The 81879-nt window shown below is 51.8% G+C and carries 66 protein-coding genes (1 of these 66 running past the window's edge); 38 read left to right on the plus strand and 28 right to left on the minus strand.

Annotated elements, in window-relative coordinates; all coding sequences use genetic code 11:
* The 4 genes from serS to OGY08_RS24865 all read left to right on the plus strand — a co-directional run.
* Positions 1-363, plus strand: partial view of a serine--tRNA ligase gene (serS, locus tag OGY08_RS24850; protein ID WP_003831902.1) — the end only. It extends 930 nt beyond the left edge of the window; only the last 363 of its 1293 coding nucleotides appear in the window; its start codon lies beyond the left edge, outside the window; it ends in the stop codon at positions 361-363.
* A 236-nt stretch (positions 364-599) separates the two neighbouring features.
* Positions 600-3044, plus strand: a complete 2445-nt coding sequence (gene dmsA / locus OGY08_RS24855) for a dimethylsulfoxide reductase subunit A (protein WP_153753429.1) — start codon at positions 600-602, stop codon at positions 3042-3044.
* Positions 3045-3054: 10 nt separating this feature from the next.
* Positions 3055-3672, plus strand: a complete 618-nt coding sequence (dmsB, locus tag OGY08_RS24860; protein WP_003831905.1) for a dimethylsulfoxide reductase iron-sulfur subunit DmsB — start codon at positions 3055-3057, stop codon at positions 3670-3672.
* A gap of 1 nt (position 3673) precedes the next feature.
* Positions 3674-4537, plus strand: a complete 864-nt coding sequence (locus OGY08_RS24865; protein WP_125363237.1) for a dimethyl sulfoxide reductase anchor subunit family protein — start codon at positions 3674-3676, stop codon at positions 4535-4537.
* Positions 4538-4647: 110 nt separating this feature from the next.
* Here the strand turns inward: OGY08_RS24865 and ycaC are convergent, their stop codons facing one another.
* The gene (gene ycaC / locus OGY08_RS24870) at positions 4648-5274 is read right to left on the minus strand and encodes an isochorismate family cysteine hydrolase YcaC (RefSeq protein WP_003035746.1); all 627 of its coding nucleotides are present in this window, start codon (positions 5272-5274) and stop codon (positions 4648-4650) included.
* Between the two features lie 385 nt (positions 5275-5659).
* Between ycaC and OGY08_RS24875 the strand changes: the two genes are divergently transcribed.
* Positions 5660-6808 (plus strand): MFS transporter, encoded by a 1149-nt coding sequence (locus OGY08_RS24875; RefSeq protein WP_003831907.1) that lies wholly within the window; start codon positions 5660-5662, stop codon positions 6806-6808.
* A 212-nt stretch (positions 6809-7020) separates the two neighbouring features.
* Positions 7021-8442, plus strand: coding sequence for an amino acid permease (locus tag OGY08_RS24880; protein WP_003035749.1), 1422 nt, complete (start codon positions 7021-7023; stop codon positions 8440-8442).
* 54 nt (positions 8443-8496) lie between these two features.
* On the opposite strand, the gene OGY08_RS24885 is transcribed toward OGY08_RS24880, so the two are convergent.
* The 5 genes from OGY08_RS24885 to ycaO all read right to left on the minus strand — a co-directional run bounded on the left by OGY08_RS24885 (position 8497) and on the right by ycaO (position 15792).
* Positions 8497-9291 (minus strand): PA3715 family protein, encoded by a 795-nt coding sequence (locus OGY08_RS24885; protein WP_286566806.1) that lies wholly within the window; start codon positions 9289-9291, stop codon positions 8497-8499.
* Between the two features lie 86 nt (positions 9292-9377).
* Positions 9378-10118: a pyruvate formate lyase 1-activating protein gene (gene pflA / locus OGY08_RS24890; RefSeq protein WP_003035751.1), complete on the minus strand. Its 741-nt coding sequence runs from the start codon at positions 10116-10118 to the stop codon at positions 9378-9380.
* A gap of 310 nt (positions 10119-10428) precedes the next feature.
* Positions 10429-12711 carry a formate C-acetyltransferase gene (pflB, locus tag OGY08_RS24895; protein WP_003035753.1) on the minus strand — a complete coding sequence of 761 codons (2283 nt, stop codon included), beginning with the start codon at positions 12709-12711 and terminating at the stop codon, positions 10429-10431.
* Positions 12712-12770: 59 nt separating this feature from the next.
* Complete coding sequence (gene focA, locus OGY08_RS24900) at positions 12771-13628, minus strand: formate transporter FocA (protein ID WP_003831909.1); 858 nt, start codon at positions 13626-13628, stop codon at positions 12771-12773.
* A gap of 403 nt (positions 13629-14031) precedes the next feature.
* Positions 14032-15792 carry a 30S ribosomal protein S12 methylthiotransferase accessory factor YcaO gene (gene ycaO / locus OGY08_RS24905; RefSeq protein ID WP_020996515.1) on the minus strand — a complete coding sequence of 587 codons (1761 nt, stop codon included), beginning with the start codon at positions 15790-15792 and terminating at the stop codon, positions 14032-14034.
* A gap of 136 nt (positions 15793-15928) precedes the next feature.
* Between ycaO and OGY08_RS24910 the strand changes: the two genes are divergently transcribed.
* From OGY08_RS24910 to OGY08_RS24970, 13 genes are all read left to right on the plus strand, one after another.
* Positions 15929-16621 carry a DUF421 domain-containing protein gene (locus OGY08_RS24910; RefSeq protein WP_008784261.1) on the plus strand — a complete coding sequence of 231 codons (693 nt, stop codon included), beginning with the start codon at positions 15929-15931 and terminating at the stop codon, positions 16619-16621.
* Positions 16622-16833: 212 nt separating this feature from the next.
* Positions 16834-17922 (plus strand): 3-phosphoserine/phosphohydroxythreonine transaminase, encoded by a 1089-nt coding sequence (gene serC, locus OGY08_RS24915; protein WP_032942886.1) that lies wholly within the window; start codon positions 16834-16836, stop codon positions 17920-17922.
* A gap of 69 nt (positions 17923-17991) precedes the next feature.
* Positions 17992-19275, plus strand: coding sequence for a 3-phosphoshikimate 1-carboxyvinyltransferase (gene aroA, locus OGY08_RS24920; protein WP_003831919.1), 1284 nt, complete (start codon positions 17992-17994; stop codon positions 19273-19275).
* Between the two features lie 171 nt (positions 19276-19446).
* Positions 19447-20130 (plus strand): (d)CMP kinase, encoded by a 684-nt coding sequence (cmk, locus tag OGY08_RS24925; RefSeq protein WP_003831921.1) that lies wholly within the window; start codon positions 19447-19449, stop codon positions 20128-20130.
* Positions 20131-20243: 113 nt separating this feature from the next.
* A complete protein-coding gene (gene rpsA, locus OGY08_RS24930; RefSeq protein WP_003035776.1) occupies positions 20244-21917 on the plus strand; it encodes a 30S ribosomal protein S1 in 1674 nt (557 codons plus the stop codon).
* A 159-nt stretch (positions 21918-22076) separates the two neighbouring features.
* The gene (gene ihfB / locus OGY08_RS24935; protein WP_003035780.1) at positions 22077-22361 is read left to right on the plus strand and encodes an integration host factor subunit beta; all 285 of its coding nucleotides are present in this window, start codon (positions 22077-22079) and stop codon (positions 22359-22361) included.
* A gap of 206 nt (positions 22362-22567) precedes the next feature.
* Entirely contained in the window at positions 22568-24832 is a 2265-nt protein-coding gene (locus OGY08_RS24940) for a ComEC family protein (protein ID WP_125363236.1), read from the plus strand.
* Positions 24833-24868: 36 nt separating this feature from the next.
* A complete protein-coding gene (gene msbA / locus OGY08_RS24945) occupies positions 24869-26617 on the plus strand; it encodes a lipid A ABC transporter ATP-binding protein/permease MsbA (RefSeq protein ID WP_003831926.1) in 1749 nt (582 codons plus the stop codon).
* Positions 26614-27591, plus strand: a complete 978-nt coding sequence (gene lpxK, locus OGY08_RS24950; RefSeq protein ID WP_125363235.1) for a tetraacyldisaccharide 4'-kinase — start codon at positions 26614-26616, stop codon at positions 27589-27591. The genes msbA and lpxK overlap by 4 nt, the downstream gene beginning before the upstream one ends.
* A 41-nt stretch (positions 27592-27632) precedes the next feature.
* Positions 27633-28865: a winged helix-turn-helix domain-containing protein gene (locus OGY08_RS24955; RefSeq protein WP_137377326.1), complete on the plus strand. Its 1233-nt coding sequence runs from the start codon at positions 27633-27635 to the stop codon at positions 28863-28865.
* Between the two features lie 51 nt (positions 28866-28916).
* Complete coding sequence (gene ycaR / locus OGY08_RS24960) at positions 28917-29099, plus strand: protein YcaR (protein WP_003035793.1); 183 nt, start codon at positions 28917-28919, stop codon at positions 29097-29099.
* Positions 29096-29842 carry a 3-deoxy-manno-octulosonate cytidylyltransferase gene (gene kdsB / locus OGY08_RS24965; protein ID WP_003831932.1) on the plus strand — a complete coding sequence of 249 codons (747 nt, stop codon included), beginning with the start codon at positions 29096-29098 and terminating at the stop codon, positions 29840-29842. The genes ycaR and kdsB overlap by 4 nt, the downstream gene beginning before the upstream one ends.
* 165 nt (positions 29843-30007) lie before the next feature.
* The gene (locus tag OGY08_RS24970; RefSeq protein WP_125363233.1) at positions 30008-30904 is read left to right on the plus strand and encodes a YcbJ family phosphotransferase; all 897 of its coding nucleotides are present in this window, start codon (positions 30008-30010) and stop codon (positions 30902-30904) included.
* A 90-nt stretch (positions 30905-30994) separates the two neighbouring features.
* Here OGY08_RS24970 and elyC read toward each other — a convergent pair whose 3' ends face one another.
* Positions 30995-31759 carry an envelope biogenesis factor ElyC gene (gene elyC / locus OGY08_RS24975; RefSeq protein ID WP_057067095.1) on the minus strand — a complete coding sequence of 255 codons (765 nt, stop codon included), beginning with the start codon at positions 31757-31759 and terminating at the stop codon, positions 30995-30997.
* Positions 31760-31894: 135 nt separating this feature from the next.
* Between elyC and cmoM the strand changes: the two genes are divergently transcribed.
* The 7 genes from cmoM to OGY08_RS25010 all read left to right on the plus strand — a co-directional run bounded on the left by cmoM (position 31895) and on the right by OGY08_RS25010 (position 43292).
* Complete coding sequence (gene cmoM / locus OGY08_RS24980) at positions 31895-32698, plus strand: tRNA uridine 5-oxyacetic acid(34) methyltransferase CmoM (RefSeq protein ID WP_003035803.1); 804 nt, start codon at positions 31895-31897, stop codon at positions 32696-32698.
* On the plus strand, positions 32691-34013 hold the full coding sequence (mukF, locus tag OGY08_RS24985) for a chromosome partition protein MukF (protein ID WP_003831939.1): 1323 nt from the start codon (positions 32691-32693) through the stop codon (positions 34011-34013). Before cmoM ends, mukF begins: the two co-directional genes overlap by 8 nt.
* Positions 33994-34698 (plus strand): chromosome partition protein MukE, encoded by a 705-nt coding sequence (gene mukE, locus OGY08_RS24990; RefSeq protein WP_003035809.1) that lies wholly within the window; start codon positions 33994-33996, stop codon positions 34696-34698. The genes mukF and mukE overlap by 20 nt, the downstream gene beginning before the upstream one ends.
* Positions 34698-39158 carry a chromosome partition protein MukB gene (gene mukB / locus OGY08_RS24995; RefSeq protein ID WP_125363232.1) on the plus strand — a complete coding sequence of 1487 codons (4461 nt, stop codon included), beginning with the start codon at positions 34698-34700 and terminating at the stop codon, positions 39156-39158. The genes mukE and mukB overlap by 1 nt, the downstream gene beginning before the upstream one ends.
* Positions 39159-40138: 980 nt before the next feature.
* Positions 40139-41890, plus strand: coding sequence for a L,D-transpeptidase (gene ldtD / locus OGY08_RS25000; protein ID WP_032942892.1), 1752 nt, complete (start codon positions 40139-40141; stop codon positions 41888-41890).
* Between the two features lie 177 nt (positions 41891-42067).
* Positions 42068-42616 carry a peptidoglycan L,D-endopeptidase MepK gene (gene mepK, locus OGY08_RS25005; RefSeq protein WP_003831948.1) on the plus strand — a complete coding sequence of 183 codons (549 nt, stop codon included), beginning with the start codon at positions 42068-42070 and terminating at the stop codon, positions 42614-42616.
* 28 nt (positions 42617-42644) lie between these two features.
* Positions 42645-43292: an MBL fold metallo-hydrolase gene (locus tag OGY08_RS25010; protein ID WP_003831949.1), complete on the plus strand. Its 648-nt coding sequence runs from the start codon at positions 42645-42647 to the stop codon at positions 43290-43292.
* 53 nt (positions 43293-43345) lie between these two features.
* Here OGY08_RS25010 and aspC read toward each other — a convergent pair whose 3' ends face one another.
* The 4 genes from aspC to pncB form a co-directional block, all read right to left on the minus strand.
* Positions 43346-44536: an aspartate transaminase gene (gene aspC, locus OGY08_RS25015; RefSeq protein ID WP_003831950.1), complete on the minus strand. Its 1191-nt coding sequence runs from the start codon at positions 44534-44536 to the stop codon at positions 43346-43348.
* Positions 44537-44719: 183 nt separating this feature from the next.
* Entirely contained in the window at positions 44720-45796 is a 1077-nt protein-coding gene (gene ompF, locus OGY08_RS25020; RefSeq protein ID WP_008784270.1) for a porin OmpF, read from the minus strand.
* A gap of 600 nt (positions 45797-46396) precedes the next feature.
* Positions 46397-47797, minus strand: a complete 1401-nt coding sequence (asnS, locus tag OGY08_RS25025) for an asparagine--tRNA ligase (RefSeq protein ID WP_020996514.1) — start codon at positions 47795-47797, stop codon at positions 46397-46399.
* Positions 47798-47963: 166 nt separating this feature from the next.
* Positions 47964-49166, minus strand: a complete 1203-nt coding sequence (gene pncB / locus OGY08_RS25030; protein WP_003836860.1) for a nicotinate phosphoribosyltransferase — start codon at positions 49164-49166, stop codon at positions 47964-47966.
* 266 nt (positions 49167-49432) lie between these two features.
* Between pncB and pepN the strand changes: the two genes are divergently transcribed.
* Positions 49433-52045 (plus strand): aminopeptidase N, encoded by a 2613-nt coding sequence (gene pepN, locus OGY08_RS25035; protein ID WP_071444989.1) that lies wholly within the window; start codon positions 49433-49435, stop codon positions 52043-52045.
* 96 nt (positions 52046-52141) lie between these two features.
* Here pepN and ssuB read toward each other — a convergent pair whose 3' ends face one another.
* The 5 genes from ssuB to ssuE are packed head-to-tail and all read right to left on the minus strand — an operon-like array spanning position 52142 to position 56392.
* Positions 52142-52909 carry an aliphatic sulfonates ABC transporter ATP-binding protein gene (gene ssuB, locus OGY08_RS25040; RefSeq protein WP_032942896.1) on the minus strand — a complete coding sequence of 256 codons (768 nt, stop codon included), beginning with the start codon at positions 52907-52909 and terminating at the stop codon, positions 52142-52144.
* The gene (ssuC, locus tag OGY08_RS25045) at positions 52906-53697 is read right to left on the minus strand and encodes an aliphatic sulfonate ABC transporter permease SsuC (RefSeq protein ID WP_048235702.1); all 792 of its coding nucleotides are present in this window, start codon (positions 53695-53697) and stop codon (positions 52906-52908) included. The genes ssuB and ssuC overlap by 4 nt, the downstream gene beginning before the upstream one ends.
* Positions 53698-53707: 10 nt before the next feature.
* On the minus strand, positions 53708-54853 hold the full coding sequence (gene ssuD / locus OGY08_RS25050) for an FMNH2-dependent alkanesulfonate monooxygenase (RefSeq protein WP_125363231.1): 1146 nt from the start codon (positions 54851-54853) through the stop codon (positions 53708-53710).
* Positions 54850-55824 carry a sulfonate ABC transporter substrate-binding protein gene (locus tag OGY08_RS25055; protein WP_100272693.1) on the minus strand — a complete coding sequence of 325 codons (975 nt, stop codon included), beginning with the start codon at positions 55822-55824 and terminating at the stop codon, positions 54850-54852. Before OGY08_RS25055 ends, ssuD begins: the two co-directional genes overlap by 4 nt.
* Positions 55817-56392, minus strand: a complete 576-nt coding sequence (gene ssuE / locus OGY08_RS25060) for an NADPH-dependent FMN reductase (protein ID WP_008784278.1) — start codon at positions 56390-56392, stop codon at positions 55817-55819. The genes OGY08_RS25055 and ssuE overlap by 8 nt, the downstream gene beginning before the upstream one ends.
* Positions 56393-56635: 243 nt before the next feature.
* Between ssuE and pyrD the strand changes: the two genes are divergently transcribed.
* Positions 56636-57646 carry a quinone-dependent dihydroorotate dehydrogenase gene (pyrD, locus tag OGY08_RS25065; protein WP_003831973.1) on the plus strand — a complete coding sequence of 337 codons (1011 nt, stop codon included), beginning with the start codon at positions 56636-56638 and terminating at the stop codon, positions 57644-57646.
* Positions 57647-57811: 165 nt separating this feature from the next.
* On the plus strand, positions 57812-58354 hold the full coding sequence (zapC, locus tag OGY08_RS25070; RefSeq protein WP_003035852.1) for a cell division protein ZapC: 543 nt from the start codon (positions 57812-57814) through the stop codon (positions 58352-58354).
* On the opposite strand, the gene OGY08_RS25075 is transcribed toward zapC, so the two are convergent.
* Positions 58351-59457, minus strand: a complete 1107-nt coding sequence (locus tag OGY08_RS25075; RefSeq protein ID WP_048235696.1) for a YcbX family protein — start codon at positions 59455-59457, stop codon at positions 58351-58353. The genes zapC and OGY08_RS25075 overlap by 4 nt on opposite strands.
* A 98-nt stretch (positions 59458-59555) precedes the next feature.
* Here OGY08_RS25075 and rlmKL point away from each other — a divergent pair, with 98 nt between their 5' ends.
* The 6 genes from rlmKL to rmf all read left to right on the plus strand — a co-directional run bounded on the left by rlmKL (position 59556) and on the right by rmf (position 67482).
* Positions 59556-61664 carry a bifunctional 23S rRNA (guanine(2069)-N(7))-methyltransferase RlmK/23S rRNA (guanine(2445)-N(2))-methyltransferase RlmL gene (rlmKL, locus tag OGY08_RS25080; RefSeq protein WP_003831977.1) on the plus strand — a complete coding sequence of 703 codons (2109 nt, stop codon included), beginning with the start codon at positions 59556-59558 and terminating at the stop codon, positions 61662-61664.
* A 12-nt stretch (positions 61665-61676) separates the two neighbouring features.
* Positions 61677-63584, plus strand: coding sequence for an ABC transporter ATP-binding protein (locus OGY08_RS25085; RefSeq protein ID WP_008784281.1), 1908 nt, complete (start codon positions 61677-61679; stop codon positions 63582-63584).
* Positions 63585-63599: 15 nt separating this feature from the next.
* Positions 63600-64853, plus strand: a complete 1254-nt coding sequence (gene pqiA / locus OGY08_RS25090; protein ID WP_032942902.1) for a membrane integrity-associated transporter subunit PqiA — start codon at positions 63600-63602, stop codon at positions 64851-64853.
* Positions 64854-64857: 4 nt separating this feature from the next.
* The gene (gene pqiB, locus OGY08_RS25095) at positions 64858-66498 is read left to right on the plus strand and encodes an intermembrane transport protein PqiB (protein WP_020996511.1); all 1641 of its coding nucleotides are present in this window, start codon (positions 64858-64860) and stop codon (positions 66496-66498) included.
* Positions 66495-67058 (plus strand): membrane integrity-associated transporter subunit PqiC, encoded by a 564-nt coding sequence (gene pqiC, locus OGY08_RS25100; RefSeq protein WP_057067102.1) that lies wholly within the window; start codon positions 66495-66497, stop codon positions 67056-67058. Before pqiB ends, pqiC begins: the two co-directional genes overlap by 4 nt.
* A 256-nt stretch (positions 67059-67314) precedes the next feature.
* On the plus strand, positions 67315-67482 hold the full coding sequence (gene rmf, locus OGY08_RS25105; RefSeq protein WP_003035871.1) for a ribosome modulation factor: 168 nt from the start codon (positions 67315-67317) through the stop codon (positions 67480-67482).
* Positions 67483-67589: 107 nt separating this feature from the next.
* Here the strand turns inward: rmf and fabA are convergent, their stop codons facing one another.
* Positions 67590-68108: a bifunctional 3-hydroxydecanoyl-ACP dehydratase/trans-2-decenoyl-ACP isomerase gene (fabA, locus tag OGY08_RS25110; RefSeq protein ID WP_003035875.1), complete on the minus strand. Its 519-nt coding sequence runs from the start codon at positions 68106-68108 to the stop codon at positions 67590-67592.
* A gap of 68 nt (positions 68109-68176) precedes the next feature.
* The gene (locus tag OGY08_RS25115) at positions 68177-69937 is read right to left on the minus strand and encodes an AAA family ATPase (RefSeq protein ID WP_032942904.1); all 1761 of its coding nucleotides are present in this window, start codon (positions 69935-69937) and stop codon (positions 68177-68179) included.
* Between the two features lie 185 nt (positions 69938-70122).
* Between OGY08_RS25115 and matP the strand changes: the two genes are divergently transcribed.
* Positions 70123-70575, plus strand: coding sequence for a macrodomain Ter protein MatP (gene matP, locus OGY08_RS25120; protein ID WP_032942905.1), 453 nt, complete (start codon positions 70123-70125; stop codon positions 70573-70575).
* An 88-nt stretch (positions 70576-70663) separates the two neighbouring features.
* On the opposite strand, the gene ompA is transcribed toward matP, so the two are convergent.
* A complete protein-coding gene (ompA, locus tag OGY08_RS25125) occupies positions 70664-71710 on the minus strand; it encodes a porin OmpA (RefSeq protein ID WP_020996510.1) in 1047 nt (348 codons plus the stop codon).
* Between the two features lie 357 nt (positions 71711-72067).
* A complete protein-coding gene (gene sulA, locus OGY08_RS25130) occupies positions 72068-72577 on the minus strand; it encodes an SOS-induced cell division inhibitor SulA (RefSeq protein ID WP_008784287.1) in 510 nt (169 codons plus the stop codon).
* Between the two features lie 217 nt (positions 72578-72794).
* Here sulA and OGY08_RS25135 point away from each other — a divergent pair, with 217 nt between their 5' ends.
* Positions 72795-73409 carry a TfoX/Sxy family DNA transformation protein gene (locus tag OGY08_RS25135; protein ID WP_003831996.1) on the plus strand — a complete coding sequence of 205 codons (615 nt, stop codon included), beginning with the start codon at positions 72795-72797 and terminating at the stop codon, positions 73407-73409.
* Here OGY08_RS25135 and yccS read toward each other — a convergent pair.
* Complete coding sequence (yccS, locus tag OGY08_RS25140; RefSeq protein ID WP_057067106.1) at positions 73387-75540, minus strand: YccS family putative transporter; 2154 nt, start codon at positions 75538-75540, stop codon at positions 73387-73389. The two genes, OGY08_RS25135 and yccS, sit on opposite strands and share 23 nt — an antisense overlap.
* An 18-nt stretch (positions 75541-75558) precedes the next feature.
* Positions 75559-76005, minus strand: a complete 447-nt coding sequence (locus tag OGY08_RS25145) for a YccF domain-containing protein (RefSeq protein WP_003831998.1) — start codon at positions 76003-76005, stop codon at positions 75559-75561.
* A 125-nt stretch (positions 76006-76130) separates the two neighbouring features.
* Between OGY08_RS25145 and helD the strand changes: the two genes are divergently transcribed.
* Positions 76131-78185, plus strand: coding sequence for a DNA helicase IV (gene helD / locus OGY08_RS25150; RefSeq protein ID WP_057067104.1), 2055 nt, complete (start codon positions 76131-76133; stop codon positions 78183-78185).
* Positions 78186-78217: 32 nt separating this feature from the next.
* On the opposite strand, the gene mgsA is transcribed toward helD, so the two are convergent.
* The 5 genes from mgsA to tnpA form a co-directional block, all read right to left on the minus strand.
* Complete coding sequence (gene mgsA / locus OGY08_RS25155) at positions 78218-78676, minus strand: methylglyoxal synthase (RefSeq protein WP_003035897.1); 459 nt, start codon at positions 78674-78676, stop codon at positions 78218-78220.
* 93 nt (positions 78677-78769) lie between these two features.
* Positions 78770-79432 carry a curli synthesis inhibitor gene (csgI, locus tag OGY08_RS25160; protein ID WP_125363230.1) on the minus strand — a complete coding sequence of 221 codons (663 nt, stop codon included), beginning with the start codon at positions 79430-79432 and terminating at the stop codon, positions 78770-78772.
* A gap of 51 nt (positions 79433-79483) precedes the next feature.
* Positions 79484-81019: an IS66 family transposase gene (gene tnpC / locus OGY08_RS25165; RefSeq protein WP_032430836.1), complete on the minus strand. Its 1536-nt coding sequence runs from the start codon at positions 81017-81019 to the stop codon at positions 79484-79486.
* Between the two features lie 49 nt (positions 81020-81068).
* A complete protein-coding gene (tnpB, locus tag OGY08_RS25170; protein ID WP_000609174.1) occupies positions 81069-81416 on the minus strand; it encodes an IS66 family insertion sequence element accessory protein TnpB in 348 nt (115 codons plus the stop codon).
* Positions 81413-81796: an IS66-like element accessory protein TnpA gene (gene tnpA, locus OGY08_RS25260; RefSeq protein ID WP_001201739.1), complete on the minus strand. Its 384-nt coding sequence runs from the start codon at positions 81794-81796 to the stop codon at positions 81413-81415. The genes tnpB and tnpA overlap by 4 nt, the downstream gene beginning before the upstream one ends.
* Positions 81797-81879: the final 83 nt, after the last annotated feature.

The raw sequence follows: 81879 nt of genomic DNA on the forward strand, positions 1-81879 counted from the left end.
CATGCTGAGAAGGTTCTTCAGCTGCTGGGCCTGCCGTACCGTAAGATCATCCTGTGCACAGGCGACATGGGCTTCGGCGCATGCAAAACGTACGATCTGGAAGTGTGGATCCCGGCGCAGAACACCTATCGCGAAATCTCCTCTTGCTCCAACGTGTGGGATTTCCAGGCTCGTCGTATGCAGGCGCGTTGCCGCAGCAAATCCGACAAAAAGACCCGTTTAGTACATACGCTGAACGGTTCCGGTCTGGCGGTTGGACGTACGCTGGTTGCGGTGATGGAAAACTATCAGCAGGCTGATGGCCGTATTCAGGTTCCGGAAGTGTTACGTCCGTACATGAATGGCCTGGAATTTATCGGCTAAGCTACCTTTCTTTGCTAAAAAAGCGCCTCAGGGCGCTTTTTTTATGCCCGTTTGACGTCGGACAATAACGCCTACCTCCATAGGAGTAATACTGCCTTCGAATGAAAGTCAGTATTTATCTCTGTCTTTTCGCAAATTCAGTATCTACCAGTCTGTATATTGATATTAACGATATATAAAAATCTATATAACGAGTATTTCTCTTTTGTTTATTGTGAGCAGCAGAGTGAGCCACTATGAAAACTAAGATCCCCGATGCCATGCTGGCAGCTGAGGTTAGTCGCCGAGGTTTGGTGAAAACGACGGCGATAGGCGGACTGGCGGTGGCCAGTAGCGCGTTTACCCTGCCATTTACCCGTATTGCAAATGCTGCAGAAGCCCTTAATCCGACACAGGCCAATGAGAAAGTCATCTGGAGCGCGTGTACGGTGAACTGTGGTAGCCGCTGTCCTCTGCGTATGCACGTGGTAGACGGTGAAATAAAGTATGTTGAAACCGACAACACCGGTGATGACAACTATGACGGCTTGCACCAGGTACGCGCCTGTCTGCGTGGTCGCTCCATGCGTCGTCGCGTTTATAATCCCGACCGTCTGAAATACCCGATGAAACGCGTCGGTAAACGTGGCGAAGGGAAATTTGAGCGTATCAGCTGGGATGAAGCCTACGACATCATTGCCAGCAATATGCAGCGTCTTATCAAAGACTACGGCAACGAGTCTATCTACCTGAACTACGGCACTGGTACGCTGGGCGGCACCCTGACACGCTCCTGGCCGCCAGGCAAAACGCTGGTAGCACGTCTGATGAACTGCTGTGGCGGCTACCTGAACCACTACGGTGACTACTCTTCAGCGCAAATCGCTGCCGGGTTGAACTACACCTACGGCGGCTGGGCAGACGGTAACAGCCCGTCCGACATTGAAAACAGCAAGCTGGTGGTTCTGTTCGGGAATAACCCAGGTGAAACCCGTATGAGCGGGGGTGGGGTAACCTATTACCTTGAGCAGGCGCGACAGAAATCCAATGCCCGCATGATCATTATCGATCCTCGCTACACGGATACCGGTGCGGGTCGTGAAGATGAATGGATCCCGATCCGCCCAGGTACCGATGCGGCGCTGGTGAATGGTCTGGCGTATGTGCTGATCACCGAAAACATGGTCGATCAACCGTTCCTTGATAAATACTGCGTGGGTTACGACGAGAAAACCTTACCGGCCGACGCACCGAAAAACGGTCACTATAAGGCGTATATTCTTGGGCAGGGCAAAGACGGTATCGCCAAGACCCCGGAATGGGCAGCGCAAATTACCGGTATTCCTGCTGATCGAATCGTCAAACTGGCACGTGAAATCGGTAGCGCTAAACCGGCATATATCAGTCAGGGGTGGGGACCGCAGCGCCATGCTAACGGTGAAATAGCGACTCGTGCCATTTCTATGCTGGCAATCCTTACCGGTAACGTTGGGATTAACGGCGGCAACAGCGGGGCGCGTGAGGGCTCATACAGTTTGCCGTTTGAACGTATGCCTACGCTGGAAAACCCAGTCGAAACCAGCATCTCTATGTTTATGTGGACGGACGCCATTGAGCGAGGTCCGGAGATGACGGCGCTGCGTGACGGTGTTCGTGGCAAAGATAAGCTTGATGTTCCGATTAAGATGATCTGGAACTATGCCGGTAACTGTCTGATTAACCAGCACTCTGATATCAACCGCACACATGAAATCCTACAGGATGATAAGAATTGCGAGATGATCGTTGTCATCGACTGTCATATGACCTCCTCGGCGAAATACGCGGATATTTTGCTGCCGGACTGCACCGCTTCGGAGCAGATGGACTTCGCACTGGATGCCTCCTGCGGAAATATGTCGTATGTGATTTTCACCGATCAGGCGATCAAACCACGCTTCGAATGCAAGACTATCTACCAGATGACCAGTGAGCTAGCGAAACGCCTTGGTGTTGAGCAGCAGTTTACAGAAGGTCGTACTCAGGAAGAGTGGATGCGTCATCTGTACGAGCAGTCGCGCAAAGCCATTCCTGAACTGCCAACGTTTGAAGAATTCCGCAAGCAGGGGATCTTTAAACAGCGCGACCCACAGGGACATCACGTGGCCTACAAGGCGTTCCGTGAGGATCCTAACGCCAATCCGCTGACCACGCCGTCAGGTAAGATCGAAATTTATTCGCAGCAGCTTGCCGAGATCGCGTCAACCTGGGAACTGCCGGAAGGTGATGTGATTGATCCACTGCCGATTTATACCCCAGGTTTTGAGAGCTTAAACGACCCGCTGGTGGAGAAATTCCCTCTGCAGTTGACCGGCTTCCACTATAAGTCTCGCGTCCACTCGACCTATGGCAACGTGGATGTTCTGAAAGCATCCTGCCGTCAGGAAATGTGGATCAACCCGATGGATGCACAGCGACGCGGCATTAACAACGGCGACAAGGTGCGCATCTTTAACGATCGTGGTGAAGTGCACATTGAGGCGAAAGTAACGCCGCGTATGATGCCTGGCGTGGTGGCATTGGGCGAAGGGGCGTGGTATGACCCGGACGCAAAACGCGTGGACCAGGGCGGTTGTATTAACGTCCTGACGACCCAGCGTCCGTCTCCTCTCGCGAAGGGGAACCCATCTCACACGAACCTTGTTCAGGTTGAAAAGGTGTAAGGAGTAACCGATGACAACCCAGTATGGATTTTTTATTGATTCCAGCCGTTGCACCGGTTGCAAAACCTGCGAACTGGCGTGCAAAGATTTCAAAAATTTAACCCCTGAAGTCAGCTTCCGCCGCATTTATGAGTACGCGGGCGGTGACTGGCAGGAAGACAACGGCGTCTGGCATCAGAACGTCTTTGCCTATTACCTCTCCATTGCGTGTAACCACTGTGAAGACCCGGCCTGTACCAAAGTGTGTCCGAGCGGTGCGATGCACAAACGTGAAGATGGCTTTGTCGTTGTCGATGAAGATGTGTGCATCGGCTGCCGCTATTGCCACATGGCCTGTCCTTACGGCGCACCACAGTACAATGCTGACAAAGGGCACATGACCAAATGCGATGGCTGCCATGAGCGCGTCGCTGAAGGTAAGAAACCTATTTGCGTCGAGTCCTGTCCACTGCGTGCGCTGGATTTTGGCCCAATTGATGAACTGCGCAAAAAACACGGTACTTTGGCTGCGGTTGCGCCATTGCCGGGCGCGCACTTTACCAAACCGAGCATTGTCATCAAACCTAACGCCAATAGCCGCCCGACCGGGGATACCACAGGTTATCTGGCTAATCCGAAGGAGGTGTAAGATGGGAAGTGGATGGCATGAATGGCCGCTGATGATCTTCACGGTCTTCGGACAGTGTGTGGTTGGCGGTTTTATTGTTCTGGCACTGGCGTTGATGAAAGGGGGCTTACGCCCAGAATCGCAGCAACGCGTAATTACCTGCATGTTTGGGCTGTGGGTATTAATGGGCATTGGTTTTATTGCTTCCATGCTCCACCTGGGCTCACCGATGCGCGCCTTTAACTCACTCAATCGCGTTGGGCCATCTGCGTTGAGTAACGAAATTGCCAGCGGCTCACTCTTCTTTGCCGTTGGCGGTATCGGCTGGCTGCTGGCTATGTTGAAGAAAATGTCGCCTGCATTACGCAATCTGTGGTTAGTTGTCACCATGGTGCTGGGTGTGGTTTTTGTCTGGATGATGGTGCGCGTGTATAACACCATCGATACTGTACCGACCTGGTACAGCGTCTGGACACCGCTGGGCTTCTTCCTGACGATGTTTATGGGCGGTCCGCTGCTGGGATATCTGTTACTGAGAATTGCTGGCGTGGATGGTTGGGCGATGCGCCTGCTGCCGGCTATATCAGTGCTTGCTCTGGTCGTGAGTGCCATCATGTCGGTAATGCAGGGGACTGAACTGGCGACAATCCACAGTTCGATTCAACAGGCCTCTGCGCTGGTTCCGGATTACGGTTCGCTGATGGCGTGGCGGATCGTGGCGCTGGCGTTAGCGTTGTGCTGCTGGATAGTACCGCAAGTGAAGGGTTACCAGCCTGCCGTTCCGTTGCTTTCCGTCGCGTTTATTCTGCTGTTAGTCGGCGAGCTGATTGGTCGTGGCGTGTTCTACGGGCTGCATATGACCGTCGGTATGGCGGTGGCGAGTTAATCCATAATATGCCGGATGGTGCCTCGTGCTTTATCAAGCCTACAATATCCGTAGGCCTTCAAGCTGCGCGCTATCCGGCTACATGTCAGGCCAGGGTTTTGCCCCAGTCTTTACTTCTGCTTAGTTAACGTGTCATAGCTGGTCATCAGATTGCGATAATCCGGAATGTGATTAGAGAACAACGTCGCCAGACCTTCGATATCGTTGCGCCAGTCGCGGTGCAGTTCGCATGCTACTCCGAACCATGTCATCAATTGAGCGCCTGCTTGAGACATCCGATCCCATGCTGAATGGCGGGTAATTTCATTAAACGTGCCTGAAGCATCGGTGACAACAAAGACGTCAAAACCTTCTTCAATAGCCGAGAGCGCTGGGAAAGCGACGCAAACTTCCGTCACGACACCAGCGATAATCAGCTGCTTTTTGCCGGTCGCTTTTACTGCTTTCACGAAATCTTCGTTATCCCATGCGTTAATGTTTCCTGGGCGAGCAATGTAGGGCGCATCCGGAAATTGAGCTTTCAGTTCCGGTACCAGCGGTCCGTTTGGTCCTGTCTCAAAACTGGTTGTCAGAATGGTTGGGAGGTTGAAGTATTTTGCTAAGTCACCGAGCGCAAGCACGTTGTTTTTAAATTTATCGGGATCGATATCCCGAACCAGAGAGAGCAGGCCAGCCTGATGGTCGACCAGCAGTACTGCCGCATTGTCTTTATCAAGTCTTACGTAAGGTTTAGTCATGGTATTTCTCCTGTTCAGTATCAGTGGGGGAAATTTGATGAGTTTAAGTCTACGAAAAGAACGATATTTGGATTAGATAGATAAATAAGAACTCACTGTTCTATTTTGAAGACAATGCAGCTCAGCATCCCGCATAGAGTTTAGTAAGAAATAAAAGTAAGGGGAGTCCATGAAATTTTTCGACTGAACGTAACGCGAGATTTTTGTTTTAGATCAATAAAAACAAGTAGATGTGATTTTGTGTTTTTTATCTATTCACATTAAGAATCAGTAATGCAAATCGATCGACCAGAAAGCGCCTCAGCCCTCTGAGTCCGCCGATTGACAATGTTTTTAGCAGTGGCATGATGCGCATGAAATTTGAACTTCCTCACGGTTTTTATTCATGTCCACCTATACCCGTCCCGTCATGCTATTGCTGTGCGGGCTACTTCTGTTGACCCTGGCGATCGCCGTGTTAAACACGCTCGTCCCGCTTTGGCTCGCCCATGAAAATCTGCCTACCTGGCAGGTAGGCGTGGTGAGCTCGTCTTACTTTACCGGTAATCTGGTAGGGACGTTGCTGACAGGGTATTTAATAAAACACCTTGGTTTTAATCGCAGCTATTACATCGCCTCGCTTATTTTCGCCGCGGGCTGTGTCGGGCTGGGGATTATGGTGGGATTCTGGAGCTGGATGACATGGCGTTTTATCGCTGGTGTTGGCTGCGCCATGATCTGGGTGGTCGTGGAAAGCGCGCTGATGTGCAGCGGGACGTCACGTAATCGCGGACGGTTACTTGCCGCCTATATGATGATCTATTATGTGGGAACGTTTTTAGGCCAACTGCTGGTCAGTAAAGTATCAACAGAATTGATGAACGTCCTGCCGTGGGTGACGGGTACTATCCTGGCGGGTGTTTTGCCACTGCTCTTTACGCGCATTGCTAATCAGCAGGGCGATGAACAGCAGTCTACGCCTATTGTCTCCATGCTGAGGTTGCGTCAGGCGCGCCTGGGCGTTAATGGCTGCATTATTTCCGGGATCGTGCTGGGGTCTTTGTATGGCCTGATGCCGCTGTATCTCAACCATCAGGGGGTGAGCAACGCCAGCATTGGTTTCTGGATGGCGGTTCTGGTAAGTGCCGGTATTCTGGGGCAATGGCCGATTGGCCGTCTGGCGGATAAGCTGGGACGTCTGCTGGTTTTACGCGTCCAGGTCTTCGTGGTGATCGTCGGGAGTATCGCCATGCTGAATCAGGCGGCGATGGCGCCCGCGTTGTTTATGTTGGGTGCGGCAGGCTTTACCCTCTATCCGGTCGCGATGGCCTGGGCCTGTGAAAAGGTGGAACATCATCAGCTGGTCGCCATGAATCAGGCATTGCTATTGAGCTATACCGTGGGCAGTCTGCTGGGACCTTCGTTTACTGCGATGCTAATGCAGAATTATTCAGATAGCTTGCTGTTTATCATGATCGCCAGCGTATCGTTTATTTATTTACTAATGCTGCTGCGTAAGACGGGCCATACGCCCAATTCTATTGCGCACATTTGACCTGATTTAACAGAATATGAACAGGTCCCATACATACTGTTTATGTATGCTTTATGGGAACCTGCATTATTTAATCGCACACGTCTGCCCTGAAAATAAAGTGTGCAGAAGGTTATAGTTTTACATCCTGCCGTTTCCGCTCGCTCATTTTACCGCGCATAATCCCACGCCTCATATATTGATAATCAAAAAGCTTCCACAAAGGATTGCGTATGGCTGGTGTGCAGGAAAAACAATTGCGATGGTACAACATTGCATTAATGTCATTTATTACCGTCTGGGGTTTTGGTAACGTCGTCAACAACTATGCTAATCAGGGATTGGTTGTTGTCTCCTCCTGGATATTTATTTTCGCGCTCTATTTTATTCCTTATGCGTTGATCGTCGGGCAGCTTGGCTCAACCTTTAAAGAGGGTAAAGGCGGCGTCAGTACCTGGATTAAACATACCATGGGGCCAGGGTTGGCCTATCTTGCTGCCTGGACCTATTGGGTTGTTCATATACCTTATCTGGCGCAAAAACCGCAGGCTATTCTGATTGCGCTGGGATGGGCGCTGAAGGGCGATGGTTCGTTGATTAAAGAGTACACCGTCGTGGCGTTGCAGGGGCTGACGCTGGCGCTGTTTGTCTTTTTCATGTGGGTTGCGTCCCGTGGCATGAAGTCACTGAAAATTGTTGGGTCAGTTGCAGGCATCGCGATGTTTGTGATGTCCATTTTGTATGTCGTGATGGCGGTAACCGCGCCTGCAATTACGGATGTGCAAATAGCGACAACCAATATCACCTGGGAATCGTTTATCCCGCACATCGATTTTACCTACATTACTACGATCTCCATGCTGGTCTTTGCCGTGGGCGGTGCGGAGAAAATTTCGCCATACGTTAATCAGACCCGTAATCCGGGCAAAGAATTTCCAAAAGGGATGCTCGTTCTGGCTGTTATGGTAGCGGTATGCGCGATTCTCGGGTCGCTGGCTATGGGAATGATGTTTGACTCCCGGCATATTCCAGATGACCTGATGACGAATGGTCAATATTACGCCTTCCAGAAATTGGGTGAGTATTATGGTATGGGTAATTCGCTGATGGTTATTTACGCGATTGCCAATACGCTGGGACAGATTGCGGCATTGGTATTTTCTATTGATGCACCGCTTAAAGTTCTGCTGGGTGATGCTGATCGTAAATATATTCCCGAGAGCCTGTGTAAAACCAACGCTTCCGGTACGCCGGTAAATGGTTATATTCTGACGCTGGTGCTGGTGGCGATTTTGATTATGTTGCCAACGCTGGGAATTGGCGACATGAACAACCTGTATAAATGGCTATTGAATCTTAACTCTGTCGTGATGCCATTGCGTTATTTATGGGTGTTTGTGGCGTTCATTGCCGTTATTCGCCTGGCGCAAAAATATAAATCGGAATATGTCTTTATTCGCAACCGCTCGCTTGCGATGACCGTGGGGATCTGGTGCTTTGCCTTTACCGCATTTGCCTGTCTGACCGGGATTTTCCCGAAAATGGAAGCCTTTACCCCTGAGTGGACATTCCAGCTCACGCTGAATATCGTGACGCCATTTGTGCTGGTTGGGCTGGGATTGATTTTCCCGCTACTGGCGAGAAGAGGACGCTAAAGACAAGTATGGCAGAAGAGCAGGAGATAGTGATGCTATCTCCTGCTTTGCCTCTCAAAACAACGGGGACAGTTCTTTTGGGATGGCATACTGTTTGCCATCATAACGCAGTACCCAACTGGCTTTCCCCGGTTTATCCTTTGATGCGCACTGCTCGTTGGCGTCTGTATAGGCCGTTGATTCCACGTTTTTCTCGTTTACCCGAATATCGAAGTATCCATTATGTGAATCAGGCGCAAGGGCAAGGGTGCGTTTAATATCGTGGAATGTTCCCACACAGTTCCCGTCCCATTCACCGGTGCTATTCTCAAGTACGATTCCGTTTAATACCGCCCGTAGTTGATTATTTTCAATAACAAACAGCGATAGCGCATCTTCACTAAAAGGATTTACACGGGAACTGCCGGTGCGGGCGACTCGTAAGCCAAATGCGGTCTGAGCTGGGGTAACTTTCCAGCGCGCAGTATCCAGCGCCAGACCGGTAATTTGAATGGCATCGTCATTCATACGTTCGGGCAGGTGTAGCCGCTGTTTTACGTCGAGGCTTGTGGAATCCAGTACCAGAAGCTCCAGATCGCCAATGCGATCGTAATCGCTATATTGTTGTGCCATCAGCGGAATCGCCGCTAGGGTCAGTTCCGGGTGGGCTGGCCAGACACGGCAAATTGCGCTTTGCGGTGAGTTACCTGTGATATCGATAACCTGATTATGCTGTGTGAGTAGCTTGCCTTCCGCTGTCGGTTTTGCATCTGGCCATGCATGTTGCACAATGGCGTTGATATCACAGTTGCTGGCGGCATTTACGTATTGGGCAGATAACAGCAACATGCCAGAAATGAATAACCGCATGGCGTCCTTTCCTTTAATTCGAGTGGTTGTCGCTTAGATAGCAAAACGGCTGCCGTTCAGGGCAGCCGTTTCGTGGTGGCTAAAACTCAATACATCACTTTATGTCCATATTGCTCGAGAATGCCCTTCACGCGCTCCATGGTCTCTTTCTTCGGTGGTTTGACGCCATCCAGTTTGTACTCTTCGCCCATTGCTACCCATTTGTGTTTGCCCAGCTCGTGGTAAGGCAGCAGCTCGATTTTTTCAACGTTACCCATATCGCGGGTAAATTCGCCGAGGCGGTGTGCGGAGTCATCGTCATCAGACCAGCCAGGTACGACAACATAGCGGATCCACACTTTGATGTCTTTGTTTGACAGGTAACGCGCGAACTCCAGCGTACGATGGTTAGATACGCCGACCAGATTCTGATGGATTTCATCGTTCATCTGTTTGAGATCGAGCATGACCAGGTCGGTGACTTCCAGCAGCTCATCGATCACCGGATCGTAGCGGCGAACAAAACCGTTGGTATCCAGACAGGTATGAATACCTTCTTTTTTACAAGCGCGGAACCAGTCACGTACGAATTCAGCTTGCAGGATAGCTTCGCCGCCAGACGCCGTCACGCCGCCGCCGGATGCGTTCATAAAGTGGCGATAGGTCACCACCTCTTTCATTAATTCGTCGACGGTGACTTCTTTACCGCCGTGTGTATCCCACGTGTCACGGTTATGGCAATACAGGCAGCGCATCAGGCAGCCCTGAAAGAAGGTAATAAAGCGGATGCCCGGGCCATCAACAGTGCCACAGGATTCAAAGGAGTGAATGCGACCAATAACTGACATTGCGGTGTTTCTCCAGGTGTGGCCCATCCGGGGCCAGTGTTAGTGCACAGTTATTAACTGTGTCGAGTCTGTTTTGGCTGCTATCCATACTTTTCGTCTTTCAAGCTGCATCTTTGTTAGCTTCCTTCGCTCACCCCAGTCACGTACTTCTGTACGCTCCAGGGGATTCACTCCGTTGCCGCCTCAATGCAACTCGAAATCCATCGAGTATATAAGTATAGATAGCTGACAAAGCAGGCTATTAAAAAGGCCCCACTTACGTGGAGCCTTTATTGTACGCTTTTTAAAGTACGATTTCAGTCAAAACCAATTACATGGTCTGAGTGAAGGTACGAGTAATAACGTCCTGCTGCTGTTCTTTAGTCAGGGAGTTAAAACGTACTGCGTAGCCAGAAACGCGGATGGTCAGCTGCGGATATTTTTCCGGATGTTCCATCGCATCCAGCAGCATTTCGCGGTTCATGACGTTCACGTTCAGGTGCTGACCACCTTCGATGGACGCTTCGTGGTGGAAGTAACCATCCATCAGACCAGCCAGGTTGGTCTTACGAACTTCGTCGTCTTTACCCAGTGCGTTCGGAACGATAGAGAAGGTGTAAGAAATACCATCTTTAGCGTAAGCAAACGGCAGTTTAGCAACGGAGGTCAGAGAGGCAACAGCACCTTTCTGGTCACGACCGTGCATTGGGTTAGCACCCGGTCCGAACGGCGCGCCAGCACGACGACCATCTGGGGTGTTACCAGTTTTCTTACCATAAACCACGTTAGAGGTGATGGTCAGAACAGACTGAGTCGGGATAGCGTTACGATAAGTAGTCAGTTTCTGAATTTTCTTCATGAAACGTTCTACCAGGTCAACCGCCATGTCATCAACGCGAGAGTCGTTGTTACCAAACTGCGGGTATTCGCCTTCGATTTCGAAGTCGATAGCCAGACCGTCTTCGTCACGAATCGGTTTAACTTTCGCATATTTGATTGCAGACAGGGAGTCAGCAGCAACGGACAGACCAGCGATACCACACGCCATGGTGCGGATAACGTCACGGTCGTGCAGCGCCATCAGAGAGGCTTCGTAGCTGTACTTGTCGTGCATGTAGTGGATAACGTTCAGCGCGGTGACGTACTGTTTAGCCAGCCAATCCATGAAGTGATCCATGCGGTCCATAACTTCGTCGAAGTTCAGAACGTCGCCTTTGATCGGTTCAGATTTAGGACCAACCTGCATTTTCAGTTTTTCATCAACGCCACCGTTGATTGCGTACAGCATGGTTTTCGCCAGGTTTGCACGCGCACCGAAGAACTGCATTTGTTTACCAACAACCATCGGGCTTACGCAGCAAGCGATAGCGTAGTCGTCGTTGTTGAAGTCCGGACGCATCAGGTCATCGTTCTCGTACTGCAGAGAAGAGGTGTCGATGGACACTTTAGCGGCGAATTTCTTGAAGTTCAGAGGCAGTTTTTCAGACCACAGAACAGTGATGTTCGGCTCCGGAGAAGGACCCATGGTGTACAGGGTGTTCAGGAAGCGGAAGCTGTTTTTGGTAACCAGAGTACGGCCATCAACGCCCATACCACCGATTGATTCAGTTGCCCAAATCGGGTCACCGGAGAACAGTTCATCATATTCAGGAGTACGCAGGAAGCGAACCATACGCAGTTTCATGACCAGGTGGTCGATCATTTCCTGTGCGTCTTGCTCGGTGATTTTGCCTGCTTTCAGGTCACGTTCGATGTAAGCATCCAGGAAGGTGGATACGCGACCGAAGGACATTGCTGCACCGTTCTGAGATTTAACTGCGGCCAGGTAGCCGAAGTAAGTCCACTGGATAGCTTCCTGAGCGTTGGTAGCCGGACCAGAGATATCGCAGCCATATTTAGCAGCCATTTCTTTGATCTGACCCAGAGCGCGGTGCTGTTCAGCGATTTCTTCACGCAGACGGATAGTTGCTTCCAGGTTTACGCCGTTTTCCAGATCGGACTGCAGAGAGACGAACTGAGCGTATTTGTCTTTCATCAGGTAGTCGATACCGTACAGCGCAACGCGACGGTAGTCACCGATGATACGGCCACGGCCATACGCATCTGGCAGACCAGTCAGAACACCGGATTTACGGCAGTTCAGAATGTCTTTGGTGTAAACATCGAATACGCCCTGGTTGTGGGTTTTGCGGTATTCGGTGAAGATTTTTTTCAGCATCGGGTCCAGTTCGCGATTGTACGCTTTGCAGGAACCTTCAACCATTTTGATGCCGCCAAACGGAATGATCGCACGTTTCAGCGGAGCTTCAGTCTGCAGACCAACAATCTTCTCGAGCGCTTTGTTGATGTAGCCAGCGTCGTGAGAAGTGATGGTAGAAGCAACGGAGGTGTCAAAGTCAACAGGCGCGTGAGTGCGGTTTTCCTGTTTAACGCCTTCCATCACGCTGTCCCACAGTGCAGTGGTCGCATCAGTTGCGCCAGCCAGGAAGGACTCGTCACCCTCATACGGAGTGTAGTTTTTCTGAATGAAGTCACGTACGTTTACTTCATTCTGCCAATCACCTTTGGTAAAACCTTCCCAGGCTGTGGCTAACTTTTCATTAAGCTCGGACATGTAACACCTACCTTCTTAAGTGGATTTTTTATTTACTGCGTGTAATGGGCATCAACAGATTAATGATGATCGTTACCACGCAGATAAATGACCCAGTATGTCAACCCGACCAACAAACCGCCGCCGATAATGTTACCGATCGTAACCGGAATCAGGTTATCGGTGATGAAATTCATCACGGTCAGGTGAGAAAAATTCTCCGGAGAAGACCCAACTGCGGTCCAGAATTCCGGGGTGGCGAAATCGCGTATTACAATACCCATAGGGATCATAAACATGTTTGCGATACTGTGCTCAAAACCGCTGGCAACAAACATTGCGACCGGTAATACCATAATAAACGCTTTGTCCATCAGGCTGCGGCCCGAGTAGCTCATCCATACGGCCAGACACACCATCAGGTTAGCCAGGATACCAAGGCTCACTGCCTCAACAAAAGTATGGTGCACTTTGTGGTCGGCTGTTTGCAGAACGTTGAGCCCCCATGCGCCGTTGGCGGTCATATACTCGCCAGAAAGCCACATGAGTAACACAAAGATCAGGGCGCCAATCAGGTTGCCGACATAAACGTTAAGCCAGTTTTTCGCTAACTGACCCCAGGTAATACGACCACTGGCTTTAGCAACGACGATCAGTACGGTTGAAGTGAAGAGGTCTGCACCGCAGACAACACAAAGGATCAGCCCCAGGGAAAAGCAGATACCACCTACTAATTTCGCCATGCCGAAAGGCATAGTACCAGTGCCGGTTGTGGCGGTGATATAGAAAACAAAGGCAATTGAAATGAATACACCGGCAGTAATTGCCAGATAGAACGTCTTAAGCGGATGTTTCGTTGCTTTATAGACGCCTGCTTCTTCGGCAACTTTGGCCATTGCAGCAGGTAGAATAAGATCAAAAGGGTTGTCAGCTTTCACACTAACTCTCTCTTTATTAAGTCGGCGACGAGATACTAACAAAGCATTATAGATGAGAATTTGATATAGATCATATCTCGCCTGGCTTATAGGCCCGTAAGACGCATGGTTTTTATGCGATTACGGTGTAACATGTTGATTATACATATAAAAATAAATTTTAAAAATTATAAAGTGAGTTGAATTTTTTCTTTCAGCCTCCTATGGGACGGTTAATTAAAATGGAGTAATTGAGATAAAAAACCACATTAATAAGCTAATTTTTTAATATCAACCACTAATATTTAACCTTGCTTTTACATTTATTTTTTGGTTTGACCAAAATAAAAAACGGGGCGCTTTAAGCGCCCCGTAATATAGCTCAGACAATACATTTAGCCTACTCGAGGCAAGTTGTTTGTCACTATTTTGACCAGTGTGCCGCTTTCGCGCGTTGCAATTTCTCATAGGCTTTCAGCAGAGACTGATGTGCCGGGAATGCGTGCAGATCGCTGTCTACTGGCTGAAGTCCATAAAACGGCGCTTCACCACTCAGTGCCGCACTTGCCGCTTCAACCGCCTCAGCGCCGTACATGCGGACGAATGCGTTCAGATACTGCAGCGGCTGACGGTCTTCTTCCTGAGACAGTAGCAACAATGTTTGCAGGCAGCGATAGTAGTTTGCACGTTCCGCGCTAAAGACGGAGGCGTTAAATTCCATCGTCCATTCGGTCCACACCAGGGCCTGCTCCAGATCGCCACCGGCCAGCGCCAGCATCACTTTAAGCTCGCCAATACGCAGGGTGTACCAACCGTTATCCGCACCGGTCGCCAGACCGAGCAGCTCGCGCACGCGGGTGAAGTCGTCAAAACCTTCTTCATCCAACTGTTCAATCAGATTGAGGTAGTCTTCTTTATCCCACTCACTGCCTGGCAGAGAGAGAATGGTGTCACGCAGATGGGTGCCCATAGCGTTGTTGGCTAACCACAGATCTTCTGCCGGATAGATGTCAGACATTCCCGGAACAATAATGCGGCACGCGTAAACGCCCAGGTGCTCATAGTCAGCGATATACACTTCTTTATCTTCAGCATTGAAGATGGCCATCAGGGTGGCGAACTCTTCTTCCGTGGTGCCGGAGAAATTCCAGTCAACGAACGGATAGTCGGCATCCTGCTTGAACAGATCCCAGGAGATCAGACCGCTGGAATCGATGAAGTGAGTTTCAAGGTTGGTATGTTCTGCCACTTCCTCATCGTCGAAGGTCGGTGGGGTGAAGACATCAAGATCCTTCAGACCACGGCCCTGCAGCAGTTCAGTCACGGTACGCTCCAGCGCAACGCCGAAATCCGGGTGTGCGCCGAAGGAGGCAAAGCAGGTACCGTTGGCTGGGTTGAACAGGACAACGCAAATCACCGGATACTTGCCGCCCAGCGAGCCATCGTAGGCAAAAATTGGGAAACCTTCCGCTTCCAGTGTGGCGATGGACTCCACCACTGCCGGATAGCGCGCCATCACCTCGGCCGGGATTTCCGGCAGGCTGATGCTTTCGGCGATAATACGGTTCTTCACATGGCGCTCAAAGACTTCAGACAGGCCCTGAACGCGAGCTTCGTTAGGTGTGTTACCCGCAGACATGCCGTTAGAAACATACAGGTTGCCGATAATATTCATCGGAATGTAGACGGTCTGGTTATCAGACTGGCGGGTAAACGGCAGGCCACAGACGCCACGCTCTTCATTACCAGACTGTAGATCGATAAGCATGCTGCCGGTCAGTTCGTTATCTGGATCGTAAAATGCACGCAGACGCGCATCCAGTAAACCTTCTGGAACATCGTCTTCTTCAGTCAGCGGGAACCATTTTTCGTTCGGGTAATGTACGAAGGGGCCATTGGCGATAGTTTCGCCCAGCCAGAAATCGGCAAAGAAGTAGTTAGTCGACAGACGCTCAAAGTATTCGCCCAGCGCAGAAGCCAGCGCCGCTTTTTTTGTCGCTCCTTTACCGTTGGTGAAGCACAGCGCGCATTCTTTGTCGCGAATATGTACAGACCAGACGTTAGGGACGGGATTCAACCACGAAGCTTCTTCAATTTGAAAACCGAGGTCGAGCAATTTTTGCTGGAAGCGAGCGATGGAGTCTTCCAGAGCGGCATCTTTGCCGGGGATAAATGTTTGCGTCATGAAAATCACTTTTGTCGTACGGAAAGCGCGCAATGATACGGGTTTTCAATGAACGGCGCTATCGTCGCCGGAGCCCATGCGTAAATAAAAGCATTGGCTATGCTTTCTTACAGCCAATCACGTTTAGAGCATATTAATGAAAGCTTTCGATTTACACCGTATGGCGCTTGATAAGGTGCCCATGGATTTTCTGGGGGAAGTTGCGCTACGCAGCCTTTACACCTTTATATTGGTTTTTCTGTTTTTAAAAATCACCGGACGTCGTGGCGTACGCCAGATGTCGCTTTTTGAAGTCCTTATCATCCTTACGCTGGGTTCCGCCGCGGGAGACGTGGCGTTTTATGACGATGTTCCGATGCTGCCGGTGCTGGTGGTCTTTATTACTCTTGCTGTGCTGTATCGGCTGGTAATGTGGCTAATGGCGCATAGTGAAAAAATGGAGGACCTTCTGGAGGGCAAACCCGTCGTGATCATTGAAGACGGCGAGCTGGCATGGTCAAAGCTCAATAGCGCCAATATGACGGAATTTGAATTCTTTATGGAACTGCGTTTGAACGGCGTGGAGCAATTGGGACAAGTGAAACTGGCTATTCTGGAGACGAATGGGCAAATCAGCGTCTACTTCTTTGCCGATGAAGACGTAAAGCCGGGGCTCAGTATTTTGCCTAAACGTTGTACGCAACGATTTAAAGTAATACCTGAAGCAGGGGACTATGCCTGCATACGTTGTAGCGAAGTGGTGCAAATGAAGGCCGGAGATCATCAATTATGTCCGCGCTGTGCAAATCCAGAATGGTCGAAGGCCAGTCGGGCAAAACGGGTTACCTGACAGCAAAAATCTCGGTTTTTACCCGTCAATCCGATAGATTCTGTTGTGTGACCGATGACACATTTTTACCCTTGCCAGTTTTACCCATTGCGGCGCGTGTCACTGAATGATAAAACCGATATCCACAGGAATAACTTATACCAATGTCTGTCACCGGATTATCGTCAATGACAGGATGTTGATTGGACAACAACACAACGTGGTGAGGGGAAATGGCTCAGGTCTTCAATTTTAGTTCAGGTCCGGCAATGTTACCGGCAGAAGTACTTAAACTGGCTCAACAGGATCTTTGTGACTGGAACGGTCTTGGCACGTCAGTGATGGAAATTAGCCACCGTGGCAAAGAATTCATCCAGGTCGCAGAGGAAGCGGAGCAGGATTTTCGCGATCTTCTCAGCATCCCCTCCAACTATAAAGTGTTGTTCTGCCATGGCGGTGGTCGCGGGCAGTTCGCGGGTATCCCGTTAAATATTCTGGGCGATAAAACCACCGCGGATTACGTCGATGCCGGTTATTGGGCCGCCAGCGCAATTAAAGAAGCGAAAAAATACTGCACGCCAAACGTTATTGATGCCAAAGTCACCGTGGACGGCCTGCGTGCTGTTAAGCCGATGAGTGAATGGCAACTTTCTGATAACGCGGCATACCTGCACTATTGCCCGAACGAAACCATCGATGGCATCGCGATCGATGAAACGCCGAATTTTGCCAGCAACGTTGTGGTCACGGCGGATCTGTCCTCTACCATTCTTTCCGCACCGCTTGACGTTAGTCGTTATGGCGTAATTTATGCCGGGGCACAGAAAAATATCGGCCCGGCCGGTCTGACGATTGTCATCGTCCGTGAAGATTTGCTGGGTAAAGCTCATGTCTCATGCCCGTCAATCCTCGACTATACCGTGCTGAATGACAACGATTCCATGTTCAATACGCCGCCAACCTTTGCCTGGTATCTGTCTGGCCTGGTCTTTAAATGGCTGAAAAAGCAGGGCGGTGTTAATGCGATGGATAAAATTAACCAGCAAAAAGCGGAATTGCTCTACGGCGTAATCGATAACAGCGATTTCTACCGTAACGATGTGGCGAAATCCAACCGTTCACGCATGAACGTACCGTTCCAGTTGGCTGACAGCGCATTGGATAAACTGTTCCTTGAAGAGTCTTTTGCTGCGGGCCTGCACGCGCTGAAAGGGCATCGTGTGGTCGGCGGTATGCGTGCGTCCATCTACAATGCCATGCCGCTTGAAGGTGTTAAAGCACTGACCGATTTCATGGTCGATTTCGAACGCCGCCGCGGCTAATCTGCTGTACTTTTCATCCCCACAGCCCGTCTGTGGGGTTTTTATGTCTGTTTTTGAGAGTCGAGTTTCATGGAATCCCTGACGTTACAACCCATTGCGCGGGTGGATGGCACCATCAATCTGCCTGGATCCAAAAGTGTTTCTAACCGCGCTTTGCTGCTGGCTGCATTAGCCAATGGCACCACTGTCCTGACCAATCTGCTGGACAGCGATGATGTTCGCCATATGCTCAATGCTCTGAATGCGTTAGGGATTAGCTATACCCTTTCTGCCGATCGTACCCGCTGCGAGATAGTTGGCAATGGCGGTGTGTTGCACGCAGAAGGTGCAGTTGAGCTGTTCCTTGGCAACGCCGGAACCGCAATGCGCCCACTGGCCGCAGCGCTATGTCTGGGCAGCAATGACATCGTGCTGACGGGCGAACCGCGCATGAAAGAGCGCCCGATTGGCCATTTGGTTGATGCGCTGCGCCAGGGCGGAGCCAAAATTGACTATCTGGAGCAGGAAAACTATCCACCTTTACGTCTGCGCGGTGGCTTTACCGGAGGCCAGGTTGAGGTAGATGGTAGCGTTTCCAGCCAGTTCCTCACTGCGTTGCTGATGACTGCGCCGCTGGCGCCACAGGATACGACGATAGCAATTAAAGGTGATCTGGTATCCAAACCTTACATTGATATCACACTGAACCTGATGAAAACGTTTGGTGTTGAAATTGAAAATCAAAACTACCAGCGCTTTGTCGTGAAGGGGCAGCAGCAGTATCAGTCACCGGGTGCATACCTGGTTGAAGGTGATGCTTCTTCCGCTTCCTATTTCCTTGCGGCGGGTGCTATTAAAGGCGGTACGGTAAAAGTTACCGGGATTGGCCGCAACAGCATGCAGGGTGATATTCGTTTTGCCGATGTACTGGAGAAAATGGGTGCAACCATTACATGGGGCGACGATTTTATTGCCTGTACTCACGGCGAGTTGAACGCAGTGGATATGGATATGAACCATATTCCTGATGCGGCGATGACCATTGCAACGGCGGCGCTGTTCGCTAAAGGCACCACGACATTACGTAATATCTACAACTGGCGCGTCAAAGAGACCGATCGTCTGTTCGCGATGGCGACGGAGTTACGCAAAGTGGGCGCGGAAGTGGAAGAGGGGCATGACTTTATCCGCATCACCCCGCCTGCAACATTGCAATTTGCGGACATCGCGACCTACAACGATCACCGCATGGCGATGTGTTTCTCGCTGGTGGCGCTGTCTGACACGCCGGTGACCATTCTTGACCCAAAATGTACCGCCAAAACCTTCCCGGATTATTTCGAACAGTTGGCTCGTATTAGTACATCTGCCTGATTTTATTGCCGCACTTTCGGGTGCGGCACATTCTGACATCTCCGATTGCCTATTTATTCTACACTCAGCTTCAATGATTCTGCATTTTTCACACAAAGATAACGATCGTTGGCGTTGGCGCGTATAATGCGCGGCGTTCACGTTAATGTACGCCCGTTTAAGGAGAAAAAGATGACGGCAATTGCCCCGGTTATTACCATTGATGGCCCAAGTGGTGCAGGTAAAGGCACCTTGTGCAAGGCAATGGCGGAAGCATTGCAGTGGCATCTGTTAGATTCAGGCGCGATCTACCGCGTACTGGCGCTCGCAGCGTTACATCACCATGTTGATGTCACATCTGAAGATGCTCTGGTACCGCTTGCCTCACACCTTGATGTGCGTTTTATCTCAACAGACGGCAACCTGGAAGTCATTCTTGAAGGTGAAGATGTCAGCGGTGAAATACGTACTCAGGAAGTAGCGAATGCCGCCTCTCAGGTTGCGGCGTTTCCCCGCGTGCGTGAAGCGTTATTACGTCGTCAACGCGCATTTCGCGAATCCCCAGGTCTGATTGCTGATGGACGTGATATGGGCACCGTGGTGTTCCCGGATGCGCCGGTGAAAATTTTTCTGGACGCCTCCTCGCAAGAACGTGCGCATAGACGTATGCTACAGTTGCAGGAGAAGGGCTTTAGTGTTAACTTTGAACGCCTTTTGGCCGAGATCGAAGAACGCGATTATCGCGATCGTAATCGTGCTGTAGCGCCGCTGGTTCCCGCTGCTGATGCTTTAGTTTTGGATTCAACCCGATTAAGCATTGAGCAAGTGATTGAAAAAGCGTTACAATACGCGCGCCAAAAACTGGCTCTCGCTTAAGTGCGACCGAATTTGCAGTACCCCCGTTGCAATGGATTGACAGCGGGTATGTTAAACAACCCCATCCGGCATGGAGCCAGGTGGACGTTAAATATGAAACCTGAAGATTAAACATGACTGAATCTTTTGCTCAACTGTTTGAAGAATCCTTAAAAGAAATCGAAACCCGTCCGGGTTCCATCGTTCGTGGTGTTGTTGTTGCTATCGACAAAGACGTAGTACTGGTTGACGCTGGTCTGAAATCTGAGTCCGCCATTCCGGCAGAGCAGTTCAAAAACGCCCAGGGCGAGCTGGAAATCCAGGTTGGTGACGAAGTTGACGTTGCTCTGGATGCAGTAGAAGACGGCTTCGGTGAAACCCTGCTGTCCCGTGAAAAAGCTAAACGTCACGAAGCTTGGATCACGCTGGAAAAAGCTTACGAAGAAGCTGCAACCGTTACTGGTGTTATCAATGGCAAAGTCAAGGGTGGCTTCACTGTTGAGCTGAATGGTATTCGCGCGTTCCTGCCGGGTTCCCTGGTAGACGTTCGTCCGGTCCGCGACACGCTGCACCTGGAAGGCAAAGAGCTTGAATTCAAAGTAATCAAGCTGGATCAGAAGCGTAACAACGTTGTTGTTTCCCGTCGTGCCGTTATCGAATCCGAAAACAGCGCAGAACGCGATCAGCTGCTGGAAAACCTGCAGGAAGGCATGGAAGTTAAAGGTATCGTTAAGAACCTCACTGACTACGGTGCATTCGTTGATCTGGGTGGCGTTGACGGCCTGCTGCACATCACCGACATGGCATGGAAACGCGTTAAGCATCCGAGCGAAATCGTAAACGTTGGCGACGAAATCACTGTTAAAGTGCTGAAGTTCGACCGCGAGCGTACTCGTGTATCTCTGGGCCTGAAACAGCTGGGCGAAGATCCATGGGTAGCTATCGCTAAGCGTTATCCGGAAGGTACCAAACTGACTGGTCGCGTGACCAACCTGACCGACTACGGCTGCTTCGTTGAAATCGAAGAAGGCGTTGAAGGCCTGGTTCACGTTTCCGAAATGGATTGGACCAACAAAAACATCCACCCGTCCAAAGTTGTTAACGTTGGCGATGTAGTGGAAGTTATGGTTCTGGATATCGACGAAGAACGTCGTCGTATCTCCCTGGGTCTGAAGCAGTGCAAAAACAACCCATGGCAGCAGTTCGCGGAAACCCACAACAAGGGTGACCGTGTTGAAGGTAAAATCAAGTCTATCACTGACTTCGGTATCTTCATCGGCTTGGACGGCGGCATCGACGGCCTGGTTCACCTGTCTGACATCTCCTGGAACGTTGCAGGCGAAGAAGCAGTTCGTGAATACAAAAAAGGCGACGAAATCGCAGCAGTTGTTCTGCAGGTTGACGCAGAGCGTGAGCGTATCTCTCTGGGCGTTAAACAGCTCGCAGAAGATCCGTTCAACAACTGGGTTGCACTGAACAAGAAAGGCGCAATCGTAAACGGTAAAGTCACTGCAGTTGACGCTAAAGGCGCAACCGTAGAACTGGCTGACGGCGTTGAAGGTTACCTGCGCGCTTCTGAAGCTTCACGTGACCGCGTTGAAGATGCAACTCTGGTTCTGAGCGTAGGCGACGACGTTGAAGCTAAATTCACCGGCGTTGATCGTAAGAACCGTGCAATCAGCCTGTCTGTTCGTGCTAAAGACGAAGCTGATGAGAAAGATGCAATCGCAACTGTTAACAAACAGGAAGATGCTAACTTCTCTAACAACGCAATGGCTGAAGCTTTCAAAGCAGCTAAAGGCGAGTAATATCGAGTGCTCTAAATCCTTTGTGCTGTTAACGGCACAAAGGGTGACGAGTAGCTTGACAGATTACAGGATTCGTCCTGTAATCAATGACAAAGGGCGGCTACGGCCGCCCTTAATCAATGCAGCAGCTAATTATGCCTTTAAGGAACCGGAGGAATCATGACCAAGTCAGAATTGATTGAAAGACTTGCAACCCAGCAACCTCATATTCCCGCGAAAGCGGTTGAAGATGCAGTTAAAGAGATGCTGGAACATATGGCCTCGACTCTTGCGCAGGGCGAGCGTATTGAAATCCGCGGTTTCGGCAGCTTCTCTTTGCATTACCGCGCACCACGCACCGGACGTAATCCGAAGACCGGCGATAAAGTGGATCTGGAAGGGAAATACGTTCCGCACTTTAAACCAGGTAAAGAACTGCGCGATCGCGCCAATATTTACGGTTAAGTTTTTAGCGAGACTTAACGCCGAGAAAAGCACCCAAATGGGTGCTTTTTTCATTTCTGTCCACCTATCCTGGAATCCTCATCCCAGTTAATTTGTACGTTACAACCATCACTAAATGTCTGCGGAACTCAGGTCGTATAACGATAAATTGATGCCAGACAACCGTCGAAGAGTACTGCACACTCCCTGTAACAGGGAGGTGATTGATGAAAATAACAACGGTGAGTATCTGCGCATTACTCGGCATTCTCCCACTCATGCTATTACCTATGCTGCCAGGCATGTTGTGTATCGGCATTGTATTTTGTCTGGCATGTCTGCTCTGTTTTCTCCCCTACAAATATATGCGTTCCGCCGGACTAACCCTGCTGTTTTTTCTTTGGGGAATCCTGGCCGCGAAAGAGGCTCTGTGGGCCGGTAATACGCTGCCTGCGAAAACCCAGCAAGCCATTGTGCGGATAACCGGAACTGACAATATGACAACGCACTACGGCCAGATCACTCACCTTCAGGGGAAACGAATCTTTCCTGCGCAAGGAATCGTCTTGTACGGGCAGTATTTACCCGGTGATGTTTGTGCGGGTCAGACATGGGCGATGACGTTGAAAGTCCGCGCTGTACATGGTCAATTAAACGAAGGCGGATTTGATAGCCAGCGTTACGCATTGGCACAGCATCAACCGCTGACGGGACGATTCTTGCAGGCTTCGGTAATCACACCACAATGCAGTTTGCGTTCGCGGTATCTCTCCTCGCTGAAAACGGCACTCACCGACTATCCCTGGCAGCAGGTCATACTGGGTCTGGGAATGGGGGAGCGCTTGTCTGTGTCACCAGAGGTGAAAACGATTATGCGTGATACCGGCACGGCTCATTTGATGGCTATCTCCGGGCTGCATATTGCGTTTGCTGCATTACTGACCGCAGGATTGATACGTGCTGGACAATTTTTTATGCCAACAAGGTGGATTTGCTGGCAGATGCCATTAGTGGGTGGGATTGTCTGCGCCACATTTTATGCCTGGCTGACGGGGCTGCAACCCCCGGCATTACGAACGGTTGTTGCGCTGCTAGTCTGGGGGGCGCTGAGACTTAGCGGCAGACAGTGGAGTGGATGGTCGGTCTGGATCTGCTGTCTGGCAGCCATCGTGGTGGTGGATCCTGTTGCTGTTCTTTCGCAAAGCCTATGGTTGTCTGCATCTGCCGTTGCGGCACTGCTGTTCTGGTACCAATGGGTACCGCTCCCGGACTGGCCGCTGTCGCGTGCTGGACGTCAATTTCTGGCGCTGGCTCATCTGCAATTGGGTATTACGCTTCTGCTTCTTCCCGTGCAAATCGCAATGTTTCACGGTTTTAGTCTGACCTCGTTTCTGGCTAATTTGTTTGCCGTCCCTTTGGTCACGTTTGTTTCCGTACCCTTGATATTAGCAGGCATGATCATGCATTTAGCCGGGACGGTGATGGTTGAATCAAGCCTGTGGTATCTGGCGGATCGTTCTCTGGCGCTGCTATTTTGGGGGCTCAGAAGTCTGCCTGAAGGGTGGATCAATATTGATGCACGCTGGCAATGGCTCGCATTTTTACCCGGAATGATGATTATCGCATGGCGACTAAATATCTTGCGTACGCTACCGGTGGTCTGTTTCTCTGTGCTCCTTTTGCTGAGTGGGCCGCTTTGGCGTGCACCGCGTACTGATGTGTGGCAAGTGCATATGCTGGATGTCGGGCAGGGGCTGGCGATGGTGATCGCGCGAAATGGGAAAGCGTTGCTTTACGATACCGGTCTGGCATGGCCTGAAGGCGATAGCGCAGAACATCTGATTATTCCCTGGTTGCGTTGGCATAATCTGGAGCCAGAAGGAATTATTTTAAGCCATGAGCACATGGATCACCGCGGCGGGTTGCACTCCTTACAACAAGCCTGGCCGTCGCTATGGGTAAGAAGTCCGCTGAGCTGGAAAGGTCATCTCCCGTGTTTTCGCGGAGATCATTGGCAATGGCAAGGGTTAACCTTCAGTGCGCACTGGCCTGTGCGTGGAAATACAGACCAGGGGAATAACCACTCCTGTGTGGTTAAGGTCGATGACGGATATCAGAGTATTCTGCTGACCGGCGATATCGAATCTCCTGCTGAACAAAAAATGCTAAGTCACTATTGGCAGCACCTTCAGTCGACGGTGATGCAGGTTCCACATCATGGCAGCAATACTTCATCATCACTGGCACTCATTCAGCGGGTTGACGGGCAGGTCGCACTCGCCTCTGCATCCCGTTACAACGCCTGGCGTCTGCCGTCCTGGAAAGTGAAGCAACGTTATCGGCAACAAAATTATCAATGGCTGGATACCCCCCATCAGGGACAGATTACGCTGGATTTTTATCAAAAAAACTGGCGCATACGCAGCATGCGGGATCAGATTTTACCTCGTTGGTATCATCAGTGGTTTGGCGTGTCGGAGGATAACGGGTAGAATATGCGGCTATTCTAACAAATGCTGGTTTTTTGAATGCATAACGATAAAGATCTCTCTACGTGGCAGACGTTTCGCCGACTATGGCCAACCATAGCGCCTTTTAAATCGGGTCTGATCGTGGCGGGTATAGCGTTAGTCCTTAACGCGGCCAGCGATACCTTCATGTTATCGCTCCTTAAACCATTACTGGATGATGGTTTTGGTAAAACGGATCGCTCGGTGCTGCTGTGGATGCCGCTGGTGGTCATTGGGCTGATGATAGTTCGTGGCTTAACCAGCTATGTCTCCAGCTACTGTATCTCATGGGTGTCAGGCAAAGTGGTCATGACCATGCGCCGCCGCCTGTTTGGTCATATGATGGGCATGCCCGTCTCCTTTTTTGATAAACAGTCTACAGGGACATTGTTATCACGTATTACCTATGATTCAGAACAGGTTGCGTCATCGTCTTCCGGCGCGCTGATCACCGTGGTACGTGAAGGGGCCTCAATCATTGGCCTGTTTATCATGATGTTCTATTACAGCTGGCAGCTGTCGCTGATCCTGATTGTACTGGCGCCAATTGTGTCAGTGGCAATCCGTGTGGTTTCCAAGCGCTTTCGTAGCATCAGTAAAAACATGCAAAACACCATGGGGCAGGTTACGACCAGTGCGGAGCAGATGCTGAAAGGCCATAAAGAAGTTCTGATTTTTGGTGGTCAGGAAGTTGAAACCAAGCGCTTTGATAATGTCAGCAACAAGATGCGTTTGCAGGGTATGAAGATGGTTTCCGCTTCTTCTATCTCCGACCCTATCATCCAGCTGATTGCGTCTTTGGCACTGGCCTTCGTGTTGTATGCGGCCAGCTTCCCAAGCGTAATGGAAAACCTGACAGCAGGTACAATTACGGTTGTCTTCTCCTCAATGATCGCATTAATGCGTCCGTTGAAATCTCTGACCAACGTCAACGCGCAGTTCCAGCGCGGTATGGCGGCATGCCAGACCTTATTTACGATTCTGGATAGCGAACAGGAGAAAGATGAAGGTAAACGTGTGATCGATCGTGCTACCGGCGATCTCGAGTTCCGCAACGTGACTTTCACTTATCCGGGACGTGAAGTACCGGCTCTGCGTAACATCAACCTGAATATTCCAGCGGGTAAAACCGTTGCTCTGGTTGGCCGTTCGGGCTCAGGGAAATCCACTCTCGCCAGCCTGATTACGCGCTTCTACGATGTTGATGAAGGGCAGATTCTGATGGACGGACACGATCTGCGCGAATATACCCTGGCATCACTGCGCGATCAGGTTGCGTTGGTTTCGCAGAATGTGCACTTGTTTAACGATACGGTTGCCAACAATATCGCCTACGCGCGTACCGATATGTACAGCCGTGAGCAGATCGAAAAAGCGGCACAGATGGCCTACGCTATGGATTTCATCAACAAGATGGACAATGGCCTGGATACGGTGATTGGTGAAAACGGCGTCCTGCTTTCCGGCGGACAACGTCAGCGTATCGCTATTGCCCGTGCCTTGTTGCGTGACAGCCCAATACTGATCCTTGATGAAGCAACATCGGCTCTTGATACTGAATCTGAACGCGCGATTCAGTCTGCGCTGGATGAGCTACAGAAAAACCGTACTTCTCTGGTCATTGCTCACCGTCTTTCAACCATTGAACAAGCCGATGAAATCATCGTGGTGGAGGATGGTCTGATTGTCGAACGCGGGACTCATAGCGAGCTGATTGAGCAGCGCGGGGTGTATGCGCAATTACATAAAATGCAATTTGGTCAATGATCGCACGTATCTGGTCTGGTGAATCGCCGCTGTGGCGATTGTTACTTCCACTCTCCTGGCTGTATGGCCTGGTGAGTGGCGCGATCCGCTTATGCTACAAGTTGGGGCTTAAACGCGCATGGCGCGCGCCAGTCCCGGTTGTGGTGGTCGGAAACCTTACCGCGGGCGGAAACGGTAAAACGCCGGTGGTGATTTGGTTGGTTGAACAACTGCGACAACGCGGGATTCGCGTGGGTGTGGTGTCGCGTGGTTATGGCGGGAAAGCGACTGCTTACCCGCTGTTGCTAACCGCTGATACTACTACCGCAGAAGCGGGCGATGAACCTGTGCTGATCGCCCAACGTACCGGCGTGCCGGTAGCGGTATCCCCGGTAAGATCGGATGCGGTAAAGGCCATTTTGGCCCAACACGACGTGCAGATTATTGTGACGGACGATGGACTACAGCACTATCGTCTGGCGCGAGATGTTGAAATCGTAGTCATTGACGGCGAACGTCGGTTTGGCAACGGCTGGTGGCTTCCCGCTGGTCCAATGCGGGAACGCGCAGGTCGCCTTAAATCGGTGGATGCGACTATTGTTAACGGTGGCGTTGCGCAACCAGGGGAAATCCCTATGCGACTTGAACCGGGGCTGGCCGTTAATTTACGTACAGGTGAACGCCGTGATGTGGCGCAATTGTCCAATATTGTCGCCATGGCGGGCATTGGTCATCCACCGCGTTTTTTTGCCACGCTGAAAGCATGTGGTGCCAGCGTGCAAAAAAGCATTGCGCTGGCAGACCATCAGTCTCTGACCTACAGTGACGTCAGTGCGTTTGTAGGGGCCGGGCAAACGCTGGTCATGACGGAAAAAGATGCGGTTAAGTGCCGGGCATTTGCCGATGAAAACTGGTGGTATTTACCTGTTGATGCACATTTGTCAGGCGATCGGCCTGATGTATTGCTGAATAGCTTAATCTCGCTGACTCGCTAACTGATTCACGCTGCGGCAGCGAATCATTTATGAGGCCATAAATGTCGTTGCCGCGCCTTTCTCTGACGGATGCCCGTCATCTTCACCTTGCTGCTCAAGGTCTGCTGAAAAAAACACGCCGCCGGGCGACCCCGGCAGATATTCTCGCGACCATTTCGCGCATGTCGTTACTGCAAATCGACACCATCAATATTGTGGCGCGCAGTCCTTACCTGGTGCTGTTTAGTCGTTTAGGCGATTATTCCCCCCAATGGCTGGACGACTCGTTACAGCAGGGCGAACTGATGGAATACTGGGCGCACGAGGCCTGTTTTTTGCCGCGCAGCGATTTTATGCTGATACGTCACCGCATGCTGGCCCCGGAGAATATGGGCTGGAAATATAAAGCGGCGTGGATGAAAGAACATGCGCATGAGATTGAGCAACTGCTCCAGCACATCCAGCATAACGGGCCGGTACGCTCAGCTGATTTTGAGCATCCACGCAAAGGGACCAGCGGCTGGTGGGAATGGAAACCGCAGAAGCGTCATCTTGAAGGGTTGTTCACCGCCGGGAAAGTGATGGTCGTGGAACGGCGTAATTTCCAGCGAGTGTATGATTTAACCCATCGCGTCATGCCGCACTGGGACGATGAACGCGACCCACTTTCGCAGGAAGATGCGGAAAGTGTCATGCTGGATAACAGCGCCCGCAGTCTGGGGATTTTCCGCGAACAATGGCTGGCAGACTACTACCGCCTGAAGCGCCCGGCGCTAAAAAACTGGTGCAACGAACGGGCGGAACAGCGGCAGATTATTCCTGTCGACGTTGAGGGGCTAGGAGCCTTGTGGCTGCATAGCCACCTTCAGCCGCTGCTTGAACAGGCGTTGGCGGGCAAATTAACGGCGACTCACAGTGCAGTATTATCACCTTTTGATCCGGTGGTCTGGGATCGTAAACGGGCAGAGCAGCTATTCGATTTTAGCTACCGGCTGGAGTGTTATACACCAGCACCGAAACGTCAGTACGGTTATTTCGTCTTACCGCTGCTGCATCGTGGACAGTTGGTTGGGCGGATGGATGCCAAAATGCACCGCAAAACAGGTGTGCTGGACGTTATTTCGCTGTGGTTACAGGATGGGGTTAAGCCTGGAGTGACGTTGCAAAAAGGATTGTTTCAGGCGATTGACGATTTTGCCCGCTGGCAGCAGGCAGCACGCGTGACGCTGGGACGTTATCCTGAAGGTTTATTTGCTGATGCACGCCATGGTTGGGAAATAGACCCAGCCCTTTAAGCGATTATGTTAATATTTACGGATTCACAATCCGGTCCATCTGGAGGAACTATGGATCATCGTCTGCTTGAAATCATTGCCTGCCCGGTATGCAATGGCAAACTCTGGTTTAACCAGGAAAAACAGGAACTGATTTGTAAACTGGATAACCTTGCTTTCCCACTGCGTGATGGCATTCCCGTGTTACTGGAAACCGAAGCCCGCGTTCTGACTGCTGATGAGAGTAAATCATGAGTTTTGTGGTCATTATTCCTGCGCGCTATGCGTCCACACGTCTGCCTGGTAAGCCGTTGCTGGATATCAACGGTAAACCGATGATCGTGCATGTACTGGAGCGTGCGCGTGAATCTGGCGCTGAACGTATCATCGTTGCTACCGATCACGAGGATGTCGCTCGCGCGGTAGAAGCGGTGGGTGGCGAAGTGTGCATGACTCGCGCCGATCACCAGTCTGGTACGGAGCGCCTGGCGGAAGTCGTCGAGAAATGTGGTTTTAGCGATGATACCGTTATTGTGAACGTACAGGGTGATGAGCCGATGATTCCTGCGGTCATTATTCGCCAGGTGGCTGAGAATCTGGCGCAACGTCAGGTCGGTATGGCGACTCTTGCGGCTCCGATTCACAGTGCGGAAGAGGCATTTAATCCGAATGCGGTAAAAGTCGTGTTGGACGCTGAAGGATATGCTCTCTATTTTTCACGCGCGACCATCCCATGGGATCGCGATCGTTTCGCCAAAAGTCTGGAAACGGTGGGGGACACCTTCCTGCGCCATCTGGGCATTTACGGCTATCGCGCCGGTTTTATTCGCCGCTATGTTAACTGGCAGCCTAGCCCGCTTGAGCATATCGAAATGCTGGAGCAGCTGCGAGTGCTGTGGTACGGCGAAAAAATTCACGTTGCCGTCGCAAAAGAAGTCCCGGGTACCGGCGTAGACACTGCCGAAGATCTTGAGCGCGTTCGCGCCGAAATGCATTAGTTTTTCTCACGGCACTCCCCCCATATTGAGGCGTATTTTTGGGAGGAGTGTCTTATCGTTGCGCTTTCCCTCCACTTTTCTTTTCATCAATTGATCTCATCCGGGTGACATCTGTCTGCACGACGCTCATTATGAAAGCAGTAGCATTTATGAGGGCAATCTGAAATGGAACAGTTGCGTGCCGAACTCAGCCACCTGCTGGGCGAAAAACTCAGTCGCATAGAATGCGTGAATGAAAAAGTGGATACGGCCCTGTGGTCACTGTACGACAGCCAGGGAAATCCGATGCCGCTGATGGCGAGAAGCTTCACCACGCCAGGTATGGCGCAGCAGCTGGCATGGAAAACCTCCATGTTGGCGCGCAGTGGTACGGTGCGAATGCCCGTCATTTACGGGGTCTTAACCCACGAAGAGCATCCCGGTCCCGATGTGCTACTGCTTGAGCGTTTACGTGGCGTGCCGGTGGAAGCGCCAGCCCGAACGCCCGAACGCTGGGAACATTTAAAAGATCAGATCGTAGAAGGTCTGCTGTCATGGCATCGGCAGGATAGCCGTGGCTGCGTGGGAATGGTGGATAACACGCAAGAGAATATCTGGCCATCCTGGTATCGTCAGCGTGTTGAAGTGTTGTGGACCACGTTAAATCAGTTCAACAATACCGGGCTGACGATGCAGGATAAGCGGATCCTGTTTCGCACCCGTGAGTGTTTGCCCGCTTTATTTGAAGGATTCAATGATAACTGCGTGCTGATCCACGGTAATTTTAGTTTACGTAGCATGCTCAAAGACGCCCGTAGCGATCAGCTTCTGGCGATGGTCGGACCGGGATTGATGCTGTGGGCACCCAGAGAGTATGAATTGTTCCGTTTAATGGATAACGCGCTGGCGGAAAGTCTGCTTTGGCAATACCTGCAACGCGCGCCCGTGGCGGAGTCCTTCATCTGGCGGCGCTGGCTGTATGTGTTATGGGATGAGGTGGCGCAACTGGTCAACACCGGACGTTTTAATCGATCTAACTTTGACCTGGCCACGAAATCACTGCTGCCGTGGCTCGCCCGATGAACATGTGAACGCCTTATCCAGCCTACAATTCTGCGCTGAACACGTAGGCCTGATAAGACGCGTTAGTGTCGCCATCAGGCAACATTCCTGTCAATGCTCCGATCCTTTTAGCCACTGCCAGATACGCCCCAACGTTTCGTAACCAGCACGATCGCTATGCATCAACCAGACGGGAGAGGGGATCGCGCGCTCCCACGGATTAAGCGGTGAATCAATCGCTAACTGGTTGGCTGGCGCGGGCAACGGATGTAGTCCGGCTTGTTGGAAGAAAATCATTGCTCGCGGTAAGTGCGATGCGGAGGTCACCAGCAGGAACGGCGCGCTGCCGATGGCCTGCTTAACCGCTGTGGCTTCTTCTTCGGTGTCTTTAGGTTTATCCAGCGTGATGATATCACCGGGCGGCACACCCAGTGACTGCGCTACGCGGGCTCCCGCTTCTGCAGTACTGACGTTATTGCTCTTTGCCGCAGCGCCGGTAAAGATAAGCTTCGATCCCGGGTTAGCACGCCAAAGGCGAATACCTTCATTCAGACGCGGAAGACTGTTGCTGATCAGGTTTGAACTCGGCGCCCACTGTGGATTCCAGGTATACCCTCCGCCCAGCACCACAATGTATTCCACTTTTTGTGTATCCTGCCAGGTTGGATAGCTATCCTCAATCGGTTTCAGCAGACTGTCGGCGACGGGCTGCAAGCTTAGAAGTAACAGTGCCAGCCAACTCAGGCTAATGCACACTTTCCCTGTTTTTTGAAAGCGGCTAAACCAGAGCAGCGCCAGGCCTATGCCCATGATAATGAGCATTAGCGGAAGTGGCAGCATCATACCGCCAATCACTTTCTTCAGCGTAAAAAGCATCCTTTTTGGTTCCTTTTTTAACCATACAGCAGGGGATCAGCAGGGATATTACACCAGGAAGGTTCATTCTCGGCGTGGGTGTGACAAAATAGCGGTTTTACTTAGTCACCCTAAAGCCAGCATGTGGAGAGCCCGATGCGGGATCGCAATTTTGATGACATTGCAGAGAAGTTTTCCCGTAACATTTACGGCACCACCAAAGGTCAGCTTCGTCAGACGATCCTCTGGCAGGATCTGGACAAACTTCTTGCCGACTACGCGGGCCAAACGTTGCGTGTGCTTGATGCGGGTGGCGGAGAAGGACAGACAGCCATTCTGATGGCGCAGCGGGGCCATCACGTCACCTTGTGCGATCTTTCTGCTGAGATGGTGGCGCGAGCGCAACGGGCGGCAGAAGAGCAAGGTGTGAGCGACAACATGCATTTTATACATTGTGCCGCTCAGGACATCCCACAGCATTTGGATTCTCAGGTTGATCTGATATTGTTTCATGCTGTGCTGGAATGGGTGGCCGATCCGCAAGCCGTCTTAAAAACATTGTGGTCGATGTTACGCCCGGGCGGTGCTTTATCGCTGATGTTCTACAATGCAAACGGTCTGTTGATGCGTAATGTGTTGGTCGGTAATTTCGGCTATGTACAGCAGGGAATGTATAAAAAGAAACGGCGCACGTTGTCTCCCGATTTTCCGCGCGACCCTCAGCAGGTCTATGGCTGGCTGGAGGAGATTGGCTGGGAGATAACCGGTAAAACGGGCGTGAGGGTGTTTCATGATTATCTGCGTGATAAACAAAAACAGCATGACTGTTTTGATGCTTTAACAGAAATAGAAACACGTTATTGCCGCCAGGAACCGTATATCAGCCTTGGGCGCTATATTCATGTCACCGCGATTAAACGTCCGGCCCGAGCCGCAGATGCAAGGATAACCTATGAGTGAATTTTCCCAGACAGTCCCCGAACTGGTTGCCTGGGCCAGAAAAAATGACTTCTCCATCTCTCTGCCGGTAGACAGACTTTCGTTCCTGCTGGCTGTTGCCACACTAAACGGTGAGCGACTTGACGGTGAGATGAGTGAAGGTGAACTGGTGGATGCGTTCCGCCATGTGAGTGATGCGTTTGAGCAAACCAGCGAAACCATCGGCGTCCGCGCCAACAACGCGATCAACGATATGGTGCGTCAACGTCTGCTGAACCGCTTTACCAGCGAGCAGGCTGAAGGCAACGCCATTTACCGTTTAACGCCGCTCGGGATTGGCATCACAGATTACTATATTCGTCAGCGCGAATTCTCTACGCTGCGTCTTTCTATGCAGCTGTCAATTGTGGCAGGCGAACTGAAGCGCGCGGCTGATGCGGCAGCGGAAGGTGGTGATGAGTTCCACTGGCATCGCAACGTCTATGCGCCATTGAAATACTCGGTGGCGGAGATTTTCGACAGTATCGATCTGACCCAGCGCATCATGGATGAACAGCAGCAGCAGGTAAAAGACGACATCGCACAGTTGCTAAACAAAGACTGGCGGGCGGCGATTTCCAGCTGTGAAATGCTGCTGTCTGAAACATCTGGTACGCTGCGTGAGCTGCAAGATACGCTGGAAGCGGCAGGGGATAAGCTGCAGGCTAACCTGTTACGCATCCAGGACGCCACGATGACGCATGACGATTTGCATTTTGTCGATCGGCTGGTGTTTGATTTACAAAGCAAGCTCGACCGCATTATTAGCTGGGGCCAGCAGTCAATTGACTTGTGGATTGGCTACGATCGTCACGTGCATAAATTTATCCGTACCGCGATCGACATGGATAAAAACCGCGTCTTCGCCCAGCGTCTGCGCCAGTCCGTGCAGACCTACTTTGACGACCCATGGGCGCTGACCTATGCCAACGCCGATCGTCTGCTGGATATGCGTGACGAGGAGATGGTGCTGCGTGACGAAGAGGTCACCGGTGAACTTCCGGAAGACCTGGAATATGAAGAATTTAACGAGATCCGTGAGCAGCTGGCGGCGATCATCGAAGAACAGCTGGCTATCTACAAATCCAGACAAACACCACTGGATCTCGGCTTGGTAGTGCGCGAGTATCTGGCGCAATACCCACGTGCGCGTCATTTCGACGTCGCGCGTATTGTTATCGATCAGGCGGTACGCCTTGGCGTAGCGCAAGCAGACTTCACCGGACTGCCAGCCAAATGGCAGCCGATTAATGATTACGGAGCCAAGGTACAGGCGCATGTCATTGACAAATATTGAACAAGTGATGCCGGTAAAGCTGGCGCAGGCGCTGGCGAATCCGTTATTTCCGGCACTGGATAGTGCCTTACGTTCGGGCCGCCATATCGGTCTGGATGAACTGGATAATCATGCCTTCCTGATGGATTTTCAGGAATATTTTGAAGAGTTTTACAGCCGCTATAACGTGGAATTGATCCGTGCGCCGGAAGGGTTCTTCTACCTTCGTCCGCGTTCAACGACGCTCATTCCGCGTTCGGTCCTGTCTGAACTGGACATGATGGTGGGTAAAATTCTTTGCTATCTCTATCTCAGCCCGGAACGCCTGGCGAACGAAGGGATTTTTACCCAGCAAGAGCTGTACGACGAGCTGCTAACGCTGGCAGATGAAGCGAAGTTACTGAAGCTGGTGAACAACCGTTCAACCGGTTCTGACGTTGACCGCCAGAAGCTACAGGAAAAAGTGCGTTCTTCGCTCAACCGCTTGCGCCGCTTAGGCATGGTGTGGTTTCTGGGCCACGACAGCAGCAAATTCCGTATTACGGAATCTGTCTTCCGCTTTGGTGCGGATGTGCGTAGCGGTGACGATCCGCGTGAAGCACAGCGTCGCTTAATTCGTGATGGTGAAGCGATGGCGGTCGAGAACCGTCTGCAGCTCAACGATGAGCCCGAAGAGAATCAGCCGGACAGTGGAGAAGAAGAATAATGATTGAACGCGGTAAATTTCGCTCACTTACGCTGATTAACTGGAATGGTTTTTTTGCCCGTACGTTTGATCTCGATGAGCTGGTCACCACGCTGTCCGGTGGTAACGGTGCGGGTAAATCCACCACCATGGCGGCATTTGTTACGGCGCTTATTCCGGACTTAACCCTGCTGCATTTCCGTAACACCACCGAAGCCGGTGCAACCAGCGGTTCACGTGATAAAGGCCTGCACGGTAAGCTGAAAGCAGGGGTTTGTTATTCAATGCTCGACGTCCTTAATTCGCGTCATCAGCGCGTGGTCGTGGGTGTGCGTCTGCAACAGGTTGCTGGTCGCGATCGCAAAGTGGATATCAAACCGTTTGCCATTCAGGGGCTGCCGATGTCGGTACAGCCAACCCAACTGGTGACGGAAACGCTGAACGAACGCCAGGCGCGCGTACTGTCTCTACCTGAGCTGAAAGAGAAGCTTGATGAGATGGAAGGCGTGCAGTTTAAGCAGTTCAACTCGATAACCGATTATCACTCATTGATGTTCGATCTGGGCATCATTGCCCGTCGTCTGCGCTCTGCGTCCGATCGTAGTAAATTCTACCGTCTGATTGAAGCCTCGCTGTACGGCGGGATCTCCAGCGCCATTACGCGTTCACTGCGTGACTACCTGCTGCCGGAAAACAGCGGCGTACGTAAAGCGTTTCAGGATATGGAAGCCGCGCTGCGTGAAAACCGTATGACGCTGGAAGCGATTCGCGTAACCCAGTCTGACCGCGACCTGTTTAAGCATTTAATCAGTGAAGCGACCAACTATGTGGCCGCAGATTATATGCGCCATGCCAATGAACGTCGTATCCATCTGGATAAAGCACTGGAATATCGTCGTGAACTGTATACCTCGCGCAAGCAGCTGGCGGCAGAGCAGTACAAACACGTGGATATGGCGCGTGAACTGGGTGAGCACAACGGTGCGGAAGGCGATCTGGAAGCTGATTACCAGGCCGCGAGCGATCACCTGAATCTGGTGCAAACCGCGCTGCGTCAGCAGGAAAAAATTGAACGCTACGAGGCGGATCTCGAAGAATTGCAGGTCCGTCTTGAAGAACAAAACGAGGTGGTCGCGGAAGCCGTTGACCGCCAGGATGAAAACGAAGCCCGCGCAGAAGCCGCTGAGCTGGAAGTGGATGAGCTGAAAAGCCAGCTTGCCGATTACCAGCAAGCGCTGGACGTCCAGCAAACGCGAGCCATTCAGTATACCCAGGCGATCCAGGCCCTAAACCGGGCGAAAGAGCTCTGTCACTTACCGGACCTGACAGCCGACAGCGCCGCCGAATGGCTGGAGACTTTCCAGGCCAAAGAGCAGGAAGCCACTGAAAAACTGCTGACGCTTGAACAAAAAATGAGCGTGGCGCAAACCGCGCATAGCCAGTTCGAACAGGCTTATCAGTTGGTGGCGGCTATCAACGGCCCGCTGGCGCGCGGTGAAGCCTGGAGCGTGGCGCGTGAACTGCTGCGCGAAGGCGTGGAACAGCGCCACCTGGCAGAACAGGTTCAGCCGTTGCGTATGCGACTCAGCGAGCTGGAGCAGCGTCTGCGCGAACAACAAGACGCCGAGCGTCTACTGGCTGAATTCTGCAAACGTCAGGGCAAACAGTTCGATATCGATGAGCTGGAAGCCCTGCATCAGGAGCTGGAAGCGCGTATCGCCGCCTTGTCGGACAGCGTTTCTTCTGCCAGCGAACAGCGTATGACGTTGCGCCAGGAGCAGGAGCAACTTCAGTCTCGTATCCAGCATCTGATGAAACGCGCGCCTGTCTGGCTGGCCGCGCAAAATAGCCTGAACCAGCTTAGCGAGCAGTGCGGCGAAGAGTTTACCTCAAGCCAGGACGTAACCGAGTATCTGCAACAACTGCTGGAGCGCGAGCGTGAAGCCATTGTTGAGCGTGATGAAGTCGGCGCGCGCAAAACTGCGGTTGATGAAGAGATTGAACGTTTAAGTCAGCCCGGTGGGGCGGAAGATCAGCGCCTGAACGCGCTCGCGGAACGCTTCGGCGGCGTGCTGCTGTCAGAAATCTATGACGACGTTAGCCTTGAAGATGCGCCGTACTTCTCAGCGCTGTACGGACCTTCGCGTCATGCTATCGTGGTGCCGGATCTGTCTCTGATTACCGAACAGCTTGAAGGGCTGACGGATTGCCCGGAAGATCTCTATTTCATTGAAGGGGATCCGCAGTCGTTTGATGACAGCGTGTTCAGCGTCGATGAGCTGGAAAAAGCGGTAGTGGTGAAAACCGCCGAGCGTCAGTGGCGTTATTCCCGCTTCCCGACGGTGCCGATTTTTGGTCGTGCAGCGCGCGAAAGCCGTATCGAAACCCTGCATGCCGAGCGTGAAGGGCTGTCTGAACGTTTCGCCACGCTCTCCTTTGACGTCCAGAAAACCCAACGTCTGCATCAGGCGTTCAGTCGCTTTATCGGCAGCCATCTGTCGGTGGCGTTTGAAGACGATCCAGAAGCGGAAATTCGCCAACTGAATAGCCGTCGCGTTGAACTGGAACGTGCGCTGACCAATCATGAAAATGATAACCAGCAAAGCCGTATGCAGTTTGAACAGGCGAAAGAGGGCGTCTCTGCGCTGAACCGCCTGCTGCCGCGCTTGAATCTGCTGGCAGATGATACGCTAGCCGATCGCGTAGACGAAATTCGCGAGCGTCTGGATGAAGCTCAGGAAGCCGCGCGTTTTGTACAGCAACATGGCAATCAGTTGGCGAAACTGGAACCTATCGTTTCGGTTCTGCAAAATGACCCTGAGCAGTTTGAACAGCTGAAGGAAGACTATGCGTATTCCCAGCAGATGCAGCGCGATGCGCGTCAGCAGGCTTTTGCGCTGACCGAAGTCGTACAGCGTCGGGCGCACTTTAGTTATTCCGACTCAGCCGAAATGCTGAGCGGCAATAGCGATCTGAACGAAAAATTGCGTGAACGCCTGGAACAGGCGGAAGCCGAACGTACCCGCGCTCGTGAAGCGCTGCGCAGCCACGCCGCACAGTTAAGCCAGTACAACCAGGTCATGGCATCGCTGAAAAGCTCCTATGACACCAAAAAAGAGCTGCTTAACGATTTACAACGTGAACTGCAGGATATCGGTGTTCGTGCGGACAGTGGTGCCGAAGAGCGTGCGCGTATTCGCCGTGACGAACTGCATGCGCAGCTCAGCAACAACCGTGCACGTCGCAACCAACTTGAGAAAGCACTGACCTTCTGCGAAGCGGAGATGGAAAACCTGACCCGCAGACTGCGCAAGCTGGAACGTGATTATCATGAAATGCGCGAGCAGGTAGTCACCGCCAAAGCCGGCTGGTGTGCAGTCATGCGGATGGTGAAAGATAACGGTGTGGAACGTCGTCTTCACCGCCGCGAGTTGGCCTATCTTTCCGGTGACGAACTGCGTTCGATGTCGGATAAGGCGCTCGGTGCGCTACGTCTGGCGGTTGCGGATAACGAGCACCTGCGCGATGTGTTGCGTCTGTCTGAAGATCCAAAACGTCCAGAGCGCAAAATTCAGTTCTTCGTCGCGGTTTACCAGCATCTGCGTGAACGTATTCGCCAGGATATTATTCGTACCGATGATCCGGTGGAAGCCATTGAACAGATGGAGATTGAGCTGAGCCGTCTGACGGAAGAGTTAACCTCACGTGAACAGAAGCTGGCGATCAGCTCACGCAGCGTGGCGAATATTATTCGTAAGACCATTCAGCGTGAACAGAACCGTATTCGCATGCTGAACCAGGGGCTGCAAAGCGTGTCGTTTGGCCAGGTCAACAGCGTTCGCCTGAACGTCAATGTGCGTGAAACACATGCTACCTTGCTGGACGTACTTTCAGAGCAGCATGAACAGCATCAGGATCTGTTTAACAGCAATCGCCTGACCTTCTCAGAAGCGCTGGCGAAGCTGTATCAGCGTCTGAATCCGCAGATAGACATGGGGCAACGTACGCCACAAACCATTGGTGAAGAGCTGCTGGATTATCGTAACTATCTGGAAATGGAAGTTGAGGTTAACCGTGGCTCTGACGGCTGGCTGCGTGCTGAGTCTGGTGCGTTGTCAACGGGTGAAGCGATCGGGACCGGGATGTCTATTCTGGTGATGGTGGTGCAAAGCTGGGAAGATGAAGGCCGCAGATTGCGCGGGAAAGATATCTCTCCTTGCCGCCTGCTGTTCCTTGATGAAGCTGCACGACTCGATGCGCGTTCTATTGCGACCTTGTTTGAGCTGTGTGAGCGTTTGCAGATGCAGCTGATTATCGCTGCGCCGGAAAACATCAGCCCAGAGAAAGGCACCACCTACAAACTGGTGCGTAAAGTCTTCCAGAACACCGAACACGTTCACGTGGTGGGGTTGCGCGGATTTGCGCCTCAGTTACCGGAACCACTGCCGGGGACTGAAGATGCCTCCTCGCAGGCAAGCTAAGCAAAAAGGCGGCTACATGGCTAATGCTCATCAGTTAAGCATGTATGATGAACATGTGATTCTTGCTCAGGGTTCCGTTCACCTCAGTGGTGTCATTTCTCTGAAGCGCAGATACCTGTGAACGTGCAAGGGAGGCTCACCGCCACCTCCCTTGCAACCTAGGCTCCCGGCGGGAAAATCGTCGCTGCGCGAGTTATTCGTCTTATGCCGTCTGCCTGTCGGGTCGGGGCCGAGCCTGCATCCATGCAGGCCCTCCCCTCTGCCCGCATCCCTGCGGGCAGTCCCGGGCAGACGTCAACGCCTCATCGATTTTCAGCCGGACAGGGGTCATCGCTTCAATGCCCTGACTTTCAGTAAAAGCTGTTTTGCTGTTTAAACAAAAACGCAGATGGTCAGGTGTGGGCTGGTCCGGCTGAAAATTGCCGACGTGTTTCCGTAAGGCCGGGAGAGCCAGCATGGATGCTGGCTCAGGGCGCGCTTTGCAGGGACGCTTCCTCGCGCCCGGCCCGGTAGCCAGGAGGAATAAGCGGAGGGTATTGCGTAGCAACAATTTTCCCGCCGGGAGCCGGGATTGTAAAGGGCGTGGCGGAGAACGCCCTTTACACGTTCACGGGAATCCGTGTTTCAGAGAAACAATGAGCATGAGGTGAACGGAACTCTATTTCCGAGATAGCATGTTCTTTACCTCCGCCAGTTTACTGAAACTGAGGCGCTAACTGACTGGCATTACGGCTACATGGCCGCCTTATCTTTTTCCGAAAAGACTTCATGCCTGGTGTAATTTCTTTAGACTTCTTTACATTAGGTTAGGCAAAAAGTTTTTGATGTTTATATACTAAAGGTGAGCCTAACGCGTCACGGGCTTGCTCGTCATACTTCAGTTTGTATTGGCGTTTTACAGGTCCGACCCTCGTCAGAATAAAGAGGAATACAGACGACCTGGCTATTCAGAGTATGATAAAGAAAACAGGGGGCAAGGGATGTTGCTTAATAAAATGTGTGGTCGTCGGCTGTCGGCAATCAGTTTGTGCCTGGCCGTAACATTCGCTCCACTGTTCAATGCTCAGGCCGATGAGCCTGAAATGATCCCTGGCGATAGCTCTGCGACCGTCAGTGAACAGCCAACAGCGTTATCGCAGCCGCAGGTTCAATCTTCTGCGACGGCTATCATGGCGGGTATTCAACCGCTGCCAGAAGGCGTGTCTGTCGATAAAGCCCGCGCCGAAATACACTCTCAGCTGCCAGCAGGTTATACGCCGGTTTACATGAGCCAGCTGGAACTGCTGTATGCCGCACGCGAAATGAAGCCGATGTGGGAAAATCGTGATGCGGTAAAGGCATTTCAGCAACAGTTAGCCGAGGTCGCAATTGCCGGCTTTCAGCCGCAGTTCACTACCTGGGTTGCACTTCTGACTGACCCGGCAGTAACCGGTCAGGCGAGAGACATCGTGCTCTCTGATGCGATGATGGGGTATCTGCACTTTATCGCTAACATCCCTGTCAAAGGTAATCGCTGGCTTTACAGCGATAAGCCCTATGCGCTAACGACGCCGCCGATTTCCGTCATCAACCAGTGGCAGGTCGCACTGGATAACGGTCAACTGACTTCATTTGTGGCCAGCCTTGCGCCTCAACATCCGCAGTATGCAGCCATGCATGAATCACTGCTCAAGCTGGTGGGCGATACACGTCCCTGGCCACAGCTCACCAGTACAGCAACGCTGCGTCCGGGGGAGTGGAGTAATGACATCCCCGCGCTACGTGAAATTTTGCGTCGAACCGGGATGCTGGAGCCTGCCGTCAGTACGTCTGGCAAAGAAGGGCGTGGTACCTACGATCGTGAATTGGTTGATGCGGTAAAGCGTTTTCAGACGTGGCAGGGACTTGGCGCAGATGGCGCGATTGGCCCTGCGACGCGTGACTGGCTGAACGTGACGCCTGCTCAGCGTGCGGGCGTGCTGGCGTTAAATATTCAGCGCTTGCGCCTGCTGCCGAGTGAGCTGTCTACCGGTATCATGGTGAACATTCCTGCCTATTCGCTGGTTTATTATCAGAATGGCAATCAGGTGCTGGCCTCGCGCGTTATTGTAGGGCGTCCCGATCGTAAAACGCCGATGATGAGCAGTGCGCTAAATAACGTGGTCGTTAACCCACCGTGGAACGTTCCGCCGACGCTGGCACGTAAAGATATTCTGCCTAAGTTATGGAATGATCCGGGATATCTTGAACGTCACGGCTATACCGTAATGCGCGGCTGGAACAGTAAAGAGACGATAGATCCGTGGCAGGTTGACTGGGCGACCATCACTGCGTCCAATCTGCCGTTCCGCTTTCAGCAGGCTCCGGGTGCACGTAACTCGCTCGGCCGCTATAAATTCAACATGCCGAGTTCGGACGCTATTTATCTGCACGACACGCCGAACCACAATCTGTTCCAGAAGGATACGCGGGCATTAAGCTCCGGCTGCGTGCGGGTGAATAAGGCCTCTGAGCTGGCAAATATGCTGCTACAGGATGCGGGCTGGAATGATACGCGCATCTCGGATGCCCTGAAGCAAGGGGATACGCGGTACGTGAATATTCGCCAGAATATCCCGGTCAACCTCTACTATCTGACCGCATTTGTCGGCCCTGATGGGCGCACGCAGTATCGTACAGATATTTACAATTACGATCTGACAGCGCGATCCAGCGCACAAATTGTGTCAAAAGCCGAGCAATTAATCAGATAAATGAAGCAGTTCGAGGAAAATGATTGTCGTAAGTTATGCTGGAAACGGGGAAAAATGGCTGTGAGCCCCGTATTTCCTGGGGTTGGGAGCCTTGACGTGGACTACTTAGCCAGATAAGGTTTCCCGCGTGCGCTAGAGCATACATACGATAACATTGACCTTGTAGACCTTAATACCATGGACAAATTTGACGCTAATCGCCGCAAACTGCTGGCGCTTGGTGGTATTGCCCTCGGCGCTGCCATCTTGCCTACGCCTGCGTTTGCAACACTCTCTACCCCACGTCCGCGTATATTGACTCTGAATAACCTGCATACCGGTGAGTCAATAAAAGCAGAGTTTTTTGATGGCAGGGGCTATATTCAGGACGAATTAGCAAAACTTAACCACTTTTTCCGTGATTTTCGGGCCAATAAAGTGAAATCCATTGACCCGGGACTGTTTGATCAACTCTTCCGTCTGCAGGGCCTGCTGGGCACGCGTAAACCCGTACAGCTGATTTCAGGCTATCGCTCTATCGATACCAATAATGAACTCCGTGCACGTAGCCGTGGTGTGGCCAAGAAAAGCTACCACACTAAAGGTCAGGCCATGGATTTCCATATTGAAGGCATCGCATTAAGTAATATTCGCAAAGCTGCGTTATCTATGCGCGCAGGTGGTGTAGGATACTACCCCAGCAGTAACTTTGTGCATATTGACACCGGCCCTGCACGGCACTGGTGATCCATAAGCTTAATGAAACAGGAGCTGTATGAACTATCGTATTATTCCGGTCACTGCATTCGCCCAGAACTGCTCGCTAATCTGGTGTGAGCAGACTCGTCTGGCCGCGCTGGTCGATCCCGGCGGCGATGCCGAGAAAATCAAACAGGAAGTGGATGCCAGCGGTCTGACGCTTATGCAGATCCTGCTTACCCATGGTCATCTTGATCACGTAGGCGCGGCGGCTGAACTGGCACAGCATTATGGTGTACCGGTTATTGGCCCGGAAAAAGAAGATGAGTTCTGGTTACAGGGACTCCCTGCTCAGAGCCGCATGTTTGGCCTGGGAGATTGTGAGCCGCTGACGCCCGATCGCTGGTTGAATGAAGGTGACAGGATAAGCGTTGGTAACGTGACGTTACAGGTTCTGCATTGTCCGGGTCATACACCGGGACATGTGGTCTTCTTTGATGAGCAATCAAAGTTACTGATTTCTGGTGACGTGATTTTCAAAGGTGGCGTAGGGCGCAGCGATTTCCCGCGCGGTGATCACAGCCAACTGATCGATTCGATTAAACGTAAACTATTGCCGTTAGGCGATGACGTAACGTTTATTCCGGGGCACGGCCCACTTTCTACGCTGGGTAACGAACGGCTACATAACCCGTTCCTGCAAGATGAAATGCCTGTCTGGTAATTCGTTTAATAAATAAAAAGGCCGCATTTGCGGCCTTTTTTGTGCGCGATAGATTACAGTACTGCAACAATCGCTTCGCACAGCGGCGCCATGTTGTCTGGCGTCATTCCTGCCACGTTTACGCGTCCGGAAGCGACAGCGTAGACACCAAACTCTTCACGCAGACGCAGAACCTGCTCTTTGGTCAGGCCGCTAAACGAGAACATGCCGTTCTGTTTGATGATAAAGCTGAAGTCGCGGTTTGCACCTTTCTCTTGCAACGTATTCACAAACAGTAAACGCATGCGCTGAATGCGCTGGCGCATATCAGTCAGTTCCTGTTCCCAGATGGCACGCAGCGCGTCGTTGCTCAGAATCGTGGCCACTACGGATGCACCGTGTGCTGGTGGGTTGGAATAGTTAGCGCGAATGGCTGATTTCATTTGGCTGAACGCACGGTCAACGGTTTCAGCATCGGCAGCAACCAGCGTACAGGCGCCTACACGCTCATTGTACAGTCCAAAGTTCTTGGAGTAGGAGCTGGCAACGATCAGCTCTTTGTGCAGAGCCGCAAATGCGCGCAGACCTTCTGCATCTTCTTCCAGACCACGGGCAAAGCCCTGGTATGCGAAGTCAAACAGCGGTAACCAACCTTTTTCGACAGACATCTGAGCCAGTGTTTGCCACTGTTCCAGCGTAGGATCGATGCCGGTAGGGTTATGGCAGCAGCCGTGGAATAGCACTACGTCGCCAGCCTGCGCTTCGCTGAGGCTTGCCAGCAGCGCATCAAAATCTAACGAGTGGTTTGCTGCATCGTAATAGTTGTATTCACAAACTTCCAGGCCTGCAGAGTTAAAGACGCTCTTATGGTTCGGCCAGCTTGGATTGCTCACCCATACGCGTTTAGCCGACGTATTTTTTGCCAGGAAATCAGCTGCCACACGCAGTGCACCAGTGCCGCCAGGGGTCTGTGCGGTACGTGCACGCTTATCGTTGATCAGCGAACTTTCTTTACCAAACAGTAATTCCTGAGTGCAGCGACCAAACTCTGGAATACCGTCAATGCCAAGGTAATTTTTGGTGGTTTCATTTTCCAGTATATATTGCTCGGCTTTTTTAACGCTGGTCAGCACCGGCGTTTTGCCTGTCTCATCTTTATATACACCGATCCCGAGGTTTATTTTTCCAGGGCGGTCATCGGCACGAAACAAATCAGCCAGACCCAAAATGGGGTCGGCAGGAGCGGCGGTAATGTTCTCAAACATGACGAGGTTCCATAGTGATTACAGAAGGGAAGTCCGCTATCAGGTTAACGGTAGATTTACAAAATGCCAACCGTTACTGACGAAAAGCTGAGGTGTTTTTTTAAGACGCAAGAATTCGCTAGCAGATATAAAAAAACAGGACCGAAGTCCTGTTTTATAGGCATTTAACAAAGAGGTCTGCTATTAGAACTGGTAAACGATACCGACTGCTACGGTGTCGTCAGAGCCTACGCCCAGTTTGTTGTCAGAATCGATCTGGTTGATGATGTAATCAACATAGGTGGACATGTTTTTGTTGAAGTAGTAAGTCGCACCCACTTCGAAGTAGTTCACCAGATCTACGTCACCGATACCTTCAATGTCCTTACCTTTAGATTTGGTATAGGCGAGGGACGGACGCAGGCCGAAGTCGAACTGGTACTGAGCAACCAACAGTACGTCTTCAGTTTTGTTAGCATAACCGTTAGAGATACGGGTAGCGTTACGGGTTTCGCTGTAGTTCGCCGCCAGGTAGATGTTGTTCGCATCGTACTTAACGCCAGTCGCCCACTGCTCAGCTTTGTCGCCATGGCCGCGCAGAGCCGGGTTCTGCTGGGCATCGGTACGGTCAGCCGCACCATAAGCACCTACGATACCGAAGCCGTCGAATTCGTAGCTGATAGAACCGCCAACGCCATCGCCGTTAGAGCGACGAACGTCATCACGCTCGTTTTTGCCCAGGTACTGAACGGCGAAGTTCAGGCCTTCAACCAGACCGAAGAAGTTGGCGTTACGGTAGGTTGCGAGACCGCCGTTACGCTGGGAGAAGAACTGGTCAGAAGCAGCGGTATCACCACCGAATTCTGGCAGCATATCGGTGTAACCCAGTGCATCGTATACGACGCCGTAGTTACGACCGTAGTCGAAGGAGCCCGCGTCGCCGAATTTCAGACCGGCAAATGCCAGACGAGTTTTGTTACCGTTCTGAGCGTCACTACCACCTTCGGAGTTATTGCCGCTGAACTGGTATTCCCACTGGCCGTAACCGGTCAGTTGGTCGTTAATCTGAGTTTCCCCTTTGAAACCAAGACGGGCGTATGTCTGATCGCCGTTAGCAGCGTAGGCATTTTCACCGTTGTGCTTGGAAAAATAGTGCAGACCAACGGCTTTACCGTATACGTCTACTTTGTTGCCATCTTTGTTATAAACTTCTGCAGCGTTAGCTGCCCCGGCTACCAGCAGAGCAGGGATAACCACTGCCAGAATATTGCGCTTCATCATTATTTATTACCCTCATCGGTTTTTATATGACACCTGCCACTGCCGCCAATAAATTCCGTCAATCAAAATTTACGGAACTATTGATGAGAGTTTGGTGTCTTTATGTGTCTGACAGGCATCTTTCCATTCAAACTACCGTTTCGCTACCGTCAAAGTGCTACAAATATAAAGATTTAGTTTCAAAAAGAAAAAATGTGTAACAGGATGTTATTTTTGTGCAACTTTGTGAACAGCGTCAAACTTCGAATGCCCCTGCGCTTAAAATTCTCGTTTTTATTTCTATTTATATGATTTTCTTATGTTTAATTTTGCTAAGGTCATTTTTTATCCGTTATGCCGGAAAGTTCGGATTTTACAGGTAACGATTTTTGGACGTCTGGAATGCCGTGCGAGAGGTTAAAAAGTGTACTATTTAATCAGAAAATGCTAATCCACAATAAAATTGCTGATTCTTTTTTGTGCAAATGTGTTGCGATGAAATATTACGTAACAGGTGGAGGGGATTGAAAGGTTGTGTTTAACGTGAGATGGGTATCCAGATAGCACTAAAAGGGTATAAAAAAGGCCAGCAATGCTGGCCTTTGAAACAATAACGCACGTTTAGAAGGTGGCGTTACGTGGAGTACGCGGGAACGGAATAACATCACGGACGTTCTGTACGCCGGTGACGTAAGCGATCAGACGCTCGAAGCCCAATCCGAAGCCGGAATGCGGAACGGTACCGTAGCGACGCAGGTCGCGATACCACCAGTAATCCTCTTTGTTCAGACCCATTTCCAGCATACGGGCATCCAGCACGTCCAGGCGCTCTTCACGCTGAGAACCACCGATGATTTCACCGATTCCCGGGGCCAGTACGTCCATTGCAGCAACGGTTTTACCGTCTTCGTTAAGGCGCATATAAAACGCTTTGATATCTTTCGGGTAGTTTTTCACTACCACCGGCGCTTTAAAGTGCTCTTCAGCAAGGTAACGTTCATGCTCAGAAGACAGATCCACACCCCAGTAAACAGGGTTTTCGAACTGTTTACCGCATTTTTCCAGAATGCTTACCGCGTCGGTGTAATCCACCTGCGCGAAGTCAGCGTCAATGAAACGTTCCAGGCGTGAAATCGCGTCCTTGTCGACACGTTCAGCGAAGAATTTCATATCATCCGCACGCTCTGCCAGTACGGCTTTAAACGCGTACTTCAGCATCGCTTCAGCCAGGCCTGCAACATCATTCAGGTCAGCAAAAGCCACTTCTGGTTCCAGCATCCAGAACTCTGCCAGGTGACGACTGGTGTTAGAGTTTTCTGCACGGAATGTCGGGCCAAAAGTATAAATTTTAGACAGTGCGCAGGCGTAGGTTTCACCGTTCAGCTGACCGGAAACGGTCAGGAAGGCTTCTTTACCAAAGAAGTCTTTGTCGAAATCGACTTTGCCCTGATCGTTACGCGGCAGGTTTTCCAGATCCAGCGTAGAAACACGGAACATTTCACCGGCACCTTCCGTATCGGAAGCGGTGATCAACGGAGTCGATACCCAAAAGAAACCCTGCTCGTGGAAGAAACGATGCAGAGCTTGCGCCAGCGTATGACGTACACGCGCTACCGCACCAATCATGTTGGTACGCGGACGCATGTGCGCCACTTCACGCAGATACTCAATGCTGTGACGCTTGGCTGCCATTGGGTAAGTGTCAGGATCTTCAACCCAGCCCGTTACTTCAACCTCAGTGGCCTGAATTTCAAAGCTCTGTCCTTGTCCAGGAGATGCAACGACTTTACCCGTTACGATAACTGAACAACCCGTCGTCAGGCGCAGTACGTCCTGATTGTAATTGGGCAGAGAATTATTGATGACGGCCTGTACAGGATCAAAGCAGGAACCGTCATAAACGGCGAGGAAGGAGATGCCAGCTTTTGAATCTCGGCGGGTACGCACCCATCCGCGCACGGTGACTTCGCTGTCAACGGCTACGCGGCCCTGGAGTACGTCGGCTACAGGCACAACGCTCATAATATTCTCTCTGTTAATAGTCGGATATATAAACACATGTCCACCCGTAATGGGGGGATACCTATGTTACCTGGCATCTGCAATCAGACAAGCAGAATTCGTAGCTGGAGTGAAAGATTTCGGAAATAAACGCGAAAAAGGGAGCCAAAATGGCTCCCTGGAAGGCTTAACTGGCTTTTTTGATATGCGGGAGATCGAAGGCTTTGCGCAGTGCACGAACAAATGCTTTATCGTGGCAGATGGTTTTACCCGGGCTGTCAGATAACTTCGCCACCGGTTTGCCGTTACATTCCACCAGCTTGATCACAATATTGAGTGGCTTAACCTGCGGAATGTCGCATGTTAGCCGTGTCCCAATACCAAAACTCAACTGTACACGGGAAGAGAAGTGGCGGTAGAGTTCAATCGCTTTTTTCAGATCGAGATTATCTGAGAAGACCAGCGTTTTGCTTAGCGGATCAATACCCAGTTTTTCATAATGAGCGATGGCTTTTTCACCCCATTCCACCGGATCGCCTGAGTCATGGCGTAACCCTTGGTAGCGGGTAGCGAACTCAACGCCAAAGTCGCGTAAAAATGCGTCCATGGTGATGCAATCGGTCAATGCAATGCCGAGTTGATCAGGGTATTCATTTAACCAGGCTGCCAGGGCTACGCGCTGGCTGGTGGCAAGTTCTGGACTGATTTGCTGATGAGCCTGGAACCACTCATGCGCCTGCGTACCCATTGGGGTTAATGACAGGCGGCGGGCCAGATCGTAGTTACTGGTGCCGACAAACCAGGGCTCTTGCTGCAGGCGTTTAACGATAGCCTGCTGTACTTCGCGCGAAAAACGACGACGCGTACCGAAATCCATCAAATGGAAGCGGGACATATCGACATCTTTCGTTAAAGCAGAGAATTCTACTAGTTTGCTTTCCAGCTCATCGAGTGCCTGCGGGACGCCTGATTCAGGTGAACGGTAACGGTGTACCAGTTCGCTAATCACCGCTAACAGCGGGACTTCCCACATGATCACTTCACGCCACGGACCGGTTAAGCGGATGTTTAGCTTGCCGTTATCATTGGTGACGCAAACCTGTTCCGGGTTATAGCGGAAATCACGTAACCAGGTGAGGTAATCAGCTTTAAAGAAAGGCAGGCCGGAGAGCCACTGGTACTCATCCTCCTGCAGTCGCAGGTGCTGCATAGCATTCACCTGCTCACGAATAGAATCGGCATAAATACCGAGCAGGTCATCGCCACGGCAACGAAATTCAGCCGCTACTTGTACATCATAGTAGTGGTGAAAAACGGCTTGCTGCATATGCAACTTATAAGCGTCTGTATCCAGCAGCGAGTGCAGAACAGGAGAAGCGAATTGTGTCATAGGTGCGCAGTAGCATCCTCTCACGGGAGCGTTTAGTACAATAAACAACTAAGAAAACCGCTGGAGTATACCCTGTTTAGCGATTTATTGAACCCCGATCACACCATAAGCTCTCTTTCTGGTCGAGGGCAATTCGTGCCACGTGTTATGAAAATGTAGCAAAAAGGGTGTTTGTGCCTGAAAAGATGAACATTCTGCGTAGCGCGATTTACGCAACAGGAATAGACTGAAGCCGAGACTCTATTAAAGATGCTAAAGGTTTTTTTATGACACAACAGCCACAAGCCAAATACCGTCACGACTATCGTGCGCCGGATTACCAGATTACTGATATTGACTTGACCTTTGACCTGGATGCTGAAAAAACCGTGGTCACCGCAGTGAGCCAGGCTGTCCGTCATGGCGCGTCCGATGTGCCCCTGCGCCTGAATGGCGAAGATCTGACCCTGGTGTCGATCCACGTGAACGACGAGCCGTGGACAGAGTATAAAGAAGAAGAGGGCGCTCTGGTCATTAGTCAGTTGCCGGAGCGTTTTACGCTGCGTATCGTGAATGAAATTAGCCCGGCGGCCAATACCGCGCTGGAAGGGCTGTACAAGTCTGGCGAAGCGCTGTGCACCCAGTGTGAAGCGGAAGGGTTCCGCCATATTACCTGGTATCTGGACAGACCCGATGTTCTGGCGCGTTTTACCACCAAAATTATCGCCGATAAAACCCAATATCCGTTCCTGCTCTCTAACGGCAACCGTGTGGCGCAGGGCGAACTGGAAAATGGTCGTCACTGGGTACAGTGGCAAGATCCGTTCCCGAAACCGTGCTATCTGTTTGCGTTGGTAGCCGGTGATTTCGACGTTCTGCGCGATACTTTTATCACCCGTTCCGGGCGTGAAGTGGCGCTGGAACTGTACGTCGATCGCGGCAACCTTGACCGCGCGCCGTGGGCGATGACCTCGCTGAAAAACTCCATGAAATGGGATGAAGAGCGCTTTGGCCTCGAGTATGACCTCGACATCTATATGATTGTCGCTGTGGATTTCTTCAACATGGGCGCGATGGAGAATAAAGGTCTGAACATCTTTAACTCCAAATATGTGCTGGCACGTACCGATACCGCCACCGACAAAGACTACCTCGATATTGAGCGCGTTATCGGTCATGAGTATTTTCACAACTGGACCGGCAACCGTGTGACCTGCCGTGACTGGTTCCAGTTGAGCCTGAAAGAAGGCTTAACCGTGTTCCGCGATCAAGAGTTCAGTTCCGATCTTGGCTCACGCGCGGTAAACCGCATCAGCAATGTGCGCACCATGCGTGGTCTGCAGTTTGCTGAAGATGCCAGCCCGATGGCGCATCCTATCCGTCCGGATATGGTCATTGAAATGAACAACTTCTATACCCTGACCGTGTACGAAAAGGGCGCTGAAGTCATTCGTATGATCCACACCCTGCTCGGTGAGGCTAACTTCCAGAAAGGGATGCAACTTTACTTTGAGCGTCATGACGGCAGTGCTGCAACCTGTGATGATTTCGTGCAGGCGATGGAAGATGCTTCTAACGTTGATCTCTCCCATTTCCGCCGCTGGTACAGTCAGTCCGGTACGCCGATTCTGACCGTGCGTGATGACTACAATCCGTCAACTGAGCAGTACACGCTGACGATCAGCCAGCGCACGCCGGCCACGCCGGATCAGGCCGAAAAACAGCCGCTGCATATTCCTTTCGCCCTCGAGTTGTATGACAACGAAGGGAAAGTGATCCCGTTACAAAAAGGCGGGCACCCGGTGAATTCTGTACTCAACGTCACCCAGGCAGAGCAGACCTTTGTCTTTGATAACGTCTACTTCCAGCCGGTTCCGGCGCTGCTGTGCGAATTCTCCGCGCCGGTAAAACTGGAATACAAATGGAGCGATCAGCAGCTGACCTTCCTGATGCGTCATGCGCGTAACGATTTCTCTCGTTGGGACGCGGCGCAAAGCCTGCTGGCGACCTATATTAAGCTTAACGTTGCCCGTCATCAGCAGGGACAACCGCTGTCGCTGCCGGTACACGTGGCTGATGCATTCCGCGCAATTTTACTGGATGAGAAAATCGATCCGGCGCTGGCGGCAGAGATCCTGACGCTGCCTTCAGTAAATGAAATAGCTGAACTGTTCGATATCATCGATCCGGTGGCGATAACCGAAGTACGCGAAGCGTTAACCCGCACGCTGGCGGCCGAGCTGGCAGATGAATTCCTCGCCATCTATAACGCTAATCATCTTGATGAGTACCGCGTTGAGCATGCCGATATTGGCAAGCGTACGCTGCGTAACGCCTGCCTGCGTTTCCTGGCCTTTGGCGAAACCCATCTGGCTGACACGTTGGTAAGCAAGCAGTATCGTGAAGCGAACAATATGACCGATGCGCTGGCGGCGCTATCCGCGGCAGTGGCGGCGCAGCTGCCTTGTCGCGACGCGCTAATGCAGGAGTATGACGATAAGTGGCACCATGACGGTCTGGTGATGGACAAATGGTTTATCCTGCAATCCACCAGCCCGGCGAAAAACGTGCTGGAAACGGTACGCGGCCTGCTGAAGCATCGCTCTTTCAGTATGAGTAACCCGAACCGAATTCGTTCGCTGATCGGTGCCTTTGCGGGTAGCAACCCGGCGGCATTCCATGCGGAAGATGGTAGTGGATATCAGTTCCTGGTCGACATGTTGACTGAGCTTAATAGTCGTAACCCGCAGGTGGCGTCACGTCTGATTGAGCCGCTAATTCGCTTAAAACGTTATGATGCAAAACGTCAGGCGAAAATGCGTGCGGCGCTGGAACAGCTGAAAGGTCTGGAGAATCTCTCCGGCGATCTGTTCGAGAAGATTGACAAAGCGTTAGCCTGAAACGTTGACCTGTAGTTTAGTAGGCCGGATAAGGCGGTAACGCCGCCATCCGGCAAAAGGCCCGGTAAGCGCTGCCGGGCCTGGTTTTCTGAGCGGTTATCCATGTCGAAGGATTGGTTGTTCCGTCTCGCCGCGTTTCATAACCCGGTTCAACACTTCCGCTTCCAGATCGGCTAACCGTACCGATCCCAAACGGCGGGGGCGCTGAATATCCACCGTAAGATCCAGTCCGATTTTTCCGTCCTCAATCAGCAACACGCGATCGGCCATTGCCACCGCTTCACTGACGTCATGAGTGACCAGCAGTACGGTAAAGCCGTGCTCTTGCCATAAAGAGACGATCAGATCCTGCATTTCAAGGCGGGTTAGGGCATCCAGAGCGCCGAGGGGTTCATCCAGCAGCAGCAAACCAGGGCGATGAATTAATGCCCGTGCCAGGGCGACACGCTGTTTTTGTCCACCGGACAGCGCAGCCGGCCATTCGTGAGCACGACTCTCCAGCCCAACGGCGGCCAGCGCATCTCGGGCCGCATCGCGCCACTGACCTTTCAGACCCAGGCCCACATTATCGATAACCGTCTTCCATGGCAGCAGACGCGCATCCTGGAACATCATACGCGTATCATCCTGAATTTCCGCCAGTGGGGTGGTTCCGGCAAGTAATGCGCCTGAGGTTGGCGATTCCAGTCCTGCCAGCAGACGCAGCAATGTACTTTTACCACCGCCGCTGCGGCCAACCACAGCAACAAACTGTCCGGCCGGAATATGCAAATCTAATTGATTGAGCACTGTATTGGCGGCGTATTGTTTTGTCACGGCGCTCAGCAACAGCGGTGTACCCTGGTTCAGGCGAGCGGTATTCATACGGTAGCCTCCTTTACATGGTAAGCCGGATGCCAGCGTAGCCAGACTCGCTCCAGCAATTGGGCGCTGACGTCGGCAAGTTTGCCGAGCAGGGCGTAGAGAATAATGGCCACCACGACCACATCGGTTTGCAGAAATTCGCGGGCGTTCATCGCCAGGTAACCAATACCTGCATTGGCAGAAATAGTTTCCGCCACAATCAGCGTCAGCCACATCAGCCCGAGAGCAAAACGCACGCCGACCATAATCGAGGGCAGGGCGCCGGGGAGGATCACATGAACAAACAGTGAAAAGCCGGATAATCCATAGCTGCGCGCCATTTCTACCAGCCCACGATCGATACTACGGATCCCATGCCAGGTGTTGATGTAAATTGGGAACAGCGTGCCCAACGCCACGAGAAAGATCTTGGCGGATTCATCAATGCCGAACCACAAAATCACCAGCGGGATCAGCGCCAGATGCGGTACGTTACGCAGCATCTGCACCGAGGTATCCAGCAGGCGTTCTCCCCAACGCGAAAGACCGCTGATAAGTCCCAGTGTCAGGCCAATCGATCCACCAATGGAGAATCCGATCAGCGCGCGCCAGGAACTGATGGCCAGATGCTGCCAAAGCTCGCCGCTGGCGGAAAGCGTCCAGAAAGCTTCGATAACACCTTCCGGAGAGGGCAGAATGCGAGTGGACAGCCAGCCCATTGAAGATGCGAGCTGCCAGAGCGCCACCAAACCTACCGGTAAAAACCAGGGCGCGAGGCGTAATAACCACCTGTTTTTCGGCGTTGCCATTAGCCGCTCCTTAGCTTTGCGCGACTTTGCGCGGGATAAATTCGTTTGCCACCGCTTCACCTTGTTGTTGCAGGTATTGCGGCTGCGGAATTTCCGGTATAGCAACATCCAGATGCGGGAACAGCAGCTCGCCAACCTTGTATGCCTCTTCCAGATGTGGGTATCCGGACAACACAAAGCTGTCGATTCCCAGCGCGGCATACTCGTTGATACGCGCCGCGACAGTCGGACCATCTCCGACCAGCGCGGTACCCGCACCACCGCGTACCAGTCCAACGCCTGCCCACAGGTTCGGACTAATTTCCAGTTTGTCGCGTTTACCATTGTGCAGTGCAGCCATTCGCTGCTGACCAACCGAATCCGTTCTTGAGAAGGCGGCCTGGGCTTTGGCAATGGTGTCGTCATCAAGGTGGGCTATCAGACGATCCGCTGCCTGCCACGCCTCGTGGGTTGTCTCCCGTACGATCACATGCAGACGAATACCAAAGCGGACCTTGCGCCCGAGCGCCGCTGCTTTGGCCCGCACCTGTTCAATCTTCGCTTTCACCTGTTCCGGCGGCTCGCCCCAGGTCAGATAAAGATCAACCTGCTCGGCAGCAAGGTCTTGTGCGACATCAGACGAGCCGCCGAAATAAAGCGGTGGCCGGGGTTGTTGTACGGGAGGGAAAAACAGCTTCGCGCCGCGAACATGAATATGTTTGCCGTTGAAATCCACCGTTTCACCTTGCAGCAGTCGCCGCCAGACCTGAGTAAATTCAGCAGAGGCTTCATATCGTTCTGTGTGATCGAGGAACACGCCGTCGCCTGCCAGCTCCTGCGGATCGCTGCCGGTCACCAGATTAAATAACGCCCGGCCATTTGAGAGTCTGTCGAGCGTCGCAGCCTGACGTGCGGCAACCGTTGGCGAGGTGACGCTTGGGCGCAGCGCGACCAGAAACTTTAATCTCTGGGTAACCGGGATCATCGAAGCGGCGACCAGCCAGGCATCTTCGCAAGAGCGACCGGTTGGGATCAGGACGCCGGTAAATCCAAGACGATCGGCCGTTTGCGCGATTTGTTGCAGATAACTGTGATCGACCGGGCGCGAACCTTCCTCCGTTCCAAGATAATGACCGTCACCGTGGGTGGGTAAAAACCAGAACATATTCAGACTCATAATTTTTCTCCTGCCTGCTGAGTGGGTTGCCAGATACGCTGGCGAATATCGATTTTTTTCGGTACCAAACGGTTGTCATAAAACAGATCGGCGGTTTGTTGTTGCAGGGCAGCAACAGAGGCGTTGACTGGCACAATGGTGGTTGGCGGACGGTGATCCAGATAAGACGCAATCACCGGTTCGGGCAGCCCCATGGTTTTGGCCAGCAGGGTAATGCTTTGCTGGCGCTGACTGAGCGTTAACGCATCGGCCTGGCTAAAGGTATCCAGTACGCCAAGTACAAAAGCGCCATTTTTCTCGGCATAAGGACGGGCGGCGAGATAAAACGAACCGGTTTGCTTGAGGTCTGAGCCGTCCTTCAGTACGCGTACATCACCTTGCAGTAACGCGGCGGAATAATAGGGATCCCAGATAGCCCACGCATCCACGTTTCCTTGCTGAAAGGCCGCTCGCGCATCGGCGGGAGTCAGATACGTTGGTTGAATATCGGTAAATTTCAGTCCGGCCTGTTGCAGCGCCCGGAGCAGTAAATTGTGGGCGCTGGAGCCTTTCTGGAAGGCGACTTTATGTCCTTTAAGCTGCGCGACGCTCTGGATCGGGCTATTTTTTGGCACCAGAATCACTTCGGCTTTTGGTTTAGGCGGTTCAACGCCCACGTAAACCAGATCGGCTCCGGCGGCCTGGGCGAAAATCGGCGGAATGTCACCGGTACTGCCGAGATCGATACTGCCGATATTGAGTGCTTCCAGCATTTGCGGCCCAGCCGGGAATTCAACCCACGAGATTTTGGTCTGCGGGTAGCGTTTCTCCAGTAGCTGATGGCTTTTAGCCAGCACCATACTGACGCTTCCTTTTTGATAACCAATGCGCAGGGCATCGGGGGCCGATTCTGCGGCATGCCCCAGGGTTGACAGTGACAACAGCCCGGTCAGTGCCAGCCAGGACGTGTGACGCTTGAGAAGATCAAGCATGGGCGGCACCTCGCAGGGTGTTCAGTTGAGGGAGTTGGATATCGCGACGATGCAACGCCAGCCAGAAGGTGTCGAGCGCACTGTCCAGACGCTGCTGCAGGTTGGGCGTAAACTGCGGTTTATGTTGATAATCGATGACCTGTGAATCATCAGCAAACACACCGTGCAGGATCTCCTGAGCTTTTAACGCGCTCAGGACCGGTTTCAGGGCGTAATCGACGGCCAGTAAATGCGCTACGCTGCCGCCGGTCGCCAGCGGCAAAACCACTTTTCCTTCCAGCGCCCGCTCGGGGAGCAAATCGAGCAGCGTTTTCAGTGCGCCAGAGTAAGCGGCTTTATAGACCGGGGTTGCGACAATCAGCCCGTCAGCATCCTGCAGTTGTTCGATAAATGTGTTCAGCGCCGGACTGTCGAAACGGGCATAGATCAGGTCTTCCGGGGTAAAGTTGTGCAGATTCCAGTGAAAGATTTCGACATCCTGATCGTTTAGTTTTTCTCGGGCATATTCCAGTAACGCACTGGAGCGAGAAGGAAAGCGAGGGCTCCCCGCCAGAGTGATGACGCGCATAATTTCATTCTCCCCTTATAACTAATTGTTTGCTTTTGGTTAACATTGATAACAATTTGAGCAGTCTGGCAGAGAGATTTTGTTTATCGAAATGATTTATACGGCATAGAAAAGTTGGAAATTGAATAAAAAGGCAGAGGCGAGGAAAACGATTGCTATTTATTGCCGCAGGTCAATTCCCTTTTTGCTCGCGATCGCACATAATACGCCCCCGGTTTGCACACCGGGAATCCAGGAGAGTTCATGTACTACCCCTTCGTTCGTAAAGCCCTTTTTCAGCTCGATCCAGAGCGCGCTCATGAATTGACATTCCAGCAATTACGTCGCATTACCGGCACACCGCTTGAAGCGCTTGTGCGCCAGAAAGTACCGGCAAAACCGGTTACCTGTATGGGGTTGACGTTTAAAAATCCGCTCGGGCTTGCTGCCGGACTGGATAAAGACGGGGAGTGCATTGATGCGCTCGGCGCGATGGGATTTGGTTCCATTGAGATTGGTACCGTGACGCCACGCCCTCAGCCGGGTAACGATAAACCGCGTCTGTTCCGTCTGGTCGATGCAGAAGGTTTGATCAACCGCATGGGGTTTAATAACCACGGGGTTGATAACCTGGTTGAGAACGTTAAAAAATCGCATTTCGACGGTATTCTGGGTATTAATATTGGTAAGAACAAAGATACCCCAGTAGAGAACGGCAAAGATGACTATCTGATTTGTATGGAAAAAGTCTATGCTTATGCTGGTTATATCGCGATTAATATCTCTTCGCCTAATACGCCGGGATTACGTACGCTGCAATACGGCGAGGCGCTGGACGATCTCCTGACGGCAATTAAAAATAAGCAAAACGATCTGCAAGCGATCCACCATAAATATGTTCCGGTGGCGGTAAAGATCGCGCCGGATCTTTCTGTGGAAGAACTGATCCAGGTCGCCGATAGTTTAGTTCGTCATAATATTGATGGCGTAATTGCGACTAACACCACCCTCGATCGTTCTCTTGTTCAGGGAATGAAAAATTGCGATCAAATGGGTGGTCTGAGCGGTCGACCGTTGCAATTAAAAAGTACAGAAATTATTCGCCAGTTGTCTCAGGAATTAAAAGGTCAGCTGCCGATTATTGGTGTTGGTGGTATCGACTCGGTGATTGCTGCACGTGAGAAAATAGCTGCTGGTGCAACCCTCGTACAGATTTATTCGGGCTTTATTTTTAAAGGTCCGCCGTTGATAAAAGAAATCGTCAGCAATATCTGAATGCTACCTTAATCACAAACCAGGGCTTTATTTCTAGCCCTGGTTGTTTTATATTCCTTTACTGTTGCTTATTTAAACATTCTGAGCTTTTATTATTAGGGCAATAAACGAAGCGGCAAAAGGATACTGTCGTAACGGTGATGATTAAGGAAAGGAGAGAAACTGATGCGAATTAAACCCGACGATAACTGGCGCTGGTATTATGATGAAGAGCACGATCGTATGATGCTCGATTTAGCCAATGGCATGTTATTCCGTTCGCGTTTTGCTCGTAAAATGCTCACTCCTGATGCATTTTCTCCGTCAGGTTTTTGTGTTGATGACGCCGCGCTTTATTTTTCCTTTGAAGAAAAATGTCGCTACCTGGATTTAGCCAAAGAACAAAAAGCGGAACTGGTGCTTAATGCGCTGGTGGCGATTCGTTATCTCAAACCGCAAATGCCAAAAAGCTGGCACTTTGTCGCACACGGTATTAACTGGTCGCCGGTCGTGGGTGACGCAGCCTGTGTTGATTTAAGCGATACCGATGAACAGGTAAACCTGTTAGTGGTTGAGCCGGGTGAAAACGCCGCGCTTTGCCTGCTTGCGCAACCTGGCGTGGTTATCGCCGGGCGTACGATGCAGCTTGGCGATGCAATTAAAATAATGAATGACAGACTGAAACCGCAGGCCGTTGTTGACAGTTTCAGCCTTGAGCAGGCGGTTTAGCTCTCCAGCCTGATTGCCGTTTTGGGAACACAGCTACAGCACAGAATCGTTCCGTCGTCCCCCATCGCTGATTTCTTCAACGGGCTAACTTCGCCTTCTACCAGTCGAATTCGACAGCATCCGCAAATGCCTGCCCGGCATGAATAGGGAACCCGGATACCCTGGTTTTCCAACTGCTCAAGCAATACCTGCTGATTATTTCCGCGAAAGGTCTGTCCCTGCCAGTCAATAAGCACCGTGGCATCAGGTTGTTGTTCGGGTGTAGTTTCGTCTGATTCAGCCGCGCCGTACGCTCTGGCGGGGCCGGTTGCCAAAATTTCTACCTCATCGCCGACGCGAATAACGCCACTGTTACGCGCGATAAGATTCTGACCGAAATCGACATCGCCGTTATCTACCGCAGTACGGAAGGTTTGCAATGTGGCAAGCGGTTCACCGGATGGATGTTTCTGGCCTTTTTCCGGGCTAACTGTCGTGAAAATACAGCGGCTACAGGGTTTTGCTACATCAAAAATGACGTCGCCAATACGAATCACTTTCCAGGTATCTTCTTCCCAGGCACCAGCTCCCGAAACTACTATATTGGGGCGAAACTGTTCCATTTTGACGCTTGCCGGACAGCGCTGTTGCAGATCGCGCAGGGATGCTTCGTTGGCCAGCAGATAGGGATAACCATCAGCGAAGGATAAAGGAACATCAACATGGCGTTTTACACGGCGCGTCAGCTGCGGGCCGACCCAGCGTAATTGCACGTTACGGGAGAAAAAGCCGCTAAGCCACTGGTTGATAGCCGCTGGCGCAATACGCGCGGTAAAATGGTTTCCCCATACTTCCGTCGGCGCATCCTGGCTAGCGAAATCGGCAAATCGCACGAGCGCGCTGCTGCCATCTGGAGCTGTAAGATGCAGCCCATCGTGGAATGGGGAAGGCGTAAAACGGACCATTTGTGGGAACTGGCGGGCAGTTATGAACGTTCCGTCAGGTTCAGTGATCATAAATATGCGATCAAAGGCGAGACCGCTAATATCTGCCAGGGCATGCGTAAGCCCAATGCCGCGCATTGATTTAACCGGATGAATAAAAAGTCGGGTTAACGTGACCACTGTACAGCCCCTCGAATGAAAATAAGCCTTCAACTTTATGACATACAGCCCATATTAGCTATAATGCGCAGCAATTTTCTCGGAGTAAAAGTGACATTATGAATTCTCTGTTTGCCAGTACGGCCCGCGGGCTGGAAGAGCTGTTAAAAACTGAACTGGAAAACCTCGGCGCGCTGGAGTGTCAGGTCGTTCAGGGTGGGGTCCATTTTAAGGGCGACACACGGCTTGTTTACCAGAGCCTGATGTGGAGCCGCCTGGCCTCGCGCATTATCCTGCCGATGGGAGAGTGCAAGGTCTACAGCGATCTTGATCTGTACCTCGGCGTTCAGGCAATCGACTGGACAGAGATATTTAACCCTGGTGCTACGTTTGCCGTCCATTTTAGCGGACTGAACGAGACCATTCGTAACAGCCAGTACGGCGCGCTGAAGGTCAAGGATGCGATTGTCGATGCCTTTACCCGCAAAAATATGCCGCGTCCGAATGTGGATCGTGAATCTCCGGATCTGCGCATCAACGTCTGGTTGAACAAAGATACTGCCAGCATTGCGCTCGATCTGAGCGGTGACGGTTTGCATCAGCGTGGCTATCGCGATCGCGCGGGTCAGGCACCGATTAAAGAGACGCTGGCCGCCGCTATTGTTATGCGTTCTGGCTGGCAGCCGGGAACCCCGTTACTCGATCCGATGTGTGGTTCCGGCACACTGCTGATTGAAGCGGCAATGTGGGCGACCGATCGCGCGCCGGGTCTGCACCGTGGATACTGGGGCTTCAGCGGTTGGGCGCAACACGACGAAGCTGTCTGGCAAGAAGTTAAAGCCGAAGCGCAGGTGCGTGCGCGTAAGGGACTGGCTGACTATACCTCGCATTTTTATGGATCCGATAGCGATGCGCGCGTGATTGAAAAAGCGCGTAGTAATGCTCGCCGCGCCGGTATCGCCGATCTGATGACGTTTGATGTGAAAGATGTCGCCAAACTGAGCAATCCGCTGCCGAAAGGACCGTATGGGACGGTTATCAGTAACCCGCCTTACGGCGAACGTCTGGATAGCGAACCGGCGCTGATTGCTCTGCACAGCCTGCTGGGCCGTACGATGAAAAACCAGTTTGGCGGCTGGAATTTGTCGTTGTTCAGCGCCTCGCCGGATCTGCTCAGCAGCCTGCAATTACGTGCCGACAAGCAGTTCAAAGCGAAAAACGGCCCGCTGGATTGTGTGCAGAAGAATTATCACGTTGCAGAGACCACTGCGGACAGCAAGCCTGCCACGGTCGCGGAAGATTATGCCAACCGCCTGCGCAAGAATATTAAGAAGCTGGAAAAATGGGCACGTCAGGAAGGCATTGAATGCTATCGCCTGTATGACGCTGACCTGCCGGAATACAACGTTGCAGTAGATCGTTACGGTGATTGGGTCGTGGTTCAGGAATACGCACCGCCGAAGACGGTCGATGCGCAAAAAGCACGTCAACGCTTGTTCGACATCATTGCCGCCACGCTGTCAGTACTGGAAATCGCGCCAAACAAACTGGTGCTGAAAACCCGTGAGCGTCAGAAAGGCAAGAATCAGTATCAGAAGATGAATGAGAAGGGTGAATTCATTGAGGTAAGCGAGTACAACGCGCGCCTGTGGGTGAACCTGACTGACTACCTTGATACGGGTTTATTCCTCGATCACCGTATTGCGCGCCGCATGTTGGGGCAGATGAGTAAAGGTAAGGACTTCCTCAACCTGTTTTCCTACACCGGTAGCGCCAGCGTACATGCAGGATTGGGCGGTGCGCGTAGCACCACGACGGTCGATATGTCGCGTACCTATCTGGAATGGGCGGAACGTAACCTGCGCCTGAACGGATTGAGCGGTCGCGCTCATCGTTTAATTCAGGCCGATTGCCTGGGCTGGCTGCGTGATGCGAATGAACAGTTTGATCTGATTTTCATCGATCCGCCGACGTTCTCTAACTCAAAACGTATGGAAGATTCGTTTGATGTGCAGCGCGATCATCTGGCGCTGATGAAAGATCTGAAACGTCTACTGCGTAAAGACGGCACGATCATGTTCTCCAACAACAAACGTGGGTTCCGTATGGATCTCGACGGTTTGGCTGAACTGGGATTGAAAGCACAAGAAATTACCCAAAAAACGCTTTCCCAGGATTTTGCCCGTAACCGTCAGATCCACAATTGCTGGCTGATTACCGCAGCCTGAAAGGATAAATAAATGTCATTGATCAGTATGCATGGTGCATGGCTGTCGTTCAGCGATGCGCCGCTTCTTGATAATGCAGAACTGCATATCGAGGATAACGAACGCGTCTGTCTGGTTGGCCGTAACGGCGCAGGTAAATCGACGCTGATGAAGATCCTGAACCGTGAGCAGGGGCTTGACGACGGGCGTATCATTTATGAGCAGGATCTGGTTGTGGCGCGTCTGCAACAGGATCCACCGCGAAATGTTGAAGGCAGCGTGTATGATTTCGTTGCCGAGGGTATCGAAGAACAGGCCGAGTATCTCAAACGTTATCACGATATTTCGCGTCTGGTGATGACTGATCCGAGCGACAGAAATCTGAATGAGATGGCGCGGGTTCAGGAAATGCTCGATCATCACAATCTGTGGCAGCTCGAAAGCCGTATTAATGAAGTGCTGGAGCAGTTGGGGCTGGATCCAAACGCCGCACTTTCTTCGCTTTCAGGCGGTTGGCTGCGTAAAGCGGCGCTGGGCCGCGCGTTAGTGAGCAATCCGCGTGTACTGCTGCTGGATGAACCAACAAACCACCTGGATATTGAAACCATCGACTGGCTGGAAGGATTCCTGAAATCCTTCAATGGGACAATCATCTTCATTTCCCATGACCGTTCATTTATACGCAATATGGCGACGCGTATCGTCGACCTCGATCGTGGCAAGCTGGTGACTTATCCGGGGAATTACGATCAGTATCTGCTGGAAAAAGAAGAAGCGCTGCGCGTAGAAGAGTTACAAAATGCAGAGTTTGACCGCAAGCTGGCGCAGGAAGAGGTCTGGATCCGTCAGGGGATCAAAGCGCGCCGTACCCGTAATGAAGGCCGCGTGCGCGCACTGAAAGCCATGCGTCGCGAGCGTGGCGAACGTCGCGAAGTGATGGGCACGGCGAAGATGCAGGTCGAAGAGGCGAGCCGTTCAGGCAAGATTGTTTTCGAAATGGAGAACGTGGATTACCAGGTTGATGGAAAGCAGCTGGTAAAAGATTTCTCCGCACAGGTACAACGTAGCGACAAAATTGCGCTAATCGGACCGAACGGCTGCGGCAAAACAACGCTGCTGAAGCTGATGTTAGGCCAGCTTCAGGCTGACAGTGGACGCATTCACGTCGGCACCAAGCTGGAAGTGGCCTATTTCGATCAGCACCGCGCCGAACTGGATCCCGATAAAACCGTGATGGACAACCTGGCTGAAGGTAAGCAAGAGGTGATGGTTAACGGTAAACCTCGCCATGTGCTGGGTTATTTGCAGGACTTCCTGTTCCATCCGAAACGCGCGATGACGCCAGTGCGAGCGCTCTCTGGTGGGGAACGAAATCGCCTGCTGTTGGCGCGTCTTTTTCTGAAACCCAGCAATCTTTTGATTCTCGATGAACCAACGAACGATCTTGACGTCGAAACGCTGGAACTGCTTGAAGAACTAATTGATAGCTATCAGGGGACTGTACTGCTGGTAAGCCACGACCGTCAGTTTGTGGATAATACTGTAACTGAATGCTGGATCTTCGAAGGCGGCGGTAAAATTGGTCGTTATGTCGGTGGTTATCATGACGCGCGCAGCCAGCAATCTCAGTATGTGGCGTTTAAACAACCGGTCGCGAAAAAAACAGAGGAAGCTGTTGCTCCTAAAGCAGAAATTGTCAAACGTGGCACGAGCAAACTAAGCTATAAACTGCAGCGCGAACTGGAGCAGCTCCCCGCTCAGCTTGAAGAACTGGAAGCTAAACTGGAAAGGCTACAAGCGCAGGTTGCTGACGCCGCTTTTTTCAGTCAGCCACATGAGCAAACACAGCAGGTATTAGCTAATCTGAACGAAGCGGAACAAGAACTTGAGCAAGCCTTTGAGCGCTGGGAGTATCTTGAGTCTTTGAAGAACGGCGCATAATTTAAAGGAGCACATATGTGCGAACATCACCATGCCGCGAAGCATATTTTGTGCTCGCAGTGTGACATGCTGGTGGCGTTACCTCGCCTTGAGCATGGTCAAAAAGCGGCATGTCCACGATGTGGCACTACGTTAACGGTTGAGTGGGACGCGCCGCGGCAGCGTCCTACCGCCTATGTATTAGCAGCATTATTCATGCTGCTTCTGTCAAACCTCTTCCCCTTTGTGAATATGAACGTCGCAGGGGTGAGCAGCGAAGTGACGTTGCTGGAGATCCCCAGCGTTCTCTTTTCTGAAGACTACGCCAGTCTCGGCACCTTCTTTTTATTATTCGTGCAGTTGGTCCCCGCGTTTTGCCTGCTGACTATCTTGCTGCTGGTGAATCGGGTGCAGATGCCCGCCAGACTTAAGGCGGGTCTTGCACGCGTCCTGTTCCAGTTAAAAAGCTGGGGGATGGCGGAAATCTTCCTCGCTGGCGTGCTGGTCAGCTTTGTTAAGCTTATGGCTTACGGCGATATTGGCGTGGGCAGCAGCTTTATTCCGTGGTGCTTCTTTTGCGTTTTGCAACTGCGCGCATTCCAGTGCGTTGACCGTCGCTGGCTGTGGGATGATATTGCGCCAATGCCAGTGATTAAGCAGGAGTTAAAACCAGGCGTGCCCGGCATTCGACAGGGACTGCGTTCCTGCTCTTGCTGCACCGCGATTCTTCCCGCTGATGAACGGGTGTGTCCGCGCTGCCAGACGAAAGGCTATGTGCGGCGTAAAAACAGTCTGCAATGGACGTTGGCATTACTGTTCACGTCGATCATGCTTTATCTTCCTGCCAATATTTTGCCGATTATGATTACCGATCTGCTCGGGTCAAAGCTGCCATCAACGATACTTGAGGGGGTGGTTTTAATCTGGAGCGAAGGCTCTTATCCGGTGGCTGCGGTTATTTTTATCGCCAGTATTATGGTGCCGACGTTGAAAATGATCGCCATTGCCTGGCTATGTTGGGATGCCAAAGGGCACGGCAAACGCGACAGCGAACGTATGCACCTGATTTATGAAGTTGTGGAATTTGTCGGTCGCTGGTCAATGATCGACGTCTTTGTGATTGCGGTACTCTCTGCGCTGGTACGCATGGGAGGGTTAATGAACATTTATCCTGCAATGGGTGCTTTGATGTTTGCTTTAGTCGTCATTATGACAATGTTTTCTGCGATGACATTTGATCCGCGTCTGTCGTGGGACCGTGAACCAGAACCAGGCCATGAGGAGTCCTGACAGCATGGAATCTAAAAGTGGGGAAGCCAAAGTGCAAAAGGTAAAAAACTGGTCGCCCGTGTGGATATTCCCTATCGTCACTGCACTCATTGGCGCGTGGGTACTGTTTTATCACTACAGTCATCAGGGGCCACAGGTCACGCTGATTACCACCAATGCTGAAGGTATTGAAGGGGGCAAAACGACGATTAAGAGCCGCAGCGTGGATGTCGGTATCGTCGAGAGCGCAACCCTGACTGATGATTTGACCCATGTGGAGATTAAAGCGCGTCTTAACTCCGGAATGGAAAAGCTGCTGCATAAAGATTCTGTCTTTTGGGTGGTGAAGCCGCAGGTTGGACGTGAAGGTATCAGTGGGCTCGGCACGTTATTGTCCGGGGCTTATATTGAACTGCAGCCCGGCAATAAAGGCAGTAAGCTGGAAAATTACCAACTGCTGGATTCACCGCCGCTGGCTCCGCCAGATGCAAAAGGGATCCGTGTGATTCTGGACAGTAAAAAAGCCGGTCAGTTGAGCCCAGGCGATCCGGTGCTTTTCCGCGGCTATCGTGTGGGCTCGGTTGAAACCAGCACGTTTGATGCGCAAAAGCGTACGATCAGCTATCAGCTTTTCATCAATGCGCCTAACGATCGTCTGGTGACCAGCAATGTACGTTTCTGGAAAGACAGCGGGATCGCCGTAGATCTTACCTCAGCAGGTATGCGCGTAGAAATGGGATCGCTCTCCACGCTGTTTGGCGGTGGTGTAAGTTTTGATGTGCCCGAAGGACTGGAACAAGGTCAACCGGTTGAGCAGCAGGCCTCATTTAACCTCTATGACGATCAAAAAAGTATTCAGGATTCCCTGTATACCGATCATATTGATTACCTGATGTTCTTTAAAGATTCGATTCGTGGCCTACAGCCTGGTGCACCGCTGGAATTCCGTGGCATCCGCTTGGGTACGGTGAGTAAAGTACCTTTCTTCTCACCGAATATGCGTCAGGTATTTAACAATGATTACCGTATTCCGGTGCTGGTGCGTATTGAACCAGAACGTCTGAAGGCACAGCTGGGAGAAGATACCGATGTTGGCGCTCATTTGGAGCAACTGCTTAAACGCGGATTACGAGGATCGCTCAAAACCGGGAACCTGGTGACCGGCGCGCTGTATGTCGATCTCGACTTCTACCCGAAAGAGCCGCCGATTACCGGTGTACGCGAATTCAATGGTTATCAAATTATTCCGACCGTGAGCGGTGGTCTGGCGCAGATCCAACAGCGTCTGATGGAAGCGTTGGATAAGATTAACAATCTGCCGCTGAACCCGATGATTGAGCAGGCAACCAATACGCTGTCGGAAAGCCAGCGCACAATGAAACATCTGCAAACCACGCTGGATAACATGAACAAGATCACGTCCAGCCAGTCGATGCAGGATCTGCCGGCGGATATGCAGAACACGCTACGTGAACTGAATCGTAGTATGCAGGGCTTCCAGCCTGGTTCCGCGGCCTACAACAAGATGGTGGCGGATATGCAGCGTCTTGATCAGGTACTGCGTGAACTGCAACCGGTACTGAAAACGTTGAACGATAAGAGTAATGCGCTGGTATTTGAAGCGAAGGACAAAAAAGATCCAGAGCCGAAGAGGGCGAAACAATGAAAAAATGGCTAGTGGTGATGATGGCGGTCTGGCTGACGTCATGTAGCTCCAGCGGAGAAAATAAAAGCTATTACCAGCTCCCTATCGCACAAGGCGGTGTGCAGAGCTCCGCCAATCAGGGAAACCGTCTGCTGTGGGTTGAACAGATTGCGGTACCTGATTATCTGGCCGGTAATGGGGTGGTTTACCAGACCAGCGATGTGCAATATGTGATAGCCAATAATAATCTCTGGGCCAGCCCATTAGATCAGCAATTGCGCAATACACTGGTTGCGAACCTCAGTATGCAGTTGCCTGGCTGGGTTGTCGCTTCACAACCGCTGGGAAGCACTCAGGATACGCTGAACGTGACCGTAACTGGCTTCCACGGTCGGTACGATGGTAAGGTTATTGTGAGCGGTGAATGGTTGCTGAATCATCAGGGACAACTGATCAAACGCCCGTTCCACGTCGAAGCTGTACAGACGAAAGACGGCTACGATGAGATGGTGAAGGTTCTAGCCAATACCTGGAGTCAGGAAGCGACGGCTATTGCTCAAGAGCTGAAACGCATCCCTTAAGCTTAAATAATTGTAAATTATGCCGCCCCTGGTTCATTGCCCGGGGCGGTTTTTTTTATTTTTTTAGCCGTGAAGATAGCTGTTCTGACTGACTATTTTTGTACAAATGATTTAGAGGCTAGCTCACAAATATGACACTGGCGTGAATTTTGCGCATTGACGAGCCTGATGTTTAGGGGTATTCGTTTAGTGTGATTGCACACTTAGTAATCACTGTTTTCTTTTCCACCAGACCCAAAAATGAGGGAAACGAGGCATGAAGAGACAAAAACGAGATCGCCTGGAACGGGCACATCAACGTGGATATCAGGCCGGCATTGCCGGACGCTCAAAAGAAATGTGTCCCTATCAGACGCTGAATCAGAGGTCATACTGGCTGGGAGGCTGGCGAGAAGCCATGGGGGATAGGGTTTTAATGGCCTGATTCTGTCTCTTTAGATAAAAGAAACCTCCGCAGAGCGGAGGTTTCGCCTTTTTGCACACCAGATAAAACGGGGAAACGTTAATGTCTGGCTGCTTCGCAGTTCTGGATTAGAACGCGGAAGTGTCCTGGAACAGACCCACTTTCAGATCGTTTGCAGTGTAGATCAGACGACCATCAACCAGCACTTCACCATCTGCCAGGCCCATGATCAGGCGACGGTTAACGATGCGTTTGAAGTGAATGCGGTAAGTGACTTTCTTCGCGGTCGGCAGAACCTGGCCGGTGAATTTAACTTCGCCTACGCCCAGCGCACGGCCTTTACCTTCGCCGCCCAGCCAGCCGAGATAGAATCCAACCAGTTGCCACATGGCGTCGAGACCCAGGCAGCCCGGCATCACCGGATCGCCGATAAAGTGACAACCGAAGAACCACAGGTCCGGGTTGATATCCAGTTCAGCTTCAACATAACCTTTGTCAAAGTTGCCACCGGTTTCGGTCATCTTGATGACACGGTCCATCATCAGCATGCTTGGTGCTGGCAGTTGTGGCCCTTTAGCGCCAAACAGCTCACCGCGACCAGAGGCAAGAAGGTCTTCTTTCGTATAGGATTCGCGTTTATCTACCATGTTCTCTGTAAGCCTTATTTTATTGAAGCACGCAGGATAGCTAACACGTGTACGCTGAACAAGTCCGATCAGTTCGGAATAATCCAGTTCAGCCAACGTAGCGGCCATGGAAAACGGTGACGACCTTCCTGTTGCGTTGCCGTGGCAATACGCTCCTGAATGGTTTGCATCAGCGTTGTCTGGCCTTCGCCATCCCACACCAGATTTAACAACAGTGGCAGCGCATCAGTCACGTCGTCCACCGCCCAGATAGTGAATTTTTCTTCTTCTATGGCCTGTAGCAGCGCAGGCTGCAGGCTGAGGTGTCTGACGTTAGCCGAAGGAATGATAACGCCCTGTGTGCCTGTCAGCTCGCGCTGCTGGCAGATGGCGAAGAAACCTTCAATTTTCTCATTCAGACCACCGACAGGTTGCGCCCGACCAAACTGATCGACAGAACCGGTAATAGCGATACTTTGATTAACAGGTACGTCGGCGAGGGCGCTAATCAATGCGCACAGTTCTGCCATGGACGCGCTGTCACCGTCCACCTCACTGTAAGATTGCTCAAAGGTCAGCGAGGCAGAGAAGGGGATCTGTTGCTCCAGCTGGAGTTCCGACATCAGGAACGCCTGCATAATCATCATACCCTTGGCATGAATATTTCCGCCAAGCTCGGCTTTGCGCTCAATATCCGTAAACTCGCCGTCGCCAATATGCACGACGCAACTGATACGAGAAGGCTCGCCAAATGCGCGTGGGTGGCCTGGAAACTCAATCACCGACAAGGCGTTGATCTGGCCAATACGCTCGCCTTCTGTCTCGATAAGGATTTGCTCTTGCAGAATTTCATCCTGCATGCGTTCAGCCAGGAATCCCTCACGCCATTCGCGCTGAGCCAGCATCAGGCTGAACTGCTCAGCGTTGCAGGTTTCGCCCTCGCATAACGGTGCCACCTCTTTGAACTGTCGGGTGATCCACAGCGGGTTAAGCGGCAATGTATCCTGTTCACCGGTATAGCGAACGGCTTCACGGATCAGAACCTGCCAGGCATCGGGAGCGGGGTAAGGCAAATTATTGCGCATGGCAGTATGCGTGACCCATTGACACCACTGCGTCATGGTTTCGGCATCCACAATCTGCAGATTATCTTCAAACTCGCTGTAAATGGCCTGCTCAGCCAATTCTGGTTCCATGTCCTGGAAATCCGCCAGCGATTCACGCTCACCCACCAAAATCACTTTCAGTTTAAGCGGCATAGGCGGAACGGAGACAGGCAGCGGGCGAGACTCATCAAAAGCCACCCAATCAAAACGCTCGTGGCTGACAATGGCTTTCAGGCGCATCCATAACAGCGGTTGGGCCAACAGCGTGCGCAATGAGATAACCAGCACACCTCCATTGGCCTGATGTACCAGACCTGGCTGTAGCGTGATTTCACCATTGAACTGACGTAGACAGCCGAACAGTTGTTCGGCTTCGGCCCAGTCAGCGCTGACCACCTGCGTTAACGTCGCAAAATTGTCTTCCGTTTTCTCAGCTGTACGATAACGAATAGTGTGACCGGAGATGTCGTAATGACCGCCAGTCAGGCTTCCTGCATCCGTGTGCAAGGGACGTGCAGCCTTTGCAATAAGGTTGAGATACTCAAGCTCTTCCGGTGCTTTTACCAACATGAACGAGGATGTTGTCCAGTGCTGAAGAAGCTGCTCTAGCGCGAATTGTAAACGTGGCTGAGTATCACTAAGTAAGGTGTCGGTGTCGTCAGTGACGTGCGGCTGTGCAAATACTTCCTGATAACTGTCGGTATCAGGAACCAGATCACGCCATGCAAGTTTCGTAATGGTCAAAGTTGATGTTTTTTAGTCTGTTGTAAAAAACGAGATTATACCGTAACCCTCACCACTAAACACCTGGAAAGCACCGCGAAACGGTTGTGATGACGCGCGACAGTTCACAGGCTGGATATTCTTTTCTTCAGATGCCGAAAAAGCTGATATTCTGATAAGAGTTACACGGTAACATTGAGATCGCAATGAAATATCAACAACTTGAAAACCTTGAAAGCGGCTGGAAATGGAAGTATCTGGTGAAGAAGCATCGTGAGGGGGAATTAATCACCCGTTACGTCGAGGCCAGCGCTGCCAAAGAAGCCGTTGATTTATTGCTAACCCTCGAAAATGAACCGGTTCGGGTCAATAGCTGGATTGAAGAACACATGAATCCTGCGCTGCTTAATCGTATGAAACAAACCATACGTGCCAGGCGCAAGCGGCACTTTAATGCTGAGCATCAGCATACCCGGAAGAAATCCATCGATCTGGAATTTATGGTCTGGCAGCGTCTGGCAGGTCTTGCGCAGCGGCGCGGAAAAACGCTTTCTGAAACTATTGTGCAGCTGATTGAAGACGCAGAGCATAAAGAGAAGTACGCGAACAAAATGTCGACATTGAAACAGGATTTACAGGCGTTGCTGGGGAAAGAGTAGCGGTCGGCTGGTTGAATGCGTGGCTTACTTTGGATGAAAACAGATGAAAAAAAACCCCGCTATGCGGGGTTTTTTATAAGACGATAACTTAAGCCTGAGGCTGAGTTACAACGTCTTTGATGCCTTTAACTTCGATCTCAACACGACGATCCGGAGCCAGGCAGTCGATCAGTGCAGCGCGAGCTTTCACGTTGTCACAGGTGTTGCCAGTAACTGGGTTGGATTCACCCATACCACGTGCAGAGATTTTGTCAGAAGGAATACCTTTAGAGATCAGGTAATCAACAACGGACTGAGCACGTTTCTCGGACAGACCCTGGTTGTAAGCGTCAGAACCGATGCGGTCAGTGAAGCCCAGAACCACTACGGAACCGTCTTTCGGATCCAGGTTGCTCAGCTGGCTGTACATCTGGTCCAGAGCCTGCTGGCCTTCTGGTTTCAGAGTTGCTTTGTTGAAGTTGAACAGAACGTCAGACTTCAGAGTGAAGTGCTTGGTCTGTACTTCTGGAGCCGGAGCCGGAGCAACAACTACTGGAGCTGCTTCTTCCTGCTGACCGAAACGGTAAGAAACACCAACGCTCAACAGGCCGTTATCCGGACGACCGCCAACGGTGTTCGCGTCACCGATGTTGTTGGTCCACTGGTATTCCAGACGGGTAGCGATTTCAGGAGTAATTGCATACTCTACGCCACCAGCGAATACTGGGGATACACCAGTGTCGTGGTCTTTGAAGCCATCGTTGTTTTTAGCGTCTGCACGCCAAACCATACCACCCAGACGGGTATAAACGTCCAGATCGTCAGTGATTGGGTAACCCAGTTTAGCGGTCAGTTGAACGCCCTGAGCTTTGAAAGCGCCATTCTGCTCGCTGCCTTTGTATGGCATACGGCCTAACCAGTCGTAACCCATTTCGAAACCAACGTACGGGTTAACCTGATAACCACCGAACGCACCGGCACCCAGTTGGCTTTCGTGGGTCGGACCGTTGTTGTCGATACGGTTGTTGCCAATATCATGGAACTGAGACCAGCCCAGTTTAGCACCAGTATACCAGGTGTTATCTTTCGGAGCGGCCTGCGCCACGGTAGCGAAACCAGCCAGTGCCACTGCAATTGCGATAGCTGTCTTTTTCATTTTTTGCGCCTCGTTATCATCCAAAATTCGCCATGAATATCTCCGAAGAGAGATAACACGGTTAAATCCTTCACCCGGGGACCAGTTCAATAGTTACTCTACCGATATCTGCGGCTTACGCCGAGCACCCCTGGCGATGTAAAGTCTACAACGTAGTTGAAAACTTACAAGTGTGAAGTCCGTCAGGCATATGAAAAAAAAAGGCTTGTATACACAATATTTAACATTTATAGCTGAATAAATGTACTGAGGATATCCTGAAAACCGCTTCAGACAAGCGTTCAGACGAAAAACACATTACAGCTCAAAGACAAATTGAGAGATGAAAAAAAATTCCAGGATAAATCCTAATTTTACTCAATGATACAAATTCGAGTGAATTTTTAGCCCGGAATGCTGTCTGCCCGCAAGTGTCTGGGCGCGAACCGGACGCATGATAAAACCCATCGCATTACCTTCATCAGCCGCTTTGACCAGTTCGGCATGTTCATCTTCCGTTAATTCTTCCGCCAGCCAGCCAATGACAACACTGTAATTACCCGTGCGTAGCGCACGAATCATCGATTCCAGCGTATTGCAGGGGGATAGCTGACTAATTTGCATGACTTTCGTCAATGGAAGTCCAGCTGACTGCACCCACTCCCGACTTAATTTTTGCTGAGGCGTCAGCCACAGCTGCCAGCGTGATTGTTGCCCTAACTGTTGCAGCAGGGGAAGCAGCAGCAGTTGTGTCATCATGGGCTGGTCCTCGCGATAGACAACTTCACTGATAAGCCCAGCGGTTGCGTTCTCTGATGAAACGCGCGCAATGTTGCTTGATGTGGAAGAGAACGACGATGAACGATTTGCATAGCCTGAAGTGTACATAATCAATCCAGCCCTGTGAGTTACTGTATGGATATACAGTAACCCTGCAATCAACAAAGATCAACCTTATTTTCGGAAACAGGTTCGCAATTTTTAGTCGTTGTCACGGGAAAAATAAAATTCATCTTGCCCCATACGCATAAGTTGCCTATTTTCGTCATTAACGGATCCGCTACTGAAAATCATTTGCTTACGTTATGATTTAAAAAGGATTTTTATGAAAGAGCTTTCTTATGCAAGGATCTATAAATCGCAGGAATATCTGGCTTCTCTGGGGACAATTCACTATCGCTCACTGTTTGGTGGCTACAGTCTGACGGTTGGCGATACGGTCTTTGCCATGGTCGCTAATGGTGAGCTGTATCTTCGCGCCTGTGAGCAGAGCGCCCAGTATTGTGTACAAAATTCTCCTGTCTGGCTGACATTTATTAAGCGCGGACGTCCTCTTGTACTTAATTATTACCAGGTGAACGATGCCCTGTGGCAAAACCAGCAGCAGTTGGTGTCGCTATCGCGATATTCGTTGGATGCAGCGGTTAAGGAAAAACAGAGTCGCTTTGCCCAGCATCGTCTGCGGGAATTGCCGAATATGACGTTTCATCTGGAGACTCTGTTGAATGAAGCTGGAATTAAAGATGAGGGGACCATGCGATCGTTGGGAGCACAAATGTGCTGGCTGAAACTTCGGCAAAATAACCCGGCTCTGACGGTAAAAGTACTCTATGCCCTTGAAGGCGCGGTAGGGGGGATACATGAAGCCGCGCTCCCGGCGACGCGTCGCCAGGAGCTGGTTGAGTGGGTAAGTTCTCTTACGCCGGAGCCGGGGTATTAGACGGCAGCACGTCAATTTGCTGCTGTAATCGCCGGATCTCTGGGAGCAGGGCGATCAATAGCCCAACTTGCTGAACGACCAGCGGCTCTTTACTGTCCGGGCGTGGTTCCAGGTGCTGAATTCGCTGCTTCAGCCCTTCTAACGCCTGATATACACGCTGCTCGTCAGCGGGTTGATGGTGAAGGGCATCATCAACATAGCAAACAGCGTCATCCAGCAATGCCAAAACGTCTGGATTGGTCAGCTGTTCGCGATGTGCGCCCAGCGCAGAAATATAGCTGGTAAACGTATGGTTGAGACACAGTAAACGGAACGCCGTTTCGCGGGTTTGGGCCGTGACATCCGGCTCGCTTGACATGTTTGATACCACGGAGGCGAGTTCAGCATCACGATTATGCGCATCACGGCGAGCGATACGGTAGGCCAGACGATTATCACGGCCCTGATGATATTGCTCGAGAATAGCATCAAGGTAGCGGCAGTTAGCGTCAGTCGCCCGTTCAATTACCCGTGGTAGGTTACGAAAACGCCAGTCTGGCCAGATGAAACTGACAGCAGCCCAGGCGATAGCACAGCCAATTAGCGTATCGATGACACGCGGCAGTGCAACCTCAAAGCCTTCGCCGAGCAGGTTAAAGCACAGTAACACCAGCAGCGTGATAAACATGGTGGCGTGTGCATACTGGACGTTGCGAAAGGCAAAAAACAGTACACCAGTGATCACCAGGAGTATCAGCTGCCCTTCGAGAGAGGGTACAAACCACAGGATCGGTAAACCAATGGCAATCCCAACCAACGTGCCGATAATCCTGAGCGCCAGGCGATGTCGGGTGGCGTTGTAGTTTGGCTGACAGACAAACAGGCTGGTCAGCAAGATCCAGTATCCGTGATTCATGCCGGTTATCTGGATAATGGCGTAACCAACACAGAGCACTAACGACATGCGAACGGCATGGCGAAACAGAGCAGACTCAGGGGTGAAATTACGGCTCAGACGTAACCAGATATCACTGAATCCATGGGGACTGTCATCGGCAAGCTGATTTTCAGTCTCATTGCGCGAGAGTACCTGAGCCTGTTCAGACTCTATGGTAGCAAGCTGCGCGTCGATTGCCCGTAGGTTTGACAGTAAAAAACCCAGCGTATTGAGCAGGTCGGCAGGTTCACCACTGGCACGCATGCGCTCAAGTGCGGCATCTATATGGGTGAAGGCGCGCTCAAAGTGCGGATCGTGCTGGTAAGGCGTGCGCAATAAAATACAGCGAGATAATTGTGAACAGGCTTGCCCTTGCATCGACATCAACCGCTGGAAACGGAACATCACATCGCTGTGACGGAAATGATCGCGTAGCGTTTGATACTGAATATGTGAAGAGCTTGCGCGTTCATGAATATCCTGCGCCACAAAATAGTAATGTAGCGTGCGACGTGTTCCCCGTTGTCCACGGTCACCGCGCAGGCGGGTCAGCAGCGACACTTTAGTCTGATTCAGCGTTGCCATCAGTTGGCCATTCGCGAGAGCTAAATCATACAACGGTGCCTGGCTTTCATCTTCTATGTCGGGGTCAAAAAGACGCGATTTCAGTTCCAGGTAGTGCGCTAACTGTTCGTAGCTGCGTGCCAGATTGTCCTGTAAGGGGCGGATGGGGAACAGAAGATGTCCGGTGAGCGTCAGCAGGTTATACCAGATAGCGCCAGCGAGCAGCAGGATGGGTTGTTGATACCACTGATCGTAAAGCGAGGTGCCCAGCATCGTGTAAATGGCGATCAGCAATGCACCAAAAGCAATAGTTGCATAGCGCTGGCCTAATCCCCCCAGCAGAATAAAGCCGCTGGTGGAAAGCGTTAAACCAATAGCAAACAGCCATGGCCATGGGAAGAGCAGTTCAACGGAGGCTGAGGCAATAAAAAAGCACACCAGTGTGATGATTAAATTGCGCAATCGGCCCGCGAGACGATCGTCCAGATCGGTAAGTGCGGCAGCGACCATACCCAGCGTGAGTGGGATAGTCAGCTTGACGTCATCCAGCCACCAGGGTAGCGCCGTTGTGCCGCATAGCGCGATAAAAATCCGCACGTAGTACAGCCATGTGCTGTTCCAGGTATAGCGTTTGAGCAGAGGACTTAACATAAAGGCCATCGGTCCTGATTATTCAAAACGACGACGTGCATTGGCTTCACGCGCTGCACGGGCAACTTCTACTGAAACCACCCGGCGACCCACCGGCCAGAGCGCAATGGCAGCGATTTTAAAGTTTGCAATGCCAACCGGAATACCAATAATCGTAATGCACTGAGCAATACCAGAGATAATGTGCATCAGGCACAACCACCAGCCGAAGAAAATCAGCCAGAAAATATTGAGCACGGTGCCGCCGGTATTTAACAGGACGCTTTTACCGGCCGGATTCAGTTCATCGACATGAATCGCTTCGTTACCATAGGGAAACAGCGAAAGTCGGGTTATCTCCCAGCATGAACGGGTCAAGGGTAAAGTAAAAATAAGCACGACACTGACCAGCGTTGCCAGCAACCAGGCCAGGGTGGTGGCGAACCCCCCAAGCACAAAATTTAAAATATTCAGAACAGTACGCATAAACCCTCGGTTAACTCTGGTTTTCTGTGAATTCGGCAATTGTAACGTTTTTTTGGGCTGGAGCACGTTTTCTCTGGCGGTTACACTGATAAGCAAACCTCTTCGTGTGGATCCGCTTGAGTCTTATGGAACTGAAAGCAACTTCTCTTGGAAAACGTCTGGCACAACACCCTTACGATCGGGCCGTTATTCTCAATGCCGGGATTAAAGTTTCCGGCGATCGTCACGAGTATCTTATTCCCTTCAATCAGTTACTAGCTATTCATTGCAAACGCGGCCTGGTATGGGGCGAGCTGGAGTTTGTACTCCCGGATGAGAAGGTGGTTCGTCTTCACGGTACAGAGTGGGCGGAAACCCAGCGCTTCCATCATCATTTGAATGCGCTCTGGCAACAGTGGAGCCAGGAAATGAGTGACGTTGCTGCGGGGGTTTTACAGCAGCAGTTGGATGCGATAGCGGCGCGTACTAGTGAAAGTAAATGGCTGACGCGCGAACAAACGTCAGGGCTGCAGCAGCAGATTCGCCGTGCCTATGCCGCGTTACCGCTCCCGGTTAATCGGCTGGAGGAATTTGAAAATTGCAGGGAGGCGTTACGTCAATGCCAGGCATGGTTGAAAGACATTGAAGCCTGTCGCTTACAGCACAATCAGGCGTACACCGATGCAATGCTGGAAGAGTATGCCGAGTTTTTCCAGCATATTGAATCTTTGCCGTTGAACCCTGCTCAGGCGCGCGCGGTGGTGAACGGTGAGCAATCATTGTTGGTACTTGCAGGTGCTGGAAGCGGTAAAACATCTGTGTTGGTTGCCCGGGCTGGTTGGTTGCTTGCACGAGGAGAAGCCGCACCAGAACAGATCCTGTTGCTGGCGTTTGGACGCAAAGCCGCCCAGGAGATGGATGACCGCATCCGTGAGCGTCTGCATACGGATGAGGTCACCGCACGGACGTTCCATTCACTCGCGTTGCACATTATTTCGCAAGGCAGCAAAAAAGTCCCAACGGTAAGCAAGCTTGAAAATGATGCTATCGCGCGCAACAAACTCTTTATAACAACCTGGCGTCAGCAGTGCAGTGAGAAAAAGGCTCAGGCTAAAGGCTGGCGACAATGGTTAGAAGAAGAAATGCAGTGGTCTGTACCCGAAGGTAACTTCTGGGATGACGAAAAATTACAGCGCCGTCTGGCCTCCCGGTTGGATCGCTGGGTTAGTTTGATGCGAATGCATGGCGGAGCACAGGCGGAGATGATTGCTAATGCTCCGGAGGAGATCCGTGATCTGTTCAGTAAACGCATAAAGCTAATGGCGCCGCTGCTCAAGGCCTGGAAGAGTGCCCTGAAGGATGAGAATGCCGTCGATTTCTCCGGGTTGATCCATCAGGCTATTGTCATTCTGGAGAAGGGGCGGTTTATCAGTCCGTGGAAACATATTCTGGTCGATGAATTTCAGGATATTTCCCCTCAGCGCGCCGCCCTGTTAGCCGCCTTGCGTAAGCAAAACTCGCAGACCACGCTGTTTGCCGTGGGAGATGACTGGCAGGCAATTTACCGGTTCAGCGGAGCACAGCTTTCTCTGACAACCGCATTCCAGCAAAACTTCGGCGAGGGCGATCGCTGTAATCTGGATATGACTTACCGTTTTAATAGCCGTATTGGTGAGGTAGCAAACCAGTTTATCCAGCAAAATCCCCATCAGCTCACGAAACCGCTGAACAGTCTGACGACCGGTGATAAAAAAGCCGTCACGTTGCTCGACGAAAGCCAGTTAGATCTGTTGCTGGATAAGCTGTCGGGTTTTGTGAAAGCCGAAGAGAGAATTCTGGTGCTGGCGCGATACCATCATCTCAAACCTGCCAGCCTGGACAAAGCGGCCACCCGCTGGCCCAAGCTGCAGCTGGATTTTATGACTATTCATGCCAGCAAAGGGCAGCAGGCGGATTACGTCATTGTTATGGGGCTTCATGAAGGGAATGACGGTTTCCCGGCTCCGGCTCGCGAGTCGATTATGGAGGAGGCGTTACTTCCGGCTGTTGAAGATTTTCCTGATGCAGAAGAGAGACGGTTGCTGTATGTGGCGCTAACGCGTGCTCGGCATCGGGTATGGCTACTGTTTAGCAAAGACGCGCCATCATGCTTTGTTGATGAGCTTAAGCAATTAGACGTTCCGGTGACCAGGAAACCCTGAAAAGCAGGCGGCAATTACCGCCTGCTTAGCGTTTATTTGAGGCGTTCTGCCAGATAACGGGCGTAATCCGGGATCAAGATATCCGTTGCGTCGTTGAAGTTTGGCGACTGGATAATAAAATCAGCCGTTGACACGTTGGTGGCGACGGGAATGTTCCAGACCGTGGCCAGGCGTAGCAGGGCTTTGACATCAGGATCGTGGGGAACGGCGTTGAGCGGATCCCAGAAGAAAATCAGCACATCAATTTTCCCTTCTGAAATCAGCGCACCCACCTGCTGGTCACCCCCCATTGGGCCGCTCAGCATGGCGTTGACGTCCATTCCTGTCGCGCGTTGAATTAAGTTTCCTGTTGTTCCTGTTGCATACAGAACGTGTTTTTCCAGTAATGGCTGGTGGCGTTCAACCCAGCTCATCAACATCTTTTTGCAGTGATCGTGTGCGACCAATGCAATATGTTTCTGCGCTGGCAATGTGCGAGTCGTTAATTCCATAGTACAGCTCCCAAGTTAACCTTGTTACAGAGTACTGGAAGCACTTGACGCTGCAAGAGAAAGACAAAAAAAATGCGTATACGAACATAAATGTCACGATGGGGGTTGTTTCTCCGCCCATTGTAAGAAGTTACTTCGCGTTTGTGCGTCAGCCTGTTGAAACCAATATTTTAAGCGCTGCTCGGTCAGTGTTTGCGACTGAGGCGGCACGCGATCCAGTTCAGACACCTCGGAAAGCAGCGAACTGTCATCGGCCATCATCGTGGCAAATTGCGGTAAAGACGCATGCTTAGCCGCTTTGTTATAGCGCTCTGTTTCCATTTCATAATCTACGATTTTTGCGGTGGACGTGATTGACAGAATATCCAGCTTAACCGGTATAGGCATGGAGTCCCCATCCAGCAGTTCTACGCGCGGGGCATCATCAAAATGCGTTGCATCCCGCTCGTTGTTCAGACGTGGGAGGTGGAAATTAACCTGACTGACGAGTTGGGTATCAAAGCTGATGACCAACGGAGGTGAAATATACAGACGTTCTTCGTGGCTGGACAGGCGAATGGTTTTTTCTACGCGAAACACGAGCTGGTGCCGACCATTTTCCAGCTCAATACTGTCGGCACCACGCAGTAATGAGCTGGAGACTTTTTTTCCGTCCAGTACCAGAAGGTCAATATCATTAGACAGACGTAAAGAGGTAGCAAAAACGGTTACCGGCAAACATAGGGCAATCAAGGCTGTCACAATGCCGGCTTTCATAGGTTTCTCCGTAAGCGTGCAGTGAGAACCGTATTGACGAAGTGAAGCTGGTCAGGCAGGCAGAGTAACCCGCCACGGGAGCAGAGCACCCACCCGGTTCACAGGCCAGTCGGCGATGACATCAAGTACATAATGCAGATAGCGTTCCGGATCCACGCCGTTTAATTTGCACGTCCCGATAAGACTGTACAGTGACGCACCGCGCTCACCACCATGATCCGAGCCGAAGAACAGCCAGTTTTTTCTCCCCAGACTGACCCGTCGTAGGGCGTTTTCGGCAATGTTATTATCCACCTCCACCCAGCCATCTTCTGCATAGCGGATCAGCGCCGGCCACTGGTTCAGCGCATACCCGAACGCCTTCGCCAGTTCTGAGTGCCTTGAGAGGGTTTTCTGTTTCTCCCGCAGCCACCCCTCCAGTGACGCCAGCAGCGGCAGCACTTTTTGGTGCCGGACTGCCTGCCGTTCCTCTGCTCTTTTACCTCTGATCTCCGACTCGATGGCATACAGCTCGCCGATCCGTTTCAGCGCCTCCTCCGTCAGGACTGACGGGGTACGGACGTGAACATCGTGGATTTTTCGGCGGGCATGGGCCCAGCACGCGGCTTCCTTTATATGGCCGTCGCGGTAGAGCTCGTTGAACCCGGCGTAGGCATCAGCCTGCAGTACGCCACTGAAGCCTGCAAGATGGGTCTGAGGGTGGATACCTTTTCTGTCCGGGCTGTAAGCGAACCACACTGCGGGGGCCAGCGCTGATCCGGCGTTGCGGTCGTCTCGAACGTACGTCCATAAGCGCCCGGTCTTCGTCTTCTTATTGCCCGGCAACAGCACCGGGACAGGCGTATCGTCAGCATGGAGTTTGCCGTCGGTCAGGACATAGTGCTGAAGGGCTTCATCCAGCGGTGCCAGCAGACGACAACACGCATCCACCCAGCCCGACAGTACAGAACGACTCAACACTACACCCTGGCGGGCATAGATCTCCGACTGGCGATACAGCGGTGTGTGCTCTGCATACTTTGAGGTCAGCACTCGGGCCAGCAGCCCCGGTCCGGCGATCCCCCGTTCGATGGGGCGCGAAGGAGCCGGGGCCTGAACGATGCGATCGCACCGACGGCAGGCATGCTTTTCACGGACTGTCCGGATAACCCGGAAGGCGCTGCGCATCAGCTCCAGCTGTTCGGCGGCATCCTCACCCAGGTAACTCAGCGAACCACCGCACTCCGGGCAACGCGGCTCAGTCGGCAGCAGCCGCTTCTCATCCCGTGGGAGTGACTCAGGGAACGGTTTGCGGGTGCGGGTCTGACGCAGCGGGCGCTGCACTGCCGGGTCATCCACCCGGCCGGTCAGCGTATCGCTTTCCTGCTGCAGCAGGTTCAGGTCAGCTTCCATTTGCGCGATACGGCGGGATACCTTTTCGGAACGACTGCCGAAGTTCATCCGGCGCAGCTTATCCAGTTGCGCCTGCAGATGGTCTATTTCGCGTTCCCGGTTGCTCAGCTTTTCCTGCAGGGCGTGGATCAACGCTTCCTGTTCGGCCAGGCGCTGTTTCAGCAGAAGGATGTCGTCAGAAGAGGTATCGTTCATAAGCCTGTATTTTACCAGGCTTATTCTGCGACAACCAGGATAAAGAGCGCTACAACATGGTCAGGGATGTCAGTAACCGCTTTGGCTGTCGCCAGTCGATACCTTCCATCAGCATCGCCAGTTGCGCCGGCGTCAGGAACACTTTGCCATCGCGGGCTGAGGGCCAGGCGAAGCGACCACGTTCCAGTCGCTTTGTCAGCAGGCACAGACCATCGCCGGTGGACCAGAGCAGTTTTACCTGACTGCCGCTGCGTCCCCGGAAGATGAAGACGTGGCCGGACATCGGGTCATCTTTCAGCGCGGTCTGCACCTTTGCGGCGAGGCCATTGAAGCCGTTGCGCATATCGGTGATACCGGCAACCAGCCAGATTTTTGTGCCTGCGGGAAGATTTATCATACCGGCCCCCGCATCAGTTCGCGCAGGACAGTGCTCATGAGTTCAGCAGAGGGATGAGTCAGTGTTATTTCTCCTCCCCGACATTTTATGTGGCAGGTAGCGGGAGGAGAGCAGGATGGTAGTTCGAAGGTTGGGAGAGAAGAGCCCGCCTGAAGCTGCACGGGTATCAGGGCAGGAAGCGACGATGAGTTTTTTCGGGGCCGACAGACCCGCCCTTCACGCTGCCAGAGCCTTATCCATTTAAAGAGCAGGTTATCATTGACGTCATGTTTCCGGGCCAGTGCGGCAATACTGCCTTCTTCTTCAAGAGCCAGCCTGACCAGTTCCATTTTGAATTCAGGGGAATAGTGTTTCCGGGGAAGTCTTTCTTTAGCGCGCATGAGGTGTCCACCTGCAAAATAAGTGGGTGCTTAAGTTACAGGATCCTGGATTCGGGACCAGACGGTACTCAGACGACGCTTAC

Origin of the sequence: Citrobacter sp. Cpo069, assembly GCF_030332785.1 — a bacterium.
Lineage (GTDB): Bacteria > Pseudomonadota > Gammaproteobacteria > Enterobacterales > Enterobacteriaceae > Citrobacter > Citrobacter portucalensis.

Excerpts from the sequence above, each read along its gene's own strand:
- dmsA (WP_153753429.1), top strand. The coding sequence starts at position 600 with ATGAAAACTAAGATCCCCGATGCCATGCTGGCAGCTGAGGTTAGTCGC.
- dmsB (WP_003831905.1), top strand. The coding sequence starts at position 3,055 with ATGACAACCCAGTATGGATTTTTTATTGATTCCAGCCGTTGCACCGGT.
- OGY08_RS24865 (WP_125363237.1), top strand. The coding sequence starts at position 3,674 with ATGGGAAGTGGATGGCATGAATGGCCGCTGATGATCTTCACGGTCTTC.
- ycaC (WP_003035746.1), bottom strand. The coding sequence starts at position 5,274 with ATGACTAAACCTTACGTAAGACTTGATAAAGACAATGCGGCAGTACTG.
- OGY08_RS24875 (WP_003831907.1), top strand. The coding sequence starts at position 5,660 with ATGTCCACCTATACCCGTCCCGTCATGCTATTGCTGTGCGGGCTACTT.
- OGY08_RS24880 (WP_003035749.1), top strand. The coding sequence starts at position 7,021 with ATGGCTGGTGTGCAGGAAAAACAATTGCGATGGTACAACATTGCATTA.
- OGY08_RS24885 (WP_286566806.1), bottom strand. The coding sequence starts at position 9,291 with ATGCGGTTATTCATTTCTGGCATGTTGCTGTTATCTGCCCAATACGTA.
- pflA (WP_003035751.1), bottom strand. The coding sequence starts at position 10,118 with ATGTCAGTTATTGGTCGCATTCACTCCTTTGAATCCTGTGGCACTGTT.
- pflB (WP_003035753.1), bottom strand. The coding sequence starts at position 12,711 with ATGTCCGAGCTTAATGAAAAGTTAGCCACAGCCTGGGAAGGTTTTACC.
- ycaO (WP_020996515.1), bottom strand. The coding sequence starts at position 15,792 with ATGACGCAAACATTTATCCCCGGCAAAGATGCCGCTCTGGAAGACTCC.
- OGY08_RS24910 (WP_008784261.1), top strand. The coding sequence starts at position 15,929 with ATGAAAGCTTTCGATTTACACCGTATGGCGCTTGATAAGGTGCCCATG.
- serC (WP_032942886.1), top strand. The coding sequence starts at position 16,834 with ATGGCTCAGGTCTTCAATTTTAGTTCAGGTCCGGCAATGTTACCGGCA.
- aroA (WP_003831919.1), top strand. The coding sequence starts at position 17,992 with ATGGAATCCCTGACGTTACAACCCATTGCGCGGGTGGATGGCACCATC.
- cmk (WP_003831921.1), top strand. The coding sequence starts at position 19,447 with ATGACGGCAATTGCCCCGGTTATTACCATTGATGGCCCAAGTGGTGCA.
- rpsA (WP_003035776.1), top strand. The coding sequence starts at position 20,244 with ATGACTGAATCTTTTGCTCAACTGTTTGAAGAATCCTTAAAAGAAATC.
- ihfB (WP_003035780.1), top strand. The coding sequence starts at position 22,077 with ATGACCAAGTCAGAATTGATTGAAAGACTTGCAACCCAGCAACCTCAT.
- OGY08_RS24940 (WP_125363236.1), top strand. The coding sequence starts at position 22,568 with ATGAAAATAACAACGGTGAGTATCTGCGCATTACTCGGCATTCTCCCA.
- msbA (WP_003831926.1), top strand. The coding sequence starts at position 24,869 with ATGCATAACGATAAAGATCTCTCTACGTGGCAGACGTTTCGCCGACTA.
- lpxK (WP_125363235.1), top strand. The coding sequence starts at position 26,614 with ATGATCGCACGTATCTGGTCTGGTGAATCGCCGCTGTGGCGATTGTTA.
- OGY08_RS24955 (WP_137377326.1), top strand. The coding sequence starts at position 27,633 with ATGTCGTTGCCGCGCCTTTCTCTGACGGATGCCCGTCATCTTCACCTT.
- ycaR (WP_003035793.1), top strand. The coding sequence starts at position 28,917 with ATGGATCATCGTCTGCTTGAAATCATTGCCTGCCCGGTATGCAATGGC.
- kdsB (WP_003831932.1), top strand. The coding sequence starts at position 29,096 with ATGAGTTTTGTGGTCATTATTCCTGCGCGCTATGCGTCCACACGTCTG.
- OGY08_RS24970 (WP_125363233.1), top strand. The coding sequence starts at position 30,008 with ATGGAACAGTTGCGTGCCGAACTCAGCCACCTGCTGGGCGAAAAACTC.
- elyC (WP_057067095.1), bottom strand. The coding sequence starts at position 31,759 with ATGCTTTTTACGCTGAAGAAAGTGATTGGCGGTATGATGCTGCCACTT.
- cmoM (WP_003035803.1), top strand. The coding sequence starts at position 31,895 with ATGCGGGATCGCAATTTTGATGACATTGCAGAGAAGTTTTCCCGTAAC.
- mukF (WP_003831939.1), top strand. The coding sequence starts at position 32,691 with ATGAGTGAATTTTCCCAGACAGTCCCCGAACTGGTTGCCTGGGCCAGA.
- mukE (WP_003035809.1), top strand. The coding sequence starts at position 33,994 with ATGTCATTGACAAATATTGAACAAGTGATGCCGGTAAAGCTGGCGCAG.
- mukB (WP_125363232.1), top strand. The coding sequence starts at position 34,698 with ATGATTGAACGCGGTAAATTTCGCTCACTTACGCTGATTAACTGGAAT.
- ldtD (WP_032942892.1), top strand. The coding sequence starts at position 40,139 with ATGTTGCTTAATAAAATGTGTGGTCGTCGGCTGTCGGCAATCAGTTTG.
- mepK (WP_003831948.1), top strand. The coding sequence starts at position 42,068 with ATGGACAAATTTGACGCTAATCGCCGCAAACTGCTGGCGCTTGGTGGT.
- OGY08_RS25010 (WP_003831949.1), top strand. The coding sequence starts at position 42,645 with ATGAACTATCGTATTATTCCGGTCACTGCATTCGCCCAGAACTGCTCG.
- aspC (WP_003831950.1), bottom strand. The coding sequence starts at position 44,536 with ATGTTTGAGAACATTACCGCCGCTCCTGCCGACCCCATTTTGGGTCTG.
- ompF (WP_008784270.1), bottom strand. The coding sequence starts at position 45,796 with ATGATGAAGCGCAATATTCTGGCAGTGGTTATCCCTGCTCTGCTGGTA.
- asnS (WP_020996514.1), bottom strand. The coding sequence starts at position 47,797 with ATGAGCGTTGTGCCTGTAGCCGACGTACTCCAGGGCCGCGTAGCCGTT.
- pncB (WP_003836860.1), bottom strand. The coding sequence starts at position 49,166 with ATGACACAATTCGCTTCTCCTGTTCTGCACTCGCTGCTGGATACAGAC.
- pepN (WP_071444989.1), top strand. The coding sequence starts at position 49,433 with ATGACACAACAGCCACAAGCCAAATACCGTCACGACTATCGTGCGCCG.
- ssuB (WP_032942896.1), bottom strand. The coding sequence starts at position 52,909 with ATGAATACCGCTCGCCTGAACCAGGGTACACCGCTGTTGCTGAGCGCC.
- ssuC (WP_048235702.1), bottom strand. The coding sequence starts at position 53,697 with ATGGCAACGCCGAAAAACAGGTGGTTATTACGCCTCGCGCCCTGGTTT.
- ssuD (WP_125363231.1), bottom strand. The coding sequence starts at position 54,853 with ATGAGTCTGAATATGTTCTGGTTTTTACCCACCCACGGTGACGGTCAT.
- OGY08_RS25055 (WP_100272693.1), bottom strand. The coding sequence starts at position 55,824 with ATGCTTGATCTTCTCAAGCGTCACACGTCCTGGCTGGCACTGACCGGG.
- ssuE (WP_008784278.1), bottom strand. The coding sequence starts at position 56,392 with ATGCGCGTCATCACTCTGGCGGGGAGCCCTCGCTTTCCTTCTCGCTCC.
- pyrD (WP_003831973.1), top strand. The coding sequence starts at position 56,636 with ATGTACTACCCCTTCGTTCGTAAAGCCCTTTTTCAGCTCGATCCAGAG.
- zapC (WP_003035852.1), top strand. The coding sequence starts at position 57,812 with ATGCGAATTAAACCCGACGATAACTGGCGCTGGTATTATGATGAAGAG.
- rlmKL (WP_003831977.1), top strand. The coding sequence starts at position 59,556 with ATGAATTCTCTGTTTGCCAGTACGGCCCGCGGGCTGGAAGAGCTGTTA.
- OGY08_RS25085 (WP_008784281.1), top strand. The coding sequence starts at position 61,677 with ATGTCATTGATCAGTATGCATGGTGCATGGCTGTCGTTCAGCGATGCG.
- pqiA (WP_032942902.1), top strand. The coding sequence starts at position 63,600 with ATGTGCGAACATCACCATGCCGCGAAGCATATTTTGTGCTCGCAGTGT.
- pqiB (WP_020996511.1), top strand. The coding sequence starts at position 64,858 with ATGGAATCTAAAAGTGGGGAAGCCAAAGTGCAAAAGGTAAAAAACTGG.
- pqiC (WP_057067102.1), top strand. The coding sequence starts at position 66,495 with ATGAAAAAATGGCTAGTGGTGATGATGGCGGTCTGGCTGACGTCATGT.
- rmf (WP_003035871.1), top strand. The coding sequence starts at position 67,315 with ATGAAGAGACAAAAACGAGATCGCCTGGAACGGGCACATCAACGTGGA.
- fabA (WP_003035875.1), bottom strand. The coding sequence starts at position 68,108 with ATGGTAGATAAACGCGAATCCTATACGAAAGAAGACCTTCTTGCCTCT.
- matP (WP_032942905.1), top strand. The coding sequence starts at position 70,123 with ATGAAATATCAACAACTTGAAAACCTTGAAAGCGGCTGGAAATGGAAG.
- ompA (WP_020996510.1), bottom strand. The coding sequence starts at position 71,710 with ATGAAAAAGACAGCTATCGCAATTGCAGTGGCACTGGCTGGTTTCGCT.
- sulA (WP_008784287.1), bottom strand. The coding sequence starts at position 72,577 with ATGTACACTTCAGGCTATGCAAATCGTTCATCGTCGTTCTCTTCCACA.
- OGY08_RS25135 (WP_003831996.1), top strand. The coding sequence starts at position 72,795 with ATGAAAGAGCTTTCTTATGCAAGGATCTATAAATCGCAGGAATATCTG.
- yccS (WP_057067106.1), bottom strand. The coding sequence starts at position 75,540 with ATGTTAAGTCCTCTGCTCAAACGCTATACCTGGAACAGCACATGGCTG.
- OGY08_RS25145 (WP_003831998.1), bottom strand. The coding sequence starts at position 76,005 with ATGCGTACTGTTCTGAATATTTTAAATTTTGTGCTTGGGGGGTTCGCC.
- helD (WP_057067104.1), top strand. The coding sequence starts at position 76,131 with ATGGAACTGAAAGCAACTTCTCTTGGAAAACGTCTGGCACAACACCCT.
- mgsA (WP_003035897.1), bottom strand. The coding sequence starts at position 78,676 with ATGGAATTAACGACTCGCACATTGCCAGCGCAGAAACATATTGCATTG.
- csgI (WP_125363230.1), bottom strand. The coding sequence starts at position 79,432 with ATGAAAGCCGGCATTGTGACAGCCTTGATTGCCCTATGTTTGCCGGTA.
- tnpC (WP_032430836.1), bottom strand. The coding sequence starts at position 81,019 with ATGAACGATACCTCTTCTGACGACATCCTTCTGCTGAAACAGCGCCTG.
- tnpB (WP_000609174.1), bottom strand. The coding sequence starts at position 81,416 with ATGATAAATCTTCCCGCAGGCACAAAAATCTGGCTGGTTGCCGGTATC.
- tnpA (WP_001201739.1), bottom strand. The coding sequence starts at position 81,796 with ATGCGCGCTAAAGAAAGACTTCCCCGGAAACACTATTCCCCTGAATTC.